Source organism: Streptomyces sp. NPDC048734 (assembly GCF_043198675.1).
GTDB lineage: Bacteria > Actinomycetota > Actinomycetes > Streptomycetales > Streptomycetaceae > Streptomyces.
The window spans coordinates 429186-544528 of sequence record NZ_JBICUZ010000001.1; the positions used below are offsets into that span (position 1 = coordinate 429186).

General features: G+C 71.8%; 88 protein-coding genes, 2 tRNA genes and 1 pseudogene (1 of these 91 only partly in view). 70 read left to right on the forward strand and 21 right to left on the reverse strand.

Features of this window, described 5'->3' with window-relative positions:
• The 5 genes from ACGFQC_RS01920 to ACGFQC_RS01940 form a co-directional block, all read left to right on the forward strand.
• Positions 1 to 3474, forward strand: a 3474-nt coding sequence (locus ACGFQC_RS01920; protein ID WP_393287529.1) for an Rne/Rng family ribonuclease, incomplete at its 5' end; no start/stop codon positions are given.
• A gap of 459 nt (positions 3475 to 3933) precedes the next feature.
• Positions 3934 to 5049: a DegT/DnrJ/EryC1/StrS family aminotransferase gene (locus ACGFQC_RS01925; RefSeq protein ID WP_363088245.1), complete on the forward strand. Its 1116-nt coding sequence runs from the start codon at positions 3934 to 3936 to the stop codon at positions 5047 to 5049.
• Between the two features lie 38 nt (positions 5050 to 5087).
• Complete coding sequence (locus ACGFQC_RS01930) at positions 5088 to 6065, forward strand: Gfo/Idh/MocA family protein (protein ID WP_393287816.1); 978 nt, start codon at positions 5088 to 5090, stop codon at positions 6063 to 6065.
• A 110-nt stretch (positions 6066 to 6175) separates the two neighbouring features.
• Positions 6176 to 7855: a glycosyltransferase gene (locus ACGFQC_RS01935; RefSeq protein WP_363088243.1), complete on the forward strand. Its 1680-nt coding sequence runs from the start codon at positions 6176 to 6178 to the stop codon at positions 7853 to 7855.
• Positions 7856 to 7864: 9 nt separating this feature from the next.
• Positions 7865 to 9148, forward strand: coding sequence for a nucleotide sugar dehydrogenase (locus ACGFQC_RS01940; RefSeq protein ID WP_363088242.1), 1284 nt, complete (start codon positions 7865 to 7867; stop codon positions 9146 to 9148).
• A 64-nt stretch (positions 9149 to 9212) separates the two neighbouring features.
• Here the strand turns inward: ACGFQC_RS01940 and ACGFQC_RS01945 are convergent, their stop codons facing one another.
• The 4 genes from ACGFQC_RS01945 to wecB form a co-directional block, all read right to left on the reverse strand.
• Positions 9213 to 10343 (reverse strand): acyltransferase, encoded by a 1131-nt coding sequence (locus tag ACGFQC_RS01945; protein WP_363088241.1) that lies wholly within the window; start codon positions 10341 to 10343, stop codon positions 9213 to 9215.
• An 11-nt stretch (positions 10344 to 10354) separates the two neighbouring features.
• Complete coding sequence (locus ACGFQC_RS01950; RefSeq protein ID WP_363088240.1) at positions 10355 to 12001, reverse strand: glycosyltransferase; 1647 nt, start codon at positions 11999 to 12001, stop codon at positions 10355 to 10357.
• On the reverse strand, positions 11998 to 13323 hold the full coding sequence (locus ACGFQC_RS01955; RefSeq protein WP_363088357.1) for a glycosyltransferase: 1326 nt from the start codon (positions 13321 to 13323) through the stop codon (positions 11998 to 12000). The genes ACGFQC_RS01950 and ACGFQC_RS01955 overlap by 4 nt, the downstream gene beginning before the upstream one ends.
• Positions 13324 to 13471: 148 nt before the next feature.
• Positions 13472 to 14548, reverse strand: a complete 1077-nt coding sequence (gene wecB, locus ACGFQC_RS01960) for a non-hydrolyzing UDP-N-acetylglucosamine 2-epimerase (protein WP_363088239.1) — start codon at positions 14546 to 14548, stop codon at positions 13472 to 13474.
• A 343-nt stretch (positions 14549 to 14891) separates the two neighbouring features.
• Here wecB and ACGFQC_RS01965 point away from each other — a divergent pair, with 343 nt between their 5' ends.
• The gene (locus tag ACGFQC_RS01965; protein ID WP_363088356.1) at positions 14892 to 16481 is read left to right on the forward strand and encodes a glycosyltransferase family 4 protein; all 1590 of its coding nucleotides are present in this window, start codon (positions 14892 to 14894) and stop codon (positions 16479 to 16481) included.
• 135 nt (positions 16482 to 16616) lie between these two features.
• Positions 16617 to 18758, forward strand: a complete 2142-nt coding sequence (locus ACGFQC_RS01970) for a glycosyltransferase (RefSeq protein WP_363088238.1) — start codon at positions 16617 to 16619, stop codon at positions 18756 to 18758.
• Positions 18759 to 18845: 87 nt separating this feature from the next.
• On the opposite strand, the gene ACGFQC_RS01975 is transcribed toward ACGFQC_RS01970, so the two are convergent.
• Positions 18846 to 19448: an acyltransferase gene (locus tag ACGFQC_RS01975; RefSeq protein ID WP_363088237.1), complete on the reverse strand. Its 603-nt coding sequence runs from the start codon at positions 19446 to 19448 to the stop codon at positions 18846 to 18848.
• Positions 19449 to 20326: 878 nt separating this feature from the next.
• Between ACGFQC_RS01975 and ACGFQC_RS01980 the strand changes: the two genes are divergently transcribed.
• The 12 genes from ACGFQC_RS01980 (at position 20327) to ACGFQC_RS02035 (ending at position 44416) form a co-directional block, all read left to right on the forward strand.
• Positions 20327 to 21814: a VCBS repeat-containing protein gene (locus tag ACGFQC_RS01980; protein WP_363088236.1), complete on the forward strand. Its 1488-nt coding sequence runs from the start codon at positions 20327 to 20329 to the stop codon at positions 21812 to 21814.
• Between the two features lie 56 nt (positions 21815 to 21870).
• Positions 21871 to 23463 carry a VCBS repeat-containing protein gene (locus ACGFQC_RS01985; protein ID WP_363088235.1) on the forward strand — a complete coding sequence of 531 codons (1593 nt, stop codon included), beginning with the start codon at positions 21871 to 21873 and terminating at the stop codon, positions 23461 to 23463.
• 74 nt (positions 23464 to 23537) lie between these two features.
• Positions 23538 to 27218, forward strand: coding sequence for a LamG domain-containing protein (locus tag ACGFQC_RS01990; protein WP_363088234.1), 3681 nt, complete (start codon positions 23538 to 23540; stop codon positions 27216 to 27218).
• A 133-nt stretch (positions 27219 to 27351) separates the two neighbouring features.
• Positions 27352 to 34260: a polymorphic toxin-type HINT domain-containing protein gene (locus tag ACGFQC_RS01995; protein WP_363088233.1), complete on the forward strand. Its 6909-nt coding sequence runs from the start codon at positions 27352 to 27354 to the stop codon at positions 34258 to 34260.
• Positions 34261 to 34402: 142 nt separating this feature from the next.
• On the forward strand, positions 34403 to 35137 hold the full coding sequence (locus ACGFQC_RS02000) for a hypothetical protein (RefSeq protein WP_363088232.1): 735 nt from the start codon (positions 34403 to 34405) through the stop codon (positions 35135 to 35137).
• Between the two features lie 190 nt (positions 35138 to 35327).
• On the forward strand, positions 35328 to 35648 hold the full coding sequence (gene rplU / locus ACGFQC_RS02005; protein WP_007381993.1) for a 50S ribosomal protein L21: 321 nt from the start codon (positions 35328 to 35330) through the stop codon (positions 35646 to 35648).
• A gap of 14 nt (positions 35649 to 35662) precedes the next feature.
• Positions 35663 to 35917 carry a 50S ribosomal protein L27 gene (gene rpmA / locus ACGFQC_RS02010; protein ID WP_040253648.1) on the forward strand — a complete coding sequence of 85 codons (255 nt, stop codon included), beginning with the start codon at positions 35663 to 35665 and terminating at the stop codon, positions 35915 to 35917.
• A gap of 125 nt (positions 35918 to 36042) precedes the next feature.
• Positions 36043 to 37488 carry a GTPase ObgE gene (obgE, locus tag ACGFQC_RS02015; protein ID WP_363088231.1) on the forward strand — a complete coding sequence of 482 codons (1446 nt, stop codon included), beginning with the start codon at positions 36043 to 36045 and terminating at the stop codon, positions 37486 to 37488.
• Positions 37489 to 37724: 236 nt separating this feature from the next.
• Positions 37725 to 38969 carry a hypothetical protein gene (locus tag ACGFQC_RS02020; RefSeq protein ID WP_363088230.1) on the forward strand — a complete coding sequence of 415 codons (1245 nt, stop codon included), beginning with the start codon at positions 37725 to 37727 and terminating at the stop codon, positions 38967 to 38969.
• A 258-nt stretch (positions 38970 to 39227) separates the two neighbouring features.
• Positions 39228 to 40727 carry a bifunctional cytidylyltransferase/SDR family oxidoreductase gene (locus ACGFQC_RS02025; protein ID WP_363088229.1) on the forward strand — a complete coding sequence of 500 codons (1500 nt, stop codon included), beginning with the start codon at positions 39228 to 39230 and terminating at the stop codon, positions 40725 to 40727.
• A gap of 156 nt (positions 40728 to 40883) precedes the next feature.
• Positions 40884 to 42953 (forward strand): hypothetical protein, encoded by a 2070-nt coding sequence (locus ACGFQC_RS02030; protein WP_363088228.1) that lies wholly within the window; start codon positions 40884 to 40886, stop codon positions 42951 to 42953.
• A 251-nt stretch (positions 42954 to 43204) separates the two neighbouring features.
• Positions 43205 to 44416: a glycosyltransferase gene (locus ACGFQC_RS02035; RefSeq protein ID WP_363088227.1), complete on the forward strand. Its 1212-nt coding sequence runs from the start codon at positions 43205 to 43207 to the stop codon at positions 44414 to 44416.
• A gap of 90 nt (positions 44417 to 44506) precedes the next feature.
• On the opposite strand, the gene ACGFQC_RS02040 is transcribed toward ACGFQC_RS02035, so the two are convergent.
• Positions 44507 to 45901, reverse strand: coding sequence for a polysaccharide pyruvyl transferase family protein (locus ACGFQC_RS02040; RefSeq protein WP_363088226.1), 1395 nt, complete (start codon positions 45899 to 45901; stop codon positions 44507 to 44509).
• 240 nt (positions 45902 to 46141) lie between these two features.
• Here ACGFQC_RS02040 and proB point away from each other — a divergent pair, with 240 nt between their 5' ends.
• From proB to ACGFQC_RS02065, 5 genes are all read left to right on the forward strand, one after another.
• On the forward strand, positions 46142 to 47248 hold the full coding sequence (gene proB / locus ACGFQC_RS02045; protein ID WP_363088355.1) for a glutamate 5-kinase: 1107 nt from the start codon (positions 46142 to 46144) through the stop codon (positions 47246 to 47248).
• Positions 47249 to 47412: 164 nt separating this feature from the next.
• Positions 47413 to 47925, forward strand: a complete 513-nt coding sequence (locus ACGFQC_RS02050; protein WP_363088225.1) for a hypothetical protein — start codon at positions 47413 to 47415, stop codon at positions 47923 to 47925.
• Between the two features lie 114 nt (positions 47926 to 48039).
• Entirely contained in the window at positions 48040 to 49326 is a 1287-nt protein-coding gene (locus ACGFQC_RS02055) for a glutamate-5-semialdehyde dehydrogenase (RefSeq protein WP_363088224.1), read from the forward strand.
• Positions 49327 to 49403: 77 nt separating this feature from the next.
• Positions 49404 to 50012: a hypothetical protein gene (locus ACGFQC_RS02060; RefSeq protein WP_363088223.1), complete on the forward strand. Its 609-nt coding sequence runs from the start codon at positions 49404 to 49406 to the stop codon at positions 50010 to 50012.
• Positions 50013 to 50100: 88 nt separating this feature from the next.
• Entirely contained in the window at positions 50101 to 51174 is a 1074-nt protein-coding gene (locus ACGFQC_RS02065; RefSeq protein ID WP_363088222.1) for a hypothetical protein, read from the forward strand.
• Positions 51175 to 51214: 40 nt separating this feature from the next.
• Here the strand turns inward: ACGFQC_RS02065 and ACGFQC_RS02070 are convergent, their stop codons facing one another.
• Positions 51215 to 52309 carry a M48 family metallopeptidase gene (locus tag ACGFQC_RS02070; RefSeq protein WP_363088221.1) on the reverse strand — a complete coding sequence of 365 codons (1095 nt, stop codon included), beginning with the start codon at positions 52307 to 52309 and terminating at the stop codon, positions 51215 to 51217.
• Between the two features lie 140 nt (positions 52310 to 52449).
• On the opposite strand from ACGFQC_RS02070, the gene ACGFQC_RS02075 reads away from it, so the two are divergent.
• The 7 genes from ACGFQC_RS02075 to ACGFQC_RS02105 all read left to right on the forward strand — a co-directional run bounded on the left by ACGFQC_RS02075 (position 52450) and on the right by ACGFQC_RS02105 (position 56930).
• Entirely contained in the window at positions 52450 to 52611 is a 162-nt protein-coding gene (locus ACGFQC_RS02075; protein WP_363088220.1) for a hypothetical protein, read from the forward strand.
• Positions 52612 to 52806: 195 nt separating this feature from the next.
• Positions 52807 to 52971 carry a hypothetical protein gene (locus ACGFQC_RS02080; protein ID WP_363088219.1) on the forward strand — a complete coding sequence of 55 codons (165 nt, stop codon included), beginning with the start codon at positions 52807 to 52809 and terminating at the stop codon, positions 52969 to 52971.
• 78 nt (positions 52972 to 53049) lie between these two features.
• Entirely contained in the window at positions 53050 to 53688 is a 639-nt protein-coding gene (gene nadD / locus ACGFQC_RS02085) for a nicotinate-nucleotide adenylyltransferase (protein ID WP_363088218.1), read from the forward strand.
• A 16-nt stretch (positions 53689 to 53704) separates the two neighbouring features.
• Positions 53705 to 55513, forward strand: a complete 1809-nt coding sequence (locus ACGFQC_RS02090) for an LCP family protein (protein ID WP_363088217.1) — start codon at positions 53705 to 53707, stop codon at positions 55511 to 55513.
• Positions 55514 to 55643: 130 nt separating this feature from the next.
• Positions 55644 to 56087: a ribosome silencing factor gene (gene rsfS / locus ACGFQC_RS02095; RefSeq protein WP_363088216.1), complete on the forward strand. Its 444-nt coding sequence runs from the start codon at positions 55644 to 55646 to the stop codon at positions 56085 to 56087.
• Complete coding sequence (locus tag ACGFQC_RS02100; protein WP_363088215.1) at positions 56084 to 56764, forward strand: histidine phosphatase family protein; 681 nt, start codon at positions 56084 to 56086, stop codon at positions 56762 to 56764. The genes rsfS and ACGFQC_RS02100 overlap by 4 nt, the downstream gene beginning before the upstream one ends.
• Positions 56765 to 56857: 93 nt before the next feature.
• A tRNA-Ala gene (locus ACGFQC_RS02105) sits at positions 56858 to 56930 on the forward strand.
• A gap of 71 nt (positions 56931 to 57001) precedes the next feature.
• On the opposite strand, the gene ACGFQC_RS02110 is transcribed toward ACGFQC_RS02105, so the two are convergent.
• A complete protein-coding gene (locus ACGFQC_RS02110; RefSeq protein ID WP_393287543.1) occupies positions 57002 to 57514 on the reverse strand; it encodes a hypothetical protein in 513 nt (170 codons plus the stop codon).
• On the opposite strand from ACGFQC_RS02110, the pseudogene ACGFQC_RS02115 reads away from it, so the two are divergent.
• From ACGFQC_RS02115 to ACGFQC_RS02130, 4 genes and pseudogenes are all read left to right on the forward strand, one after another.
• Positions 57514 to 57846, forward strand: a pseudogene (locus ACGFQC_RS02115) (MFS transporter); the annotation flags it as partial. The gene ACGFQC_RS02110 and the pseudogene ACGFQC_RS02115 overlap by 1 nt on opposite strands.
• A gap of 69 nt (positions 57847 to 57915) precedes the next feature.
• Entirely contained in the window at positions 57916 to 58089 is a 174-nt protein-coding gene (locus tag ACGFQC_RS02120) for a hypothetical protein (protein WP_363088214.1), read from the forward strand.
• 3 nt (positions 58090 to 58092) lie between these two features.
• On the forward strand, positions 58093 to 58326 hold the full coding sequence (locus tag ACGFQC_RS02125) for a hypothetical protein (protein WP_003976229.1): 234 nt from the start codon (positions 58093 to 58095) through the stop codon (positions 58324 to 58326).
• A 107-nt stretch (positions 58327 to 58433) separates the two neighbouring features.
• Positions 58434 to 58506 (forward strand) — tRNA-Ala (locus ACGFQC_RS02130).
• Positions 58507 to 58669: 163 nt separating this feature from the next.
• Here ACGFQC_RS02130 and ACGFQC_RS02135 read toward each other — a convergent pair.
• Both ACGFQC_RS02135 and ACGFQC_RS02140 read right to left on the reverse strand, forming a co-directional pair.
• A complete protein-coding gene (locus tag ACGFQC_RS02135) occupies positions 58670 to 60280 on the reverse strand; it encodes an NADH-ubiquinone oxidoreductase-F iron-sulfur binding region domain-containing protein (RefSeq protein ID WP_363088213.1) in 1611 nt (536 codons plus the stop codon).
• Positions 60277 to 61569: a cytochrome b/b6 domain-containing protein gene (locus ACGFQC_RS02140; protein ID WP_363088212.1), complete on the reverse strand. Its 1293-nt coding sequence runs from the start codon at positions 61567 to 61569 to the stop codon at positions 60277 to 60279. Before ACGFQC_RS02140 ends, ACGFQC_RS02135 begins: the two co-directional genes overlap by 4 nt.
• Before the next feature lie 413 nt (positions 61570 to 61982).
• Between ACGFQC_RS02140 and leuS the strand changes: the two genes are divergently transcribed.
• The 9 genes from leuS to ACGFQC_RS02185 all read left to right on the forward strand — a co-directional run bounded on the left by leuS (position 61983) and on the right by ACGFQC_RS02185 (position 74367).
• Entirely contained in the window at positions 61983 to 64859 is a 2877-nt protein-coding gene (leuS, locus tag ACGFQC_RS02145; protein WP_363088211.1) for a leucine--tRNA ligase, read from the forward strand.
• A gap of 262 nt (positions 64860 to 65121) precedes the next feature.
• Positions 65122 to 65865 (forward strand): hypothetical protein, encoded by a 744-nt coding sequence (locus ACGFQC_RS02150; protein WP_363088210.1) that lies wholly within the window; start codon positions 65122 to 65124, stop codon positions 65863 to 65865.
• 93 nt (positions 65866 to 65958) lie between these two features.
• Positions 65959 to 66804: a DegV family protein gene (locus ACGFQC_RS02155; RefSeq protein WP_363088209.1), complete on the forward strand. Its 846-nt coding sequence runs from the start codon at positions 65959 to 65961 to the stop codon at positions 66802 to 66804.
• Positions 66805 to 66983: 179 nt separating this feature from the next.
• Positions 66984 to 68090 (forward strand): ComEA family DNA-binding protein, encoded by a 1107-nt coding sequence (locus ACGFQC_RS02160; protein ID WP_363088208.1) that lies wholly within the window; start codon positions 66984 to 66986, stop codon positions 68088 to 68090.
• Between the two features lie 179 nt (positions 68091 to 68269).
• Complete coding sequence (locus ACGFQC_RS02165; RefSeq protein ID WP_363088207.1) at positions 68270 to 71101, forward strand: ComEC/Rec2 family competence protein; 2832 nt, start codon at positions 68270 to 68272, stop codon at positions 71099 to 71101.
• A gap of 4 nt (positions 71102 to 71105) precedes the next feature.
• The gene (locus ACGFQC_RS02170) at positions 71106 to 72002 is read left to right on the forward strand and encodes an arylamine N-acetyltransferase (RefSeq protein ID WP_363088206.1); all 897 of its coding nucleotides are present in this window, start codon (positions 71106 to 71108) and stop codon (positions 72000 to 72002) included.
• A 143-nt stretch (positions 72003 to 72145) separates the two neighbouring features.
• Positions 72146 to 72391, forward strand: coding sequence for a hypothetical protein (locus ACGFQC_RS02175; RefSeq protein WP_363088205.1), 246 nt, complete (start codon positions 72146 to 72148; stop codon positions 72389 to 72391).
• 133 nt (positions 72392 to 72524) lie between these two features.
• Complete coding sequence (holA, locus tag ACGFQC_RS02180) at positions 72525 to 73514, forward strand: DNA polymerase III subunit delta (RefSeq protein WP_363088204.1); 990 nt, start codon at positions 72525 to 72527, stop codon at positions 73512 to 73514.
• Between the two features lie 457 nt (positions 73515 to 73971).
• Positions 73972 to 74367, forward strand: coding sequence for a nuclear transport factor 2 family protein (locus ACGFQC_RS02185; protein ID WP_363088203.1), 396 nt, complete (start codon positions 73972 to 73974; stop codon positions 74365 to 74367).
• A gap of 197 nt (positions 74368 to 74564) precedes the next feature.
• Here ACGFQC_RS02185 and rpsT read toward each other — a convergent pair whose 3' ends face one another.
• On the reverse strand, positions 74565 to 74831 hold the full coding sequence (gene rpsT / locus ACGFQC_RS02190; protein WP_363088202.1) for a 30S ribosomal protein S20: 267 nt from the start codon (positions 74829 to 74831) through the stop codon (positions 74565 to 74567).
• 220 nt (positions 74832 to 75051) lie between these two features.
• Here rpsT and lepA point away from each other — a divergent pair, with 220 nt between their 5' ends.
• The 4 genes from lepA (at position 75052) to hemW (ending at position 82545) form a co-directional block, all read left to right on the forward strand.
• Positions 75052 to 76920 carry a translation elongation factor 4 gene (gene lepA / locus ACGFQC_RS02195; protein ID WP_363088201.1) on the forward strand — a complete coding sequence of 623 codons (1869 nt, stop codon included), beginning with the start codon at positions 75052 to 75054 and terminating at the stop codon, positions 76918 to 76920.
• Between the two features lie 240 nt (positions 76921 to 77160).
• Complete coding sequence (locus tag ACGFQC_RS02200) at positions 77161 to 79035, forward strand: AMP-dependent synthetase/ligase (protein ID WP_363088200.1); 1875 nt, start codon at positions 77161 to 77163, stop codon at positions 79033 to 79035.
• Positions 79036 to 79320: 285 nt separating this feature from the next.
• Entirely contained in the window at positions 79321 to 81228 is a 1908-nt protein-coding gene (locus ACGFQC_RS02205) for an ATP-binding SpoIIE family protein phosphatase (RefSeq protein WP_363088199.1), read from the forward strand.
• 84 nt (positions 81229 to 81312) lie between these two features.
• The gene (hemW, locus tag ACGFQC_RS02210) at positions 81313 to 82545 is read left to right on the forward strand and encodes a radical SAM family heme chaperone HemW (protein WP_363088198.1); all 1233 of its coding nucleotides are present in this window, start codon (positions 81313 to 81315) and stop codon (positions 82543 to 82545) included.
• Positions 82546 to 82683: 138 nt separating this feature from the next.
• On the opposite strand, the gene ACGFQC_RS02215 is transcribed toward hemW, so the two are convergent.
• Both ACGFQC_RS02215 and ACGFQC_RS02220 read right to left on the reverse strand, forming a co-directional pair.
• Entirely contained in the window at positions 82684 to 83499 is an 816-nt protein-coding gene (locus tag ACGFQC_RS02215) for a DUF3097 domain-containing protein (protein ID WP_363088197.1), read from the reverse strand.
• 31 nt (positions 83500 to 83530) lie between these two features.
• Positions 83531 to 84256, reverse strand: a complete 726-nt coding sequence (locus ACGFQC_RS02220) for an MBL fold metallo-hydrolase (RefSeq protein ID WP_363088196.1) — start codon at positions 84254 to 84256, stop codon at positions 83531 to 83533.
• A gap of 158 nt (positions 84257 to 84414) precedes the next feature.
• Between ACGFQC_RS02220 and hrcA the strand changes: the two genes are divergently transcribed.
• The 4 genes from hrcA (at position 84415) to ACGFQC_RS02240 (ending at position 88558) form a co-directional block, all read left to right on the forward strand.
• Positions 84415 to 85431 carry a heat-inducible transcriptional repressor HrcA gene (gene hrcA / locus ACGFQC_RS02225; protein ID WP_363088195.1) on the forward strand — a complete coding sequence of 339 codons (1017 nt, stop codon included), beginning with the start codon at positions 84415 to 84417 and terminating at the stop codon, positions 85429 to 85431.
• Positions 85432 to 86565, forward strand: coding sequence for a molecular chaperone DnaJ (dnaJ, locus tag ACGFQC_RS02230; RefSeq protein WP_363088194.1), 1134 nt, complete (start codon positions 85432 to 85434; stop codon positions 86563 to 86565).
• Between the two features lie 158 nt (positions 86566 to 86723).
• Positions 86724 to 87815, forward strand: coding sequence for a nitronate monooxygenase (locus tag ACGFQC_RS02235; RefSeq protein WP_363088193.1), 1092 nt, complete (start codon positions 86724 to 86726; stop codon positions 87813 to 87815).
• Complete coding sequence (locus tag ACGFQC_RS02240; protein ID WP_363088192.1) at positions 87812 to 88558, forward strand: 16S rRNA (uracil(1498)-N(3))-methyltransferase; 747 nt, start codon at positions 87812 to 87814, stop codon at positions 88556 to 88558. Before ACGFQC_RS02235 ends, ACGFQC_RS02240 begins: the two co-directional genes overlap by 4 nt.
• Positions 88559 to 88634: 76 nt before the next feature.
• On the opposite strand, the gene ACGFQC_RS02245 is transcribed toward ACGFQC_RS02240, so the two are convergent.
• On the reverse strand, positions 88635 to 89018 hold the full coding sequence (locus ACGFQC_RS02245; protein WP_363088191.1) for a hypothetical protein: 384 nt from the start codon (positions 89016 to 89018) through the stop codon (positions 88635 to 88637).
• A 107-nt stretch (positions 89019 to 89125) separates the two neighbouring features.
• Here ACGFQC_RS02245 and ACGFQC_RS02250 point away from each other — a divergent pair, with 107 nt between their 5' ends.
• From ACGFQC_RS02250 to ACGFQC_RS02270, 5 genes are all read left to right on the forward strand, one after another.
• Positions 89126 to 89653 (forward strand): hypothetical protein, encoded by a 528-nt coding sequence (locus tag ACGFQC_RS02250; protein WP_363088190.1) that lies wholly within the window; start codon positions 89126 to 89128, stop codon positions 89651 to 89653.
• Positions 89654 to 89715: 62 nt separating this feature from the next.
• Complete coding sequence (locus tag ACGFQC_RS02255; protein ID WP_363088189.1) at positions 89716 to 92919, forward strand: S41 family peptidase; 3204 nt, start codon at positions 89716 to 89718, stop codon at positions 92917 to 92919.
• Positions 92920 to 93105: 186 nt separating this feature from the next.
• Positions 93106 to 93459, forward strand: coding sequence for an HIT domain-containing protein (locus ACGFQC_RS02260; RefSeq protein ID WP_363088188.1), 354 nt, complete (start codon positions 93106 to 93108; stop codon positions 93457 to 93459).
• A gap of 3 nt (positions 93460 to 93462) precedes the next feature.
• Positions 93463 to 94368, forward strand: coding sequence for a ribonuclease Z (locus tag ACGFQC_RS02265; RefSeq protein WP_363088187.1), 906 nt, complete (start codon positions 93463 to 93465; stop codon positions 94366 to 94368).
• Between the two features lie 20 nt (positions 94369 to 94388).
• On the forward strand, positions 94389 to 95378 hold the full coding sequence (locus ACGFQC_RS02270; protein WP_363088186.1) for an adenosine deaminase: 990 nt from the start codon (positions 94389 to 94391) through the stop codon (positions 95376 to 95378).
• A 103-nt stretch (positions 95379 to 95481) separates the two neighbouring features.
• On the opposite strand, the gene ACGFQC_RS02275 is transcribed toward ACGFQC_RS02270, so the two are convergent.
• The gene (locus ACGFQC_RS02275; protein ID WP_363088185.1) at positions 95482 to 96828 is read right to left on the reverse strand and encodes an MFS transporter; all 1347 of its coding nucleotides are present in this window, start codon (positions 96826 to 96828) and stop codon (positions 95482 to 95484) included.
• 303 nt (positions 96829 to 97131) lie between these two features.
• Between ACGFQC_RS02275 and ACGFQC_RS02280 the strand changes: the two genes are divergently transcribed.
• The 8 genes from ACGFQC_RS02280 (at position 97132) to era (ending at position 104706) form a co-directional block, all read left to right on the forward strand.
• Positions 97132 to 98421: a glucarate dehydratase family protein gene (locus tag ACGFQC_RS02280; protein WP_363088184.1), complete on the forward strand. Its 1290-nt coding sequence runs from the start codon at positions 97132 to 97134 to the stop codon at positions 98419 to 98421.
• A gap of 102 nt (positions 98422 to 98523) precedes the next feature.
• A complete protein-coding gene (locus tag ACGFQC_RS02285; RefSeq protein ID WP_363088183.1) occupies positions 98524 to 99645 on the forward strand; it encodes a PfkB family carbohydrate kinase in 1122 nt (373 codons plus the stop codon).
• Positions 99646 to 99804: 159 nt separating this feature from the next.
• Entirely contained in the window at positions 99805 to 100875 is a 1071-nt protein-coding gene (locus ACGFQC_RS02290; protein WP_363088182.1) for a PhoH family protein, read from the forward strand.
• Positions 100876 to 100888: 13 nt separating this feature from the next.
• Positions 100889 to 101386, forward strand: a complete 498-nt coding sequence (ybeY, locus tag ACGFQC_RS02295) for an rRNA maturation RNase YbeY (RefSeq protein ID WP_363088181.1) — start codon at positions 100889 to 100891, stop codon at positions 101384 to 101386.
• Positions 101383 to 102678, forward strand: a complete 1296-nt coding sequence (locus ACGFQC_RS02300) for a hemolysin family protein (protein ID WP_363088180.1) — start codon at positions 101383 to 101385, stop codon at positions 102676 to 102678. The genes ybeY and ACGFQC_RS02300 overlap by 4 nt, the downstream gene beginning before the upstream one ends.
• Positions 102675 to 103034, forward strand: a complete 360-nt coding sequence (locus ACGFQC_RS02305; protein ID WP_363088179.1) for an MmcQ/YjbR family DNA-binding protein — start codon at positions 102675 to 102677, stop codon at positions 103032 to 103034. The genes ACGFQC_RS02300 and ACGFQC_RS02305 overlap by 4 nt, the downstream gene beginning before the upstream one ends.
• Before the next feature lie 52 nt (positions 103035 to 103086).
• Positions 103087 to 103440 (forward strand): cytidine deaminase, encoded by a 354-nt coding sequence (locus ACGFQC_RS02310; protein ID WP_363088178.1) that lies wholly within the window; start codon positions 103087 to 103089, stop codon positions 103438 to 103440.
• A 312-nt stretch (positions 103441 to 103752) separates the two neighbouring features.
• Positions 103753 to 104706, forward strand: coding sequence for a GTPase Era (gene era / locus ACGFQC_RS02315; RefSeq protein WP_363088177.1), 954 nt, complete (start codon positions 103753 to 103755; stop codon positions 104704 to 104706).
• A gap of 298 nt (positions 104707 to 105004) precedes the next feature.
• On the opposite strand, the gene ACGFQC_RS02320 is transcribed toward era, so the two are convergent.
• The 3 genes from ACGFQC_RS02320 to ACGFQC_RS02330 are packed head-to-tail and all read right to left on the reverse strand — an operon-like array spanning position 105005 to position 107753.
• Complete coding sequence (locus ACGFQC_RS02320) at positions 105005 to 106336, reverse strand: GH1 family beta-glucosidase (protein WP_363088176.1); 1332 nt, start codon at positions 106334 to 106336, stop codon at positions 105005 to 105007.
• A gap of 58 nt (positions 106337 to 106394) precedes the next feature.
• Positions 106395 to 106661: a protealysin inhibitor emfourin gene (locus ACGFQC_RS02325; protein WP_363088175.1), complete on the reverse strand. Its 267-nt coding sequence runs from the start codon at positions 106659 to 106661 to the stop codon at positions 106395 to 106397.
• Between the two features lie 21 nt (positions 106662 to 106682).
• A complete protein-coding gene (locus ACGFQC_RS02330) occupies positions 106683 to 107753 on the reverse strand; it encodes a M4 family metallopeptidase (protein ID WP_363088174.1) in 1071 nt (356 codons plus the stop codon).
• Positions 107754 to 108071: 318 nt separating this feature from the next.
• Between ACGFQC_RS02330 and leuA the strand changes: the two genes are divergently transcribed.
• Together leuA and ACGFQC_RS02340 are read left to right on the forward strand one after the other, a co-directional pair.
• Positions 108072 to 109802, forward strand: a complete 1731-nt coding sequence (leuA, locus tag ACGFQC_RS02335; RefSeq protein WP_363088173.1) for a 2-isopropylmalate synthase — start codon at positions 108072 to 108074, stop codon at positions 109800 to 109802.
• 186 nt (positions 109803 to 109988) lie between these two features.
• On the forward strand, positions 109989 to 110684 hold the full coding sequence (locus ACGFQC_RS02340) for a TerB family tellurite resistance protein (RefSeq protein ID WP_363088172.1): 696 nt from the start codon (positions 109989 to 109991) through the stop codon (positions 110682 to 110684).
• A 12-nt stretch (positions 110685 to 110696) separates the two neighbouring features.
• Here the strand turns inward: ACGFQC_RS02340 and ACGFQC_RS02345 are convergent, their stop codons facing one another.
• Entirely contained in the window at positions 110697 to 111608 is a 912-nt protein-coding gene (locus tag ACGFQC_RS02345) for a hypothetical protein (protein ID WP_363088171.1), read from the reverse strand.
• A complete protein-coding gene (locus ACGFQC_RS02350; RefSeq protein ID WP_363088170.1) occupies positions 111605 to 112135 on the reverse strand; it encodes a SigE family RNA polymerase sigma factor in 531 nt (176 codons plus the stop codon). The genes ACGFQC_RS02345 and ACGFQC_RS02350 overlap by 4 nt, the downstream gene beginning before the upstream one ends.
• Before the next feature lie 80 nt (positions 112136 to 112215).
• Here ACGFQC_RS02350 and ACGFQC_RS02355 point away from each other — a divergent pair, with 80 nt between their 5' ends.
• Positions 112216 to 112686 carry a protein phosphatase gene (locus ACGFQC_RS02355; RefSeq protein ID WP_363088169.1) on the forward strand — a complete coding sequence of 157 codons (471 nt, stop codon included), beginning with the start codon at positions 112216 to 112218 and terminating at the stop codon, positions 112684 to 112686.
• On the opposite strand, the gene ACGFQC_RS02360 is transcribed toward ACGFQC_RS02355, so the two are convergent.
• The gene (locus ACGFQC_RS02360) at positions 112667 to 113137 is read right to left on the reverse strand and encodes an N-acetyltransferase (protein WP_363088168.1); all 471 of its coding nucleotides are present in this window, start codon (positions 113135 to 113137) and stop codon (positions 112667 to 112669) included. The genes ACGFQC_RS02355 and ACGFQC_RS02360 overlap by 20 nt on opposite strands.
• 209 nt (positions 113138 to 113346) lie before the next feature.
• Here ACGFQC_RS02360 and ACGFQC_RS02365 point away from each other — a divergent pair, with 209 nt between their 5' ends.
• Positions 113347 to 114144: an SCO2525 family SAM-dependent methyltransferase gene (locus tag ACGFQC_RS02365; protein ID WP_363088167.1), complete on the forward strand. Its 798-nt coding sequence runs from the start codon at positions 113347 to 113349 to the stop codon at positions 114142 to 114144.
• Positions 114145 to 114214: 70 nt separating this feature from the next.
• Positions 114215 to 115343: the 5' portion of an SCO2524 family protein gene (locus tag ACGFQC_RS02370; RefSeq protein WP_363088166.1), read on the forward strand. It continues 734 nt past the right edge of the window; 1129 of the gene's 1863 nt are visible here — the first part of the coding sequence; the start codon lies at positions 114215 to 114217; its stop codon lies off the right edge, out of view.

A 115343-nucleotide genomic window follows, 5' to 3' on the forward strand; every position in this document is an offset into this window, starting at 1 on the left:
GCCGAGCCCGCTGCCGCGTCCGCCGCCGAGGAGGCGGCGCCCAAGGGCCGTACGCGTCGTCGGGCCGCCCGTGCCGCCGCCGCGCCCGCCGAGGCGCCGCAGCAGGCCGAGGCTTCCGCTGAGCCCTCCGAGCCCGCTGAGCCCGCCGTCGTGGAGGCGGAGGCGCCCGAGGCGTCCGTGCCGCAGGCCGAGGAGGAGGCCGGTCCCCGCCGTGGGCGTCGGCGCGTCACCCGCAAGGCCGCCGTCGGATTCTCCGCGCCTCCGCGTCCGGCCGGTGAGGAGGACGCCCCGCGTCGTCCCGCCCGTCCCGCGGTCGCCGTGTTCCAGGCGCCCGTGTTCACCGAGCCGCGCTTCCAGACGCCCGAGCGCGCCGCCGCCGAGGCCGCTGCCGCCGGGGCCGAGGTGGAGGAGCCCGTCGAGGAGCCCGTGGCGCCGGTCGAGGCCGTCGAGGAGCTTCCGGAGGAGCAGACCGGGGCGCGGCGCCGCCGCAGGCGCCGGGCCGCCGGTCCCGCCGAGGAGCCCGCCGAACCGGCCGTGGCCGCCGAGCCCGCCGCCGAGGACGAGGCGGAGCCGGAGGAGGCCGACGAGGCCGCCGACGACACCGCCGAGGGTGACGACGACACCGACGAGGGCGCGTCCCGCCGCCGTCGCCGCCGGGGTGGCCGTCGCCGCCGCCGCGGTGACAGCGCCGAGGGCGACTCCGGTGACGTCGACGCCGACGACCTGGCCGCCGAGCAGGCCGCGCAGGACGCCGAGGACACCGCCGAGCAGGAGGACGAGGACGCCGAGGAGGGCTCCGCCGACGACGAGGCGGGCTCCACCGCGGGCAGCCGTCGCCGCCGCCGTCGCCGTCGCCGGGCCGGGGACTCCTCGACCGACGCCGAGCCGGACGCCGGCGACCCGGAGCGCACCGTCGTCAAGGTCCGCGAGCCGCGCAAGGCCGGCGAGCCGTCCGACGAGGTCCAGTCCATCAAGGGCTCGACCCGTCTGGAGGCGAAGAAGCAGCGCCGCCGAGAGGGCCGTGAGCAGGGCCGCCGCCGCGTCCCGATCATCACCGAGGCCGAGTTCCTGGCCCGCCGCGAGGCCGTCGAGCGCGTGATGGTCGTCCGCCAGCACGGCGACCGTACGCAGATCGGCGTCCTGGAGGACGGCGTGCTCGTCGAGCACTACGTCAACAAGGAGCAGGCCACCTCCTACGTCGGCAACGTCTACCTGGGCAAGGTCCAGAACGTGCTGCCGTCGATGGAGGCCGCCTTCATCGACATCGGCAAGGGCCGCAACGCCGTCCTGTACGCCGGCGAGGTCAACTTCGAGGCGCTGGGCATGGCCAACGGGCCGCGCCGCATCGAGTCCGCCCTGAAGTCCGGCCAGCCGGTCCTCACCCAGGTCACCAAGGACCCGATCGGGCACAAGGGCGCCCGTCTGACCAGCCAGGTCTCCCTGCCGGGCCGCTACCTCGTGTACGTGCCCGAGGGTTCGATGACCGGCATCAGCCGCAAGCTGCCCGACACCGAGCGGGCCCGGCTGAAGAGCATCCTCAAGAAGATCGTCCCCGAGGACGCGGGCGTCATCGTGCGCACCGCCGCCGAGGGCGCGAGCGAGGACGAGCTGCGCCGTGACGTCGAGCGGCTCCAGTCGCAGTGGGAGGACATCCAGAAGAAGGCCAAGAGCGGCAACGCCCCGACGCTGCTGTACGGCGAGCCGGACATGACCGTCCGGGTCGTGCGCGACATCTTCAACGAGGACTTCACCAAGGTCGTCGTCAGCGGCGACGAGGCCTGGTCGACCATCCACGGCTACGTCTCCCACGTCGCCCCGGACCTGGCCGACCGGCTGTCGAAGTGGACCTCCGAGGTCGACGTCTTCGCCACCTACCGGATCGACGAGCAGCTGGCCAAGGCACTGGACCGTAAGGTCTGGCTGCCCAGCGGCGGTTCGCTGGTGATCGACCGGACCGAGGCGATGATCGTCGTCGACGTCAACACCGGCAAGTTCACCGGGCAGGGCGGCAACCTCGAGGAGACGGTCACCAGGAACAACCTGGAGGCGGCCGAGGAGATCGTGCGCCAGCTCAGGCTGCGCGACCTCGGCGGCATCATCGTCATCGACTTCATCGACATGGTGCTGGAGTCCAACCGGGACCTGGTGCTGCGGCGCCTGCTGGAGTGCCTGGGCCGGGACCGCACGAAGCACCAGGTCGCCGAGGTGACCTCGCTGGGTCTGGTGCAGATGACCCGCAAGCGGGTCGGCCAGGGCCTGCTGGAGTCGTTCTCCGAGACCTGCGTCCACTGCAACGGCCGCGGTGTCATCGTCCACCTCGACCAGCCGACCGCCGTCGGTGGCGGCGGCAAGCGCGGCAAGAAGCGCGGTCGTGGCGGCGACGTCCACGAGCACGAGCACGAGACCGTCGCGGTCGAGACCGTGGTGAGCGCCGACGAGGAGACCGAGAGCGCGGCCGAGGTCGCGGCCGAGACGGCCGAGCCGGTCGCCCTGGAGGCGCCCGACTTCGAGCCCGACGAGGAGCTGTACAGCAGCGTCGCCGAGGCGGAGGCCGCCGCCGGCCGCGGCCGTGGCCGCCGCCGGTCGAGCCGCCGGTCCTCGGCCCCCGCGGGTGCGCCGCGCAGCGGTGCGCCGAAGCGGGAGGCCGTGTCCGAGCCGGTCGCACCGGCGCCCACCGCGCAGGATGTGACCGCCGAGGCGGAGGCCGAGCGTCCCGTGCAGCCGGCCGAGGCCGCCGTCGCGCACGCCGCGCCGACGGCCGTCGAGGACCCGGTCGTCGAGGCCGCCGTGGCCGAGGCCCCCGCCGTCGAGGAGGCGGCGCCCAAGGGCCGTACGCGCCGGCGGGCCACGCGCAAGGTGTCCGCGCCGGCCGGTTCGCCCGCCGGGGCGGAGGCCGCCGTGGTGACGGTCACCGAGTCGGCGCCCGCGCAGGTTCCGGCGGAGCAGCCCGAGGCGCAGACCGAGTCCGTCACCGAGCCGGCCGCGGAGCCCGTGGCCGAGCCGGTCGTCGAGAGCGCGGCTCCGGCCCGTCCGCGGCGCCGCGCCGTGCGCAAGGCCACCGCGCCCACCGCGCCCGAGGAGACGGCCGTCGTGGTCGTCCCGTCGATCGCGGCGGAGACCTCGGCTGACGCCCTCACGGCGGCCCCGGCCGACGTCCCGGCACAGGGTTCGGCCGTGGCTCCGGCGGAGGCCGCGGCCACCGCCGAGACGGCGGAGGCCGTCGAGGAGCCGGAGGCCGTCGAGGAGCCGGAGGAGGGCGCACCGGTCAAGAAGACGGCTGCCCGCAAGACGGCGAAGAAGGCCACGGCCAAGAAGGCCGCCACCAAGAAGACCGTCGCGAAGAAGACGGCCGCGAAGAAGACGGTGGCCAAGAAGACGACTGCCAAGAAGGCCGCGAAGTCGGCGGCGTCGAAGACGACGACCGCGGCGGCGCAGCAGGCAGTGCCGTCCGTCTCGGCCACCACGGAGGACTGACCGTCCCGCCGGCCCCGCGGCCGGCCGGACAACGGCGGCGGGTGACGCCCGGTGGCAACCGGGTGGCGCCCGCCGCCGCTCCTGTCGTGCCGCGTCGCCCGACGTCCGCGTGCGAGTTAACCTGTCTCTGGCTTGTGGTGAAGCGGACCTCAAGGACAGGTTTCTCTGTGGTAACCCTGGGGAAAATCGCCGTCTCCGTGCTGGTAACGTGAACCGTGGTCTCGGTGGCGACAGCCATGCCCGCCGTGACCGCAGCCGACCAGCACCTCCGGCCCTCCGGCTCGGATACGGCTGTATTCCCGCAAGGAACCCTCGGGGGGCGGGGTCCCGTGTACAAGCCGTTCGCCCGCCCACAGGCAGCGGTGAACACCCAGGGATGCGGCCGTGCTGATCTCGACGCGGCCCCTTCCCGACGAAGCACGACGCGCCTTTGAGGTCGCCGTAGAGGAGGGGATGTCGATGACCGACGCCCATGAGTTCATACCGGCCGCCAAGCCTGTGATCGGCGAGGACGAGATCGAGGCCGCGGTCCGCGTCCTGCGCAGCGGCCTGGTCGTCCAGGGGCCCGAGGTGGCCGCCTTCGAGGAGGAGTTCTCGGAGCTGGTCGACGGGCGCCACTGCGTCGCCGTCAACTCCGGCACCTCGGCGCTGCACCTGGCGCTGCTGGCCCTCGGTATCGGTCCGGGCGACGAGGTCGTCGTCCCCTCGTTCTCGTTCGCCGCCTCCGCCAACGCGGTGCGTCTGGTGGGTGCGGACGTGGTCTTCGCCGACATCGAGGCCGACACCTTCTGTCTGGACCCGGCCGCCTTCGAGGCCGCGATCACCCCGCGCACCGCCGCCGTCATGCCCGTCCACCTCTACGGCCACCCGGCCGCGATGGACCGGATCATGGCGATCGCGCAAGCGCACAAGCTCGCCGTCGTCGAGGACGCCTGCCAGGCCCACTCGGCCGCGCTGCACGGCACGCCGGTCGGCGCGTTCGGCTCCGCGGGCACCTTCAGCTTCTACCCGACCAAGAACATGCACAGCCTCGAGGGCGGCATGATCTCCACGGCCGACGCGGAGGTCGCGCGCACCCTGCGCCTCCTGCGCAACCAGGGCATGGAGAAGCGGTACGCCAACGAGATCGTCGGCGCCAACGTGCGGATGACGGACGTGTCCGCCGCGATCGGCCGCGTGCAGCGCGCCAAGCTCGGCGGCTGGACCGAGCAGCGCATCGCCAACGCCACCTACCTCACCGAGCACATCACCGCGCCGAACGTGGTGGCCCCGAAGGTCGCCGAGGGCGCGCGCCACGTGTACCACCAGTACACGGTGCGCATCCAGGGTGACCGCGAGGCCGCCATGGCCAAGCTGACCGAGGCCGGCATCGGCAACGCGGTCTACTACCCGACCCCGATCCACCGGCTCAAGCCGTACTGGGAGCCGGACCAGAAGGCGGGCCGTTCCTGGGACCTGCCGGAGACGGAGCGTGCGGCCGCCGAGGTCGTCTCGCTGCCCGTCCACCCCGCGCTGTCGGCGCAGGACCTGGAGCGCATCGTGACCGCCGTGAACGCGCTGGGAGAGCAGCTGTGACCAAGCCTCTACGGGCCGGACTCGTCGGCCTCGGCTCGATGGGGCGTCACCACGCCCGTGTCCTGGCAGGCCTGGACGGCGTCGACTTCGTCGGCGTCGTCGACCCGATGGGCGACAAGTTCGGTGCCGCGCAGGGTGCGCCGGTCCTGAACACGGTCGAAGAGCTGATCGCGCTCGGCGTGGACTACACGGTCGTGGCCTGCCCCACCCACCTGCACGAGGAGGTCGGTCTGGCGCTCGCCGGGGCCGGCGTCTGCGCGCTGATCGAGAAGCCGGTCGCCGACACCGTCGAGGGCGCCCGCCGGCTCGTCGAGGCCTTCGAGTCGCGCGGCCTGGTGGCCGGCGTGGGTCACATCGAGCGGTGCAACCCGGCACTGCGCTCGCTGCGCGCCCGCCTCGAGGCCGGCGAACTGGGTGACGTCTACCAGGTCGTCACCCGCCGACAGGGGCCGTTCCCGCACCGCATCGCCGACGTCGGCGTGGTCAAGGACCTGGCCACGCACGACATCGACCTCACCGGCTGGGTGACGGGCCGTCAGTACGTGTCCATCGCCGCGCACACCGTCTCCAAGAGCGGCCGTGAGCACGAGGACATGGTCTCCGCGGTCGGCCGCCTGGACGACGGCACCATGGTCAACCACCTGGTCAACTGGCTGAGCCCGCTCAAGGAGCGGTTCACCTCGGTCACCGGTGAGCGCGGCTGCTTCATCGCCGACACCCTCACCGCCGACCTGACCTTCCACTCCAACGCGGCGGTGACCACCGAGTGGGAGGCCCTCCAGGCCTTCCGCGGTGTCTCCGAGGGCGACATGATCCGCTACGCCATCCCGAAGCGCGAGCCGCTCCAGGTGGAGCACGAGCTGTTCCGGGACGCGGTGCTCGGCGAGCCCGCCGACATCTGCACCCTGCGGCAGGGCATGCGTACCGTGGAGGTCGCGGCGGCGGTTCTCCGCTCCGCTTCGGAGAACCTCAGCGTTTCCCTTCAGCCGGAGGACCTGGCACTCCATGGCAGCTGAGCGTCACCCATCGGGGGAACGGTGTGTGCTCGGCGGGACTCCTATGTTCTGTGAGACCTTCCCCGCAGGACCCAGCCGACCACCGGCTGTCGGAGACCAGGAGCCGGAGAATGAGTACTGCGCCTGACGTCAGCGTCGTCGTCGCGGTCTACAACACCATGCCCTATCTGACGGAGTGCCTGAACTCGCTCCTGGGGCAGAGCATCGGGCGGGACCGGCTGGAGATCGTCGCCGTCGACGACGGCTCCACCGATGACAGCGGCCGCGAACTCGACCGGTTCGCGGCGCTGTACCCGGACACCGTCAAGGTGATCCACCAGCCGAACTCCGGTGGCCCGGCCGCGCCCAGCAACAGGGCGCTGGAGATGGCCACGGGCCGGTACGTGTACTTCGTGGGCTCCGACGACTACCTCGGCGAGGAAGCCCTGGAGCGCATGGTGAAGTGCGCCGACCGCAACGACTCTGACGTCGTGGTCGGCAAGATGGTCGGCACCAACGGCCGGTACGTCCATCAGGCGCTGTACAAGGAGAACGACCGGGACGTCAGCCTGTACGACTCCGCGCTGCCGTTCACCCTGGCCAACACCAAACTGTTCCGCCGGGACCTGGTGGAGAAGCACAAGCTGCGCTTCCCCGAACACCTTCCGGTCGGCAGCGACCAGCCGTTCACCATCGAGGCGTGCGTACGTGCCCGGAAGATCTCGGTGGTGGCCGACTACATCTGCTACTTCGCGGTCAAGCGGGGCGACGCCAGCAACATCACCTACCGCGCCGACCACCTGGCGCGGCTGCGGGCCACCGCGGAGATCATGGACTTCACCGCCGGGCTCATCGAGGCCGGTCCGAAGCGTGACGCCGTACTGCGCCGGCACTTCACCTGGGAGCTGGCCAAGCTCGTCCAGGACGACTTCCCCGGCCTGGACCGCGAGGTGCAGCGGCAGATCTGCGCGGGCATCGCGCGCCTCGCCGACGTCTACTTCACCGACGGCATCCGCGACGCGATGGACGTCAAGCGCCGGGTGCGCATCGCCCTGGCGCACGTGGGGGCGATCGACGAGCTCTGCGAGGCGATCACCTCCGAGCAGGACCGCCAGGTGCCGTTCCTCCTCGAGGGCGGCCGTGCCTTCGCCCGCTACCCGGGCTTCCGCGACCCGCTCATCGGATTGTCCGACCGTACCTACGAGCTGCTCGGGGAGTCCGTCCCCGGCCCGCTGGCACAGGGCACCGAACTGCTCGGCAGCGGCTGGGAACAGCAGGGCGACGGGCTCGTCTACACCGCGTCCGTGCGGCTGCCCGTCGTCGGTGACGTCGGCGGCGCCGTACTGCGGCTCGCCAAGGGCGCCATGCCCAAGTCGGCGGACAAGGCGGGAGCACGCCGGCTGAAGGAGGGGCACAGCCTTCCGGCGCCGGTGGGCGAGATGACGACCGAGCCCGCCGAGAACGGCGCCGCGACCGTGTTGCGCGCCGCGGTCCCGCTGGAGCGGGTCACCGCCAAACGGGGGGTCCGGGTCTACCTGGACCTCGCGGGGCGGACGTACGAGATCCCCGTGCGCGGCAAGGGGCTGCCCATGCCGCTGGCCCGTCGGTGGGGCCGGGACGCGGATCCGTACCGTGCGTCGGCCCTGGTGAACGACAAGGGCCGTGTGGTGATCGACACGGCCCGGATGCACCCACCGAAGAGGGACTTGGCCCGCGAGGCGCTGCTGCGTTTCGTCCGGAGGCTGAAGTCCCGTGCCGTCGGCTTGAAGTCGATCGGTTCCAAGAAGCCGAACGGTTCCAGAAGGAAGTAGCCACCGTCCATGAACATCTGTGTAGTAGCGCTCGGCAAGATCGGGCTTCCGCTGGCCGTGCAGTTCGCGTCCAAGGGCCACCGGGTCATCGGCGCGGACGTCAACGAGAAGGTCGTCGAGCTGGTCAACGCCGGTGTCGAGCCCTTCCCGGGTGAGCACGACCTCGACGTCAAGCTGAAGCAGGCCGTCGACGCCGGGCTGCTGAGCGCGACGACGGACACCGCGTCCGCGGTCGCCGAGTCCGAGGCCGTCGTCGTGGTCGTGCCGCTGTTCGTCGACGCCGAGGGCGTCCCGGACTTCGGCTGGATGGACTCCGCGACCAAGGCGATCGCCCGGGGCCTGAAGCCGGGCACGCTCGTCTCCTACGAGACCACGCTGCCGGTCGGCACCACCCGCACCCGCTGGGCGCCGATGCTGGCCGAGGGCTCCGGCCTGACCGCCGGTGAGGACTTCCACCTGGTGTTCTCCCCGGAGCGCGTCCTGACCGGCCGGGTCTTCGCCGACCTGCGCCGCTACCCGAAGCTGGTCGGCGGCATCGACGAGGCGTCGACGGCCCGCGGTGTGGAGTTCTACGAGCAGGTTCTCGACTTCGACGAGCGTGCCGACCTGCCGCAGGCCAACGGCGTGTGGGACCTGGGCACCGCGGAGGCCTCCGAGCTGGCCAAGCTCGCCGAGACCACCTACCGGGACGTCAACATCGGCCTGGCCAACCAGTTCGCGCGCTTCGCCGACAGCAACGGCATCGACGTCAAGAAGGTCATCGAGGCCTGCAACTCGCAGCCCTACAGTCACATCCACCAGCCCGGCATCGCCGTCGGCGGGCACTGCATCCCGATCTACCCGCGGATGTACCTGTGGAACGACCCGGCGGCGACCGTCGTGCGTTCCGCGCGTGAGGCGAACGCCGCGATGCCGGAGTACGCCGTGGACCTGCTGGCCGCCGCCTACGGCGACCTGACCGGGGTGAACGTGCTCGTGCTGGGCGCCGCCTACCGCGGTGGCGTCAAGGAGACCGCGTTCTCGGGTGTGTTCCCGACCGTCGAGGCGCTGAAGGCGCGCGGTGCCGTCCCGTTCGTCTCGGATCCGATGTACACGGACGAGGAGCTCGCGGCGCACGGTCTCACCCCGCACGCGGGAGAGAAGGTCACGGCCGCGATCCTGCAGGCCGACCACGCCGAGTACCGCTCCCTGACCCCGGCCGACCTGCCGGACGTCACGGTCCTCGTCGACGGTCGCCGTACGACCGACCCGGAGGCCTGGAAGGGCGTCCGGCGGGTCGTCATCGGCGGCTGAGCAGCTCCGTCGCAGACGCCTTCGGCCCTGCCCCGTATCCGTACGGGGCAGGGCCGAAGGCGTCTCAGCGGACGGTCACCGGCGAGGTGACCTCAGGGTGACCGGGGCGGCGGACGCCGGGGCCGATCCGGCGCAGCCGTCGTTCGGCGGGGTGTTCCACCCAGTGGTAGGCGGCGGCCGCGGCGGCCTGGCTGGTCAGGAGGACGCCGGCCCAGAAGAGGAGGGTGGCGGCGCCGGGGGCGGGCCTGCCCCAGTGGAAGACGGCGGCGCGGATGACGATCTCATGGACGAGGTACCAGGCGAACGACCAGTGGCCGAGCCGGATCATCCAGGGTCCGCCCAGTCCGGTGCGGCGGCCGTCGAGGTCGGCTCGGGCGGCGGCGCAGATCAGGGCGGCGAAGACCGGCGCCGAGAGCCACTGGGAGGCCGTGTAGGGGCTGTACCAGAGGGCGTCGGGCACGGCGTGGTGCCAGGGGATCAGCGCGAGGTGCCAGACGACGACGAGCGAGGCGGCCACGGGCAGGGACACGGGCGGACGCCAGCCGCGCTTCAGCGCGAGCCCCGCCACCACGCCCAGCACGAACTGGAGCGAGCGGGTCAGCGGCAGGTAGTCCAGGGCCCAGCTGCGGGTGGTGGGTTCCAGGCCCGACAGGGCGGGCCACAGGACGAGGGCGGCACAGGTGACGGCGAGCGCGGTCCACGCCCAGGTCCTGGCGCGCCGGCCGGCCAGCAGGGCCAGGAGGGCGGGGAAGACGAGGTAGAAGAAGGCTTCGTCGGTCAGTGACCAGGCGGCCGGGTTGCCGCCGGTGAACATGACCGGCTCGGGGAACCAGGCGTGCACCACGAGCAGGGTCGCGGCGACCGCCTTCAGCGACACGGCACGGTCCATGACGGCCCACACGGCGACCGACAGGGCGGTGCTGACGGCGAGGAGCGGCCAGATCCGGGCGAAACGGCGCCACAGGAAGACCTTGGAGGGCACCCGCGCGCCGTCGTAGGTCCAGGCGAGCACGACACCGGACAGAACGAAGAAAAACGTTACGCCACTTCGGCCGTACCAGACCGCCTCGCTGAGCACCGGGACGGTGCCGACCTGCCGTGACAGGTGGTACAGGACGACGAGGAGCGCCGCCCAGAAGCGGAGCCCGGTCAGCGAGGGCAGCCGATCGCGACCGGGCGCCGGTATCGAGGTCACGGAGGGGTCCTTCAGTGGTCGGGGATCAGCAGGCGGTCGAACTCCGCGCGCACGACCGGCCAGTCCCAGGACTCCAGCGCGTGCGCGGACGCCGACTGCGCGGCCTTCCGCCAGCCCTCGGCGGTGGAGGTGACGTCGAGGATCCGGTCGGCGGCCTCCTGGGCCGAGCCCACGACCCAGTCGGCGGGGAACAGCGTGCGGGCGCCGTTGGCCTTGCCCGCGAAGAACGGCCAGTCCCGCCCCACCGGCACGGCCCCGCTCGCGGCACCCTCGACGAACCCGCAGTGGAAGCTCTCCCGCACGGAGGAGCTGAGGATCACGCCCACCTCGGTCAGTGCGGCGGGCACGTCGTCCAGCTGCCCGAGCCGGCGCACGGCACCCGAGGGCTCCAGCTCGGCCACCTCACGGCGGTAGTGCCGGGCGTACGCGCGGGACGCGGCGCTGAGCTTGGCGTCCACGTCCTCGCCGAGCAGGAACAGCCGGTAGCGGGAGTCCTGCGCGCGCAGGATCCGCAGCACCTCGATCGCCCACCGGGGGTCCTTGGCCACCGAGGAGATGCCGGTCAGACCGAGGGTGAAACGGGCGTCGTCGGCCTTGGGGCGGACGTAGGAGGCCAGGTCCATGGCGTTGGCGATGACGTGCGGGCGGGGCGCTCGGCCGCGGGACAGCTGCGGCACGGTCGCCACCGTGAGGTCCCGCAGATGGGCGCCGACGAACACCAGGTCGTCCACCCGCGAGAAGTCGACCAGGTACGGCCACGGACTGAAGGTCTCGGCGCTGTGCAGGCGTACGACGATCCGGGTGGTGCCGGGGTCGACGGAGGTGATCAGCGCCGCGGGACCGACGCACCAGTCGACGAACACGGTGTCGGCCCAGTCCAGGTGCGGGCGCAGGAGTTCCTCGGCCCGTCGGCCGAACTCCTCGTCGCCGCCCAGGCGGTGGGCCGCGATCCGGTTCAGGGAGGTGGCCAGCTTGTCGAGTTCCGGCACGTCCCGCAGGTCCAGTGAGCGGACCTCGACATCGGGGTGGTCCTCGTAGTGGTCCCGGATCGGGTGCAGGAAGTTGGTGTTGCCGCGCGTGACGAACAGCAGGCGCAGCGGCCGTCCCGCGGGGGCGGTGGGCGGGGTGGCACGGCCGGCCGCCCTCGTCAGCGCCCGGACGGTCGTACTGGCGCGCAGGGGCGCGGTGTAGGCCCGCGGGTCGTCGGCGAGGGGCGAACTGGTGCGGTCGAAATGCAGCACCCGGTGGAAGGCGAGCTGCAGCGCCGTGACCGCGGAGGCGGCGGCCGCCCGGGTGTCCCCGTCGGCCCACCGGGCGTCGGCCCAGGCGAGTTCGGCGGAGACGGCGGCGGTCAGTGCGCGCGGGGCCCGGCCCCGGGCCAGCTCGACCCGCGCCGCCTCGCCGAGCAGGTCGGCCCGGTGGCGCGCACCGGTCGTACGGCGGGCCGCGGAACTGAGGGTGAGGACCGCGCCCTCGGGGCGGTTGACCTGGTCGAGGCCGCCGCCCACGCGGCGGGCGAGCCGGGAACGCACCCTGTCGGACAGCCCGGGCGCGGTCACCACGAGCCGCCATGCGCGAGCCCCCGCACCCGTGCGCAGCACCCGCGGGTGCAGCGCCCCGCGGGCCACCGCGCGGATCCCCCGTCGGACCTTCGTCATGCCCCCGCGCCCCCGGCGAGGAGCGCGGGCCGCACGGCACGGGAGAGCTGCTCGGCGGCCGGGGCCATCAGCAGGCCGCGGGTGAACCTGTTGGCGTGCGCACGGGCCTCGGCCCGCTGCTCGGGGGTGGCCTCCACCGCCATCCGGGCCGCCTTCACGAACGAGTCCGCGATGCCCTCCGCGTCCAGGCCGACGGCACCGGTCCACAGCGGGTGGCCCGCCAGCACGTGGGAGGCGTCGTGGTCCACCTCGTGGCAGGAGACCACGGGCAGCCCCGAGGCCATGAACTCGTACACCTTGCCGGAGGTGACGAACCGGCCGCCCACCAGCATCAGGACGAGTGCGTCCCAGCGGCCGTAGGTCGCGGCGACCTCCGCCTTGGCCACCGGGCCGCCGAACAGCACCCCGTCGGCCTCGGCCTGCCGGATCAGCGTCATGTGGGCGTTGGCCTCACGGCTGGCGCCCGCGCCGATGTGACCGCGGATCTCGAACCGGGAGCGGGCCACCAGCGGGTCGCGCTCGCGCGCGGCACGCCAGCCGTCCAGGACGGTGGCCAGGAACGCGGGCTTGAAGTTCACGGAACCCAGGTAACCGAACGTCAGGCCCTGATCGGCGGCAGGCTCGCCGTGCACCTCCGGAACGCTGTCCGGGTCGAAGCCGTTGCGCACGACGTGGACCCGCTCGGCCAGCTCGGGGTAGCGCTCCCGGTAGAAGTCCGCGATCGGGTCGTTGACGCACCAGATCGCGGTCGCGTCCGACAGGACGCGCTGCTCCCACTGACCGGCCTCCGAGTCCCGGGTGAAGGCCTCGCCGCCGCCGATGACGTCGATCGACCAGCCGTCCCGGAAGTCGATCGCGTACGGGACCTTGTGGGTGTCCCACAGCTTCCGGGCGGCGGCCAGGTTCACGTACGGGGCACAGCTCGCCAGCAGCATGTCGGCCGGGAACTCGCGGTGGATGTCCAGGACACCCTGCTCCAGCGCCGACCGCCAGCCGCCGAACACCGGCTCCGGGAAGTGCTCCAGGTGCCGCTCCCGCTCCCGCTGCATCCAGCGGATCGGGTTCAGCGCCCGGTCCTCGGTGAACAGCCGGATGTCGGTCTCCAGGTCCTCACGGGCCAGCGGGAGTTCGACGATCCGCACCCGCGGGTCCACCGGGTCCGACAGCGTGTGGTCCAGGCCGTACTCCCGCTCCCAGGACTCCTCCGCGATGGTGAGGACGGTGACGTCCCAGCCGAGTTCGACGAACTTGTTGGCCGTCTCGCGCATCCGGTACGCACAGCTCTTCGCCGCCGGCGGGAATCCGATGGCGAGGTAGATCATGTGCGGCCGGACGCCGTCGGGACGCGGCCCCGTGGTCCTGGTGCCGGACGGGACCGCACCCGGAGCCGGCGGGCTGAGGCGCTTGATCACGTTTCGCAAGAGGGTGCTCCGAGAGACTGATGGAACGGTGACGGGACGGGCGGCCGGATCAGCTCTCGACGATCGCCCGCACGGCGCGCACCGCGGCGTTCCCGTCACCGTACGGCGTGCCGCGCTCGGTGTCGGGAGCGGGGCGGGTGGCCAACTGCGTGAAGTCCGGCGTCTCGTGAGGGTTCGGCACGAGCACGTTCCAGCCGCCCTCGAGGGTCTCGACCCACTCGGTCTCCGGACGGATGGTGGTGCAGGCGCGCTCCAGCAGGAACGCCTCCTTCTGCAGACCGCCCGAGTCGGTGACGACACCGGCGGAGCCGAGGACCGCGCCCACGAGACCGGCGTAGGGGAGCGGACGGCCGACGTGCACCGAGCCCTGGTCCAGCTTCAGGCCGTGCTCCTCGGCGCGGGCCACCAGACGCGGGTGCGCCAGCAGTGCCACCGGCACGGGCAGCGCGGCCAGCGAGCCGATGATGGCGGCGAGGCGCTCGGGGTCGTCGGTGTTGTCCGGCCGGTGCAGCGTCGCCACCAGGTACGGGGCGTCGGCGTCGATGCCCTCGGGCAGCGCCGGGCGCGGGTGCTCACCGGCGAGCACGGCGTCGCGGATGCGCAGGCAGACGTCCACCATGACGTCGCCGACGAGCGTGGAACGCTGGGCCAGGCCCTCGTTCGCGAGGTGGCGCATGGCCTCCTCGGTCGGGGCGAGCAGCAGGTCGGCGGCGTGGTCGGTGAGGACGCGGTTGTGCTCCTCGGGCATCCGCCGGTTGAAGGAGCGCAGTCCGGCCTCCAGGTGGGCGACGCGGTAGTGCAGCTTCACCGCCGAGAGCGCGCCGGCGACCGTCGAGTTGGTGTCGCCGTACACCAGCACCCAGTCGGGCTTCTCCGTCTCCAGTACCTTGTCCATCGCGGCGAGCACCGCGCCCGTCTGGGCGCCGTGGCCGCCCGAGCCGACACCCAGGTGGACGTCGGGGTCCGGGATGCCCAGGCCGGAGAAGAAGACATCGGACAGGTCCGCGTCGTAGTGCTGGCCGGTGTGCACGATGACGTGCTCGTGGGGCGTCTCGGCGAAAGCGGCCGCGATGGGGGCGAGCTTGACCAGCTGAGGGCGGGCCCCCACGACACTGATGACCTTCACGTGTACTGCTCCTGCCGAATAAGCGACTGACGACCGAACCCCGATCATACGGGCGTGTCGGCGATTGACGGCGCGTGCCCGGGGGCGGTAGCGGGCCAGGCGGAGGGGTGCGGCTCACTGACGGTATGCTTTGATGCGGGCCGGGTTATGTGGCCGTGCCGTCTGCGCGCAAGTGCGATGCACGAGACGCCCGCTTCGAACGGAACTGGTGTGCGAGCTCGATCCTCCGTGCGGGCTCCTGCAACGTGCCAGAAGCTTCAGATCACGAAAGGCACACGTATATATGGAGCTCGACAGCGCTGACGGGCAGCGCCGGCCCAAGGGATCCCGAGGCCGAATCGTGATGCTCGTGGACAACGGGGTCAGGAACGACTCCCGCGTCCAGAAGTCGGCCCGGTCCGCCGCGGAAGCGGGATGGGACGTGATCCTCTTCGGCATCTCGAACACCCGTGAGATCCAGTCCTGGAACATCGGCGACGCCGAGGTCCGGCTGGTACCGAAGCCGAGCCCGCTGTCGCACCGCAGGCAGGAGCTGAAGGGACTGCGCTACCGCAGCCCGCTCGCCTACCGCTCGTCCGACGTCGCCTCGTTCCGCAGGCAGCAGGTGAAGGCCTGGCGCGCCGACCTCCGCTTCCGCGCGGCCGCGGCCAAGGCCGACGGACCCGGCAAGCCGAGCGCCGGCGGTTCGCCCGCCCGGCTGGTGGTGCCGAAGGCCGCCGCCAAGGCCACCAGCAAGTGGGTGGGGCTGCGTTCCCGGGCCACGCGCCGCGCCAAGCGCAAGCGCACGAAGTTCGACACGCCGCTCGACAAGGCGATCATCAAGTTCTGGCAGGTCTCCATGGGCGAGCGCGCCTGGCGCAAGCTCCTGCCCTACCTGTGGGACTACGAACTCGCCTTCGCCAAGCACATCGACGAGCTCCAGCCCGACCTGATCCACGCGCACGACTTCCGCATGCTCGGCGTCGGCGCCCGTGCCGCCGTCCGGCTCCGTGCCGCCGGACACCCGGTCAAGCTGGTGTGGGACGCGCACGAGTTCGTCCCCGGCCTGCACTCCCACCACGAGCGCTGGCTCCCGGGCCACGTGGCCTGGGAGAAGGAGCACGCGGTGTTCTCCGACGCCGTGATCACCGTCTCCCCCTCGCTCGCCGAGCTGCTGGTCAAGGGCCACAAGCTCAAGGAGACGCCGTACGTCGTCCTCAACGCCCCGGTCATGCAGCCGGCGCCGGACGAGGTGGCCGACGTCGAGCCCACGCCGAACCTGCGCGAGCTGTGCGGGATCGACGAGGACACCCCGCTGCTGGCCTACTGCGGCGGCATCAACCCGGTGCGTGGCGTCGAGACCATGATCGAGGGTCTCGTCGAGATGCCCGACGTGCACGTCGCGCTGGTCTCGCTGCCGCCCTCGGGCAAGCCGTTCCCCGCCACCGCCAAGATCATCCAACTGATCGAGGAACTGGGCGTCGGCGACCGTGTGCACGTCCTGCCGTTCGTGCCGCACTGGCAGGTGCCCGGGTTCCTGTCCACGGCGGACGCGGCGGTCAGCCCGCTGCACCACCTGCCGAACCACGAACTGGCCCTGAGCAACAAGTTCTTCGAGTACTCCCAGGCCCGGCTCCCGCTGGTGGTCAGCGACATCAAGACCATGGCCGAGATGGTCGAGAGGACCGGCCAGGGCGAGGTCTTCAAGGCCCAGGACGTCGAGGACTACGTCCGCGCCGTCAGGGCCGTGCTCGCCAACCCGGACCGCTACCGCAAGGCCTACGAGGACCCGGAGCTGCTGCGCAAGTGGACCTGGGAGGCGCAGGCCGTCGTCCTGGACGAGATCTACAGCCGGCTGCTGCCCGGCACCGAGGCGCCGGCGGCGTCGAAGGACCGGCGCCGGCCGGCCCCGACGACGGAGCCGGAGGGCTCCGGGCACGAGAGCACCGTCTGACGGGACGGCTGTGACCGGCCCGTCGGCCCGGTGAGGAGCGTCGGTGGGGCCCGCCCCCCGAACCTCCTCACCGGGCCGACGGGCCCACGGCACATCCCCGGAACGGAACGCAGAACAGGTGGAGGACCTCCTCGCATGACCCATGTACTCCTGATCGCCGGCACGGCGCCGACGCTCTCGATGCTCAAAGCCGCCGTCGACCAGTTCCGGGCTGCGGGAGCGACCGTGCACCTCGCCGGACTCTTCGAACGGGAAGCGGTGGACGGCGTCCTCGACGCGGCCGACGTGTGCTCCCTGACCGAGGTGACCGCCGAGCGGGGCAACGCGTTCGTCAAGCGCATCGCCAAGCTCCCGCCGTCCCGCAGGACCTGGGCGGGCGCGGAACGCAGCCGGTGGGTGCGCGGCCACGCGCGCAGGGCGCAGGTCCTCGTCGCCCTGGACGCCAACGCCGTCTACACCGTCTGGCGGCTCGCCGAGCGCAACCGGCGGGCCGACGCGGTCTTCGGCGTCGCCCCCGGTCTGCGCGCCCTGCAAGCACGCGGCGAGCACCGGATGGCCTACGCGCTGCGTGACGCCGTGCGCACCGTCCCCTCCCCGACGGTGACGCTGCGCACGACGAAGCGCTCCGTGCGGCACGGAGCCGGGGCGGTGCTGCGCCGGGCCTCGTCGCCCGCGGTGATGCGCACCTCGATCGGCGCCAAGGCCTGGCGCACCGCGGTCGTCGCCCCGAAGGTGCCCGACGGCGTGCGCGCCAAGCTGGCCCGCCGCGTGAGCCTGAGCATGGCGAAGGGCGGCCGCAGGACCGGCGCGACGATCGTGCTGAACCAGGCCGCCGACCGGATCGCCAACCGCAAGCTCAGCGCCGCTCTGCTCGCCGACGCCGCGCGTGCCGACCTGGCCCGCGGCCACGACGACCCCCGGGTCAGGGCCAAGGCCATCGAGGCCGCGCTGAGCCTGGCCGACCAGCGGTTCAAGAAGAAGGACTTCTCGGCGGCGGCAGACCAGCTCTCCACCGCCTTCTCCCTCGCCTTCAACCGGGGCCTGCACTTCGACGGCACGTCCTCGCCGATGGCGAAGGACCCGGAGGGCTACCTCGCGGTCTTCCGCAGGAGCGTCGCCTTCAAGGCGTTGTCCGCGCCGCGCGGGCGGGCCCTGCCCGCCGCCCCCGCGCCGACCGGCCGCCCGCTGCGGCTGCTGGTCACGACGTACGCGAACCCCAGCTTCCTGCGGGCGATCCGGGAGCGCTACGAGCATCACCCCGAGGTCGAGATCCGCTACCTCGACGTCAACGAGGACGACGCGATCCGCCCGTTGGCCAAGGGCCTCAAGCGGATCACGGAGCACGCGCTGGGCGGCCAGCCCGCGTTCCACGACAAGGTCGAGGAAGTCCTGCGGCCCCATCTCGACTGGGCGGACACCGTCTTCGTCGACTGGTGCACCAACGCGGCGGGCCTCTTCACGGTCGTCGACCCCGGCACCACGCGCGTCATCGTCCGGCTGCACAGCTACGAGGTGTTCGCCTGGTGGCCGCACGTCGTGGACTTCACCCGGGTGGACGACCTGATCCTGGTCAGCGACCACCTGCGCGAGCTGACGGAGAAGGTGCTGCCGCAGCTGGCGGGGCCCGACACGGCCACGCCGCGCGTGATCGCCAACGCGATGGACCTGGCGCCGTTCCAGCGGGAGAAGGCCGACGCGGACGTCCGCTTCGTGCTCGGGCTGGTCGGCGTCAGCGCGGTGGCCAAGGACCCGCGCTGGACGCTCCAGGTGCTGCGGCTGCTGCGCGAGAAGGACGAGCGCTACCGCCTGGTGATCATCGGTGAGGGCCTCAACCGCAAGGCGAGCGCCGCGGTCCGGGCCTACGACGACCTGCTGGAGCCGGAGTTGCGGGAGCTGGAGGCGGTCGGCGCCGTGCACCGGGTGGGACAGACGGACGACGTGCCGGCGGCACTCACCGGCGTCGGCGTCATCCTCAGCAGCTCGGTCCGCGAGAGCTTCCACTGCGGTCTGGTCGAGGGCGTGGTCAGCGGGGCGCTCCCGGTGGTCCGCGACTGGCCGTTCTTCGCGTCGCTGGAGAGCGGACCGCGGACGCTGTTCCCGGCCGACTGGGTCGTCTCGACGCCGGAGGAGGCCGCGCAGCGGATCCTGGCGCTGACCCAGACCGAGGAGAACTGGCGCGCCGCCACCGAGCCCGCCGCCAAGCACGCGCTGGCCACGTGGGACTGGTCCGTGGTGGGCCTGGAGTTCGACCGGCTGCTGCTGGGGGAGAAGGCGTAACCCCGGCAGAACCCCGGCAAAGGAGAACGAAGGAGAGGGGGACCGGCCGCCGTGCGGCCGGTCCCCCTCTCCTTCGCCTCGGTGCTGTCAGACGGCCCGCTCGACGAGGACGCCGTCCTTGTCGTCGTACAGTTCGCCGGTCTGCGGGCACTCCCAGACGCCGTTCTCCCCGGCGCGCTCGACCAGCCGGACGCCGGCCCGGCCGACCCAGCCGACCTGGCGGGCGGGCACGCCGACGACCAGCGCGAAGTCCGGCACGTCCTTGGTGACGACGGCACCGGCGGCGACCATGGACCAGCGGCCGATGCTGATCGGCGCGACGCAGACGGAGCGCGCCCCGATCGACGCGCCGTCGGCGATCTTGACGCCGACGGCCTCCCAGTCGCCGCCCCGCTTCTGCTTGCCCTCGGGGTCCACGGAACGGGGGTTGTGGTCATTGGTGAGGACCACGGCGGGGCCGATGAAGACACCGTCGCCGAGCTCGGCCGGCTCGTACACCAGCGCGTAGTTCTGCAGCTTGCAGTTGTCGCCCATGCGCACACCTGTGCCGACGTAGGCGCCGCGGCCGATCACACAGCCCTCGCCGAGGCGAGCACCCTCGCGGACCTGTGCCAGGTCCCAGACGCTGCTGCCGGCGCCGATCTCGGCGGTGTCGTCGACCTGGGCGCTGGGCTGGACCCTGTAGTTCACTTCGTCTTCTCGCTTCCGGGGTGGCTGTTACGCCCGGTGAGCATACGCGGCGTGCGCGGGTGCAGGTGGTGGAGAGGGGGCACATCGCGCAGTGGATCGAGCCTCCCGCGGCTGCCGCCGCTTCGCTGCCGATCCTGATCGGGTGCCCGGTGCGTTGGGCGAAAAACCGATCTTGCACTGTGGGCGGCGGGTGGCTAGGAGCGCTCGGTGAACGGCTGGGCAAGAGTAGTGCCGAGGCGGTGTCCCCTGGGAGCAAGAGGAGGATGCGGGCCGGGAAGTGCCGTATTCCGCTGAGCAAATCCGGTTGCGAACAGTTCCGTCCCATGGTGACGGTGTCCGCCGGGGAACCGGGGAAGGTGGCTCCACTGGCCTGGCGAAGCGCCTGCGGCTCGAATTCGCACGTCGTTTTTCCGCCATTCGTTGCGCGGTCGCCTTCGGCGGCCGACGCCGTCCCGGTTGTGGTGGGGGACGGTTCGGTGCTCGGCCGCGGGGGTCGTCCCTGGTTGGAGCGGAGTGTGATTCCACTGTGCGTAACGGCAATTGGGGTACAGGCGTGCGGGACGGGACGATCGGCCGCGTGCCGGATGCGCTCCGTGGTGAGTGGACGGCTGATCGTATGCGCGCATGTCGGACTTGCGTGTCCGGGCGCGGGGAGGCGGGGAGGGGGATGTGGCGGGCCTGTGTGCGGTCGCGGGAGCACTTGTGTGCCTTCTGTGATTCATGTCATGCCCACGGAGTTGGTGGCGGGTATTGCACCTGCACTTCACGCAAAGCGATGATCCCTCGACTTCTTTTAGTTCCTCTTTATCTACGGGGCGTCTGTGTCAAGGGTGGGGAAAGTGTGGCGGCGGAGCTCTGTCGCCGTAGTCGCAGGAGCGTTGCTGGCGTTCGGGGTGGGAACCGGGGGCACGCCGGCCGTGGCCGCCGTCGCGTGTCCCTCGGGGGTCGAGTCCGACTTCAACGGGGACGGCCTCCGGGACACGGCGATCGCCGATCCGGAGGCGACCGACGCCGGCGTGCCGAAGGCAGGCGCGGTGCACATCGTCTACGGCGGCGGCAAGGGCACGCTGACGCTGACGCAGACGCTCGACAACGTCCCCGGCGTGCCCGAGGCCGGTGACCAGTACGGCTACGCGTTGGCCGTCTACGACGCAGACCTCGACGGCTGCAGCGATCTCGCGGTCGGCTCGCCGTACGAGGACATCGGCACGGCGGCCGACTCCGGTTCCGTGCACGTGATCTACGGCTCCACCAGTGGGCTCAACGGCGGCACCAAGGCCGTCAAGGAGTTCTACCAGGGCACCGACAAGCCGCTGGGCGGCGGTGCCGAGGCCGACGACTGGGTCGGTTACGCGGTCGCCGCCGGAAAGACCTCGGCCGGCCAGCCGTACCTGCTGATCGGCTCCCCGGGCGAGTCCATCGGCACCATCGAGGACGCCGGCGGCTTCTACTACGTCAGCGGCACCGCGCAGACGGCCACCCTGACCCACCAGGACACCGAGACCGGCGGTGCCGTGGCGGGCTCGGCGGAGCAGGACGACCGTTTCGGAACCACCCTGGCCGCGACCCCGACGCACTTCGCGGTCGGCACCCCGGGCGAGGCCCTCGGCACCGTGACCTTCGCCGGCGGGGTGGGCCTGTTCACCCACACCCTCACCTCCGGCTACCCGAAGCCGACCGGTGGACTGGGACAGGACCAGGACGCCATCGGCGGGAGCGAGGAGATCGGCGACCAGTTCGGCGCCGCGCTCGCGATGGTCCCCTACCGGGCGTCCGGTGCCACCTCCACCACCGAGTCCCTGCTCGCGGTCGGTGTTCCGGGCGAGGACCTGTCCACCACCGTCGACGCGGGCGCGGTCCAGGTCTTCCGTCTGACGGCGAGCGGTGCCTACTCCGAGACGATGTGGATCGACCAGAACTCCGCCGACGTGGACCAGGAGTCCGAGGCCGGCGACTTCTTCGGCAAGCGGCTCGCCGCCGTCAACACCTCGCCGAACGCCACCTCCACGGCCACCACCACCCGCCTCGCCATCGGCGTGCCGGGTGAGGAGTCGTCCGAGGAACACCCGGAGAAGGGCGGCGTCCAGATCGTCCCGCTGGTCGGCGCGCCCGGCGCCTCCGACCAGTGGATCGACCCCGGCTACGGCATTCCGGGCACCCCCGCCCCGCGTCAGCTCGCCGGCCTCTCGCTGGCCGCCACCCCCTCGCTGCTCCACGTCGGCATGCCCTACGGGCCCGTCGAGGCCCGCGCGGTCCACGGCTTCCCGTGGAACGTGGCCTCCGGCGGTGCGCCGACGGTGACGATCAAGCCCGGCGAAGGCGGAGTTCCGGCCGACGGCGTCGCCTTCGGCGCGACCGTCCGCTGACGGGGGCTCCGGACGTGGCTCCGGAGATACGACAAGAGCTATGGGGGAGTACACCCATGTCCACTGACAGACATGCGGGGGCACGGCAGCGTGCCCTGCCCGACGGCGCGCGTCCGCCGGGAACGAACACCCGCCGCCGGCGGGGCACCGCCGCCGCGGTGGTGGTGGCACTCATGAGCCTGGGGCTCGCGGCCGGCGGCACCCCTGCCGCGGCAGCGGGCACCTGCGCGGGCGCCCAGTCCGACTTCAACGGCGACGGCATACGCGACACGGCCGTCGCTGACCCCGACGCCACCGTGGCGGGTCAGGCGCGGGCAGGCCTGGTCCACGTGGTGCTCGGCGGCGGCAAGGGCGTCGTCGAGATCTCCCAGGACACGCCGAACGTGGCCGACGGCCCCGAGGCCGGAGACCGCTTCGGCTTCTCCCTGGCGGTGTACGACGCCAACAAGGACGGCTGCTCCGACCTCGCCGTCGGCATCCCGTACGAGGACGTCGGCACCGTCAAGGACGCGGGATACGTCCAGGTGGTCTACGGCTCGACCACCGCGGTCGGCTCGGAGTTCAACAGCAGGGGCTTCGTCCAGGGCGAGACCCAGCCGCTGGGCGGCGGCCCCGAGACCGAGGACTGGCTCGGCTACGCGGTCGCGGCGGGCACCTCGCCGACCGGCTTCCCGTTCCTGGTCATCGGCGTGCCGGGCGAGGACGGCGCGGCCGGCGCGGACATCGGCCTGTTCGGCTACGTCTACGGAACCGACTACCAGGCGGCCTCCGTGGGGCAGAACACCACCGGCGTGTGGGAGGACGCCGAGCCCTACGACCGCTTCGGCGCCTCGATCACCGCCACGGACCGGCACTTCGTGGTCGGCGCCCCCGGTGAGAGCATCGGCACCGTCGCCTTCGCCGGCGGCGTCGCGGCCTTCCGGCCGTCGATCAACGCCGACGGCATCCCCGAGCCGCTCTTCGGCATGGGACAGGGGCGCACCCCGGGCCCGGACGCCGCCGCCCAGACGGACGACCGCTACGGCAGCGCACTCGCCATGGCTCCCTACAGGCCCTCGGGCGCGGCCACCACCACCGACGCGGTGCTCGCCGTCGGTGTGCCCGGCGAGGATCTCGGCACCACCGTCGACGCCGGGGCGGTGCACGTCTACCACCTCAAGGCGGACGGCACGGTCGCCCTCCTCAACTGGATCGACCAGAACACCGACGGGGTCGAGGGCGACGCGGAGGCCGGCGACTTCTTCGGCCAGCGGGTCACCGCGGTCAACACCACGACCAACGTGGTGAGTACGGCGGCCACGATGCGGCTCGCCGTGGGCGTGCCCGGTGAGGAGTCGACGGAGGACGCCCCGGAGGCCGGCGGCGTCCAGATCCTGCCGGCGATCGGGGCGCCCGGCGCCTCGGACGCATGGCTGGAGCCCGGCGCCGGCATCCCCTCGGGACCGGCGGCCCGCACCTACGCGGGCATCAGCCTCGGCGCCGGCCCGTCGCTGCTGTACGTGGGCGTCCCCTACGGCCCGGCCGACGGACGCGCCGTGCACGGCTACCCGTGGAACGCCACCACGGGCAGTGCGCCGACGCAGACCTGGAAGCCCGGAGAGGGCGGCATCCCCGCGGGCGGTACCGCGTTCGGGGCGACCGTCCGGTGACCGCCCCCCGACCGAGCGATGCGGCTGACGGCCGCGCTGATCAGACAGACATGAACCGACGGGAGAGTGGACGCGTGTCCGCAGGAAGACCCAGACCGATACGGCGCGGCCTCGCGCTGCGCGCCGCCGTCGCGGCGGCCGTCACCGGCGCCGTGGTGGCCGGCACCGCGGCGCTCCCGAACGGCGGCGGACCGGACCGGGGCCCCGCCCCCGTCTCGGCAGACCAGCCGCTGGTCACCGAGCAGCAGGCCATGGCCTCCGCGAAGGAGAGCGGCAAGCGGGCCGAGGTCGTCGGGATGCGCACCGAGCGCAGGGAGATCTTCGCCGAGCCCGACGGCACCTTCACCGCCCGCGAGTACACCGAGCCCGTCCGCACCGTCCAGGGCGGCAAGTGGGTCTCCGTCGACCCCACGCTCGTCAGGCACGCCGACGGCACCTGGGGCCCGAAGGCCGCCACCGTCGACCTGGCCTTCTCCGCCGGGCAGCCGGGCAAGCCCTTCGTCACGATGCGCCGCGCGGGCCGCGAGTTCGCCCTGACCTGGCCGTACGGCAAGCTGCCCGCGCCCAGCGTCGACGGCGACACCGCCACCTACGCCGAGGTGCTGCCCGGCGTCGACCTGGCCGTACGGGCGGAGGCGGACGGCTTCGGCCACCTGATCGTCGTCAAGACGCCCGAGGCCGCGGCCGACGCCCGGCTGGCCCGGCTCGACCTCGGCATGACCACCGACGGCCTGAAGGTCGCGGAGGACGCCACCGGCGCCATCCTCGCGGAGGACGCCGTCGTCGGCGGCACCGTCTTCCAGGCCGGGAAGCCGGCCATGTGGGACTCGGCGGCCGTCAAGGAGAGCGCGGCGCGCAAGCAGGGCCCGAAGGCGGTCGCCAAGGCGCTGAAGTCGGCGGCGGCGGGCGCGGAGGCGGCCGCTTCGGCGGCCTCCTCCACCGCTGCCACCGCTGCCGCGGCTCCCACCGCCGCCCCCGGCCCGCAGGCCGCCCCGGAGCCCGCCCTCGAAGGCCCCGGCGGCGGCGGCCGCGTGGCCCCGCTGGGCGTCGAGGTCGGCAAGGACAAGCTCAGCCTCGTCCCGGACCAGAAGCTCCTCAAGGGCGAGGACACCGTCTTCCCCGTGGTCATCGACCCGATCCAGCGCACCACCTCGCGCACCTCCTGGACCGGCGTCATGTCCGGCATGCCCGGCGAGCAGGACTGGAAGTACTCGGGCAGCGCGGGCGTCGGCAAGTGCCCCACCGACTACAACCCGGTCTCCTGCAACGGGGTCGGCACCCGGCGCGTCATGTTCACGATGCCGCTGTCCTTCTACAAGGGGAAGCAGATCCTGGGCGCGACCTTCTCCGCCCGCGTCGAGCACATCTACAGCGCCTCCCCGACCGCCGAACCCATCCAGCTCTACCGGATCGGCGGCGCCAACTACAGCCTCACCTCGTCGAGCAGCTGGTCCAACACCTCGGACGACTGGGACGACTACCTCCAGACCGTCGACAAGGCGATCTCCCCGACCTCCTGCTCCAGCCAGGCCAACCTGCACTTCGAGAGCGGTGCGACCGGCGAGCTGACCACCGAGGTCAAGACGGCCGCCGCGGGCGGCTGGAACGCGATGACGCTGGGCCTGCGCGCGGCCGACGAGTCCCGCTTCGCGGAGTGGAAGCGGATCTGCGGCAACGCCTACCTGTCGATCAAGTACAACAACCTGCCCCGGCAGATCAAGACCTCGGACATGTCCTCGGACCCGGGCGGGGTGTGCAAGTGGGGCACGAGCCGTCCCACCACCGACGTGCCGCCGAAGCTCCAGGCCATCGCGAGCGACCCCGACCACGGCAACGGCCAGACCGACAAGGTGAAGGTCCAGTTCAAGGTGGAGTGGGGCGGGACCACCCCCGGCTCCTACACGTACACCACCCCGGACTGGCTCTCCCCGACGACCGGCACCAAGTTCGTGCACACCGTCAAGTCGACGATCCCGCAGAACACCCCCATCTACTGGAGCGCGCGGGCCTACGACGGTGACGGCTACGGCCCGTGGAGCTCGGAGGGCGACACCCCGCAGCGCTGCGAGTTCACCTACGACAGGACCTGGCCCGGCAAGCCGCTCGTGCTGTCCAAGCAGTACCCGTCCGACACCGTCTACCACGACGGCGTGGGCACCTACGGCACCTTCACCTTCTCGCCGAACCCGAACGACTCCATCCCGGACAACGACGTCGTCAAGTACCAGTACTCCTTCAACGGCGCGGCGATGACCACCCTCACCCCGGCCTCGCCGGGCGGATCGGTCTCCCTCCAGTGGATGCCGACCCGGTCCGGACGCCAGGTGCTGGAAGTGGTCGCCATCGACAAGGCGGCGCACGCCAGCAGCACGCCGTACGACTTCCTGGTGAGCGAGGGCAAGCCGGTCGTCGCCCAGTGGAACCTGGCCGACCAGGCCGGTGACACCGAGGCGCACGACGAGGGCGGCGAGTTCTCGGCGACCGCCGGCACCGCCGTCGCCTTCGGCGCGGACGGTCCCGGCGGCAAGGTCGACAAGGCGGCCCGCTTCGACGGCAGCGCCGAGTCCTACCTCGACGCCGGCGAGACGGTGCTGGACACCGCCAAGAGCTTCAGCGTCAGCGCCTGGGTGCGGCCCACCGCCCTGGACAAGGACATGACGGTCGTCAGCCAGGACGGCACCGGCGAGCCCGGCTTCACCCTCGGCTACGACGCCACCGCGAAGACCTGGAAGTTCTCCGTCCCGGTCAACGACGTGGACTCGCTCGGCGAGTGGAAGGCCGTCTCCACCGGCATCACCGTGGTCAAGGACCAGTGGGTCCTGCTCACCGGCGTGTACGACGCGCAGAAGAGCGGCGGCCCGCAGCTCCAGCTCTACATCAACAAGGACCTGAAGGGATCGGCCACCCGGCGCTCCACCTGGAAGTCGTACGGCCCGCTGCAGATCGGCCGTTCGACGGCCAAGAGCGGCTACCGCGACCACTTCACCGGTGACCTCGCCGAGATCCGCGTCTTCGACCGTGTCCTGCCGGCGGCCCAGGTCGCCGAGCTGATGACGATCATGCCGGTGCGCAAGGCCTACTGGCAGCTGGACGAGGCCACCAACGGCTCGGTGACCGAGACCGGCGGCGGCCAGGCGCTGACCCTCGCGGGCAACGCCTCCGTCTACCGCCCGGCCGACCCGCTGTTCGACACCGCCGCCCTGGTCGGCGACGGCAACCTCGTCCTGGACGGCGACGGCGACTACGCGTCCACCGCCACCGCCCCGGTCACCGGCGCCGGCAGCTTCACCGTGACCGCCCGCGCCCAGCTCACCTCGCTGGACCCGGAGAAGTCGCAGACGGTGCTGTCCCTGCCGGGCACCAACGCCAACCGCGTCCAGGTCCGCTACCAGGCGGCGACCGGCCAGTGGGAGCTGGCGGTGGCGAAGACGGACACGGCCACGGCCGAGATCGTCACCTTCACCGACGACCAGCAGCTGGCGGACACGGGTGGCTCCGGCCAGCACCTGGCCGTCGTGTACGACGCCTTCGCCAACTCGATCCGCCTGTACGTCGAGGGCCAGCTCGTCGCCGGCGCCTACGGCACGGACAACACCCTGTGGTCCGCCACCGGCGGTCTGCAGGTGGGCCGTTCACTGCGCGGGGCGAGCGAGTACTTCGCGGGCGCCATCGACGAGGTGCGCGTCTACAGCGGAGCCGCCGATGTGATCGCGGTGCAGCAGATGAGCCTTCTGGCGGCCGTGCCGGACATGTGACGGCACGTTGTTTCCCAGGTGTGCCGGGCCCCCCGAGGCCCGGCACACCTGTCCTGCGCACCTTTTCCCTCTCCCGTTCCTACGATCAGGAAGTTGGCAGATGTTCTTCCGTGGCCGCTCACTGAGCCGCCGCATGCCCAGACAGACGCTGGTCGCGACAGTGATGGGGCTCTCCCTCGCGCTGTCCGCCTCGTCGGTCCAGGCTGTGGTGCTCGACGACGGCGACCGGGGCCGCACCAGCAGCCCCGGCGTCCAGGACGACGGGGATCCCGCCGAGGGATCCGACGCCAAGGCGAAAAAACGTCCCTCCGACCCGGCGCGCAAGGCCGCGGTCAAGGGCCTCGACAAGGCGGTGTGGCCGAAGCAGGGCGGCGCCGAGATGACCGTCGGCGCGGCCGCCGCCGCCGAGGCCGGCGGGCTGCCGGTCAAGGTGGGCAAGGCGAAGGCGCAGGCCAAGGCGGCGACGGTCGCGGAGAAGGTCCGCGTCGATGTCCTCGACCCCAAGCGGGCCGGGCAGCTCGGCGCCGGTGTCCTCCTCGGCGTCGAGCGCGCCGACGGCGAGGACAAGGCCGCCAAGGTCCGCCTGACCGTCGACTACTCGGAGTTCGCCGAGGGCTTCGGCGGCTCCTACGCCTCCCGCCTCCAGCTCGTGCAGCTCCCGTCCTGCGCCACGGTCGCCGTGCCCGGCAGCAAGGAGTGCCCGGAGCAGCCCAAGGTGCTGCCCACGGTCAACGACATGAAGTCGGGCACCGTCTCCGCGGACGTGACCGCTGCTCCGGCCCCGGCCGAGGGCGTGTCCACGATGGCCGGGACCGCGACCTCCCTGGTCGCCGTCGCGGCGGGCCCGTCCAGCGCCCAGGGCACCTACAAGGCGACGGCCCTCGCGCCGTCGTCGAGCTGGAGCGTCGCCACCTCCTCCGGCGCGTTCAACTGGAACTACCCCTTCAGGTCCGTGCCGACCCCGGGCGGCCTGACCCCGACCGTCGGCCTCGGCTACTCCTCCCAGTCGGCCGACGGCCGCACCTCGGCCACCAACAACCAGGGCTCGTGGATCGGCGAGGGCTTCTCCTACGACCCCGGCTACATCGAGCGCCGCTACAAGCCGTGCTCCGACGACGGCCACGACAACTCCGGTGAGCAGTGCTGGGCGTTCGAGAACGCCACGGTCATGCTCAACGGCTCCGCCGGCGAGCTGGTCAAGGACGACACCACCGGCAAGTGGCACATGTCGTCCGACGACGGCAGCAAGGTCGAGAAGCTGACCGGCGCCACCAACGGCGACAACGACGGCGAGTACTGGCGCATCACCACCTCGGACGGCACGGAGTACTACTTCGGCCAGAACCGGCTGCCGGGCTGGGCCACGGGCAACGAGGAGACCAACTCCACCTGGACCGCGCCGGTCTTCGGCGACGACTCCGGCGAGCCCTGCTACAACGCCACCTTCACCAGCGCGCACTGCCAGCAGGCCTGGCGCTGGAGCCTGGACTACGTCAAGGACACCCACGGCAACGTGATGTCCTACTTCTACGACCGTGAGACCAACTACTACGCGCTGAACGGCAAGACGGACGTCAACGGCACCGCGTACCACCGCGGCGGCTGGCTCAAGCGCGTCGACTACGGCCAGCGCGACGGCCAGGTCTACGCGGCCAAGGCCCCGGCGCGGATCGTCTTCAACACCGCCGAACGCTGCCTGCCCACCGCCGACTTCGACTGTGCGGAGAGCAAGCGCACCAAGGCGAACGCGGCCCACTGGCCGGACGTCCCGGTCGACCAGGAGTGCAAGGCGAGCACGAAGTGCACCTCGCCGGTCCAGACCTTCTTCACCACCAAGCGGCTGACCTCGGTCGTCACCCAGATGCGCAAGGACGCCACGGGCTACGACGACGTGGACGCCTGGACGCTGACGCACCTGTTCACCGACAACGGTGACGACTCCAAGACGCTGTGGCTGTCGAAGATCGAGCACGAGGGCCGCGCCGGTACGGCGATCAAGCTGCCGTCGGTGGACCTGTTCGGCGAGCAGCTCGCCAACCGCGTCGACGCGATCGGCGACAACATCGCACCGTTCCACCGCTTCCGGCTCTCGATGGTCCTCAGCGAGACCGGCGCCCAGCTCGATGTCAACTACGCGCCGACCGACTGCACCAAGGCCACGCTGCCCAAGCCGGGTGAGTCCACCAAGCGCTGCTACCCCGTGAAGTGGGCGCCGCCGGGCTACCTGGAGCCGATCACCGACTGGTTCCACAAGTACGTCGTCTCCGCGGTCATCGAGACCGACCGCACCGGCGGCAGCGACGGCATGGTCACCCGCTACGAGTACCAGGGCGACGCGGCCTGGCGTAAGGCGAAGCCGGACGGCATCACCGACGCCAAGTACCTCACCTGGGGCGGCTGGCAGGGCTACGGCAAGGTCAAGGTCACCTCCGGCACCGCCGACGTGCAGAAGACCCGCGTCGACTACACGTTCATGCAGGGCATGGACGGCGACAAGGACGCCTCCGGCAACGCCCGTTCGGTGACCGTGAAGGACTCCACGGGTGCGTCGTACTCCGACGACGAGGAGTTCACGGGCCACCAGCTGGAGGTCGCCACGTACGACGGCGCCAAACTGATCTCCAAGTCGATCCAGACCCCGTGGAAGCACTACACGGCCACCCAGGTCCAGAGCTGGGGCACCAGCCGCGCGGTGATCGTGCGCTCCCAGACCGGTCGCGGCCTCAACCTCCAGTCCGACGGCACCTGGCTGGAGACGAAGTCCACCACGACGTACGACACGTCGAACGGCACCGGCCGGGTGCTGACGGTCGACGACCAGGGCGACGTCTCCACCACCAAGGACGACACCTGCACCCGCACCACGTACGCGGACAACACGGCGAAGAACATCCTGTCGCTGCCCGCGCGCAGCGAGTCCGTGTCCGTGAAGTGCGCGACCACGCCCGACCGCAGGACGCAGGTCCTGGCCGACGAGCGCACCTCGTACGACAACCTCGCGTTCGGCGCGGCGCCCACCAAGGGTGACGCCACCAAGACCGAGCGGATGACGTCGCACAACGGCACCACGGCGACGTACCAGGTCACCGGCACCACGACCTACGACGCCTTCGGCCGTCCGCTGACGCAGAAGGACGCCAAGCAACAGGGCACGACGGAGCAGACGAAGACCGTCTACACCGAGACCAACGGTCTGCTGACGAAGACGACCGTCACCAACGCCGCCGGTCACGTCACCACCACCGACTACGCCCCCGCCTGGGGCATGTCCAAGGGCCAGACCGACCCGAACGGCAAGCGGACGGACCTCGCGTACGACGCCATGGGCCGGCTGACGTCGGTGTGGCTGCCGGACCGCGTGTCGACCCAGACGCCGAGCATCAAGTACTCGTACAACGTCCGCAAGGACAAGGTCACCTCGATCAAGACCGAGAAGATCGAGAACGACGGCAGCTACGGCGCCGAGTACCAGCTCTACGACGGCCTGCTGCGTCCCCGCCAGATCCAGACCGAAGGCCCGGACGGCACCCGCATGGTCGCCGACACCTGGTACGACGGCACGGGCAACGTCAAGAAGACCAACGCGACGTACAACGCGGCCGGCGCCGCCTCGGACGAGCTGCTGCTCGTCGCCAACGGCCAGGTCGGCCAGCAGAGCCTGATGGAGTACGACGGCCTGGGCCGCCCGACGGCGCAGATCCTCGCCGTCGGCGGTGGCGAGCAGTGGCGCACCACGACCACCTACAACGGTGAGCTGACCAGCGTCGACCCGCCCGTCGGCGGTGTCCCCACCACGACGATCACCGACGGCCAGGGCAACGTCTCGGAGATCCGCCACCACCGCGGCGCCTCACCGGCGGCGGGTGTGCCGTACGACTCGACGAAGTACACCTACACCGTGTCGGGCAAGTTGGAGACCGTCACCGATGCCAAGGGCAACGTGTGGCGGTACGAGTACGACCAGCTCGGCCGGCAGACCAAGTCGATCGACCCCGATGCGGGCACCTCGCGCGTGGAGTACGACGAGCTGGACCGGCCGATCGCCGCGTACGACGGCCGGAACAAGAAGACCTCCACGGTCTACGACAGCCTCGGCCGCGTCCTCACCACCTGGCAGGGCGACCCCACCACGGGCACCAAGCTCACGGAGACCCGGTACGACAAGGCGGGCTGGCTGGGTTACGCCTACGGCTCCTTCAGCTACACCTCGGCCACGGAGTACTTCGCCACGGCGATCCAGTCGATGGACGAGTTCTACCGCCCGCTGAAGACCGCCTACCAGATCCCCGCCTCGCAGGGCTCCCTGGCGGGAACCTATGTCTTCAGTACCTCCTACAACCAGGACGGGACCGTCCGGGGCGCCACTCTTCCGGCCGTCGGCGACCTGCCGGAGGAGCCGCTGACCTACACGTACGACAGCCTCCAGCGTCCCAAGACGATGACGGGCTCCACCTCGTACGTCACCAACACCGTCTATTCCGGCAAGAGCCTCGTCCAGCAACTGGAGCTGAGCACCGGCAGCGGCAAGAAGGTCTGGCAGACCTACAACTACGAGAAGGGCACCGAACGGCTCACCCGCTCGATCGTCGACGTCTACGGCGCGACGGCCCCGGCCAAGGACTCCCGGTACTCGTACGACCAGGCCGGCAACGTCCTGTCCATCGCGGACACCGCGAACTCCGCCTCGCCGGACATGCAGTGCTTCGCCTACGACGACCGCCAGCGGCTGAAGGACGCCTGGACGCCGACGGCCACCGCGACGAGCGCGGCCGGCATGGGCACACGTGGTTCCGCCACTCCGGTGGACGGCTCCGGCCCGACGGCCTGTGACTCCGCCGCCGGCACGAGCGCCCTCGGTGGTCCGGCCCCGTACTGGAAGTCCTACGAGACCGACGCCATCGGCAACCGCGTCTCGGAGACAGTCCACGACACCGGCCTCGACGCCGCGAAGAACATCACCCGCAGCTACGAGTACGGCACCGCGGGCACGCTGGGCGACGGTCCGCACCAGGTCACCAAGATCGTCGAGAAGACCCCGACGGGTGACCGGCAGTCGACGTACGAGTACGACGACTCCGGCAACACCACCAAGCGCACGATCGGCGGCAACGCCCAGTCCCTGCTCTGGACCGACCAGGGCAAACTGAGCGAGGCCACCGAGGCGAACGGCTCGAAGACCAGCTACCTCTACGACGGCTCCGGCAACCGCCTGGTGCGCAAGGACCCGTCGGGGACGACGGTCTACCTGCCCGGCACCGAGCTGAAGCTGTCGGCGGACGGCACCAAGAAGGAGGCCACCCGCTACTACGAGTACGCCGGCCAGACGGTCGCGGTGCGGACGGCGGGCAAGGTGTCCTTCGTCGCCTCCGACCACCACGGCACGGGCGAGGTGGCGATCGACGCCGCGACCGGCGCGATCAGCCAGCGCCGCTTCGACCCCTTCGGCGTCGAACGCGGCGAGAAGACTGGTGTCTGGCCCGGCGAGAAGGGCTACGTCGGAGGCACGATCGACGCCTCGACCGGCCTGACCCACTTGGGCGCACGTGAGTACGACTCCACGATCGGCAAGTTCATCTCGGTCGACCCGATCATCGACCGCACCCAGCCGCAGCAGATCAACGGCTACTCCTACGCCAACAACTCCCCGGTCACGCACGCCGACCCCAGCGGCATGATCATCCCGGAGTGCCGCGAGGGTCTCATCGAGTGCCGCGGCGGACAGCCGTACTACCCGAAGAGCAACGTCGACAAGGCGCAGTCGGACTACGACAAGGCGTCCTGGAACGTCACGCAGGCACAGAGCCAGCAGTCCGCGGCCAAGCAGCGCATCAAGTCCGCGGGCAAGGCGCTGGTCAAGATCGCGCGCGACATCCTCGGTGTCGACGCGGCCCTGGACTGCATCTCCACCGGTGACGTCGGCGCCTGCGGCGAGACCCTGCTCAACATCGCGGGCAGCTTCGCGGGCGGCCTGGCGGGCAAGGTCCTCGCCAAGTACGGCGCGCCCTGGAACTGGGCCAAGGGCATCAAGCTCGCCAAGAGGATCACCGGCCTGGTCGGTGATCTGATCGGCGGCGCCAAGGACCTGTGGAAGGCCAACAAGGCCATCGGCAAGGCCCAGGCAGGCCTCGCCAAGGCCGGGGACAAGCTCAAGGCCGCCAAGAAGAAGGCGGCGGAGGCCCTCAAGAAGAAGAAGACCGAGTGCCACAGCTTCCTGCCCGGCACGAAGGTCCTGCTGGCCAACGGCAAGACCAAGCCGATCGAGAAGGTGGTACTGGGTGACAAGGTCGTCACCACCGATACGGCGAACGGCAAGAAGACGGTCCGTGAGGTTGCGGGCACCATCGTCACCGAGGACGACAAGTCCTTTTCCGACCTCACGGTTAAGACCGTCTCAGGCAAGGCTCAGGCTCTGGTGGCCACGACGACTCACCCCTTCTGGGTGCAGTCGGAGCAGGCCTGGATCAAAGCTGGCGATCTCAAGTCCGGTATGGCTCTGTATACGCCATCGGGTGACACGGTCGAGGTCGAGGCCAACCGTCACTTCGAGAAGAGGCAGCGCACGCACGACCTCACAGTGACAGGTATTCACGCGTACTACGTGTTGGCAGATACCACTCCACTGCTGGTGCACAACTGCGATCCGAAGGAGTGGGAGCCGGGCCGTGACGGTGCCGACGACACTCCGCAGGGTGAACTTCCTTCGGATGCCGGCATCGAGCCGGGCGAGGCTCTGGGGGACGGCGGCTACCACTATGTGGTCAAGAAGGACGGCTCGTTGCGTGCCATGCAGGATGAGGCTATGTGGGAACTCGAGGCGAGCGCCGGCCACACCAGCCTCGCCAACAGGCAACCTGTACTCATGGCGGGAACGTTCGACGTTCAGGGAGGTGTCATCACGCGCTTCGATAACTTCTCCGGTCACTATCGGCCTAGCGACACGCCTGGGCACATGCCGTTGGAAGCAGTGGCTCGTGCGGCCTTCAGCCGACATGGTCTGCCGCAACCGGCTCCAGGGGCTTGGGATCCCTTCTCCTTCGGCTAAGGTCGAAGGAGATGTGAATCTGCGGTCTGAAAAGTAACAGCCATCGGGTGGATGTGCAGAAATTACACACATCCACCCGATGGCTCACTTCTTTTGATGTGTTTACATAACTGTTCATAGCTTTATCGGTAGGGGTGACCTGGTGGATCGTTCTACTTTTCAGGAACTGCTGCCGCGTCTCATGGAGGGGCGGGGGCTGGACTTTCGGCTCGTTTCGGAGCTTACTGGCCTACCGCAGGCGGAGCTTATGGCGGTGGCTGATGGTGTGATGCCAGATTCAGAATTTCTGGGTCGACTCGCTCCGGTCCTGCGGTGGCGTGCCGTGGATCTACTGGTCGTCGCCGGAGCTTCCGTGCCGGAGGACGAGCTTCGCTTCGATGGGGAATCCAGAATATGGATACCTCGGCTGGTGAGCAGCGCTATGCGTATTCCTGTGAATTCTCGAATCGAACTTCTCGAGTATGCGCGATCCATGCCTGAGGGCGAGGTGAGGGGGACTTCCTCGATCCCTAAAGCGTATGAGCAATACGGTGCGAGTTCTGGTGCTTTGGTCGTGCGTATGCTCGCCAATAGAAACCTTGATTGGCCGACATCTGCCAAGGTGTTGTACCATGCTTCAGGGCTGACTTTCGCTGCGTCCACCATCGGAGCTATCGCGCATGGCCGGAAGGGGCTTACCCCTGATTTGGTGGATGCGTTCGGTGGAATTCTAGGTATTCCGTCAAGCGACCTCAGCGCCCTCACTGGCGTCGAAATGTCTGACGACTCCAGTAAGCGGACTGCGGAAGAGATTGCTGATTTGATTTGGGAAGTCCGCTTTTTGGACCACGGCCGTCTGCGGGTACTGGCTGAGGAGGCGCACCGCATGGGTGGGTGAAGACCCGGTTTGACCCCTCAAGCCGGGCCCCGTAACCTTGACCGTCGGCGTGTCGATCGGCACGCCACATCCCCGTAAACCTCTTCCTTCCGGACGCCGGTCTGCCGGTGGCCGGGAGAGGTCGCCCGTGTTTCCCGCCCGGGCGGCTGGCCTGCGGGGGTGCCGTTCTCCGAGCGAAAGAGAGACCCGCGTGTACGCCATCGTGCGCAGCGGTGGTCGCCAGCACAAGGTTGCTGTCGGCGACATCGTTGAGGTTGACAAGATTTCCACCGCCAAGGTTGGCGACACGGTCGAGCTCTCGACCCTGCTCGTGGTCGACGGCGACGCTGTGACCAGCGACCCGTGGGTGCTGGCCGGCATCAAGGTCCAGGCCGAGGTCGTGGACCACCACAAGGGCGTCAAGATCGACATCCTTCGCTACAAGAACAAGACCGGTTACCGCCGTCGTCAGGGCCACCGCCAGCAGTACACGGCGATCAAGGTCACTGAGATCCCCGCGGCTGCGAAGTAAGGGACTGAGGAGACATGGCACACAAGAAGGGCGCATCGTCCACCCGGAACGGTCGCGACTCCAATGCCCAGCGGCTCGGCGTGAAGCGCTTCGGCGGTCAGGTCGTCAACGCGGGTGAGATCCTGGTCCGCCAGCGCGGCACCCACTTCCACCCCGGCTCCGGCGTCGGCCGCGGCGGCGACGACACGCTGTTCGCGCTCCAGCCCGGTGCGGTGGAGTTCGGTACCTTCCGCGGCCGCAAGGTCGTGAACATCGTTCCGGTCGCCTGACCTCAGGCTTTTCGGGAACGCTTCGCGAGGCGGACCTCACTTCCCTTCCGGGAAGGCGGGTCCGCCTTTCGCGTGTTAGCACAGGTAACACCCGTACATCACGTACATCACTGGAGGCACCCACCATGACCACCTTCGTGGACCGCGTCGAGCTGCACGTCGCCGCGGGTAACGGAGGTCACGGCTGTGCCTCCGTCCACCGTGAGAAGTTCAAGCCGCTCGGCGGCCCGGACGGCGGCAACGGCGGCCGCGGCGGGGATGTCATCCTCACCGTGGACCAGTCGGTGACCACACTGCTCGAGTACCACCACTCCCCGCACCGCAAGGCCACCAACGGCAAGCCCGGCGAGGGCGGCAACCGCTCCGGCAAGGACGGCCAGGACCTGGTCCTGCCCGTGCCGGACGGCACCGTCGTCCTGGACAAGGCGGGCAACGTCCTCGCCGACCTCGTCGGCCACGGCACCTCCTTCGTCGCCGCCCAGGGCGGCCGCGGCGGCCTCGGCAACGCGGCGCTGTCCTCGGCCCGCCGCAAGGCGCCCGGCTTCGCGCTGCTCGGCGAGCCCGGCGACCTGCACGACATCGTGCTGGAGCTGAAGACCGTCGCCGACGTGGCGCTGGTCGGCTACCCGAGCGCCGGCAAGTCGTCCCTGATCTCGGTGCTCAGCGCCGCCAAGCCGAAGATCGCCGACTACCCGTTCACCACGCTCGTGCCGAACCTCGGCGTCGTCACCGCCGGCTCGACCGTCTACACCATCGCCGACGTCCCCGGCCTCATCCCCGGCGCCAGCCAGGGCAAGGGCCTCGGCCTGGAGTTCCTGCGCCACGTCGAGCGGTGCAGCGTGCTCGTGCACGTCCTGGACACCGCGACCCTGGAGTCCGAGCGCGACCCGGTCTCCGACCTCGACATCATCGAGGAGGAGCTGCGCCAGTACGGCGGGCTCGGCAACCGCCCGCGCGTCGTCGTCCTGAACAAGATCGACGTACCGGACGGCAAGGACCTCGCGGAGATGGTGCGGCCGGACCTGGAGGCGCGCGGGTACCGCGTCTTCGAGGCGTCGGCGGTGGCGCACACCGGGCTCAAGGAGCTGTCGTTCGCGCTGGCCGACATCGTCGGCAAGGCGCGCGCCGCGAAGCCGAAGGAGGAGGCGACCCGGATCGTCATCCGGCCCAAGGCCGTGGACGACGCCGGCTTCACCGTCACGCGCGAGGAGGTGGACGGGGAGCTGGTGTTCCGCGTCCGCGGCGAGAAGCCCGAACGCTGGGTGCGCCAGACCGACTTCAGCAACGACGAGGCCGTCGGCTACCTCGCCGACCGTCTCAACCGGCTCGGTGTCGAGGACGAGTTGATGAAGGCGGGCGCCCGCTCCGGCGACGGCGTCGCCATCGGCCCCGAGGACAACGCGGTCGTCTTCGACTGGGAGCCGACCGTCACGGCCGGCGCCGAGATGCTCGGCCGCCGCGGCGAGGACCACCGCTTCGAGGCCCCGCGCCCGGCCGCCCAGCGCCGCCGCGACCGCCAGGCCGAGCACGACGAGGCGGACCAGGAGTTCGAGGGCTTCAAGCCCTTCTGAGCCACCGGCTCCACCCGCACGGAGACCCGTCACGGCATGCGCCGCGGCGGGTCTCCCGCTGTTCCCTCCGCCGTCACGGTGCCCGGTCGGTTCCCTCCGCCGTCACGGTGCCGGGCGGCTTCCTCCGCCGTCACGGTGCCGGGCGGCTTTCCACGCCGTCACGGCGCCCGGGACTCATCGCGGTCCCAGGCTCCTCTCAGCGTCGCCTCAGGAAGGCCTCTTACCGTCCTCTGACCATGGAGACGCACTGTACGAGTGACGAGAACCCCCTGAGCGACCCGCCGGGCGCGCCCCAGGCCGACTCCCGGAACGCGGCCGGCACGACCCCCGTGCCGCCCGGCACCCGGCTGCTGCACATCGGGCCGCACAAGACCGGCACCACCTCGATCCAGGGCGCCCTGTTCGCGGCCCGGGACGCGCTGCCGGCGTACGGCGTGGAGTTCCCGGCGACCAGCAGGCACCCCATGCAGGCGGTGCTGGCCGCCTGCGCCCGTCCCGGCATGATGGGGGACACCGCGCCCACCGAACGGCACTGGACGCGGCTGCTCCGACAGGTGCACGCCACCGGCCCGCGCACGTCCGTGATCAGCAGCGAGTTCTTCGCCGACGCCCCCGACGACGCGACGGTCCGGCGGATCGTCGAGCAGCTCGGCGAGGACCGGGTGCACGTCCTGGTCACCCTGCGCCCGCTGGCGCGGATCATGCCCTCGCAGTGGCAGCAGTACGTGCAGAACGGGCTGCGCATGGGTTACGAGGACTGGCTGGAGCACATGCTCCGCAAGGCCCCCTACGACAAACCCACCCCCAGTTTCTGGCGGCGGCACCGGCACGACCGGCTGGTGGAGCGGTGGGCGGCGGCGGTGGGGGCCGACCGGGTCACCGTCGTCGTGGTCGACGACCGGGACCGGGACGGGCTGATGCGCACCTTCGAGGGGCTGCTCGGACTGCCCGAACGGCTGCTGCGGGCCGTACCCGACACCGCGAACCGTTCCCTCACCCTCGCCGAGACCGAGATGCTGCGGAATCTCAATAAGGAATTCCGCGGCAACGGCCTTCCCGACGAGCTCTATTCGAAGCTGATCCGCAACGGCGCGGTCATGCATTTGAAGAACACGTGCAGCCCCACGGCCCGGGACGTGAAGATCTCCACGCCGGCCTGGGCGACCGAGCGCGCCGCCGCCGTCGGAGCCGCGGCCGTTGCCCGGATCGGGGCGACGGGCGTGCGCGTGCTGGGGGATCCGGGCCTGCTGTCCACCGTGCCGGGGCCGGTGGGGGCCGTGACGGAACGGGCCCCGGAGGCGACGGTGCCGGGCGGGCCCGTCATCGCGGCGGAGGCGGCGGCGCAGGCGCTGTACGGGGCGCTCGCGGCGGCGGCCGCGGCATCGGACCGGCGTCACGCGCGGCCGGTGCACCAGACGCCCTCGAAGGAACTCGTGAAAGTGCTCGGTCACCGCTGCCTGAAACGGCTGCGACGCCGGTGAGCCGCAATCCCGTCACTCTCGGCAATCCGTTACCGTCTGTGCGGTTACTCACAGGATTTAACGAGAGGGTGTCAGGAAGGCTCACCCGTGTCGGGCCAATCACCCGCACCGTATGGTTCATCCGCCCCGGCTTCATCCGCACCACAAGGTGAATGACGGGTGGCGCGCACATATGCACTGAACGGCGCTCACCTTGCATCGCGGTTACCGCAAGTGGGAGCATTTCCCCGTTCCCTGTCGCCCCAAGGTAGGTCACCCGTGTCCCAGCGCATAGCCAAGCCCCGTACCACCGCAGTGATCCTGGCCGGTGGCACCGGCCAGCGGGTGGGTCTGTCGATCCCGAAGCAGTTGCTGAAGATCGCCGGCAAGGCCGTCATCGAGCACACCCTGACCACCTTCGAGCACGCCGACTCCGTCGACGACGTCATCGTGCTGATGGCGCCGGGCTATGTGCCGGACGTCGAGAAGATCGTCGCCAAGGCCGGGTTCACCAAGGTCTCCCGCGTCATCGAGGGCGGCTCCACCCGCAACGAGACCACGGAGCGGGCCATCTCCGCCCTCGGTGAGGGCCTGGCCGAGGGTGAGGACCTCAACGTCCTCTTCCACGACGCCGTGCGCCCCCTGCTCTCGCAGCGCGTCATCGACGACTGCGTCGCCGCGCTGGAGCGCTACCAGGCCGTCGACGTGGCCATCCCGTCCGCCGACACCATCATCGTCACCCGCACCCACGGCGAGGACGGGGAGTTCATCACCGAGATCCCCGACCGCTCCCGGCTGCGCCGCGGCCAGACCCCGCAGGCCTTCAAGCTCTCCACCATCCGGCGGGCCTACGAGGTCGCGGCGGGCGACCCCAACTTCCAGGCCACCGACGACTGCACCGTCGTGCTGCGCTACCTGCCGGACGTGCCGATCCACGTCGTGGCGGGCGACGAGTACAACATGAAGGTGACGCAGCCCGTCGACGTCTTCATCGCCGACAAGCTGTTCCAGCTCGGCTCCACCGCCGCGCCCGAGCAGATGGGCGAGGAGGCCTACCGCGACCTGCTCACCGGGAAGACCCTCGTGGTCTTCGGCGGCTCGTACGGCATCGGCAAGGACATCGCCGAACTCGCCCGGTCCTACGGCGCCCGCGTCTACGCCCTCGGCCGCTCCACCACCAACACCCACGTGGAGAACCCGGAGGAGGTCGACGACGCGCTGTCCAAGGCCTACGCCGAGACCGGGCGCATCGACTACGTCGTCAACACCGCGGGCGTGCTGCGCATCGGCAAGCTCGCCGAGACCGACAACGCGACCATCGAGGAAGCGCTGAAGGTCAACTACCTGGCCCCGGTCCAGATCGCCCGTTCCGCCTACAAGTACCTCTCCGAGACCAAGGGCCAGCTGCTGCTCTACACCTCCAGCAGCTACACCCGCGGCCGCGCCGAGTACAGCCTGTACTCCTCGACCAAGGCCGCCATGGTGAACCTCACCCAGGCCCTGTCCGACGAGTGGGCGGCCGACGGCGTCCGCGTCAACTGCGTCAACCCGGAGCGTACGGCGACCCCCATGCGCACCAAGGCCTTCGGCCAGGAGCCGGCGGGCAGCCTGCTCTCCTCGGAGACCGTGGCCCGCACCTCCCTCGACGTGCTCCTCTCCGAGCTGACCGGACACGTGATCGACGTCCGCCAGCAGGACCCCACCGCCGACGCCTCCCGCGCCTCCGGCTTCGAGCAGGCCCTGGCCGGCGTGCTCGACCGACAGGACGGCGTGGCATAATCAACCGCCATCAGCCTTGAAATTCAGGCCTCTGTGGCTCCCTGTTTACGGGATATTCACAGAGGCCTGAATCCGTAAAGCTCCGGAAACCTTCACAACGCATTTTCCGGACTTTTCGGATTCACTGACCGGCCCCCTCCCAGAGCAGGTTTCTCCGTGATAACGACCGCCATTCGCGTCGCCCGGGTGGGCAGCGTGGCCGAGCTGGCCGCGGTGGCCCTCATGACGCTGGGCTTCCCCTGCCTCATGCTGGCCGCGCTCGTCCCGAACGTCCCCGCCTTCGCCGCCGCGGCAGCCGTGACCTACCTTGCGGACCTCTACCTCCACCGCAAGGGCAGCTACCTCGTCAGCCTCCTCGGCAAGGTCAGAGCCGGCCTGTCGACCCGGTTCCTGGTGAGGGAGCTGCTCCTGATCCTGCTCTTGGCCAGGCTCGGCCTGTCGCAGGAGCAGGTCTTCTACGCGGCGATCGCCTGCTTCACGGTCTTCTTCGGCCTCCAGGCCCCGCACGGCGCCCTCGTCACCCTGATCGGCAACCGCCGCCAGATGCCGGTCGTGACCCGCAACGTCGACCTGGTCTCCCGCCTCACCGTCCCCGACGCCCCGCCGCGCCTCCTGCTGCGCCGGGCCGACGTGAAGATGCTCCACCTCGACCTCGCGGCGGTCGGGGGCCTGCTCGCGTACGCCGTCACCGACAGCGAGACGGCCGGCTTCGCCGGAGCCGGCGTCACCCTGGTCCTCGGCACCCTGTACGTCCTCGCGCTGATGCCGTACCTGCGCGCCAAGCGGATCCCGCCGAAGGCCGACAAGGTCCTCAAGGCCGTCAGCGCCTGGCTGCGCGAGTACCGCCCGCAGACGGTGCTGTACTTCTCCGGCTCCGCCGACTCCGCCTACCAGCTCAACATGTGGCTGGAGACGATGGAGCAGATCGAGTCCCGCCCGCTGATCATCCTGCGTGAGCGCGTCATCCTGGAGAAGATGGCACCCACCACGGTCCCGGTCGTCTGCGTGCCCGGGGGGGTGCACCTGATGAACATGGACCTCTCCATGGTGCGGGTCGCGTTGTACGCGGCGAACGTCGGCAAGAACATCCACCTGCTGCGCGTGCCCACCATGAAGCACGTCTTCATCGGCCACGGCGACAGCGACAAGCTCGCCAGCGTCAATCCCTTCAGCAAGGTGTACGACGAGGTGTGGACCGCCGGCCGCGCGGGCCGCGACCGCTACGCCATCGCCGACGTCGGCATCCGCGACGAGGACATCGTCGAGGTCGGCCGCCCGCAGCTCGCGCCCATCGAGCCCTGGCAGGGCGCGCCGGCGGACCGGATCCCGACCGTGCTGTACGCGCCCACCTGGGAGGGCTGGGACGACGACCCGGGCAACACCTCGATCCTGCTGGCCGGCGAGAACATCGTGAAGAAGCTGGTCGCGGCCGAACCCCCGGTCCGGGTCCTGTACAAGCCGCACCCCTTCACCGGCACCCGCAGCGCCAAGGCCCGCGCCGCGCACCGCCGGATCACCGCCCTGGTCGAGAAGGCCGCAGCCGAGCGCGCCGCCGACCCCCGGTTCACCGCGGACCCGGCCGCCCAGGCGAAGGCCAGGGCCGAGCTGACCCGCCTCAAGGCCCGCCTCGACGAGCTCTCCCTCACCTTCGACGAGAAGGCCGACGAGGCGGTGACGAGCCGCGACGGCCTCGTCGACATGCGCAAGCACCAGGAGGCCGCCCGGCTGCGCGCCGACTGGAACGACGCCTACTGGCGCTCCTTCCCGTCGTACGAGCACCGCGTCGTCACGGGCGGCGAGCCGCGCCTGTACGACTGCTTCAACGCCTCCGAGGCGATGGTCTCGGACATCTCCAGCGTCGTCTCCGACTTCATCGCCAGCGGCAAGCCCTACGCCGTCACCGACTCGGCCGAGCTGGGTGCGGAGGAGTTCCGGCGGCAGAACACCGCGGTGCGCGCGGCCGTGATCCTCACCAACGACGCCGCCGGGGTGCAGCAGCTTCTGGACGCCGTCCGCGACCCGGCCGCCGACGCGCTGGCCGCGGACCGCAAGGAACTGAAGGAGTACCTGCTCGGCCCCGACGAGCCGACCTCCATCGAGCGGTTCGACACCGCGATCGCCGACCTCACGCTGAAGGCCGAGGCCCGCAACGTCGGCCATGAGTCCCGCGTCGTCGCGGCGGCCGGAGAGGCGGAACTGGCGGAGGGCGGCGTGACCGCGGTCTGAGGCCCCCGCGTGTGAGGCCCCCGCGCGTGTGTGTGAGGCCCGCGGTACGAGGCGCCCGGTCCAAGGCGCCTGTGTGACATCGGCTCGGCCCCCGGAGAGTGAATCTCCGGGGGCCGATCCGTTTCCCCGGGCTGTGACGCGGCACACATCCAGGGCGCAGGTAACGCGAGCAACCCCTTTCTGTGATCCCCCGTCTATCGGGTTGCCCGATCTTTGACCAGGGGGCAAACAGTGCGTGACGAGGGGGAGAAGTGACCGTGGCGGAGCCCGATGTCAGTGTGATCATCGGGGCGTACGAAGCGATGCCGTACCTGGTCGAATGCCTGGCATCGGTGGAGGCGCAGTCCCTGGACCCGGCGCGCGTCGAGGTGATCGCGGTCGACGACGGCTCCACGGACGGCAGCGGCGACTGCCTGGAGGAGTTCGCCGCCCGCGCGCCCATGGCGGTCACCGTGATCCGCCAGCCGAACTCCGGCGGCCCCAGCGGCCCGCGCAACGTCGGCCTGGCCAAGGCCACCGGCCGTTACGTCTTCTTCCTCGACGCCGACGACCGGCTCGGGCCCGAGGCCCTGGAGCGCATGGTCGCCATGGCCGACCGCAACGGCACGGACGTGGTCCTCGGCCGCGTCGAGGGCGTCGACCGCAAGGCACCCCGGTCCATGTGGGGCAAGACCCTGGAACGGACCGACGTCTTCTCGTCCAACATCAAGTTCACGCTCAGCGCACAGAAACTGTTCCGGCGCGCACTGCTGGAGCGGCACGGCATCCGCTTCGACGAGTCCCTGTGGACCGGCGAGGACGCGGTGTTCACCATGGAGGCCTACCTGCGGGCCGACGGCGTCTCCGTGGTCGCCGACCACACCTGCTACTACCTGGTGGGCCGCAGTGACGGCAAGCACGTGACCAAGAGCGGCAGTTACACCCTGCGCTTCGACTCCGCGCGCGCCCTGATGGAGCTGATCGCCCGGATGCTGCCGCCCGGACCCAAGCGGGACGTGCTCATGGTCCGCCCGTTCCTGGTGACCGTCCTGCCGCAGTTCGGGCCGGTCTTCCTCAGGAACGACGAGGAGATCCGGCGCACCAAACTCGAACTGGCCGGGCCGCTCATGGACGCGTACTGGAACGAGGGCGTCTCCCACCGACTCCGGGTCCACGAGCGGCTGCGCCTGCACCTGGTCGCCGAGGGGCGCCCCGACCTCCTCGCGGAGGTCATCGAGTTCATCAAGGACAAGCGCGAGCCGGCCCCCGTCCTGGAGAAGCGCGGCACGCGGCTCTACCTCGCCTACCCGCACTTCCGGGACCGCGCGGCCGGCGTCCCCGACCGCGTCTACCTCGCCGAGCCCCGGGAGGCCAGGGGGTTCCCGGGCTGGCGCCGGGGCCCGGCCGAGTCCTTCCTGCGCAGGGCGACCCGCAAGGTGCGGCGCACGCTGCGCCGGCTGAGGGCCTGGCCGGCGGCGGCGTGACGCGGTTGACGAGGGTGACGCGGCCAACGGCGGTGTGACGCGGTTGACGCGGCCGGCGGCGGTGTGCGGGGGCGGAGAGGGGCCCCAGGACTACTTCGAGGGCTTCAGCGCCCGCCGCAGCGGCCCTCCGACCACCCGCCGGGCACGCCGGTAGATCGAGGGAGTGACCAGAGCCGCCTTGGCCGCGCCCCGTGCCACCGCCCGGCTCTTCGTCAGCTCCCGCTTCAACTCGGTGTTCTGCGACTCCAGTTGGCTGACCTGCTGCTGCAGCCACCCGAACCGGCTCGTCAGCGAGGCGAGGTCGGCCTCGTTCCAGGGCCGCACTCCGGCCGGGAAGGACAGCGACCGCAGCTTCTTGTCGAAGGCCGCGCCTCCGTCGCCGTGCGTGAAGGTGTTCTCCAGGCCGTTCTTGTCGAGGAAGCCCGTGAACCGCTCGAAACGCTGCCGGTGGTTGCCGGTCAGCGGCCCGAAGTCGGCTTCCTCGTAGAGGGTGGCCGGGTCGAGGTCCGCGGGCACCTCGTTGAGGAGCCGGTGCGGGATCTCGAAGTAGCGGCACAGCTCCAGCGTGCGCGAGTCGAAGGCCAGCACCGTCGCGGGCGTGCCCGCCAGCAGCGCCGCGATGTTGCCGTGGATCCGCGAACCGAACGAGTAGTCGAAGTCGCGGAGATCGTCCATCCAGGTGACCGGGTCGACGTACACCCGGACCTTGTCCTCCCGGTACATCGGGTGGTCGGGGTGGGTCGGCATCTGCGTCATGCGGCCGGCCGGGGAGTCCACGTCACGCCAGTGGAGCTGCTTGGCGTCGGTGAGGTTCTGGCCTATGTACCGCAGGTTCGGGTAGTGCGCGTGGGTCCGCGTGATGATCCGGTGCAGGCCCCCGCTGCGCACCGCGGTGTGCGAGCCGTTGACGGCTATGCGCGACTCCGGGGTCAGCGACCCGGCCCGCTTCTCCACGGTCAGCCGGTCGCCGTGCAGGAACATCGACGGGCAGCCGATGACCTCCACGTCCCGGAAGCCCATGTCGGTCAGGTACTTCCCGGTGAACTCGCCCCGCACGCCTATGGACGCGCTGCGCTCCAGCACCGCCGAGCAGAACGCCCGCACGGTGGGCTCCATGGCCTTCAGCCGCGCGGGGTCCTGGTCGAGGCCGGCCTGCGCGCCGACGCCCAGCACCACGACCGGGATCCTCAGCTTGCCGATCAGCCGGGTCAGCCGCTGGAGCGCCGGCTCGAACGTCGGCCGGAAGGCGTTGGCGAGCGGCACGACGAAGGCGTCGTACTCCTCGTTGATCCGCCCCGCCGCGGCCACCTCGGTCCGCATGCTGTTCGAGACCACCTCGGTGTCCGGGGTGGTGAGGATCTTGTGGGCGGCATCGCTGAAGATCAGGTTGCCGGAGTTGGTGGCGATCACATCGCGATGGAGGGCTTCCTCGACGGAAAGTACGTCGAAGGGGCTCTTCCCCGACCTCAGGAGTATGCGCTTCACAGAGTGAACTTTAGGTCACGCGAACTTCCGGGGAAATTTCGGATCTCTTCAAATTTCCCGTGGAACCCGTACAAGCTCTTTGCCCTATGCAAACGGTGAACGCCCGCGAGCACAGCGTGACCGTCCCGGCACGTGAAACCCCGGCGCGCTCTCCGCCCCCGTTCGCGTAGATTGCCTGACGGGGCAGCCGTGGACCTACACGAGGGGACGAAGAACAAGGTGGCAGGGGCAAGGCAGGCCGTGCGCGAGGCCCGCAGGATCGTCGTCAAGGTGGGCTCCTCGTCGCTGACCACCGCGGCCGGCGGCCTGGACGCCGACCGGGTGGACGCGCTCGTCGACGTCCTCGCCAAGATCCGCAGTGGGGGAGAGAGGGAGATCGTCCTGGTCTCCTCCGGCGCCATCGCCGCCGGACTCGCACCGCTGGGCCTGCGCCGCCGGCCGAAGGACCTCGCCCGGCAGCAGGCCGCGGCCAGCGTCGGCCAGGGCCTGCTCGTGGCCCGCTACACCGCCTCCTTCGCCCGCTACGGCGTCCGCGTCGGCCAGGTCCTGCTCACCTCCGACGACATGAGCCGCCGCGCCCACCACCGCAACGCCTCCCGCACCCTCGACAAGCTGCTGGCGATGGGCGCCTTCCCGGTCGTCAACGAGAACGACACCGTCGCCACCGACGAGATCCGCTTCGGCGACAACGACCGGCTCGCCGCCCTCGTCGCCCACCTCGTCCACGCCGACCTCCTCGTGCTCCTCTCCGACATCGACGGCGTGTACGACGGCAACCCCAGCAAACCCGGCACCTCACGGATCGCCGAGGTGCGCGAACCCGCCGACCTGGACGGCGTCGAGATCGGCAGCGCCGGCCGGGCGGGCGTCGGGACCGGCGGCATGGTCACCAAGGTCGAGGCCGCCCGGATCGCGGCCGCCGCGGGCACCCCCGTCGTCCTCACCAACGCCGTCCACGCGGCCGACGCCCTCTCGGGCGGTGACACCGGCACCTACTTCCACGCCACCGGCAAGCGCTCCGCCGACCGGCTGCTGTGGCTCCAGCACGCGTCCACCCCGCAGGGCTCGCTGACCCTGGACGACGGAGCCGTACAGGCGGTCGTCGAACGCCGCACCTCGCTGCTGCCGGCCGGGATCGCCGCCGTCGAGGGCGACTTCAGCGCGGGCGACCCGGTCGAGCTGCGTGACGGCTCCGGGCACGCCGTGGCCCGCGGCCTCGTCAACTTCGACGCCAAGGAGATCCCCCAGCTGCTCGGCCGCTCCACCCGCGAACTGGCGCGCGAACTCGGCGCCGAGTACGAGCGGGAGGTCGTCCACCGGGACGACCTGGTGATCCTGCACCCCTGAGGCTCCCGTCCCCGCGCCCGCGGTCGAACGGCCGCTCCCGGCGACCCTCGAACGGTCCGTACCGGTGGGGGACGTTCCGTGAAACCGCCCCATGGAGCCGTGCGGCCTGCTCCACTTTGTTGCTGGGACATGTTCCGCACGAGCGCTGCGTAAAGGAGGCCGTCGTGAGACGAGTACGCCCTGGGGTGGCAGCGGCCCGTGGGAGTGCCGGCGGGGCGAGTCCGGCGGCTTCGCGCCCGGCGGGCGAGGAACGCGCCCTGACGAGCGTGGCGACCGGGGAGAACTACCGGGGGCGGCAGGAGGACGGCGGTCCGGCGCAGACCCGCCCCGCGGACCTGCCCCGCCTGTGGCACGTCACCCTCAGCGTCTCCGGCGAGGAGGCCGACCTCGAGGAGGTGCGGCGCGCCCTGGAGCAGCTCGCCCACGACCACCCCTTCCTCCTGACCAGCCGCTACGCCGTCGACCACGCGGAGATCCGCTACTGGGAGGAGGCCCGCGACCTGCACGACGCGGCCGCGGTCGCCCTGCGCCTGTGGGGCGAGCACCGTCAGACGGCCGGACTCCCGCCGTGGGAGATCGTCGGCCTGGAGGTCATCGACCGCCAGACCTACCACCAGCGCATCGCCGAGGGCTACGGACCGGCCCCGGCGACCCCCGTCGGGGTCCACCCCTACTGACCCCCTCCGGTCCCGGGCGGGACCCCGGGAGGCGCCTCGGCCGGTGCCTCGGCCGGTGTCTCGGGGTGTGGAACGAGCCATGAGCGGGCCCACGCCGCGCACTACCCTTTCCTTATGACCACGCTCTCGCCGTACGACGCCCTCTCCCCGGTGATCCAGGCCGCCTACCGCGCCAAGGCGGCCGCCGCCGACCTCGCGCCGCTGCCACGGGCCGCCAAGGACGACGCGCTGCTCGCCATCGCGGACGCGCTGGAGGTCCGTACGAGCGAGATCGTCGAGGCCAACGCCAGGGACATCGCCAAGGCCCGCGAGGCCGGCACCGCCGAGGCGATCGTCGACCGGCTCACCCTCACCCCGGAGCGGGTGCGGGCCATCGCCTCCGACGTGCGCGACGTCGTCGCCCTGCCCGACCCCGTCGGCGAGGTCGTGCGCGGCTCCACCCTCCCGAACGGCATCGACCTGCGCCAGGTCCGCGTCCCGCTCGGCGTGGTCGGCATCATCTACGAGGCCCGGCCGAACGTCACCGTCGACGCCGCCGCCCTGTGCCTGAAGTCCGGCAACGCGGTCCTGCTGCGCGGCTCCGGCTCCGCCTACCAGTCGAACAGCGCCCTGGTACGGGTGATCCGCGACGCCGTCGGCGGCGCCGGGCTGCCCGCCGACGCCGTCCAGCTCGTGCCGGGAGAGGGCCGGGAGAGCGTGCGCGAGCTGATGCGCGCCCGCGGCCTCGTCGACGTGCTGATCCCGCGCGGCGGCGCCTCGCTGATCCGGACGGTCGTATCGGAGTCCACCGTTCCGGTGATCGAGACCGGCACCGGAAACTGCCACGTGTACGTCGACGCCCAGGCCGACCTCGACATGGCGGTCGACATCCTCATCAACTCCAAGGCCCACCGGGTCAGCGTCTGCAACGCCGCCGAGACCCTCCTGGTCCACCAGGACATCGCCGCCGAGTTCCTGCCCCGCGCCCTCGACGCCCTCGCGGACGCCGGGGTCACCGTCCACGCCGACGAGCGAGTCCTGGCCTACGCCAAGAACTCCCGGGCGACCGTCGTCGAGGCCACCCCGGAGGACTGGGAGACCGAATACCTCTCCTACGACATCGCCGCCGCCGTCGTCGACTCGCTCGACAAGGCCGTCGAGCACATCCGGCTGTGGACCTCCGGCCACACCGAGGCCATCGTGACCACCTCCCAGCAGGCCGCCCGCCGCTTCACCCAGCTGGTCGACTCCACCACGGTCGCCGTGAACGCCTCCACCCGCTTCACCGACGGCGGCCAGTTCGGCTTCGGCGCGGAGATCGGCATCTCCACCCAGAAGCTGCACGCCCGCGGCCCCATGGGCCTGCCGGAGCTGACCAGCACCAAGTACATCGTCACCGGCGACGGCCACGTACGGCGCTGACGGGGGCGCGCGGCGCCCTCCGGGGGGCGTGAGAGGCGTCTCAGCAGGCGGATGAATTTCCTTACCGTCTGCCCAAATTGACCCCCCAGGTCTACTCTGGATCCGTGCCGGAGGACGTGGGGGGCACGCCGTTCCCGGACGGCTGGAAGCCCGACGACGACCACGACCGCGGGGTGTCGGACGAAGAGTTCGCCTCCGTGGTCTTCGACGAGGCCTTCGTGCGGGCGGCACCGGTGCACGAGCCGACCGCCGTCGAACGCCTCCTGGCCGCCGCGCAGGCGAGAGCCGAGGCCTCGGAGGCCGAAGCCCGCCGCGCCCGCGGCGACCGCTACGACGACCTGTACGGGCCCGGCGCCTTCGGCCACGATCCGGACCACGACGATCCGGAGGACCCCGACGCCCCGGACACCTGGGGCCGCCGGCACGGCGGTTTCGGACCGTACGGCAAGCAGGTCCGCTGGCACCGGCCGGTCGCCTGGATGCTCGCCGTGGTCATGGGCGTGGGCATGGTCGCGCTGGCCTTCGCCGCGGTCTACCGGGGAGCCTCCTCCTCCGACAACCGCGACCGTGCGCCGTCGCCCGCGTCGCCCGCGTCGCCCGGGCTCGAAACCGGTGCCGGGCCGGTCCCGTCCGCCTCCGCCGACCAGGTGCGGCCACCCGTCGCGGCCGTCCCGCGCACGCCCTGAGAGGTCGCCGCCGACCGGGTGAGAACCTGTCAGAACTTGTGGCGCAGCGGGGCGTTTACCCGGGCTCCCGGCGACCTACTCTGAAGGTATGGGCGGGCCCGGAGAGCCACCGGAAGGGGCACCCGAGGGAACTCCCGGTGGCGGCGAGGACGAGTACCGATCCGTCGTCTTCGACGAATCGTTCGTCCGCGCTGCCCGCCTCCAGGAGTACTCCGCCGAGGAACGCATCGCCGACCACGCCCCCGCCGTACGCCGCCGCCCGCCCGCGCGGCGGACCGGCCTGTCCCGGCAGGCTTTCGCCCTGGTCCTGCTGATCGCCCTCGCCTTCGGCACCGCGATCTACCTGGGCGTCCGGCACCCCTACCAGAACCCGGCCGCCCGCCGCGCCGTCGAGCCGCTGCGGATGACCGTCATCCCGCTCGCCCCGCAGGGCGTCGTGCCCGGCACCGACGACCCCGCCCGCCTGTTCGCGCACAGCCCCGCCGCCCGGTACCGCGTCGGCGCCGAGGGCATCCCGCTGCCGCCCTCCCGGCGCACCGCGCACTTCTCCGACAGCCAGGTCGTCACCGCCCTGACCACCGCCAAGGACTACATCGTGCGCTCCTCGCTCTACCCGGAGGTGCTCACCGGACAGCAGGTCAGGCCCGTACGCATGCTCCTCGCACCCGATCAGCTCGACCAGTTCGACGAGAGCTTCACCCACCCGGCCGCCGACGGGCGGCACGCGCCCACCGGATGGCTCGTGCGCTTCGATCCCGCCCGAGCCGAACTAGCCGACCGGGGGATCCGCGTCCAGGGCACCCTCCAGGCCGCCGAGGCCGACGCCGCCACCCTCGAGGTCACCGCCGACCACACCTTCGTCTACGCCCTGCGCCCGGCCGGAGCCGACGCCGGCGCCCCGGTCTCGCTGTTCACCGTCCGCCGCGAGCTCCAGTTCCGCTTCGACCGCGACGACCTGCGGCTGCGCCAGACCCAGCTGATCGTCTCCTACGTGCAGGCCGGCCCGCTGTCCTGCGGCGACGACTCCACGAACCACCTGCGGCCCCTGCTCGCCGGCCAGACCGCCGGGACGGGCGGCCCGGCCGGCACCGACCCCTACGCGACGGGCGGGGCGACGGCGCTCTGCGGATCGCTGGCGGCGAGCGCACAGCCGAGCGTGTGAGCGGCGGGGCCGGTGTGCCCCGCCGGGCGACCGGGTCCCGTCAGGCTTCGTCGCGCGGGGGCGTGCCCGTCGGACGGTCCTGCGGCGGCGCGGTGCCGGTGAAGCCGTCGAAGCCGCGGCGCACCCGGCCACCCAGGTTGCCCGCCCCGCCCGCGATGTCGGTGACCAGCTTCATCAGCGGGTCCTTCGAGCCCTTCACGTGATCGGCGTAGTGCGACGCCGACTCGCGGAAGGAGTCGGTGACCGAGGTCTCCTTGTCCTCGGTGCGACGCGGGTAGTGACCGTCCAGGATCCGCTGGTGGTCGCGGGACTCGGCCCACTTCTTCAGCTCGGCCGCGCGCACGGTGGTGAAGGGGTGGGAGCGGGGCAGTACGTTGAGGATCTTCAGTACGGAGTCGCGCAGGTCGCCGCCGGCCTCGTACTCCTCGGCCTGCTTGAGGAACGCGTCCACGTTCATCTGGTGCAGGTGGTTGCCGCCCGCGATCTTCATCAGGCCGCGCATCGAGGCCTTCAGGTCCTGTCCCACCAGCAGGCCGGCCCGGTCCGCGGACAGCTCCGACTTGCGGAACCACTCACGCAGCGCGGTCACGATCGCCATGATCGCGAGGTTGCCCAGCGGGATCCAGGCGACCTTGAGGGCGAGGGTCGTCAGGAACAGCAGGATCGTGCGGTACACGGCGTGCCCGGACAGGGCGTGGCCCACCTCGTGACCGATGACGGCCCGCATCTCCTCCTCGTCGAGCAGCTCGACGAGGCCGGTGGTCACCACGATGATCGGCTCGTCCAGACCGATGCACATCGCGTTGGGCTGCGGGTCCTGGTTGACGTACATCGCCGGGACCTTCTCCAGGTCCAGGATGTAGCAGGCGTCCCGCAACATGTCGTTCAGGTGGCTGAACTGCTGGTCCGAGACGCGGACCGAGTCGGACAGGAACAGCAGGCGCAGACTCCGCTCGGGCAGCAGCCCGCTGAGCGCCTTGAAGACCGTGTCGAAACCGCTCAGCTTGCGCAGCGCCACCAGGGCGGAGCGGTCGGCCGGGTGCTCGTACGCACGCGAGGAGATCCCGGGGAAGCGCCTGCGCTGCCTGCTCGGCACGTTCTCGTGACCGTTGTGCTCGTGGCCGTCGTCGGACATCCATCCCCCAAGTGCGTGTGTATGGCCCTTGTACGTGTGGTCCTTTGCGGACCTTTGTGCAGCCCTTTGCGCCCTCGAAACAGGGCCCGTCCCAGGCGGAGTCACGGTGGACGGGCACCACACCGAAGGAGTCCCGCGCCATGGAGCACACCCCCACCGCCGCCTGGATCGCGCAGGCCGCCGGCGCCGCGCAGCAGCAGGGTCCGGGGTACCTGCTCCGGGTCGTACTGATCGTGATGGTGCTGGGGTGCGTGCTGACAGCCTGGTTCCTGTTGCGGGGCTACAAGCGGAAAGACGACTGAGCCGTCGGGAAGGTTCCCCCGCACTTCCCACCCCGTGTCCGCCTCCCCCCGGAACTGCCCCCGCAGCCACCGCTGTCGGTGCCCGCGGGCGACCGGCCTCCCCAACGGCGGAGTCGGCGTGTGGCGTGCCGAGGCGCCCGCTTACGATGGGCCGACATCTTTATCCCGCCCTCCATCGGATAGGTCCTGCCGAAGATGAGCTTCCACAGCGCAGCCGCCCAGTTGGTCACTCTCGCCGCCGAGGGCGAGCAACACGGTGGCAACCACGAGAGCCTGAGCCCCCTGGTCACCGGTGGTGCCGCCTTCCTGATCCTGATGCTCCTGCTGTGGGTCACCACCCTCTTCAACCGCGACCGCTGAGACCACCGTGTTCATAGCGGGGCGCTTCGGACATCGGTCGAACCGTGTCCTCGGGACGGGCCGGTAGGGTCTGCACGCATGGGAGAGCAGGACATGCCTACCGGTCCGTCGAACAGCCCGTCGAAGCCGGGCAAGCGCCGCCTCGGCGTCATGGGCGGGACCTTCGACCCGATCCACCACGGGCACCTCGTGGCGGCCAGTGAGGTCGCCGCGCAGTTCCACCTGGACGAGGTCGTGTTCGTCCCGACCGGCGAGCCGTGGCAGAAGAGCCACCGCAGGGTCTCCCTGGCCGAGGACCGCTATCTGATGACGGTCATCGCGACCGCCGAGAACCCGCAGTTCTCGGTCAGCCGCATCGACATCGACCGCGGCGGCCCCACCTACACCGTGGACACCCTGCGCGACCTGCGGTCCCTCAACCCCGACACGGACCTCTTCTTCATCACGGGCGCGGACGCCCTGGGCCAGATCCTGACCTGGCGGGACAGCGAGGAACTGTTCTCCCTCGCCCACTTCATCGGTGTCACCCGGCCCGGCCACAACCTGGCCGACCCCGGCCTCCCCGAGGGCGGCGTCTCCCTCGTCGAGGTCCCCGCACTGGCCATCTCCTCCACGGACTGCCGCGCGAGAGTCGCCAAGGGCGACCCCGTCTGGTATCTGGTGCCGGACGGCGTCGTGCGCTACATCGACAAGCGCGAGCTGTACCGCGGCGAGTGAGCCGAGAGGGGCACCGGTGAACGACCGAAACGACGCGGGCTACGGGGAGACCCCGTACGAACTCGTCGGCTATGACGAGTACGGCCGGCCGGTGTACCGGCAGGTCCCGCAGCAGCAGGCCTACGACCCGTACGGGCAGCAGCAGGGCTACGGCTACGACCCGTACGCCCAGGGCGAGGGGCAGCGACCGGCCTACGACCCCTACGGCACCGGTCAGCAGCAGGCCGCGCCCGCGTACGACCCGTACGGCACCGGTCAGCAGCAGGCCGCGCCCGCGTACGACGACCCGTACGACACCGGCCGTCAGGCTCCCGTCCACGATCCCTACGGCACCGGCACCGGCACCGGCACCGGCACCGGCACCGGCACCGGCACCGGCACGCAGCAGGCCGGCGGGACCGCGACCCCGTACGACCCCTACGGGCAGACGGCCGCCGGCGGGCAGCAGCCGCGGGCCGCCGAACAGACCGCCCACATCCCGCAGCAGGCCGGACCGGCGGAGACCGAGGAGGAGCCGGACGCCTCCGCACGGCCCCAACGGGATTACCACACCGAGCAGTTCGCGTTCGTCGAAGATCCCGACCAGGACTCCGAGGACGTCATCGACTGGCTGAACTTCACCGAGAACCGCACCGAGCGCCGCGAGGAGGCCAAGCGCCGCGCCCGCAGCCGCCTGGTCGCCCTGGCCGTCGTCCTCGCGCTGACCGCGGTCGGCGGAGTGGGCTACCTCTGGTACGCCGGGAAACTGCCCGGACTGTCGTCGTCCGACGACTCCAAGGCCGGCGCCACGGCCGCCCCCGCCGCCCAGAAGCGCGACGTGATCGTGGTCCACCTGCACGACACCGCCCGGGGCGGCACCTCCACGGTCCTGCTGGTCGACAACACCACCACCGAGCAGGGCACCACCGTCCTGCTGCCCAACTCCCTCGTCGTCACCACCGACGACGGCACCACGACGACCCTCGCGAAGTCCGTCGACGGCGACGGCTCCGCAGGGACGCGCGAGTCGCTGGACACCGTCCTCGGCACCGAGATCCAGGGCACCTGGCGGCTGGACACCCCCTACCTGCAGAACCTCGTCGACCTCGTCGGCAACATCGAGGTGGACACCGACACCGCCGTGCCGGACCCGGCCGCCGGGAAGAAGGGCCAGGCCCCGCTCGTCAGCAAGGGCGAGGGTCAGACCCTCAGCGGCAAGATGGCCGTCGCCTACGCCACCTACCGCGCCGAGGGCGAGTCCCAGAACGCCCAGCTGGAGCGGTTCGGGCAGGTCATGCAGGCCGTGCTGCGCAAGGTGTCCTCCGACCCGCAGGGCGCCACCGTCACCGTGCAGACCCTGGCGCAGATCCTCGACCCCTCGCTCACCGACAAGGACCTCGGCGCCTTTCTCGCGGGCCTCGCCGATCTCGCCAAGGGCGGCGACTACAAGACCGCCCTCCTGCCGGTGCAGGCCGACGGCACGCTCAGCGCCGAGGCCAGTGCCGGCGTGGTCAAGGACGTCCTGGGCGGAACCGCGAAGAGTCCCGACAAGGACGCGGCGGTCAGCGTCTCCGTGCAGAACGCCGACGGAGCCAAGGCCACCACCGAGGACGCGCGCGTGGTCCTCCTCAACGGCGGCTTCACCTTCCTGGACGGCGGCACGGCCCCGGGCGGCACCGCGGCCACGTCCGAGGTGCTCTACGCGGACGCCGCCGACAAGGAGAACGCCACCGAGGTCGCCAAGACCCTGGGCCTGCCCGACACCGTCGTCGCGAAGGGCACGGTCCCCGAGAACGCGGACGTCATGGTCGTCCTCGGCAAGGACTACGAGCCCTCGTCGTCGTAGCCGGGGCCCGGACCGGGGGCCCGCCACGGAAGTGGCCCCCGGTCACGCCGGGCCCGGTGTATTCACGTGGGGTGCCGTCGGCGGCCGTGAGACCCTTGAGGTCAAACGACCGCCGACGGAAAGCCACGCAGTGACCGCCACAGACCGCTCCATCGAGCTCATCCGGACCGCCGCCCAGGCGGCCGCCGACAAGCTCGCGCACGACATCATCGCCTACGACGTCAGCGACGTGCTGTCGATCACGGACGCCTTCCTGCTGGCCTCCGCCCCCAACGACCGCCAGGTCAAGTCGATCGTCGACGAGATCGAGGAGCGCCTGCAGAAGGAACTCGGCGCCAAGCCGGTCCGCCGCGAGGGCGACCGCGAGGCCCGCTGGGTCCTGCTCGACTACGTCGACATCGTCGTGCACGTCCAGCACAGCGAGGAGCGCGTCTTCTACGCCCTGGAGCGGCTGTGGAAGGACTGCCCCGAGCTGGAGCTGCCCGCCGACGCCCGGGCGACCCGGGGCAAGGCCCAGGAGCACGCCGAACTGCAGGCCGCCCAGGACGCCGCCGAGCCGGGGGGCGACTGGTGACGACCCCACCTGGTGCCGAAGCCGCGGCCGGCCGGACGCCGGGCCGCGGCCGGCGCGTCATCCTCTGGCGGCACGGCCAGACCCTGTGGAACGTGGAACGCCGCTTCCAGGGCACCACGGACGTCCCGCTGACCGAGACCGGTGTGGCCCAGGCCCGCCGGTCCGCCAGGCTGCTGGCCTCCCTCAAGCCCGACGCGATCATCGCCTCGGACCTGAGGCGGGCCGCGAACACGGCCGCCGAGCTGGCCGCGCTCACCGGCCTCGAGGTGACCCACGACGAGGCCCTGCGGGAGACGTACGCGGGCGTCTGGCAGGGACTGACGCACGAGGAGATCGTCTCCCGGTTCGGTGACGAGTACACCGCGTGGAAGCGCGGCGAGCCCGTCCGCCGCGGCGGCGGCGAACTGGAGACGGAGGTGGCCGACCGCTCCGCCCCCGTCGTGCTGCGGCACGCCGAGAAGCTGCCCGAGGACGGCACGCTCGTCGTGGTCAGCCACGGCGGCACGATCCGCACCACCATCGGCCGCCTGCTCGGCCTGGAGGCGCGCAACTGGGAGAGCCTCGGCGGCCTCTCCAACTGCTGCTGGTCGGTCCTCGGTGAGGGCGCCCGCGGCTGGCGGCTCCTCGAGCACAACGCCGGCACCCTGCCGGAGCCGGTCCTCGGCGACGACGACTGAGCACCTCGGGGCGGACCGGACCCGGATTTCACTTTCCGGCAGGTCGCAGGCTAAAGTTCTTCTTGTTCGCCCCGCCGAGCGGGAAGAACGCAAGGGGCTATAGCTCAGTTGGTAGAGCGCCTGCATGGCATGCAGGAGGTCAGGAGTTCAATTCTCCTTAGCTCCACTGATCGACACTCTGTTGAGTTGTCAAGGATCGGTTTCGGGAAGATCCCGTCCCTCAGGGGGCGGGATTTTTCATTGCCCGCGCAGCGCCTCCGCCCGCCGCGCCGTCTCCTCGTCCTCCGGTGTGTAGACCACGATGCGGCACTCCGGCATCCCGTTGATCGACAGCGACATGGACGTCATCCGCAGCTCGCCCACCGCGGGGTGCCGGAAGACCTTCACGCGGCGGCCCGGCTGCGCCACGTCACCGGACTCCCGCAGCCGCGCGAACAGCGGGCTAGCCACCGACAGCGCGCGTATGAAGTCCTCCCAGACGGGCTCCCCGGCATGCAGGCCGTACGACGCTCGCAGGGTCGCCACCATCACCGGCAGCTCCGTCTCCCGGAACAGCAGCGGGCAGTCCTCCTCGGCCACCGTGAACAGCGCCCGCAGCGCGTTGGCCGGCGTCCCGGCAGCTGCCCGTGTCGGGGTCAGGAACAGGTCCTCGTACACCGCGTCGGCGGCCAGGATGTCGTAGCGCGAGTTGTAGACCACCGCGGGCCGGGGCGCGAGGGCGTCGATGATGCCCTGGGCCTCCGGCCCCAAGGAGCGGTGGCCACGGGGGCGCGTGGCTGTATCCGGCGTACGCCGGAGTGGGAGCGGGGCTCGCGCTGGCGTTCAGTCCCACGCTCACCCGGGCCCTGGCCGCCGTACGACCCGAGGACGCGGCGGACGCCGGCGGGCTGCTGGCCACGGTCACGCAGCTCGGGCAGCTGGCCGGGGTCGCGGCCTTCGGCGCACTCTTCTTCGACCGGCTTGAGTCACTCGGGGGCCTGGCGGCGTATACCTCTTCGCAAGCGCTGCTCACATGCGTGTTCGCGCTTGCCGCGACGGCCGCGCTGGGTGCCGTGTCCGGACTGGTACTGAGGCGTCGCTGACCGTATCGGCCCGGCCGTGGCAGAATCAAACGGCCGGAAGGGGGCGCGGCCCGACGGGAGGGAGTTGCGATGCCTGCGAGCATCCTCGGAGAGGGCGGCCACCTCTCCGGAGCAGCGGTGACACGGGACACGGCCACCCGGCTCGGCTGCCCTTCCTGCGGTTCCGCTTTCGTGGCACAGGTCCTCGGTGACAACGGCGGGATCTCCTACGTGTGCACGGCCTGCGGCCACAGCTGGAGCTGATCGATGGGTGCCCACAGGCGAAAGTGCGACTGGTGCGGCAGTGGCACCCCGATCGTCCGCGACATGGAGCCGGTCAATCCCGACTACCAGTACTGGTGCGAGGAATGCGCGCGGGCGCTGATCATAAAGGGCGACCCGATCGAGACCTATCGGGAGCTGGAGGGCGAGCCGATCTACGGCCGGCTCCTCGAAGAGCACTGCACGCTCAAGCGGTTCTACTCGTTCGTCACCGCCTGAAGCCTCATTCCGGGCAAAAACGGGCAGAACGGAAACGATTTGGTGGTGTACCCCCCGGACCGTGTAATGTTGGCGTCGCCGCCAGGGAAGCCCGGCGGACAAAGCAAGGGGCTATAGCTCAGTTGGTAGAGCGCCTGCATGGCATGCAGGAGGTCAGGAGTTCAATTCTCCTTAGCTCCACAGTGGATCCCGCCGGATCGAAAGACCCGGCGGGATCTTTTTTGCGTTCTCACGTGTGCGTGCGGTGGGACACACGCGCGTGCGGTGGAAAACGGGCCGAGGGGCCGCGCTCCGCCGGGCGACCCCTCTCGGTGTCGCCGCGGCGACGGGCGCGCGGTGCCGGTCAGCGGCCCAGGGCGCGGCGGCCGCGGCCCTGGGAGAGGACCGGAAGGTTGCGGGAAGGCTCCTTCGCGCGCGTGTCCTCCTCGATGCGCAGGGCTAGCGCCGGACAACGGCGCACCGCGCGCAGCGCCTTCGCCTCCGCGTAACGCGGCACCTTGGCCTGCGCGACCGTCGGGAAGCCGTCGGCGCCGAGCTGGAAGACCTCCGGGAGGATGTCCGCGCACAGGCCGTGACCGCGGCACAGGGTCCAGTCCACGAAGATCTTCTGACGGCTGTCGCCGGCGTCCTCGGACGCTCCGCCGGCCGAGATGCCCGCAGGCGCCATGCCGCCCTCGAAGAGCGGCAGAACGCCCTCCACGGGCCGTCCGCAGCCATTGCCGAGGACATGGGCCGCGAGGTCGTCCGTGAACGCCTTGATGGTCGACTCCAGGAACATCGCGGAGCCGTCCGGGTGCGAGCAGGCACCGCGCCGCTTGACGTTCTTGGCGACCTGCTTGAGGGCCTCCAGGGCGGCCGGTCCGCCGCCGTTGATGATGTCCTCCAGGCCGCGGGCGGCGGCCGGCAGGCCGAGGTAGCAGGGACCGCACTGTCCCGCGCTCTCCTCGGCCAGCCACTGGGCCACGCGCAGCGACTCGCCGAGCGGGCAGGTCTCCTGGCTGATCGGCAGGATCGCGCCGGCGCCGAGCGCGCCGCCCACCGCGTCCAGGGAGTTGCGGGAGACGACCGCCTCGTTGACCGTCGCCGCGTCGATCCACTTGCCGTGATAACCGCCGGTCAGCACACCCTGCGGGACCGGCGGGGCGCCGGCCAGCTGGAGGACGTAGCGCAGCGGGACCCCCGTGGGGACCTCGATCACCATCGGGCGGGCGACCGCGCCGGAGACCGTCAGCATGACGGTGCCCGGCTCGTCGTACAGGCCGGTGTTGCCGTAGCGCTCGGGGCCGATGCGGGCGCCGATGGCCAGCTGGGCGAACGTCTCGGCGTTGGACAGCAGGGTCGGGGCGCCGCCGACGCCGTTCTGCGAGGCGCTGACCTTGCGGCCGGGCGGGATCGCCGGGCCGCCGTCGATGGAGCGGATCACGGACGCGGCCGCGCCGGTGACCATGCGGATCGGGTTGCGCTGGACGAACGCCTTCAGCGCCGAGCGGCGGCCGTTGCTGAGGCCGCGCTCGGCCAGCGCGGCCTCCATGGAGCGCTGGGTCGATTCGCGGGTGACCGCCACCACGAGCGTGCGGGCGCCCAGCGCCTCCGCGACCAGCAGCGCGCCGTCCAGGATGAGGTGCGGGGCACGGTTGATCAGGACCGTGTCCTTGCGGCAGGCCGGTTCGTCCTCGCTGCCGTTGACGACGACGACCGGCCGGACGCCTCGCTTGATCGCCGCGTCGGCGACGGAACGCAGCTTCTTGTGGAAGGGGAAGCCCGCGCCGCCCCGGCCCTTGAGGTTGATGCGTTCCGAGAGCTGCGCGAGCTTCTCCCCGCCCATGGGTTCGAGCGGCCCGTGCACCTTCAGGTGCATGGGCAGGTCGAGTCTCTCGACAAGGTCGAAGCCCGACGTGAGCTGCGGAAGGCCGACCACGCGGACTTCCGGGACGTCGGGCAGGGCCTCGTTCACCTATAGCCTCCGGAAGGCATGTTCCAAGGTTCGCCCGAACCCGGCGCGTCGAAGGACGCCCCGGGGGATGGTTCATCGGCGGGACCGCTGTTGTACGTGTCGTTCGGGTTGTACGCGTCATACCGGGTGTTTGTCTCACCGGTGTCGTACATATCACTCCCGCCGTACCCGCCGGTGCCCGGATTGCCATAGACCGGGATGGTGAATCCCGTGTCCTGGAGGGGGTCGTAGACCGACTGCGGGGCCTCGCCGACCGGCGGCGGGGACGGGACCGGCCAGCTGCCGGAGGTGCTGCCGCCGCTGTCCACGCGCGGGACGGCCTCGGTGGCCTGCAGGTCGAACGGCAGGTCCATGCGCGCGGTCTGGCCGGACGTGAACGACTGCTCCGCGCGCGGGGGCGTGGAGACGGCACGGTAGGCGGCCGCGAAGCCGTTCGCCGGCTCGGGTGCGGGCGTGTCGAACAGGGGCGACGACGGTGGCGTCCCGCGTCCGGAGCCCGCCGTGTCCGCTCCCCGGCCGGGGCGGCCCTCGTAACCCGGCAGCGACTGGGACTCGGCCATCCGTGCCCGGCTCGCGTCCAGGGCGTCACGGCCGACCGGCTCGTCGGTGCCCAGGACCGCGGCGATGCGGTCGGCGACCTGGCGCTTGAAGGGGCGGGGTGCGGAACGCAGGGCGAGGGCGGCCATGACGCCCAGCAGGCACAGGCTGTAGAGGATGGTGAAGATCGGTTTGGCCGCGCGACCCGCGTAGAGTCCGTGGATCAGCGCGGCGCACCAGGCCGGGTAGGCCAGCATGTGCATGGCCCGCCAGCGGGCGGCCACCGGGGCGGGCGAGGCGAACCGGCTGCGCAGCGCGCCGGTGATGCCCACGAAGATCATCAGCAGTCCGGCCAGCGAGCCGAGGCCGATCAGGCCGGCGGCCCCGGTGACGCCGAGCGAGAACGGGATGATCGCGGCGATGAACTGGGTGTGGTCCAGCGCGATCTTCGTGGTGATGTGCAGCAGCAGGAACGCGATCGAGGCGACCGCCGTCGTCCGGTGCACGGCCTGGCCGATGAGCCGCTGGCGCGTGTTGAGGAAGATCCGGTCCTGGGCGACCAGGCCCCAGATCACCGAGCAGCTGAGCGAGACGAGGGACAGCACGCCCGCGCCGAAGTTCAGGAACTCGCGGAACTGGTCACCTCCGACCAGGACGACCACGGGTATGAGGAGCAGGACGACGGCGGACGCCACCCCGTAGGCCGACCGGCCCGGCTGGGGGAGCGAGCTGTTACTACGAAGAGGGTTCATGGGGGCAACTCCGAGCAGTTTCGGGAAAGCGGTCCCGATGCCGAACTCTAAGTGGGCGCCATACCGATGGGTACGAGGTTTGAGTTATTGCGCTGTTATCAAAGGACAATGCGGCCACGGCGATGTCCCTTAGTGGCTGTTACGCGAAGTAATCCCTGACCTTGGTTCGGATGCGGCGTGGTACGTACGTGTCGACCAGGCATACGCAAGCGCGTCGCGGCTTGCTCAAGCCCTGCGGTACCCTGAGGCCATGCGTGCCGTACGCCTTCTGCTTAGCGAGCCGCGCTGATCAGTCCCGAACGCCGGAGAACCGGACGGTTCGGAATCGGCGCGGCGTCCCCTCCTGTGCGAGGGGATTTTTCGTTTCCCGAGTGGCAACCGCTGGCAGAGACGATCGATGGAGCTTTGAGGACATGAGCGAGACGAACCCCGCCGCCACCGCCGAGGTGGCCGCGCCGCACCGGTACACGGCCGCCATGGCGGCCGACATCGAGGCACGCTGGCAGGACGTCTGGGACGCCGACGGCACGTACGCGGCACCGAACCCGAAGGGTGACCTGGCGGGCGACCCCGCGGTCGTCGCCCGGCCCAAGAAGTTCATCATGGACATGTTCCCGTATCCCTCGGGTGCGGGCCTGCACGTCGGCCACCCCCTGGGCTACATCGCGACCGACGTCTTCGCCCGCTACCAGCGGATGACGGGCCACAACGTCCTGCACACCCTCGGCTTCGACGCCTTCGGCCTGCCGGCCGAGCAGCACGCCGTGCAGACCGGCGAGCACCCCCGGATCACCACCGAAGCCGCCATCGGCAACATGAAGTCCCAGCTGCGCAGGCTGGGCCTGGGCCACGACAAGCGCCGGTCGTTCGCCACGATCGACCCGGACTACTACAAGTGGACCCAGTGGATCTTCCTGCAGATCTTCAACTCCTGGTACGACGACGAGGCGAAGAAGGCCCGCCCGATCGCCGAGCTGGTCGCCCGGTTCGAGTCCGGTGAGCGAGGCGTGCCCGGCGACCGCTCCTGGGACGAGCTGAGCGAGGCGGAGCGCGCGGACGTCCTGAGCGAGTACCGCCTGGCCTACGCCTCCGACGCGCCCGTCAACTGGTGCCCCGGCCTGGGCACCGTGCTGGCCAACGAGGAAGTCACCGCCGACGGCCGCTCCGAGCGCGGCAACTACCCGGTCTTCAAGGCCAAGCTGCGCCAGTGGAACATGCGCATCACCGCCTACGCCGACCGGCTGCTCGACGACCTGGACGCGCTGGACTGGCCCGAGGCCATCAAGCTCCAGCAGCGCAACTGGATCGGCCGCTCGGAGGGCGCCCGCGTCGACTTCCCGATCGACGGCGAGCGCATCACCGTCTTCACCACGCGTCCCGACACCCTGTTCGGCGCGACCTACATGGTGCTGGCCCCCGAGCACCCGCTGGTCGAGAAGTTCACCCCGGACGCCTGGCCCGAGGGCACGCACGACGTGTGGACCGGGGGCCACGCGACCCCGGCCGAGGCCGTCGCCGCGTACCGCGCGCAGGCCGCCTCCAAGTCCGACGTCGAGCGGCAGGCCGAGGCCAAGGACAAGACCGGCGTCTTCATCGGCGCGTACGCGACCAACCCGGTCAACGGCGAGCGGGTCCCCGTCTTCATCGCCGACTACGTCCTGATGGGCTACGGCACCGGCGCGATCATGGCCGTCCCGGCCGGCGACCAGCGCGACTTCGAGTTCGCGCGCGCCTTCGAGCTGCCGATCCAGTGCATCGTCGAGCCCACCGACGGCCGCGGCACCGACACCTCCACGTGGGAGGACGCCTTCGCCTCCTACGACGCGAAGATCATCAACTCGTCGAACGACCAGGTCTCCCTGGACGGCCTGGGTGTCGCCGAGGCCAAGGAGCGCATCACCGAGTGGCTGGAGCGGTCCGGCGTCGGCGCGGGCACGGTCAACTTCCGGCTGCGTGACTGGCTGTTCAGCCGCCAACGCTACTGGGGCGAGCCCTTCCCGATCGTCTACGACGAGGACGGCATCGCCCACGCGCTGCCCGAGTCGATGCTGCCGCTGGAGCTGCCCGAGGTCGAGGACTACTCGCCCCGCACCTTCGACCCGGACGACGCCGACACCCAGCCCGAGACGCCGCTGTCGCGCAACGAGGACTGGGTCGACGTCACCCTGGACCTGGGCGACGGCCGCGGTCCGCGCAAGTACCGCCGCGAGACCAACACCATGCCCAACTGGGCCGGTTCCTGCTGGTACGAACTGCGTTACCTGGATCCGCACAACTCCGAGAAGCTGGTCGACCCCGAGATCGAGCAGTACTGGATGGGCCCGCGCGCGGGGCAGCCGCACGGCGGGGTCGACCTGTACGTCGGCGGTGCCGAGCACGCCGTGCTGCACCTGCTGTACGCCCGCTTCTGGTCCAAGGTCCTGTTCGACCTGGGCCACGTCTCGTCCGCGGAGCCGTTCCACAAGCTGTTCAACCAGGGCATGATCCAGGCCTACGTCTACCGTGACAGCCGTGGCATCGCCGTACCGGCCGTCGAGGTGGAGGAGCGCGACGGGGCGTACCACCACCAGGGCGAGAAGGTCTCCCGGCTGCTGGGCAAGATGGGCAAGTCCCTGAAGAACGCGGTCACTCCGGACGAGATCTGTGCCGAGTACGGCGCCGACACCCTGCGCCTGTACGAGATGGCGATGGGCCCGCTGGACGTCTCGCGGCCGTGGGACACGCGCGCGGTGGTGGGCCAGTTCCGGCTGCTCCAGCGACTGTGGCGCAACGTCGTGGACGAGGCGACCGGTGAGATCACCGTCGTCGACACCGAGCCGGACGAGGACACCCTGCGTGCCCTGCACAAGGCCATCGACGGTGTGCGCCAGGACCTGGAGGGCATGCGCTTCAACACCGCCATCGCCAAGGTCACCGAGCTGAACAACCACCTGACCAAGGCAGGCGGCCCGCTGTCGCGCAGCGTCGCCGAGGCCCTGGTGCTGCTGGTCGCGCCGCTGGCCCCGCACATCGCCGAGGAGCTGTGGCGCAAACTGGGTCACACCGACTCCGTCGTCCACCAGGACTTCCCCGTGGCCGACCCGGCGTACGTCGTGGACGAGACCGTGACCTGCGTGGTGCAGATCAAGGGCAAGGTCAAGGCGCGTCTGGAGGTGTCGCCGGCCATCTCCGACGAGGAGCTGGAGAAGGTGGCGCTGGCCGACGAGAACGTCGTCAACGCGCTGGGCGGCGCCGGGATCCGCAAGGTGATCGTGCGGGCGCCGAAGCTGGTCAACATCGTGCCGGCCTGACGAACAGGGGTGGGGGCGGCCGGGATCGGCGTCCGAGCGTCGCTGAGGGCGTGCGGCCGGGGCCGGTGTGCGGGGGCGCCCCGTGCGTGCGGCTCCGGTCGGCCTCCGAGGGGCGCCGCTGCGTGCGGCTCCGGTCGGCTCTTGCCTCGGGGTAGTCCCCTACGGGCAGGTTCGGGGTTCTGGCGGAACTCCGCGCCTGCCCGTTGCGTTTACCGTTGAAGAGCGGCGCGCGGTGTGCCGTGTCGGACCGGAGGAGGAGCTCGTGGAAGCAGTGATCGCGATCCTTGCCCTGCTTTTCGTGCTCTTCCTGGCGGTGGGGGCCTACGCGACGGTCAAGGTCGTCGGTGCCGCCAAGCGCGGCGTCGACCGCACCATCACCCAGGCCCGCCGTACCGTCGAGGACCACACCCTGCGGGCCAAGTCCTTCGCCCAGCCCGGTCCGGCCGGCGAGATCGCCCAGCTCCGCCTCAAGCTGCGGACCTCGATGCGGGCCACCCAGGAGGCGCTTCAGGCCGGCGTCGCCGAGGACGAGTCCCTGAAGGAGTCCCTCGCCCTCTTCGCACGCCTCAGCGGGCACGGGCGCGAACTGGACGACGAACTCAAACGACTGGAGGCCGAGCCCGACCGGACCACCCTCGCCGAGCGGCTGCCGTCGCTGCGCGAGCGCACCGGGCGGATCACGTCGTCGGCCGACTCGCTGCGCTGGGCCGCCCGCGACCGGGCCCACCGCTTCGCCGACGACGACCTGGACACCCTCCACGCACAGATCGACGTCGAGGCCGGCGCCCTGCGTCACTGGACCACCGCGGACGACCCGGCACCGGCGCAGGCGTCGTCCTCCTGGCCCGAGGCGCCTGCGGCCGACCGTGCGTCCGGAGGTCAGACCTGGTCGGAGACGCCCGGCGCGCGTCCGGAAGAGACCCCCGCCCGGCCCGCCATCACCCCGCCGGGGCCGCGTCCCAGCTATCCCTGGCAGAAGAAGCCCCGGCCCGAAAGCACCACCTGAGCCGCCCGGCCCGGTACCCGATCCGGTCAACGGCCGACCGGCCGTGAGGGCCCGGACTCCCGTCCCGCGGATACGGCAGGTAACCTCCAGCTCATGTCCCGCCATGTCGCTATCGTCACGGATTCAACGGCCTACCTGCCGCAGCGGACGATGGAGCGCCACGGCATCACCGCGGTGCCCCTGACCGTCGTTCTCGGCGACCGGGCACTCGAAGAGGGCACCGAGATCTCGACCCGCTCCCTGGCCCTGGCCCTGCAGAAGCGACGCTCCGTCACCACCTCGCGCCCCAGCCCCCAGGTCTTCGCGGAGACCTACCGCAGGGTCGCCGAGTCCGGCGCCACCGGCATCGTCTCCCTCCACCTGTCCGCCGAACTGTCGGGCACCCACGACGCGGCGGTCCTCGCGGCGCGTGAGGCTCCGGTCCCGGTGCGGGTGGTGGACACCGGCATGATCGCGATGGCGCTCGGATTCTGCGCGCTCTCGGCGGCCGAGACGGCGGAAGCGGGCGGCACGATGGACGAGGCGGTCGCCGCCGCGGAGAAACGTGCCTCCGGCACCTCCGCCTTCTTCTACGTCGACACCCTCGACTATCTGCGCCGTGGCGGCCGCATCGGTGCCGCCCAGGCCCTCTTCGGTTCCGCGCTCGCGGTGAAGCCGCTGCTCCAGCTGGACGGGGGGCGCATCGAGCCCCTGGAGAAGGTGCGGACGGCGTCGAGGGCGATCGCCCGCCTCGAGGAACTGGCGGCAGACCGTGCGGGCGGCGCACGTGTGGACATCGCCGTCCACCATCTCGCAGCCCCCGAGCGGGCGTCGGCCCTGGCGGACCGGCTGCGGGCGCGGGTGCCCGGTCTCGGGGAGCTGCATGTGAGCGAGGTCGGTGCGGTGATCGGTGCGCACACCGGGCCCGGCTTGCTGGGAGTCGTGGTTTCGGCCAGGTGATGCGGGTCGGTGGATCGGCTTGGTCGGCTCGGTGGATCGACTCGCTCGGTTCGGGGTTCGGTTCGGCAGGGAGCCGTCGCCTCACTCCCGCGGGTGGCGGAGTTATCCACAATCGGGTGGTTCTCCCCGGGAATTGAGCAAGATCATCGCGGTTTCGTGAAGTGTCCCATTCTCGTGGCATGGCACTTCGATCACGCACACGGACGACCACCGCGACCAGTGGACCCGGGCGCCGGCCCGGCTCCGACGGACGCGTCCGACACCGACGGTCACCGGCACGCAGCCGGGTGGGGAACCGCCAGGCGTCGGCCGAGGAGCTGCGCCGACGAGCGGAGCTGCTGTTCGGGGAACGGGACGGCGAGCGCGGGGAGTTGGGGATGGGGCCGCCGCAGGACGGCGGCGGCCCGGGGAGCATGCCCGGCGTGGTGGGGGAGGACACTGCCGGACCCGGACCCGGACCTGTACCTGTACCTGTACCCGGACCCGTACCCGGATCCGGAGCCGAGGGCGAGGGCGAGGGCGACGGCCGTGCGGTGGTGACTCGAGGTCCGGGGGAATGGCGGGCGAGGGCGGGGCTGGCTCTGCGGGAGCGGCTGCCGGTGTGGGCGCAGGCGCGGTGCGGACTGGAACGCAGGAACGTCCTCGCGCTGGCCGTCGTGGTGGTCGCCGTCGCCGCGTTCGCCGTCCAGCACTTCTGGACCGGCCGCGCACAGTCCGTGCGGGCTCCCGAGGTGGTACAGGCGGCCGCGCCCTACGGAGAGGACGAGCGGAGCGGGCCTGCCCAGCCCTCTGCTTCGGCCCCGGGGCCCGGTGGGGCGGGCACGGCGGGAGCAGGACCGGCGGGAGCGCAGATCGTGGTGGACGTCAGCGGCAAGGTCCGTGATCCCGGCATCCATCGCCTTCCGGCCGGCTCGCGCGTGGTCGACGCACTGGCCGCGGCCGGTGGAGTGCGGCCGGGCACGAACACGGACGGTCTGAACCGGGCGCGCTTCCTCGTGGACGGGGAACAGGTCGTCGTCGGCGGACCGCCGGGGACCGGAGGCCAGCCGGCCGGAGCAGGGCCCGGAGGCGGCGCGGTGGGAGCGGGACCGCCGACCCCCGTCTCCCTCAACACGGCCACCGCGGACCAGCTCGACACGCTGCCGGGGGTGGGGCCCGTGCTGGCGCAGCACATCGTGGACTACCGGACGCAGCACGGCGGTTTCCGATCGGTGGACGAGCTGCGTGAGGTCAACGGCATCGGTGAGCGCCGCTTCTCCGACCTGCGGAACCTGGTGCGGCCATGAGGGAGGAGGAAGCGACGAACGGCGGGGCCCGAGGGGTGGGCCCGGCGGAGGCCGGGCCGGTGGCCTCGGCAGGAGCAGGGACGCTGACTGGGGCGGGGACGGCGGCTGCGGCGGGTTCGGGGACCGGTGCAGGGACGGGGGCCGGGGGTGGGGGTGGGGCTGGGGGTGGGGCCGGACGAATGGCGGGGGCCGGAGCGGATGCCCCACCGCGTTCGCGTCGAGCGGTGCACGCCGCTTCCGGGAGTCGACTGGGTGCTTCGCACCCGCGACAGGAAGGACCGGTGGATCTGCGGCTCGTACCGCCCGCGCTCGCGGCCTGGGCCACGGCGGCATGGACTCTGGACGCCCCGCCCCGGCTGGTGGGTTGTATCGTGCTCCTCTGCGTGATCGTGGCGGGGGTCTTCTTGAGCGGGTGGGGGAGCGGTGCTCGGGGAGTACCGTCGGCGGCCGGCGGCGTTGCGCCACCGGGCGCAGTGGGAGACGCGACACCGGCCGGCCGTGCGCGACCGTCGGGCGGTACGGGGAACCGGTCGCCGGATGGTCCGGCGGACCGGTCGTCCGACGGCACCGTGGAGCGGTCCCCCGAAGGGACGAGAGACCGATCCCGAGACGGGACGGTGAACCGGTCGCCCACCGGCACGAGGCCGCGGTCGCCGGAAGGGCCGGGGTGCCTGTCGCCGGGCAGGCCGCCGCGGTGGCCTGCGGGCGCTCGGTACGAGTGGTCGCGGATGAGCGGGGCGGCGGTGCTGCTCTGTGCGGCCGCGGCCGGAGTGTCCGCCGGACTGCACGGGGCCGATCTGCGTCGCGGACCGGTACCGGCGCTGGCGCGGGAGTACGCCACCGTCACCGCTGAGGTGGAACTGACCTCGGACCCGCGGCTGGCCCGGCCGCGGGTGAGGGGGGACCACGTGACCCCGGACTCCGTGCTGGTCGACGGGCAGGTGCGGTCGGTCGCGGCGGACGGGGCGGCGGGGACGGCGACCAGGGCGCCGGTGCTCGTGGTGGTGGACGTCCGCGACCGTGCGGGACCGGCCGGCGGACGGCCGGCGGACGTCGGCCGGGGAGTACGGCAGGCATGGCTCGGGTTGCTGCCGTCCACCCGGGTGCGGGTGACCGGGCTGCTGGCTCCCGCGCTGACCGGTGGGGACCGGATCGCCGCCGTGCTGCGGGTGCGGGACCGCGGTGCGGGCGCGGTTCCGGTGGTCGTGCGGAAGCCGTCGGCACCGCAACGCGCCGCGGGCCGGCTACGGGCGGGTCTGCGGGAAGCCACGGACGGGTTGCCGACGGACGCGCGGGCGCTGCTGCCGGGGCTGGTCGTCGGGGACACCTCGCGGATCACGCCCGAACTGGACGAGGCCTTCAAGGAGACGGACCTCGCCCACACCCTGGCCGTGTCCGGGAGCAACCTCACGATCATGCTCGCCCTCCTCCTGGGGCCGCCCGGTCTGGCCCAGCACGTCGAGCGTCGCGGCCTGGCACCCCGCCTGGGCATCCCGCTCCGGACGACCGCGCTGCTCGGCGGGGTACTCACGCTCGGGTTCGTCGTCGTGTGCCGGCCCGACCCGAGTGTGCTGCGGGCGGCGGCCTGCGGCGGCGTCGTACTGCTCGCCCTGGCGACCGGTCGCCGCCGGTCCCTGATCCCGGCGCTGGCGACGGCGGTCCTGCTCCTGGTCCTGTACGACCCCTGGCTGGCCCGGAGTTACGGCTTCCTGCTGTCGGTGCTGGCCACGGGAGCCTTGCTGACGCTCGCGCCGCGCTGGAGCAGCGCTCTGCGGCGTCGCGGGGTTCCGCCGAGGCTTGCGGAGGCGCTGGCGGCGGCGGGAGCCGCACAGGCCCTGTGCGCGCCGGTCGTGGCGGTGCTGTCGGCCCGGGTCAGCCTGGTGGCGGTGCCGTGCAACCTCCTCGTGGAATTCGCGGTGGCACCGGCCACCGTGCTGGGGTTCACCACCCTGGCGACGGCGCCGTGGGCGATGCCGGCGGCGAAGGCGTCGGCGTGGCTGGCGAGTTGGCCGGCCGAATGGATCGCGGGTGTCGCGCGGACCGGAGCGGCGCTGCCCGGCGCGGGAGTGGACTGGACCGGCGGTTGGGGCGGGGCACTGCTGCTCGCCCTCGCCACCGCGGTGGCGGTGCCGCTGGTGAGGCGGCTGCTGCGGCGGCCGTGGCTGTGCGCGGCCTGCGCGGTGCTGCTCCTGCTCGCGGTGGTGCGGCCGTCTCCGCTGACCCGGGTGCTCACGGGCTGGCCACCGCCGGGCTGGCGGCTGGCGATGTGCGATGTGGGCCAGGGCGACGCGACGGTGCTGGCGGCGGGCGAGGGAACCGGCGTGGTGGTGGACGCCGGCCCGGATCCGGCACTGGTCGACCGGTGCCTCGACCGGCTGGGCATCACCCGGATCCCGCTCGTCGTGCTGACGCACTTCCACGCCGATCACGTGGCGGGACTGCCCGGCGTGCTGCGGGGCCGGGCGGTGGGGGCGATCGAGACGACGGGGTTCGCGGAGCCGGTGGACCAGGCGGCGTTCGTACGGAGGGAGGCCGAGGCCGGCGATGTTCCCCTGGTGCGGGCGGTGGCGGGGGAGCGGCGGAGGCTCGGTTCCCTCGACTGGGAGGTGCTGTGGCCGCCGGCCCGGCAGGTGCCGGAACCGGAGGGGCCGAACGACGCGAGCGTGACGCTGCTCGTTCGGTCGGCCGGGATACGGATGCTGCTGCTCGGCGACCTCGAGCCTCCCGGCCAGCAGGCGCTGGCGCGATCGCCCGCGGCGGCCCGGTGGGAAGGGGTGGACGTACTGAAGGTCGCCCACCACGGCTCGGCCTACCAGGACCCGGATCTCCTACGCGCGGTGGCGCCCCGGCTGGCGTTGATCTCCGCGGGGGCGGACAACCCGTACGGCCATCCTGCACCCGGCACCGTCGCCGCACTGCGGGCCACGGGCGCGGTGGTGCTGCGGACCGACAGGGACGGGGCGTTGGCCGTCGTGGGTACGGGCGGGCGACTGCGAGTGGCGCGAGACTGAGGGCATGGATTCCGTACAGGCCGCCATCGCCACGTCCCCGCTCGACGCGCGTCTGGTCGAGGCGTATCTGCGTCGGCTCGGCGTCGAGTACCCGGCGTGGCCCACCGCCGACGTCCTGCGGGAGCTGCACCTGCGGCACCTGCGGGCCGTCCCCTTCGAGAACCTGTCGGTGCACCTGGGAGAGGAGATCGTGCTGGAGGAGAGGCGGCTGGTCGAGAAGGTCGCCATGTCGGGGAGGGGAGGGTTCTGTTACGAACTGAACGGCGCGTTCGGCGTGCTGCTCACGGCGCTGGGCTTCGACGTGACGCTGCTCGCCGGCCGGGTCTACGGCGACGAGGGGCGGCTCGGGATCCCGTACGACCACCTCGCGTTGCTGGTGCGCACGGTGGACGCGGGGGAGTGGTTGGCCGACGTCGGGTTCGGGGCGCACAGCCACTATCCGCTCCGTTTCGAGCACCGGGGGCAGCAGGAGGACCCCGGCGGTCTGTTCCGGATCATGGAGGCCCGTGCGGACGCGGCCGGGGTGAAGGGCGGGGCGGGCCGGCCGGCACGTGAGGGCGGTGGCGCGGAGGGGGCGGCCGACCTGGACGTCGTACGGGACGACAGGCGGGTGTACCGGCTGGAGGTGCGGCCCCGGGTGCTGGGTGACTTCGTGGCCGGGGCATGGTGGCACAGCACCTCGCCCGCGTCGCACTTCACACGGTCGCCGGTCTGCTCGCGGGTCACGGAGGACGGCGGGCGGATCACGCTCAGCGGCCGCCGGTTGAAGGTGACGGACTCACAGGGGCGCGGCCGGGAGGAGGAGTTGGCGGGGGACGAAGAGGTGCTGGACGTCTACCGAAAGCGGTTCGGGATCGGGTTGGAGCGGGTGCCGGTGGCGCGGGGCGGTGGCGGGGCCTGAGGAGACCGATTGGCTGACCCGCATGCCCGGAGAGCCGGCGCGGCGTGCGGGGACCCGGCAACGGGATCGAGCTGGACCTGCCGGCACGTCCCCCGCGGCCGACCTGCCCTCCGGCCTCCGTGGACGTGCCGGAAAATAGGCGGGTGAGCGATGTGAGACATGTGCTGGTGCTGCCCGACCGCGATGCCGCCGAGGAGGTCGTGGAAGCGCTCGGGGAGAGGTTCGGGGTGCGCGAGGAACCGCAGGTCGTCCGGGACGCGTTGGCCGGTGAGGACGACGCGGAGGACGCGCAGTGGCTGGTGGTGCTGCGGGACGAGGAGGGACGGCTCGACGCGGAGGAACTGCACGCTTTCGCGGCCGAGTGGGAGGGGTGGCGGGAGGAACCGTAGGGGTGACGCCGGAGGCGGAGCCGCTGCCCGGTCCTCACTGTCCGGTCCCGGCTGCCCGGTCCCGGCTGCCCGGTCCCGGCTGTCCGGTCCCGGCCGGGCCTCGCTGTCACCGCCCCGTGCCATCCTTGACCCAATGGCCAGGAAGACTGCGAATGACGACCCCCTCGCCCCGGTGACGCTCGCCGTGGGCCAGGAGGACCTGCTCCTCGACCGCGCCGTGCAGGAGGTGGTGGCCGCCGCACGGGACGCCGACGCCGACACGGACGTGCGCGACCTGACGTCGGACCAGCTCCAGCCCGGCACGCTCGCCGAGTTGACCAGCCCGTCACTCTTCGCGGAGCGCAAGGTCGTGGTCGTACGCAATGCGCAGGACCTGTCCGCCGACACGGTCAAGGACGTGAAGGGGTATCTCGCGGCGCCCGCCGAGGAGATCACGCTCGTGCTGCTGCACGCGGGCGGGGCCAAGGGCAAGGGGCTGCTGGACGCCGCGCGCAAGGCGGGGGCGCGGGAGGTGGCCTGCCCGAAGATGACCAAGGCGGCGGACCGGCTGGCCTTCGTCCGGCAGGAGTTCCGGGCCACCGGCCGGTCGGCCACCCCGGAGGCCTGTCAGGCGCTCGTCGACTCCATCGGCAGCGACCTGCGGGAGCTGGCGGCGGCGGTGTCGCAGCTCGCCGCCGACATCGAGGGGACCATCGACGAGGCGATCGTCGGGCTGTACTACACGGGCCGGGCCGAGGCGTCGAGCTTCACCGTCGCCGACCGGGCCGTGGAGGGCAGGGCGGCGGAGGCGCTGGAGGCGCTGCGCTGGTCGCTGTCCACCGGCGTCGCACCCGTGCTGATCACCAGTGCCCTCGCGCAGGGCGTGCGGGCCATCGGCAAGCTGTCCTCCGCGCGCGGCGGCAGACCCGCGGACCTCGCGCGGGAGCTGGGCATGCCGCCCTGGAAGATCGACCGGGTCCGTCAGCAGATGCGGGGCTGGACGCCCGACGCCGTCTCCCTGGCCCTGCGCGCGGTCGCCGAGGCCGACGCGGGTGTGAAGGGCGGTGGTGACGACCCGGAGTACGCGCTGGAGAAGGCCGTGGTGACGGTGGCACGGGCGGCCCGTTCCGGGGGCCGAGCGTAGAGCCGGAAGCCGGAAGCCGGAAGCCGGAAGCCGGACGCCGGAGCCGGACAGCCGGAGCCGGTCACCGCTTCGGCTGCCGTCGGTACCGGACCCGGCTGTCCGGCCCAGGACCGGCGGCCGACCACGGGCCGGTCGCGTCACCGACCCGTCCGATCAGCACACCTGGATCCGATCAGCGCGTCGGGAATCCCACCTCGAAAACCTCGCCCCGGGAATCCCACCCCAGGAATCCCACCCCGAAAACCTCGCCTCGGAAATCCGGCCCCGGGAATCCCAACCCGAAAACCTCGCCTCGGAAATCCGGCCCCGGAACCCCACCCCGGAACCCCACCCGGCGAACCCCGCGCCTCCTGTCCCACCGCCACCCCTGGTCCCAGTCGCCGTCCCCGTCGGACGGAGGAGAATCGAGGCAGCAGCCGACGCATCGCCCACGACGTCGGAAAGGTGGCGATCGACCATGGCTGAACACCCGCACGCAGCGCTCGTTCGCAGGGGCTTCGAGGCTTTCTCCCGAGGGGACATGGACACCCTGCGGAAACTGATGGCGAAGGACGCCACGCATCACGTGCCCGGCACTCACCCGCTCTCGGGTGACTTCAAGGGCCAGGACGCGATCATCGACATGTACCGGCGGCTCGGTGAGGAGACGGACGGCACGATGCGTCTGGAGATGCTCGGCACCTGTGTCGACGGCCGCGGACACGCGGTCGGGATGTGCCGTGTCACCGCCGAGCGGCAGGGCAAGCACCTCGACGACACCGGATGCATCGTCTTCCGGGTCGTCGGCGACAAGATCACGGATCTCGACGAGTGCGTCGAGGACATCGACAAGAGCGACGACTTCTGGTCGTGAGAACACCCCGCCGAGAATGCCGAAGGCCCCGGTGCCCGCCCTGGGGAAGGGCGGGGCGCCGGGGCCTTCGGTTCGCGATGCTGGATCCACGCCCGCGTGGCGAACGCAGGCCGCGCGTGGATCCGTGGGTGCCGGTCGGGAGCGGATGAGAGAGGGCCCGCTCTGAGTCTCCCCGGCGATCAGATCAAGAAGGGAGTTCAGCCCTTGAGGGTCGCGACCTTCGAAGCGAGCGCCGACTTCTTGTTGGCGGCCTGGTTCTTGTGGATGACGCCCTTGGAGACGGCCTTGTCGAGCTGACGCGCGGCAGCGCGCTGCAGCTCGGTGGCCTTCTCGACGTCACCCGCGGCAGCGGCCTCGCGGGCCTTGCGGATCGCGGTCTTCAGGGAGGACTTGACGGCCTTGTTGCGCAGCCGAGCCTTCTCGTTGGTCTTGATCCGCTTGATCTGGGACTTGATGTTCGCCACGAAAGAGCCTTTGCAGGTTCAGGCACGGGGCCGCTCGGGTCCCGCACCAGGTGATTTCTTGAGTGTGCCTCGCGCTGAGAGGGCATGAGACACAGCCACCCAGACTACCAGCGGGTCCGAGAGCGGCCCAAACCGGTCCCCGGTCGCCGCGCGTGGGACCATGGAACCTACGTATCGATCCGACCCGAGGCATAAGGCGCCTCAAGAGACAGGACCCTGCGTGCCCGCGACCCCTAACAATGTGCCCGAGCCGAGCCGTACCGACCCGGCACTGATCCGCAACTTCTGCATCATCGCGCACATCGACCACGGCAAGTCCACCCTCGCCGACCGGATGCTCCAGCTGACCGGTGTGGTCGAGCAGCGGCAGATGCGCGCTCAGTACCTCGACCGCATGGACATCGAGCGTGAGCGCGGAATCACGATCAAGTCCCAGGCGGTGCGTCTGCCGTGGGCTCCGACCCAGGACCCCGGGAACACGCACATCCTCAACATGATCGACACCCCGGGGCACGTCGACTTCACCTACGAGGTCTCGCGGTCGCTCGCCGCGTGCGAGGGCACCATCCTCCTCGTGGACGCCGCCCAGGGCATCGAGGCCCAGACCCTCGCCAACCTCTACCTGGCGATGGAGAACGACCTCGCGATCATCCCCGTGCTCAACAAGATCGACCTGCCGGCCGCGCAGCCGGAGAAGTTCGCCGAGGAGCTGGCGAACCTCGTGGGGTGCGATCCGGAGGACGTGCTGCGGGTCTCCGCCAAGACCGGTGTCGGCGTCGACGCGCTGCTCGACAAGGTCGTGCGGGAGGTCCCGGCGCCGGTCGGGGTCAAGGACGCGCCCGCCCGCGCGATGATCTTCGACTCGGTGTACGACTCCTACCGGGGCGTGGTCACGTACGTCCGTGTCATCGACGGGCAGCTCAACAAGCGTGAGCGGATCCGGATGATGTCCACGAACGCCACGCACGAGCTGCTGGAGATCGGCACCAACTCGCCCGAGATGCTGTCGGCCGACGGCCTCGGCGTCGGCGAGGTGGGCTACCTGATCACCGGGGTGAAGGACGTCCGCCAGTCCAAGGTCGGTGACACCATCACCAGCCAGCACAAGGGCGCGACCGAGGCGCTCGGCGGGTACAAGGACCCCAAGCCGATGGTCTTCTCGGGTCTTTATCCGCTGGACGGCTCCGACTATCCGGAGCTGCGCGACGCCCTGGACAAGCTCCAGCTCAACGACGCCGCGCTGGTCTACGAGCCGGAGACCTCCGCCGCCCTCGGCTTCGGCTTCCGCGTGGGCTTCCTGGGCCTGCTGCACCTCGACGTGATCCGGGAGCGGCTGGAGCGCGAGTTCGGCCTCGACCTCATCGCCACCGCGCCGAACGTGGTGTACCGCGTGGTCATGGAGGACGGCGCCGAGCACACCGTCACCAACCCGAGCGAGTTCCCCGAGGGCAAGATCAGCGAGGTGTACGAGCCGGTCGTGCGCGCCACGATCCTGTCGCCCACCGAGTTCATCGGCTCGATCATGGAGCTGTGCCAGACCCGGCGCGGCACCCTGCTCGGCATGGACTACCTCTCCGAGGACCGGGTCGAGATCCGCTACACGCTCCCCCTCGCGGAGATCGTCTTCGACTTCTTCGACCAGCTGAAGTCGAAGACGCGCGGCTACGCGTCGCTGGACTACGAGCCCACCGGCGAGCAGACCTCCAGCCTGGTCAAGGTCGACATCCTGCTGCACGGCGACAAGGTCGACGCCTTCTCGGCGATCACCCATAAGGACGCCGCGTACGCCTACGGTGTGCGGCTCGTCGCCAAGCTGCGCGAGCTGATCCCGCGGCAGGCCTTCGAGGTGCCCATCCAGGCCGCCGTCGGCTCGCGGGTCATCGCCCGCGAGACCATCCGCGCCATCCGCAAGGACGTCCTCGCCAAGTGCTACGGCGGCGACATCTCCCGCAAGCGCAAGCTGCTGGAGAAGCAGAAGGAGGGCAAGAAGCGGATGAAGATGGTGGGCTCGGTGGAGGTTCCGCAGGACGCCTTCATCGCCGTCCTGAGCAGCGACGAGAACGCGGGTTCGGGCAAGGGCAAGAAGTAGCCCGCCGACACGCCGGTTCCGGGGCCCGTCGCGCTGTAGCGCGGCGGGCCCCGACCCGTCACCGGGTCGCCGTTGTGTAAAAAGTGACAGTCCGTGGCCCCTTACGTGCAGGCCAGTCGCCCTCTACTCTGATCCCTGCCCGATAGTTACTCGCGAGTTAAACAACAGCCGCACCGAGCCGGCCGCATTGTCAACAGCCGCACCGAGCCAGCCGCACCGTCGCGGGTCCCGGAGGATGTCGTGAGCGACACACAGACACTGATCGAGAATCGTCCGCCGTCCGTCGCGGGCCTCTTCCTGGAGCGGGTGGCCGCCACGCCGGACGCGGAGGCCTACCGCTACCCCGTGCCCGCACCGTCGGGCGAGGGCCCGGACGACTGGAAGTCACTGAGCTGGGCGCAGGCCGCCGAGCGGGTCCACGCCATCGCGGCCGGCCTGATCGAGCTGGGTGTGCAGCCCGAGCAGCGCGTGGCGCTGGCCTCCTCCACCCGCATCGAGTGGATCCTCGCCGACCTCGGCATCATGTGCGCGGGTGCGGCGACGACCACCATCTATCCGCAGACCAACGCCGAGGAGTCGGCGTTCATCCTCTCCGACTCCGGGAGCCGGGTGCTGATCGCGGAGGACGCGGCCCAGGTCGCCAAGGCGGTGGAGAAGCGCCAGGAGCTGCCCGAGCTGACCCATGTGGTGGTGATCGACCCGGCCGGGGTGGAGACCGCCGACTGGATCCTCACGCTCGACGAGCTGGAGAAGCGCGGCGCCGCCCGCCTGGAGCAGGACCCGCAGCTGATCAAGGAGCGGGTCGGCGCGATCACCAGGGAGCAGCTCGCCACCGTCATCTACACGTCGGGCACCACCGGCCGCCCCAAGGGCGTGCGCCTCCCGCACGACAACTGGTCGTACATGGCGAAGGCGATCGCCGCGACCGGCCTGGTCGGCCCCGACGACGTGCAGTACCTGTGGCTGCCGCTCGCCCACGTGTTCGGCAAGGTGCTGACCTCCGGCCAGATCGAGGCCGGGCACGTCACCGCGGTGGACGGCCGCGTCGACAAGATCATCGAGAACCTGCCGGTCGTGCGGCCGACGTACATGGCGGCCGTCCCCCGCATCTTCGAGAAGGTCTACAACGGGGTGGCCGCCAAGGCCCGCGCGGGCGGCGCCGCCAAGTACAAGATCTTCCAGTGGGCCGCCGAGGTCGCCCGCGAGTACGCCAAGGCCGCGCAGGACAACTTCCGGCGCACCGGCACGGCCTCCGTGCCCTTCGGGCTCAGCGCCAAGCACAAGGTCGCCGACGCGCTCGTCTACGCCAAGATCCGCGAGGCGTTCGGCGGGAACCTGCGCGCGTGCGTCTCCGGCAGCGCGGCCCTCGCGCCGGACATCGGCTTCTTCTTCTCCGGCGCCGGCATCCACATCCTCGAGGGGTACGGCCTGACGGAGTCCTCCGCGGCCTCCTTCGTGAACCCCGGCGAGGCCTACCGCACCGGCACGGTCGGCAAGCCGCTGCCCGGCACCGAGGTGCGCGTCGCCGACGACGGCGAGATCCTGCTGCGCGGTCCCGGCATCATGGAGGGCTACCACGGGCTGCCCGAGAAGACCGCGGAGGTCCTGGAGGCCGACGGCTGGTTCCACACCGGCGACATCGGCGAGCTGTCCCCCGACGGGTACCTGCGGATCACCGACCGCAAGAAGGACCTCATCAAGACGTCCGGCGGCAAGTACATCGCGCCCGCCGAGGTCGAGGGACAGTTCAAGGCGGTCTGCCCGTACGTCTCCAACATCCTCGTGCACGGCGCCGACCGGAACTTCTGCACGGCCCTGATCGCCCTGGACGAGGTGTCCCTGCGCAGCTGGGCCGAGGAGAACGGCCTCGGCGGGAAGTCGTACGCCGAGATCGTGGCCGCCCCGGAGACGGTGGCGCTCATCGAGGGCTACGTGAAGCACCTCAACCAGGGGCTGCAGAAGTGGCAGACGATCAAGAAGTTCCGGCTGCTGCCGCGTGACCTCGACGTGGAGCACGGCGAGATCACGCCGAGCCTGAAGCTGAAGCGGCCGGTCGTCGAGCGCGAGTACAAGCACCTGATCGACGAGATGTACGCCGGGGCGCGCGAGGCGTAGGCGCCGGCAGGGGACCTCCAGGCCGGGCGCGGCCGCGGACACGCCGCCCCCGGCCGAGGCCGACACCGGTACGACTACGGGTACCGGGACGAACAGCGGGGTGCTCGAATCCCGTCCCCGAAGCGACCCTTTCCGGACACACGCGGAACCCGGTTCCCCCTCATCACGGCCCACTTCGGTAACTCAACGCGTAGGGGCGCGACCGGTCTGTCACCCTGTCGGCATCGGCCGGGGTGTGCCGCCCGCGGACCGAGGCCCGATTCGTCGATCGCCCGGGAGCCGTCCATGGGGGCCATTCCCACGCAACGGGAGACCGTGTCCCGTGCCGGTGGCGCGCCGGCGCACGCGGGCGGGCACCCGCACACGCGCGTGACCCTCACCGGCGGCACCCTCGCGCCCGGCGCCGCCCGTGACGTCGTCCGCGCCGCGTTCGCCGAGTGGGCAGGCCGCGGCCTGCCCGGTGCCCGGGAACTGGCGGGACGGCTCGGCGAGGAGGTGGTACTCGTCGTCAGCGAACTGGTCACCAACGCCGTCGTGCACGCCGGTACCGACGTCGACCTGCTGTGCCGGCTGGAGGCGGAGCCGGAGCCGGAGCAGCCCGACGCCTGCGCCGTCGTCGTGGAGGTCACCGACCACCACCCCTCGCGCGCCCCCCGCGACGGCGGTCCCGACACGCCGTACGACACCCCCGAGTACGGCCGCGGCCTGCGCCTGGTGGCCACGCTGGCCGACGCGTGGGGGGTGACGTACCGCCGGGGAGCGAAGACCGTGTGGGCGCGGCTCCCGGTCCGCCCGGCGGACGACGAGGGGAACCCCGACGAACCCCGGGCCCGCACCACCCCGGCGCCCGCCCCCTCCCTCGCCTTCGCCGAGGTCCTCGCCCCCGAAGGCCGGTCCGGCGCGCACGACCGCGACTGGCTCGGCCGCGGCGCCCTGTCCTTCCTCGCCGAGGCCTCCGACCTGCTCGCCGGACAGCTCGACGAGGAGCTGGTCGCCGCGCTCACCGGCCAGCTGATCGTGCCGCGCCTCGCGGACTGGTGCGCGATCCGGCTGGAGGACGAACTCGGCCCGCGCGCCGGCTGGGACGACGGACCGCAGGCACGGCTGACCCGCGTCTGGCACGTCAGCGAGAACCACGTCGAGGAACTGCGCCGGGCCCTGGAGAAGGACCCGCCGCGCCCGCCCGACGGCCCCGACTCCGGGCCCGCGGCCCACCCCTGGCCCGGCGGCGCGCTCGGCCCGCACGGCACCGCCCTCGCCTACCGCCTGGTCGCCGGCGGCCGCCCGCTCGGCACCCTCGTCATCGGACGGGCCGCTCTGCCGCGCTTCCCCGACGAGGTCACCGGGCTCGTCGAGGACCTCGGCCGACGCGTGGCGCTCGCCATCGGCGCCGCACGCCAGTACGCCCGCCAGGCCACCATCAGCGCCGTCCTCCAGCGCGGTCTGCTGCCCGGCGCGGTCGCCGAGATCCCCGGCCTGCGCAGCGCCCTCGTCCACGAGCCGCGCGAGCAGGGCGGGCCGAGCGGCGACTTCTACGACCTGTTCCCGGTGGGCGACGGCCGCTGGTGCTTCGCGGTCGGCGACGTCCAGGGCAAGGGCCCCGAGGCGGCCGTGGTCATCGGACTGGCCCGGCCCTGGCTGCGGCTGCTCGCCCGCGAGGGGTACGGCGTCGCCGACGTCCTCGACCGCCTCAACCAGCTCCTCCTCGACGACGCCACCGAGGCCGCCGACGCGGCCGCCCGCGCCCTCGTCGGTCCGGCGGGCCCCGGCGACGGACCGCAGACCCGCTTCCTCTCGCTCCTCTACGGCGAACTCGTGCCCTTCGACGGCGGCGTCCGCTGCACCCTCGCCTCGGCCGGCCACCCCCTGCCCCTGCTCCTCGGGCGCGACGGCGGCGTGAGCACGGCCGCGCGGCCGCAGACCCTCCTCGGCGTCGTCGAGGACGCCACGTACGTCAGCGAGAGCCTGGACCTGTGGCCCGGCGACACCCTGCTCTGCGTCACCGACGGCGTCACCGAGCGCCGCTCGGGCTCCCGCCAGTTCGACGACGGCGACGGCCTCGCCCACGCCCTCGCCGGCTGCGCGGGGCTGGACGCGGAACTGATCGCCGAACGGATCCGCCGGCTGGTCCACGAGTTCGGCGGCCGGCCCCCGGAGGACGACCTCGCCCTGCTGGTGCTCCAGGCCGAGTAGCCGGGCGGCGCAGGCGCGGCGCCGTGGAGGAGCCGGCCGGCGGACCCACGGGACCTGCGAGCCGCGTACGGGACAATGGAGGACATGCCTTCCGCACTTCCCGACGGCGAGCCCGTCCCCACCGACGGCGCACTGCCCGCCTCCGCGCTCGCCGGGGCCGCCGACCGCCCCCTCGGGTTCTACCTGCACGTGCCCTACTGCGCGAGCCGCTGCGGCTACTGCGACTTCAACACCTACACCGCCACCGAGCTGCGCGGCACCGGCGGTGTCCTCGCCTCCCGCGAGAACTACGCCGACACCCTGGTCGACGAGGTCCGGCTGGCCCGCAAGGTCCTCGGCGACGACCCGCGCGAGGTCCGCACGGTCTTCGTCGGCGGCGGTACGCCCACCCTGCTCGCGGCCGGCGACCTGGTCCGGATGCTCACGGCGATCCGCGAGGAGTTCGGGCTGGCCGCGGACGCGGAGGTCACCACCGAGGCCAACCCGGAGTCGGTCGACCCGGCGTACCTCGCCACACTCCGCCAGGGCGGCTTCAACCGGATCTCCTTCGGCATGCAGAGCGCCCGGCAGCACGTGCTGAAGGTCCTCGACCGCACCCACACGCCCGGCCGCCCCGAGGCCTGCGTGGCGGAGGCCCGCGGCGTCGGCTTCGAGCACGTCAACCTCGACCTGATCTACGGCACCCCCGGCGAGTCGGACGACGACTGGCGGGCCTCCCTGGACGCCGCCCTCGGCGCCGGACCCGACCACGTCAGCGCGTACGCCCTGATCGTCGAGGAGGGTACGCAGCTCGCCCGCCGGATCCGCCGCGGCGAGGTCCCGACGACCGACGACGACGTCCACGCGGACCGGTACCTGATCGCGGAGGAGACGCTGTCCGCGGCGGGCTTCCACTGGTACGAGGTGTCCAACTGGGCCACCTCCGAGGCGGGCCGCTGCCTGCACAACGAGCTGTACTGGCGGGGTGCCGACTGGTGGGGTGCGGGTCCGGGAGCCCACAGCCACGTCGGCGGCGTGCGCTGGTGGAACGTGAAGCACCCGGGGGCGTACGCGGCGGCGCTGGCGAGCGGCCGTTCACCGGGCGCCGGACGCGAGATCCTGTCGCAGGAGGACCGCCGGGTCGAGCGGATCCTGCTGGAGCTGCGGCTGCGGGAAGGGGTTCCGCTGGACCTGCTGAAGGAGACGGGGCTGGCGGCGTCGCGGCGGGCCCTGTCGCAGGGGCTGCTGGACGGCGGCCCCTACGAGGCGGGGCGGGCCGTCCTCACCCTGCGGGGCCGCCTGCTGGCGGACGCGGTGGTGCGGGACCTGGTGGACTGATCACCCCGGCGGGTGAACCGCTGCGGAACGCCGGTCCGGTCCCTGACCTGGTTCGGACGCGCAAGTTCGGTGATCCGGTGCCGTTGCCGTTGGTGGGCATCGACCTCGACACGAGCAGGTTCGGCACGCTGCCGCCGCTCACACCGGTGCCGTGACGAAGTCGATCAGTTCCTCGACCGCTCTCAGCAGCTCCGGCTCCAGGTCCTTGTAGGACCCCACCCGCTTCAGGACGGCCTGCCACACCGCGCCGGTGTTCTCCGACGGCCACCCCAGCGCCCGGCACACCCCCGTCTTCCAGTCCTGCCCGCGCGGGACGCGGGGCCAGGCCGCGATGCCCACCGCCGACGGCTTCACCGCCTCCCAGATGTCGATGTACGGGTGGCCCACCACCAGCGCGTGCTCGCTGGTCACGGACCGGGCGATGCGCCACTCCTTGGTGCCGGGGACGAGGTGGTCCACCAGCACCCCCAGGCGGGCGTCGGGGCCGGGGGCGAACCCGTCGACGATCGACGGCAGGTCGTCCACGCCCTCCAGGTACTCCACGACCACGCCCTCGACGCGCAGGTCGTCGCCCCACACCTTCTCCACCAGCTCGGCGTCGTGCCGGCCCTCGACGTAGATGCGGCCGGCGCGGGCCACCCGGGCGCGGGCGCCGGGCACGGCGACCGAACCGGAGGCGGTACGGGCGGGCCGCAGCGGAGCCGCCGGGGCCGGGCGGACCAGCGTCACGACCCGTCCCTCCAGGAGGAAGCCGCGCGGCTCCAGCGGGAAGACCCGGTGCTTGCCGAAGCGGTCCTCCAGGGTGACCGTGCCCGCCTCGCAGCGGATCACCGCGCCGCAGAAACCGGTGCCGGGCTCCTCCACCACCAGGCCGGGGTCCGCGGGGACCTCGGGGACGGGCGGCTGCTTCTTCCACGGCGGGGTCAGGTCGGCGGAGTACACACGGGGGCCCATTCGGATGACGATAGGAGAAGCCCCGCGGCGGTCACGGCGACACGCCGAAACGCGCGGCCAGCGCGTCCCGCTGGGCCCGGACGAACGCCGCGTCCACCACCGCGCCGTGACCGGGCACGTACAGCGCGTCCTCGCCGCCGAGGTCCAGCAGCCGGTCGAGGGCGGCCGGCCAGTGCGACGGTACGGCGTCGGGCCCGGCCTGCGGTTCGCCGGACTCCTCGACGAGGTCGCCGCAGAAGACGACCTCGGGCGAGCCGGGGCCCGCCGGGACGAGGACGGCGAGGTCGTGCGCGGTGTGGCCCGGACCGACGTTCGCCAGCAGGACCTGCCGCCCGCCGCCCAGGTCGAGCGTCCACTCGCCGGAAACCGGGTGGCGGGGCCGTACCAGGGTGTCCGCGGCCTCCGTGGCCGCGGTCTCGTCCAGGCCGCACCGGACCGCGTCCGCGCGCAGTTCGTCCGCCGGTACCGATTCCGCCCCCACCGCCGCGTAGACCTCCGCGCCCGCGAAGGCCGCCGCCCCGAGCACGTGGTCGAAATGGGGGTGCGTGAGCGCGAGATCCGTCACACGCCGGCCGGCGAGTTCCTCGGCGCGCATCCGCAGCCGGGCGCCCTCGGCGAGACTCGATCCCGCGTCCACCAACAGGGCCCGCCCCTCCCCGACGACCAGCCCCGCCGTGCAGTCCCAGCCGGGCAGCCGGCACCGGCCGACCCCGGTGGCGATCCGCTCCCACCCCAGCTCTTCCCAAGTCACCGTCATACCGCGACGCTAGCCCCGGCGGCCCGGCAGGGCGACCGACCTTGCCCTGGGTGTACCCCACAGCCGTACACTGGGCCGGGGAACGCTGGCACTCGAATGTGAAGAGTGCCAGGCGGGGCGCCCGGGGGACCGGGGACGACTTCTGGAGGTGAGCGCGGGTGCTGAGTGAACGCAGGCTCCAAGTGCTGCGCGCCATCGTCCAGGACTACGTCGGCACCGAGGAACCCGTGGGTTCCAAGGCGCTCACCGAGCGGCACAACCTCGGCGTCTCCCCGGCCACGGTCCGCAACGACATGGCCGCCCTGGAGGACGAGGGGTACATCGCGCAGCCGCACACCAGCGCCGGGCGCATCCCCACCGACAAGGGCTACCGGCTGTTCGTCGACAAGCTCGCCGGCGTCAAGCCGATGACGGCCCCCGAGCGGCGGGCCATCCAGAACTTCCTCGACGGCGCCGTCGACCTCGACGACGTCGTGGCCCGGACCGTACGGCTGCTCGCGCAGCTCACCCGGCAGGTCGCCGTCGTGCAGTACCCGTCGCTGACGCGCTCCACGGTGCGGCACGTCGAGCTGCTGTCGCTGGCGCCGGCCCGGCTGATGCTGGTGCTGATCACGGACACCGGGCGGGTCGAGCAGCGGATGGTGGACTGCCCGGCGCCCTTCGGCGAGACCTCACTGGCGGACCTGCGGGCGCGGCTGAACAGCCGGGTCGCGGGCCGCCGCTTCAGCGACGTGCCGCGGCTGGTCGAGGACCTGGCCGACGCCTTCGGGGTCGAGGACCGCGGCACGGTCACGACGGTGCTCTCCACACTGCTGGAGACGCTCGTCGAGGAGAACGAGGAGCGGCTGATGATCGGCGGCACCGCCAATCTCACCCGCTTCGGACATGACTTTCCCCTCACGATCCGACCCGTCCTGGAAGCCTTGGAGGAGCAGGTCGTGCTCCTCAAGCTCCTTGGCGAGGCGGGGGATTCGGGCATGACCGTACGCATCGGTCACGAGAACGCCTACGAGGGACTCAACTCCACTTCGGTGGTGTCGGTCGGCTACGGTTCGGGCGGCGAGGCAGTCGCCAAGCTCGGCGTGGTCGGACCGACCCGCATGGATTATCCGGGAACGATGGGAGCGGTACGCGCAGTGGCACGGTACGTCGGACAGATCCTGGCGGAGTCGTAAGTGGCCACGGACTACTACGCCGTTCTCGGCGTGCGCCGCGACGCGTCGCAGGAAGAGATCAAGAAGGCCTTCCGGCGGCTCGCACGCGAGCTGCACCCGGACGTCAACCCCGATCCGAAGACCCAGGAGCGGTTCAAGGAGATCAACGCCGCCTACGAGGTGCTGTCGGACCCGCAGAAGAAGCAGGTCTACGACCTCGGCGGCGACCCGCTGTCCCAGGCGGGCGGCGGCGCGGGCGGTTTCGGGGCCGGTGGCTTCGGCAACTTCTCCGACATCATGGACGCCTTCTTCGGCACGGCGTCGCAGCGCGGGCCGCGCTCGCGCACCCGCCGGGGCCAGGACGCGATGATCCGGCTGGAGATCGACCTCGACGAGGCGGCCTTCGGCACGACCAAGGACATCCAGGTCGACACGGCGATCGTCTGCGGCACCTGCAGCGGCGAGGGCGCGGCGCCGGGGACCACCGCGCAGACCTGTGACATGTGCCGCGGCCGCGGCGAGGTGTCGCAGGTGACGCGGTCCTTCCTCGGTCAGGTCATGACCTCGCGGCCCTGCCCGCAGTGCCAGGGCTTCGGCACCGTCGTGCCGACGCCGTGTCCGGAGTGCGCGGGCGACGGCCGGGTGCGCTCGCGTCGCACGCTGACCGTGAAGATCCCGGCCGGTGTCGACAACGGCACCCGCATCCAGCTCGCCGGCGAGGGCGAGGTCGGGCCCGGCGGCGGCCCCGCCGGCGACCTGTACGTCGAGATCCACGAGCTGCCGCACGCGCAGTTCCAGCGGCGCGGCGACGACCTGCACTGCACGGTCACCCTGCCGATGACCGCGGCGGCCCTCGGCACCAAGGTGCCGCTGGAGACGCTCGACGGGCTCGAGGAGGTCGACATCCGGCCCGGCACGCAGTCGGGGCAGTCGATCCCGCTGCACGGGCGCGGTGTCACGCACCTGCGGGGCGGCGGGCGCGGTGACCTCATCGTGCACGTCGAGGTGCAGACGCCCAACAAGCTGGACCCCGAGCAGGAGCGGCTGCTGCGGGAGCTGGCGAAGCTGCGCGGGGAGGAGCGGCCCCTCGGGCAGTTCCAGCCCGGTCAGCAGGGCCTGTTCTCCCGGCTGAAGGACGCGTTCAACGGACGGTGACGGCGGCGGGCGGTGAGGGCTCCTCGCCCCCGCCGCCCCTTCCCCCTCCCGTTCCCCGGGGGCCGCGCCCCGGACCCCCTTCTGCCTGGGCGGTTTCGTCGCCGGACGCCGGACGGGCTGGTTTCGGACTCGTCCGGGCGACGTGACACCATGCCGTCATGTCCTCCGCACTGACCGATCTCCTCCCCCTCCCGATCGTGCAGGCCCCCATGGCGGGCGGCGTCTCCCTCCCGCAGCTCGCCGCCGCCGTGTCCGAGGCCGGCGGGCTGGGCTTCCTGGCCGCCGGGTACAAGACCGCCGACGGCATGTACCAGGAGATCAAGCAGCTGCGGAGTCTGACCTCCCGGCCCTTCGGCGTGAACCTGTTCATGCCGCAGCCCGAGCATGCCGAGACCGGCGCCGTCGAGGTCTACGCCCACCAGCTGGCCGGTGAGGCCGCCTGGTACGGGACCGAGCCGGGCGATCCGGACAGCGGCCGCGACGACGGCTACGACGCCAAGCTGGCGGTCCTGCTGGACAACCCGGTGCCGGTGGCCTCGTTCCACTTCGGCGTCCCCGGCCCGAAGGCGCTGGCCGCGCTGCGCCGGGCGGGCACGTTCACCCTGGTCACCGCGACCACCGTGGAGGAGGCCGTCGCGGTCGAGCGGGCCGGCGCGGACGCGGTGATCGTGCAGGGCGTGGAGGCCGGCGGACACCAGGGCACCCACCGCGACCTCCCCGAGAACGACGGCTCCGGAATCGGCCTGCTGTCGCTGCTCGCCCAGGTCCGGGAGGCCGTCGGCCTGCCACTGGTCGCCGCGGGCGGTCTCATGCGGGGCAGTCAGATCGCCGCCGTCCTCGCCGCCGGGGCGAGCGCCGCCCAGCTCGGCACCGCCTTCCTCGCGACGCCCGAGTCCGGCGCGGCCGCCGTGCACAAGGAGGCGCTCACCGACCCGCTCTTCGTGCGCACGGAACTGACCCGCGCCTTCTCCGGGCGCCCGGCCCGCGGCCTCGTCAACCGCTTCCTGCGCGAGCACGGCCCGTACGCGCCCGCCGCCTACCCCGAGGTCCACCACCTCACCTCGCCGCTGCGCAAGGCCGCCGCGAAGGCGGGCGACGCGCAGGGCATGGCGCTGTGGGCCGGCCAGGGACACCGGCTGGCCCGCGCCCTGCCCGCCGGGCGACTGGTGGAGGTGCTGGCGGCCGAACTCGACGCGGCGAGAACGGCGTTGTCGGACGGCGGCACGGCCGGCGCGGGCGGTGCGCGATGACCGCCCCCGTCTTCGTCGTCGAGGAACTGCCGGGCGGTCCCGCCGAGTTCGTGCTGGACGGGCCCGAGGGACGGCACGCCGTCTCGGTGAAGCGGCTGCGGGCCGGTGAGGAGGTCGTCCTCACCGACGGCACCGGCCGCTGGGCGCGGGGCGAGGTGGTCGCCGCCGAGGGCAAGGACCGGCTCGTCGTCGATCTGGTCCAGGTGGCTCAGGAGCCCGCCGAGGCGCCGCGGATCACCGTCGTCCAGGCGCTGCCCAAGGGTGACCGGGGCGAACTGGCCGTCGAGACGATGACCGAGACCGGGGTCGACGCGATCGTGCCCTGGTCCGCGTCCCGCTGCATCACCCAGTGGAAGGGCGACCGCGGGCTGAAGGCGCTCGCCAAGTGGCGGGCGACCGCCCGCGAGGCCGGCAAGCAGTCCCGCCGGGTCCGTTTCCCCGAGGTCGCCGACGCCGCGACCACCAGGCAGGTGGCGGCACTGCTGGCCCGGGCCGACTTCGCGGCCGTGCTCCATGAGGACCGCGACTACGGCAGCGAGCCGCTGGCGACCGCGCCGCTTCCCTCGGACGGGGAGATCGTGCTCGTCGTCGGACCCGAGGGGGGCGTCTCCCCGGAGGAGCTGGCGCTCTTCGAGGAGGCCGGTGCCAGGGCGTACCGGCTGGGGCGCAGCGTGCTGCGGACCTCCACCGCCGGGACGGCCGCCGCCGCCCTGATCCTGGGCCGGACCGGCCGCTGGTCCTGACCGGCCGCCGGTCCTCACCCGGCCGCTGGTCCTCACCCGCCCGCCGGTACTCATCGGCCCGCCTCCGGGACCCGGGTCACTCCGGTGGGGCTTCGGGCGTGGTCGCCGCGCGGCTGAGGGCGTCGAACAGGATCCAGCCGTCCAGATCCCGCTCCCGCTTCCCCTCGTGCGGCAGCAGCCGGCGGCGGACGGCCTCGTCGACGAGCGCGCGCACCGTACCGGGTTCGTGCAGGTTGAGGTGGTGGGCGCGGTCGCCGACGCCGCCCGCGTGCGTGTACGCGCCGCCGCCGACGTAACGGCCCTCGCCCTCGCGGAAGACGATCCTGGTGCGCACGCCGTCCCTGATCAGGGTGAGGACGTCCCGGCAGCCCCGGCCGTCCCGGTGCCGGTGGCGGACCGTCCACAGGTAGGCGGTCGTGTCGTCGACGATCAGTTTCCTCGGGCGGCGGCGGTCTCGCATGCGGTCACCGTAGACCGGGGCGGCGGTGCGGCGCATGGCGTTAAGTGCTCTACCGCGCCCCCGCCGGCGGTGGCAGGCTGCCCTCCATGGGGGCATGGAGGACAAGGATGCGGGGCCGGGCGCGCGGGACACGTGCGGCGGCGGTGGCGGGGCTGGCGGTCCTGGCCGTGGCCGGCGCGGTGGCGTGCGAGCCCGGCGGGATCGGCTCGGCGGCCGTCGCGTACACCACCGACGAGGCGGCGACGGCCGAGATCGAGCGCCGGGACGTCGACGTGCGATGGCTGACCTGCACCGCCGGCTACGGCGACGACGGCGCCTCCGGGGACCGGGAGACCGTCGCCTCCGTCGACTGCGAGGGGGAGACCGGCAACGGGCGGGACATCGCCCTCACCGGCCACGTCACGCGCGCCGTCGACGGCTCCTGCGTACGCGGCGACCTCCGCGCGGAGGTCGGCGGCAAGCGGCTGTTCCAGGTGAGCGGGCTCGGGGACTGCGGGTCCGCCACCCCCTCGCCGCTCACCCCGCCCCGCTCCGCGCAGCCCGCCGAACCCGGGCGGCCCACGGTCACCGTGACCGTCACCCGGACGGTCTGGTGCGGGGACGACACGCACTGCGGGTCCGCCGGCACCAAGTGACCCGGGCGGCCGACCGACCGGAACCCCTGTCGGTCACCGCCGCCCTTGCCTAGAGTGATCGGGTGACACAGCCCGTGACGCCTGCCGCGTACTTCCGATTCCCGCACCTGCAGGGCGAATTGGTGGCCTTCACCGCCGAGGACGACGTGTGGCTCGCGCCCCTCGACGGCGGGCGCGCCTGGCGGGTCAGCGCCGACAACACGCCGGTCACCCTGCCCCGCGTCTCACCCGACGGCACCACCGTCGCCTGGACCTCCACCCGCGACGGCGCCCCCGAGGTGCACGTCGCCCCGGTCGACGGCGGCCCCGCCACCCGGCTCACCCACTGGGGCAGCCCGCAGACCAGGGTGCGCGGCTGGACCCCCGACGGCCGGGTGCTCGTGCTGAGCACCCACGACCAGGCGAGCGGGCGCCGCAGCTGGGCCCGCGCGGTCCCGCTCGACGGCGGACCGGCCACCACCCTGCCGTACGGGCCCGTCGGCGGGGTCGCCTTCGGCCCGCACACCGTGCTGGTGTCCGCGCCCATGGGGCGCGAGGCCGCCCACTGGAAGCGCTACCGGGGCGGCACGGCAGGCAAGCTGTGGATCGACCGGGACGGCGACGGCGGGTTCACGCGCCTGCACGAGGACCTCGACGGCAACATCGAGTACCCGGTGTGGGCCGGCGACCGCATCGCCTTCCTCTCCGACCACGAGGGCACCGGCGCGCTGTACTCCTCCCTCGCCGACGGCTCCGACCTGCGGCGCCACACACCCCTCGACACGTTCTACGCCCGGCACGCGGCCGGGGACGGCGACCGCGTCGTGTACTGCTCCGCCGGTGAGCTGTGGATCCTGGACGACCTCGACGGCGCCGAGCCGCGCCGTCTCGACGTCCGGCTCGGCGGGCAGCGCACCGACCGGCGGCCGCACCCGGTGCCCGCCGCCCGCTGGCTGGGCTCCGCCACTCCCGACCACACCGCGCGCGGCAGCGCCGTCGAGGTGCGCGGCGCCGTCCACTGGGTCACCCACCGCCACGGCCCCGCCCGCGCCCTGGCCGCCGAACCCGGTGTGCGGGCCCGGCTGCCGCGCACCTTCCGCACGGAGGGCGAGGAATGGGTGGTGTGGGTGACCGACGCCGAGGGCGAGGACGCCCTGGAGTTCGCCCCCGCCACCGGCCCGGCACCGGGCGCCACCCCGCGCCGGCTGGCCGCCGGACGCCTCGGCCGGGTGGTGGAGCTGGCCATGGCCCCCGACGGCAGCCGGGCCGCCGTCGCCGCGCACGACGGACGGCTGCTGCTCGTCGAGCGGGAGACCGGGGAGGTCCGCGAGGTCGACCGCAGCGAGGACGGCGACGTCCGCGACCTCGTCTTCTCCCCCGACTCGGCCTGGCTGGCCTGGTCGCACCCCGGCCCGCGCCCGCTCAGCCGGCTCAAACTGGCCAACACCGCGGACCTGTCGGTCACCGAGGCGACCCCGCTGCGCTTCCACGACTACGCGCCCGCCTTCACCCTCGACGGCAGGCACCTCGCGTTCCTGTCGACGCGCGCCTTCGACCCGGTCTACGACGAGCACGCCTTCGACCTCTCCTTCATCGAAGGAGCCCGCCCGTACCTCATCCCGCTGGCCGCGACCACCCCCTCGCCGTTCGGCCCGCAGCGGCACGGCCGCCCCTTCGAGGCCCCCGACAAGGACGAGACCCCCGACAGCGAGGGCACCCCGGCCACCCGCATCGACCTGGAGGGCCTCGCCGACCGGATCGTGCCCTTCCCCGTCGAGGCCGGCCGCTACTCCGGGCTGCGCGCCGCCAAGGACGGCGTGCTGTGGCTGCGGCACCCCGTGCGCGGTGTCCTCGGCGCCTCCCGCGCCACCCCCGACGACCCCGGTCCGGGCACCGAGCTGGAGCGCTACGACCTCGTCCGGCAGCGCCTCGAACACCTCGCCCCCGACGCCGACGCCTTCGAGGTCAGCGGTGACGGCAAGCGGCTGCTGCTGCGCTCCGACGGCAAGCTCAGGGTCGTCCCCGGCGACCGGCGCGCCTCCGGCGACGAGGACGGCGACACCAACCTCACCGTCGACCTCGGCCGGGTCCGCCAGAGCGTCGACCCGGCCGCCGAGTGGCGCCAGATGTACGACGAGACCGGCCGCCTCATGCGGGACAACTTCTGGCTGCCCGACCTCGGCGGGATCGACTGGGACGGTGTCCTCGACCGCTACCGGCCGCTCCTCGACCGGGTCGCCACCCGCGACGACCTCGTCGACGTCCTGTGGGAGGTGCACGGCGAACTCGGCACCTCGCACGCCTACGTCGTCCCCCGCGGCTACGGCGGCGGCGCCCGCCAGGGTCTGCTCGGCGCCGACATCTCCCGTCACGAAGACGGCAGTTGGCGCATCGACCGGATCCTGCCGTCGGAGACCTCCGATCCCGACGCCCGCTCCCCGCTCGCCGCGCCCGGCGTCGCGGTGCGCGCGGGTGACGCGATCCTCGCCGTCGCCGGGCACCCCGTGGACCCGGTCACCGGACCCGGACCGCTCCTCGTCGGCACGGCGGGCCGGGCCGTCGAACTGACCGTGTCGCCGGCCGGCGGGGGCGAACCCCGGCACGCCGTCGTCGTCCCCGTCGACGACGAGGAGCCGCTGCGCTACCACGCCTGGGTCGCGGACCGGCGGGCATACGTGCACGAGAGGTCCGGCGGCCGGCTCGGCTACCTCCACGTGCCCGACATGCAGGCTCCCGGCTGGGCCCAGATCCACCGCGACCTGCGGGTGGAGGTGGCGCGCGAGGGCCTCGTCGTGGACGTCCGCGAGAACCGGGGCGGGCACACCTCCCAGCTCGTCGTGGAGAAGCTGGCGCGGCGGATCGTCGGCTGGGACGTGCCGCGCGGGATGCGGCCGTACAGCTATCCGGAGGACGCGCCGCGCGGACCCGTCGTCGCGGTCGCCGACGAGTTCTCCGGCTCCGACGGGGACATCGTCAACGCGGCGGTCAAGGCGCTGGGCATCGGGCCGGTGGTCGGGACCCGCACCTGGGGCGGGACGATCGGCATCGACAGCCGGTACCGGCTGGTCGACGGGACGCTGGTCACCCAGCCCAAGTACGCGATCTGGCTGGAGGGTCACGGCTGGGGTGTGGAGAACCGCGGCGTCGACCCGGACGTGGAGGTGGTGATCCGCCCCCAGGACCACGTGGCGGGCCGGGACCCGCAGGTGGAGGAAGCGGTACGGCTGGCGCTGCTCGCGCTGGAGGAGACGCCGGCGAAGGCGGCTCCGCCGTTGCCGGGGTCGTAGCCCGCCCGGTGCCGGTGCCGGTGTCACCGTCGCCGGGGGCTGCCGCCCCCAGCCACCTCCCGCCTTCGGCCCGGACGGCCTCGTCCTCGAACTCCCCCGGAGGGGGCGCCCCCGGACGGGCTGGATCGGCCCGGCGCTCGCTACCATGCCTGCGTACTGATCGAACCGGCGTGAGGAGGCACCCCGATGCCAGGCGAGCCGCAGGACGACTGTCTGTTCTGCAAGATCGTGGCGGGGACGATCCCCGCGACGATCGTGCGGGAGACCGGGACGACCATCGCCTTCCGGGACATAAACCCCCAGGCGCCCACCCACGTCCTGGTGATCCCCAAGGCGCACCACGTGGACGCCGCCGCCCTCGCCGCCGAGGCGCCGCAGCTCGCCGCGGACGTCCTGCGCGAGACGCGGGCGGTCGCCGACCAGGAGAACCTGGAGAGCTACCGCATCGTCTTCAACACCGGCGGCGGCGCCGGCCAGACCGTCTGGCACGCCCACGCGCACGTCCTCGGCGGCCGTGGCCTGCAGTGGCCCCCCGGCTGAGCCGTGTCCGTACGTGAACTGGTGGTCCTGGGCACCGCCAGCCAGGTCCCGACCCGGCACCGCAACCACAACGGCTACCTCCTGCGCTGGGACGGCGAGGGCATCCTCTTCGATCCCGGCGAGGGCACCCAGCGCCAGATGCTGCGGGCCGGGGTCGCCGCGCACGACCTGCACCGGATCTGCGTCACGCACTTCCACGGCGACCACTGCCTCGGCGTCGCCGGGGTGATCCAGCGCGTCAACCTGGACCGGGTCCCGCACCCGGTGACCGCCCACTTCCCGCGGTCCGGGCAGCGCTTCTTCGACCGGCTCCGGTACGCCACCGCCTACCGCGAGACCGTCGGCGTCACCGAGGTCCCGGTCGACGGCGACGGACCCCTCGCCGTCACCGCGTCGTACACGCTCCAGGCCCGCAGGCTCTCCCACCCGGTCGAGTCCTACGGCTACCGGCTGACCGAGCCCGACGGCCGCCGGATGCTGCCCGACCGGCTCGCGGCGCACGGCCTGCGGGGACCCGACGTCGGCCGCCTCCAGCGCGAGGGCTCGGTCGGCGGGGTGTCGCTGGAGGAGGTCAGCGAGGTGCGGCGCGGGCAGCGCTTCGCGTTCGTCATGGACACCCGTCTGTGCGACGGCGTGGGGGAGCTGGCCGAGGGCTGCGACCTGCTGGTCATCGAGTCGACGTTCCTCGACGAGGACGAGCGGCTCGCCGACGAGCACGGCCACCTGACCGCCGGTCAGGCCGGACGGGTCGCGCGGGACGCCGGTGTCCGGCACCTCGTGCTCACCCACTTCAGCCAGCGCTACGGCGACCCCGCCGAGTTCGAGCGGCAGGCACGGGCGGCCGGGTTCGCGGGGGAGCTGACGGTGGCGTACGACCTGCTGCGGGTGCCGGTTCCGAAACGTCGGTAAAACACCCGTACGATGCTTTGATGCCCCTCCCCAAAGCTGAACTGCACCTGCACATCGAAGGCACCCTGGAGCCGGAGCTGGCCTTCGCACTGGCCGCCCGCAACGGTGTCGCGCTGCCGTACGCCGGCACCGAGGCTCTCCGCGAGGCGTACCGGTTCGAGGACCTCCAGTCCTTCCTGAACCTGTACTACGAGCTGATGGCGGTCCTGCGCACCGAGCGCGACTTCGAGGACCTGGCGAACGCCTACCTCGCCCGCGCCGCCGCCCAGGGCGTACGGCACGCGGAGATCTTCTTCGACCCGCAGGCCCACCTCGCCCGGGGCGTCGGGATGGGCACGGTCGTCGAGGGGCTGTGGCGGGCGCTCGGCGCCGGCGAGGCGAACCACGGCGTCTCCACCCGGCTGATCATGTGCTTCCTGCGCGACGAGTCCGCCGAGTCGGCGCTGGAGGCCCTCGACGCCGCGAAGCCGTACCTCGACCGGATCACCGGCGTCGGGCTGGACTCGGCGGAGGTCGGGCATCCGCCCGTCAAGTTCCGCGAGGTCTACGAGGCCGCCGCCGCCCTCGGCCTGCGGCGGGTGGCGCACGCCGGTGAGGAGGGGCCGCCGGAGTACATCACCGAGGCCCTCGACGTCCTCGGGATCGAGCGCGTCGACCACGGCCTGCGCTGCATGGAGGACCCGGCGCTGGTGGAGCGGCTGGTGCGGGAGCGGATCCCGCTGACGCTGTGCCCGCTGTCCAACGTCCGGCTGCGGACGGTCGACACCCTCGCCGGCCACCCGCTGCCCGCCATGCTCGACGCCGGGCTGCTCTGCACGGTCAACTCCGACGACCCGGCCTACTTCGGCGGCTACGCCGGCGACAACTTCGACGCCGTGCGGTCGGAGCTGGGCCTGGACGAGGAGCGGCTGCGCGAACTGGCCCGCAACTCCTTCGTCGCCTCCTTCCTGGAGGACGACGAGGAGCGGCGGGCGCGCTACCTGGCCGAGGTCGACGCCTACCGGTTCTGAGCGCACCGGTTCCGAGCTCACGGGTTCCGAGCTCACGGGTTCCGAGCTCACGGGTTCCGAGCGCACCGGTCGCCGGCGTCACCGGGACGCGTGATCAGGGCGCCTACTGCCCGGCCCCCGGCGCGGCACCCGCCCGCCGGGGCCCGGCGGTGTCGTAGGCGCCCTGGAGGGACGCACCCGCCGGGACCTCCACCGCGATCTCCACGACCGCCTGTTCCGCCGCGCCCACCGGCGGCACCGCCCCGCTGGGCGTGCCGGTGGACGCGGCGAGGACGGCCGCCGGGGTTCCGCCGCGCCGCCGGACCGCACCCGGCAGCAGCGGGCGTCCGCCCGCGTGCAGCGCGACGGCGGTCATCGGCACCGCCACCACCAGCAGCCCGGCGCCCAGCACCAGCCCCATCACCGGGAAACCGGCCCGCTCCGCCAGCAGGCTCCCGGTCAGCGGCCCCGCCGCCGTCCCCAGCGAGGACGCCGAGCCGACCAGCACCGCCCAGCGCCCGCGCGGGTCGAGCGAGGCGGCCAGCCCGATCAGGTACGACAGCACGACCGGGTAGAGGACGTTCCAGGCGATCTCGCCCGCCGCGAAACTCCCCGGACCGGTCGCCGACGCGCTGACCACGACGCACCCGGCGATCAGCACGGTCCCACCGCCGATGGGCAGCGCCCGGCCCAGCCGCGCGCCCAGCGCCCCCGCGCCCAGCACCCCCAGCAGTCCGGCGCCGAGCGCCACGGCGAAGACGACCCCGACGCCGGCCTCGTCGAGCCCCGCCTGCGTCAGGCCGATGCGCCCGCTGACCCCCCACAGCGAGTTCTGCACCAGTGACCAGCACGGCATGGCGGCGGCCAGCAACAGCCCGGACCGCAGGTGCGGCAGCCGCGCGGAACCCCCCGCGTGCCGGGCCGGAGCAGGGGCCGTCCGCCCCGGAAGCCGCCCGGTCAGCGGCCACACGGCGACGGCGGTGAGGGCGATCGCGGCCAGCGGCTGCCCGTGTCCGGGCCCCAGGTGCGGCACCGTCAGGTAGACGGCGCCCGCGAGCGCGGAAACCCCGAGCAGGCCGAGCGCGGAGGCGCGGTGCGGGTCGGGCTCGGCGGCGATCCGGGTGGCGGCGACCGTCGTGGCCGTACCGGACCCGAATCCGCCCAGCACCGCGCCCGCGACGACCGCCGGCACGCTCCCGGCGAGAGCGGCCCCGCCGTACCCGACGACGGCGAGCACCAGGCCGACGCGGGCCAGGGTGCGGGCCCCGATCCGCTCGACGCGCGAGGCCAACGCGAACCCGGCCGAGGCCGAACCCAGCAGCAGCGCACTGCCGACGGCCCCGGCCCGGGTGGCCGACAGGGGGAGCCCCGAGTCCAGCCGTCCCACGACGGTCGGCAGCAGGTAGGGAGCGAGGTACCCGGCCGTGAAAAGGGCGACGAGGGGCCAGGCGGTGGTGCGGGGCGCGAACACGGGCGTTCCAGGGCAGGCGAAGGAGCGGCTCGGGAGGAGCGGCTCAAGAAGAGGGGAGGAGCGACGACCGTCGAGGGACAGGAACGCGCGGCCAATTTGTATCAAGCACGCAGTTGCGAGCAGAAGCAAGATGGGAGTGATCCGGGTCACTGTCGGTTTGGTCGGCGGACTGACGGGTAACAGCGCCCGCCCTCGCCTCCCCCGGTCGGCCCCGCGCGCCGACGGCTCCGTTGACGCCCGGCGGTCCATGTATCTAGCCTCCATCTTCATACGTGGACGACTTTCACATAGGGAGATGGCCGGGTGGACCTCACCGTCACGGACGTACGGCTGACGCCGATCCTGATCGCCGACCCGCCCCTCCTCAACACCCAGGGCGTGCACCAGCCGTACACCCCGCGCCTCATCGTGGAGATCGTCACGGCGGACGGCGTCACGGGCCTGGGCGAGACCTACGGCGACACCAGGTACCTCGACCTGGCCCGCCCCTACGCGAAGAAGCTCGTCGGTCGGCGGGTCAGCGACCTGAACGCCCTGTTCACCCTCGCCGACGAGGTGGACGTGGACCGCTCCCGCATCTGCGACCAGGTGGACGTCGGCGGCCTGCGGGGCGTCCAGACGGCCGAAAAACTGCGCCTGTCGGTGATCTCCGCCTTCGAGGTCGCCTGCCTGGACGCCCTCGGCAAGACCCTCGGCCTGCCGGTGCACAGCCTGCTCGGCGGCAAGGTCCGCGACGCCGTCGAGTACAGCGCCTACCTCTTCTACAAGTGGGCCGACCACCCGGAGGCGGTGCCCCACGAGAAGGACGACCGGGGCGCGGCGGTCGACCCGGCCGGCATCGTCGAACAGGCCCGCACGCTCAAGGAGCGGTACGGCTTCACCTCCTTCAAGCTCAAGGGCGGCGTCTTCCCGCCCGACGAGGAGATCGCCGCCGTGCGCGCCCTCGCCGAGGCCTTCCCCGGCCACCCCCTCCGCCTGGATCCCAACGGCGCCTGGAGCGTCGAGACCTCACTGCGCGTGGCCCGGGAGCTCGAGGGCGTCCTCGAGTACCTGGAGGACCCCGCACTCGGCACCCCCGCCATGGCCGAGGTGGCGGCCGGAACCGGCGTACCCCTCGCCACCAACATGTGCGTGACGACGTTCGCCGAGATCCGGGAGGCCTTCGCCCGCGACGCCGTCCAGGTCGTCCTCTGCGACCACCACTACTGGGGCGGCCTGCGCAACACCCAGCACCTGGCCGCGATCTGCCGCACCTTCGGCGTCGGCGTGTCCATGCACTCCAACACCCACCTCGGCATCAGCCTCGCCGCCATGACCCACGTCGCCGCCACCGTCCCCGGCCTCCACCACGCCTGCGACTCCCACTACCCCTGGCAGTCCGAGGACGTCCTCACCGACCGCCTCGTCTTCACCGACGGCAAGGTCACCGTCCCCGACACCCCGGGCCTGGGCGTCGAACTCGACCGCGACCGCCTCCACCGCCTCCACCGGCGCTGGCTCGACGACAAGGGCGCCTACCGCGACCGGGACGACGAGGCGGCGATGCGCGCGGCGGTCCCGACCTGGACGACCCCCACCGTCCCCCGCTGGTGACGGCCCGCCGGCCACCCCGGCGACACCCCGCCCCCGACGCCGACGTCTCCTCCCCGACGTGGTGCACACTGGCCGGATCGGCACCACGTCAGGGAGCACACCGTGACCGCGTCCACCGGAGAGGGACACCACCGACACCCACGCCAGGCCCAGCTGGACCCCCTGGCCGCCCGGCGCGCCCCCACGGACCCGCCCTGGGACGTCTACCTCACCGGCACCGTCTTCCTCGACATCGTCTTCACCGGCCTGGACTCCGCCCCCGTCCGCGGCACCGAGTCCTGGGCCCGCGGCATGGGCTCCAGCCCCGGCGGCGTGGCCAACATGGCCACCGCCCTGGCCCGCCTGGGCCTGCGGACCGCCCTCGCCGCCGCCTTCGGCGACGACCACTACGGCGAGTACTGCTGGGACACCCTCGAACAGGGCGAGGGCATCGACCTGACCGCCTCCCGCACGGTCCCCGGCTGGCACTCCCCGGTCACCGTCTCGATGGCCTACGAGGGCGAACGCACGATGGTCTCCCACGGCCACGAACCGCCCCCGCAGGAGGCCGCCCCCGCCTCCCCGCCGCACGCCAGAGCCGCCGTGGCCTCCCTCGCCCCCGGCAGGCGCGCCCCCTGGATCGCGCAGGCGGCGAGCCGCGGCACCCGCGTCTTCGCGGACGTCGGCTGGGACGACACGGGCGCCTGGGACCTGGCCGGCCTGGCCGACCTGGAGCACTGCGAGGCCTTCCTGCCCAACGCGCAGGAAGCCATGCGCTACACGGGCACCACCTGCCCGCGCGCCGCGGCCCGCGCCCTCACCGCGCACGTGCCGCTCGCGGTCGTCACCCTCGGCGCCGAGGGCGCCTGTGCCGTGGACGGCCGCACGGGCGAGACCGCGGAGGTCCCCGCGATCGCCGTCGAGGCCCTCGACCCCACCGGCGCGGGGGACGTCTTCGTGGCCGGTTTCGTCACGGGCACGCTGGCCGAGTGGCCGCTCGCGGACCGCCTGGCCTTCGCCGGCCTGACGGCCGCCCTGTCCGTCCAGGAGTTCGGCGGCTCGCTGTCCGCGCCCGGCTGGTCCGAGGTCGCCGCCTGGTGGCGCCGCGTGCAGTCGGTGGAGACCCAGGACCCGGAGGCACTGCGGCGGTACGCGTTCCTGGAGGACCTGCTGCCCACCCGGGAGGCCACCGGGTGGCCCCGCCGCCGGGCGGTCCCCACCATCGGGTTCGGCCGCTCGGCCTGAGCCGGGACGCCGACCGCCCGGGCCCCCGCCCGCGGGCGGCCCCTTGTTCGAAAAGCCCTACGGCGTTGTCAGCCCCCTGGCGTACCCTGGAAATCGCCAGGCCGCCCTCGTGGCAGGCGAGTCGTATCCGGGAGGACGTAGAGGCCTTCGGGCCGGCCTATGACTCAGACACCGACAGCTCACACGCCCGCGCAGGGCGAGGCGAGAGCACAGTTCACCGTTCCCGCCCAGCACCCCATGGTGACCGTGCTGGGGTCCGGAGATTCCCTTCTGCGCGTGATCGAGACGGCTTTCCCGGCGGCCGACATCCATGTCCGGGGCAATGAGATCAGCGCGGTCGGCGACCCGCGGGAAGTCGCCATGGTCCAGCGCCTGTTCGACGAGATGATGCTGGTGCTCCGCACCGGGCAGCCGATGACGGAGGACGCAGTGGAACGCTCGATCGCCATGCTGCGGGCGAGTGAGAACGGGACGAACGACGGCCAGGAGACCCCGGCCGAGGTTCTGACGCAGAACATCCTGTCCTCGCGCGGCCGCACGATCAGACCCAAGACCCTCAACCAGAAGCGGTACGTCGACGCGATCGACAAGCACACGATCGTCTTCGGCATCGGCCCCGCCGGCACCGGCAAGACGTACCTGGCGATGGCCAAGGCGGTCCAGGCGCTCCAGTCGAAGCAGGTCAACCGCATCATCCTGACCCGCCCGGCGGTCGAGGCCGGCGAACGCCTCGGCTTTCTGCCCGGCACCCTCTACGAGAAGATCGACCCCTACCTGCGCCCGCTGTACGACGCCCTCCACGACATGCTCGACCCGGACTCGATCCCGAAGCTGATGGCCGCGGGGACGATCGAGGTGGCGCCGCTGGCGTACATGAGGGGTCGGACCCTCAATGATGCTTTCATCATCCTGGACGAGGCCCAGAACACGAGCCCCGAGCAGATGAAGATGTTCCTCACCCGGCTCGGCTTCGACTCGAAGATCGTGATCACCGGTGACGTGACGCAGGTCGACCTGCCGAGCGGCACCAGGTCCGGGCTGCGTCAGGTCCAGGACATCCTGGAGGGCGTGGACGACGTCCACTTCTCCCGGCTGTCGTCCCAGGACGTCGTACGGCACAAGCTGGTGGGCCGTATCGTCGACGCGTACGAGAAGTACGACGACACGCACGGCACGGAGAACGGCACGCACAAGGGCGGCCGGGGCAAGTCCGGGCACAAGGGGAAGTAGACCGAGCACCACCATGTCGATCGACGTCAACAACGAGTCCGGAACCGAGGTCGACGAGCAGGCGATCCTCGACATCGCCCGCTACGCGCTCGCACGGATGCGCATCCACCCGCTCTCCGAGCTGTCGGTGATCGTCGTGGACTCCGACGCCATGGAGCAGCTGCACATCCAGTGGATGGACCTGCCGGGACCGACGGACGTCATGTCCTTCCCGATGGACGAGCTGCGTCCGCCGTCGAAGGACGACGACGAGCCCCCGCAGGGACTGCTCGGCGACATCGTGCTGTGCCCCGAGGTCGCCAGGAAGCAGGGGGAGGAAGCGCCCACGCGGCACTCCATGGACGAGGAGCTCCAGCTGCTCACCGTCCACGGCGTGCTGCACCTGCTGGGCTACGACCACGAGGAGCCCGACGAGAAGGCCGAGATGTTCGGCCTCCAGGCGGCCATCGTGGACGGCTGGCGTGCGGAGAAGGGCCACACCGGCCCGTCCCCGGCCCCGACCGTGTCATGAGCCTTCCCCTCGTCTTTGGTGCGATCGCCCTGGTCGTCGTGGCGTGGCTCGCCGCCTGCGCGGAGGCCGGCCTCGCGCGCGTCTCCAGTTTCCGCGCCGAGGAGGCCGTCCGCTCCGGGCGGCGCGGCAGCGCGAAACTCGCGCAGGTCGCGGCCGACCCGACCCGCTACCTCAACGTGGCGCTGCTGGTCCGCGTGGTCTGCGAGATGGCGGCGGCCGCGCTGGTCACCCACGCCTGCCTGAAGACGATCGACGGCACGGCGTCCGCGCTGCTGGCCGCGATCGGCGTGATGGTCCTCGTGTCGTACGTCGCGGTGGGCGTCTCCCCGCGCACCATCGGCCGCCAGCACCCGCTGAACACGGCGACGGCCGCCGCGTACGTGCTGCTGCCGCTGGCGCGGATCATGGGCCCGATCCCGTCGCTGCTGATCCTCATCGGCAACGCGCTCACGCCGGGCAAGGGCTTCAGGCGCGGCCCGTTCGCCTCCGAGGCGGAGCTGCGCGCGCTGGTCGACCTCGCGGAGAAGGAGTCGCTGATCGAGGACGACGAGCGCCGGATGGTGCACTCGGTCTTCGAGCTGGGCGACACGCTCGTGCGCGAGGTCATGGTGCCCAGGACCGACCTGGTCGTCATCGAGCGGTACAAGACGATCCGTCAGGCCCTCACCCTGGCGCTGCGCTCCGGTTTCTCGCGGATACCCGTCACCGGGGAGAGCGAGGACGACATCGTCGGGATCGTGTACCTCAAGGACCTGGTCCGCAGGACGCACATCAGCCGGGACTCGGAGAGCGACCTGGTGTCGACGGCGATGCGGCCCGCCGCCTTCGTCCCCGACACCAAGAACGCCGGCGACCTGCTGCGCGAGATGCAGCAGGAGCGCAACCACGTCGCCGTGGTCATCGACGAGTACGGCGGCACCGCGGGCATCGTCACCATCGAGGACATCCTCGAGGAGATCGTCGGGGAGATCACCGACGAGTACGACCGGGAACTCCCGCCCGTGGAAAAACTGGGCGAGGACCGCCACCGGGTCACCGCACGCCTCGACATCACCGACCTCGGCGAGCTGTACGGCCTGGAGGAGTACGACGACGAGGACGTGGAGACCGTCGGCGGACTGCTCGCGAAGGCGCTGGGCCGGGTGCCGATCGCCGGTGCCTCCTCGACCGTCGACCTGCCCGACGGCCGTGCCCTGCGGCTGACCGCGGAGGCCGCCGCCGGCCGCCGGAACAAGATCGTGACGGTGCTGGTGGAGCCGGTGGACCCGCCGAAGGGCGAGGAGGCGGAGTGACCCCGCAGGAGCTGCGCGGTCTGTGCCTGTCGTTCGACGCGGTGGTGGAGGACTTCCCGTTCCGTCCGGAGATCTCGGTCTTCAAGGTCGGGGGCAGGCTCTTCGCGCTGACGAGCCTGGACGCGAAGCCCCTGACGGTGAACCTCAAGTGCGACCCGGAGGACGCGATCCGGCTGCGCGGGGAGTACCCCGGTTTGATCATCCCGGGCTATCACATGAACAAGCGGCACTGGAACACGGTGACCGTCGACGGCGGCCTCCCGGACCGGGTGGTCCGGGAGCTGGTCGAGGACTCCTACGACCTGGTGGTGGCCGGTCTGCCGCGCGCGGAGCGGCTCCGCCTCGACCGGCCCTGAGAGACCCCGCCCCTGGGCGTCCGCCGCGCCGGCCTCTTCGTATGCTCGGGGCATGACCGACATCAACGCGCTTGGTCCCGAGGACCGCAAGATCGTCACCCTGGCCCGTTCGGCGCGGGCCCGCAACGGTGTGGCCGAGGGGGCCGCCGTACGGGACGAGACGGGACGCACCTACGTCGCCGGGACGGTGGACCTGCCCTCGCTGAAGCTGAGCGCGGTGCAGACGGCGGTGGCGATGGCGGTGGCGTCGGGGGCGCAGTCACTGGAGGCGGCGGCGGTGGTGACGTCCGCGGAGGGCGCCACCGGGGCGGACCTGGCCGCGGTGGGGGACCTGGGCGGGCCGGGGACGCCGTTGCTGGTGGCCGCGCCCGACGGCACGGTGCGGCTCAGCGTCCTGGCCGGCTGAGGCACACGTTTGCGGCGGTTTCGGGCCGCTGCCCGGACAGTGCGCCCGGCTCGCCGGACCCCGAAGCAGGACGAGGGCGGTGGCGGCGAGCAGCCAGGCGGTGTCCCCGGTGCCGATCCGGGCGGCGGCGAGGGTCACGGTCGTCTCCAACGGTGCGGGGGCTCGTCAGAGGGGCACGGGCACGCGTTTCCGGGCGCGTACGGGTGTGTTTCCGCGAGGTTTCGTTGCGTAGGGGTTTCCGGACGCTCACGTCCGGGGGCGCTCTCGGGCGGTTGTACGGCAGGGCTTCGTGGATCAGGGAGAATGGGCGGCATGAGCGTTCGTACCCAGTCATCCGAACAGCCGGCCGAGGCCGCCCACCGGGCCGGTTTCGCCTGTTTCGTCGGCCGCCCCAACGCGGGCAAGTCCACCCTCACGAACGCTCTGGTCGGGAAGAAGGTGGCGATCACCTCCAACCGTCCGCAGACCACCCGGCACACGGTGCGCGGCATCGTGCACCGGCCGGACGCGCAGCTGATCCTCGTGGACACCCCGGGGCTCCACAAGCCGCGCACCCTGCTGGGCGAGCGGCTCAACGACGTCGTGCGCACCACCTGGGCGGAGGTCGACGTCATCGGCTTCTGCCTGCCGGCCAACGAGAAGCTGGGCCCCGGCGACCGGTTCATCGCCAAGGAACTGGCCGGGATCAAGCGGACGCCGAAGGTCGCGGTCGTGACGAAGACCGACCTCGTCGACTCCAAGACGCTCGCCGAGCAGCTGATCGCCATCGACCAGCTCGGCAAGGAGCTGGGCATCGAGTGGGCCCAGATCGTGCCCGTCTCCGCCGTCGGTGACCAGCAGGTCGAGCTGCTCGCCGATCTGCTGATCCCGATGATGCCGAAGAGCCCGCCGCTCTACCCCGAGGGCGACCTGACGGACGAGCCCGAGCAGGTGATGGTCGCCGAGCTGATCCGCGAGGCGGCCCTGGAGGGCGTCCGCGACGAGCTGCCGCACTCCATCGCGGTGGTCGTGGAGGAGATGCTCCCGCGTGAGGACCGCCCCGCGGACAAGCCGCTCCTCGACATCCACGCGAACATCTACATCGAGCGCCCCAGCCAGAAGGGCATCATCATCGGCCCGAAGGGCAAGCGCCTGAAGGACGTCGGCATCAAGTCCCGCAAGCAGATCGAGGCACTCCTCGGGACGGCCGTCTTCCTGGACCTGCACGTGAAGGTCGCCAAGGACTGGCAGCGGGATCCGAAGCAGCTGCGGAAGCTGGGCTTCTAGGGTCTTTCGTCCGGGTCGGGCCGGATCGGGGTGCGGGGGTCCGGTGCCGGGGGCACCTCCCGCGCCTTCCGGGCGGTGGGGAAGCATCGCAGGGCGGAGGAGGGCGTCACGGCGGAGCCGTGGCGCCCGACGACGCGGCGGGGCGCGGTGCCGGGGCCCGCGAGCCCGGAGTGATCCGAACGAGAGGCCCCAGGACCGTCCGCGGGACACCGGGGTCCTCGCGCGCCCCGCCCGTCGGGCCGCGCCCGCCCGTCGGGCCGCGCCCGGTCGGCCGGGGCGGTCGGCGGGCGGACCCTCGTCACCTCTGGGCCCGCAGGACGTCCCGCAGCCAGTGGTAGGAGGCCTTGGGGGTGCGCTTCAGCGTGCCGGGGTCGGAGAAGTCCACGTGGACCAGGCCGAAGCGGCGTTCGTAGCCCTGCGCCCACTCGAAGTTGTCCAGCAGCGACCACACGAAGTAGCCGCGCACGTCCACGCCCGCCTCCATCGCCCGGTGCAGGGCGCGCAGGTGCCCGTCGAGGTAGGCGATGCGGTCCTGGTCGTCGATGCCGGGACAGCTGCACCCGTTCTCGGTGATGACGACCGGCGGGAGGCGGTCGCCGTAGCGGCCGGCGAAGCCGGTCAGGAGTTCGGTCAGGCCTTCGGGCACCACGGGCCAGCCGAAGTCGGTGACCGGGACGCCCTCGATCTGCCGCACGGTGAAGGGGAGTCCGGCCGGGACGCGGACGCCGCCGAACTCGATCCCGGTGCCCTGCGGGGCGCCGACGCGGGTGGGGGCGTAGTAGTTGACGCCGTAGAAGTCGAGGGGTTCGGCGATGACCTTCAGGTCGGCCGCCACGTCACCGGGCATCGACTCGCCCAGTCCCTCGGGGTATTCGCCGAGCAGGAGGGGGTCCGCGAAGAGCCGGTTGAGCAGGACGTCGTAGAAGGCGGCGGCCTCCTGGTCGGCGGGTTCGGCGGAGGCGGACCAGGTGGGGCCGTGGGAGTTGGCGATGCCGATGTCCCGGGCGCCCGCCGCCCGCAGCGCCCGCACGGCCAGGCCGTGGGCGAGGAGCTGGTGGTGGGCGACCGGCAGCGCGTCGAACATCAGCTGCCGACCGGGGGCGTGGGTGCCCAGGGCATGGCCCAGCAGGGTGTGTTCGGCGGGCTCGTTGAGGGTGATCCACCGGTGGACGCGGTCACCGAGGCGGTCCGCGACCACGGACACGTACGCGGCGAAGCGGTGCGCGGTGTCCCGCTCCAGCCAGTCCAGCCGGGCCGGCAGGTCCCAGTGGAAGAGGGTCGGCACCGGGCGCACGCCGGCCGCCAGCAGTTCGTCCACCAGCCGGTCGTAGAAGTCCAGGCCGCCGGGGGAGTTCACCCGCGGCCAGGAGATCGAGAAGCGGTACGCGTCCACGCCCAGGCCGGACAGGAGCGCCACGTCCTCGGTGTGGCGGTGGTAGTGGTCGCACGCCACCGCGGCCGTGGAGCCGTCCCCGACCCGCCCCGGTTCGGCCGTGAAGACGTCCCAGACGGACGCCTCGCGCGTGTCCGCCGCGCCCTCGATCTGGTGGGCGGAGGTCGAGACACCCCACAGGAAGCCGGCCGGGAACCGGGGTATCGGGTTCGTCGGTCCGTGTGCGTCGGTCGCCATGGGCGCGATCATCCGTACCGCCGGTGAGGGAAGTCAACGCCCGCGCGTGAAAGGGCCGTTACGCACCCTCCTTGAGCACGCGCGAGATCAGCTCGCGCTGCTCCGGGGTGAGCCGGGGGTCGGCCGCGTACACCGTCACGCCGTCCACCGTGATCTCGTAGCCGAACCCGTCGGGGACCCCGGCCGGGCGGGACCGGTGGCCGTCCGCCAGCGCCTGCCCGGCCAGTGCTTCCCAGGCGCGGGCATCGGGCCGCCCCGAGGTGTCCACCCCGGCGGCGCGCTCGATGCCCGCGAAGCCGCCCGTGCGTCGTACGTGAATGCGCATGGGAGCGTGTCTAGTACGGATCTACGCGATCCGCACCCCCACCCGCCCCCACGCCTTCTCCACGGCCTGGAACTCCTCGCCGCCGTCGCCGAAGCGCTCCCGCGCGGCCTTCACGGTGAGCTTCGCGAAGTCGGCGAAGAACGCCCGCTCCGTCAGCTCGCCGCCGGTCAGCACGTCGTACCAGATCTGGCCGGCCTTCTCCCAGGCGAAGCCGCCGAGGGCGGTGGCGGCCAGGTAGAACGCGTGGTTGGGGATGCCCGAGTTGATGTGGACGCCGCCGTTGTCCCGGCCGGTGCGCACGTAGTCGTCCATGGTCGCGGGCTGCGGGTCCTTGCCGAGCACGTCGTCGTCGTACGCGGTGCCGGGCGCCTTCATGGAGCGCAGGGCCCGACCGCTCACGTTCGGGGCGAGCAGCTCGGCGCCGATCAGCCAGTCGGCCTCGGCGGCGGTCTGGCCCAGCGCGTACTGCTTGACGAGCACGCCGAAGACGTCGGACATCGACTCGTTGAGGGCGCCCGGCTGGCCGTAGTAGGTCAGGTTCGCGGTGTACTGGGTGACGCCGTGGGCCAGTTCGTGGCCGATCACGTCGAGGGAGCTGGTGAAGTCGACGAAGATCTCGCCGTCGCCGTCGCCGAACACCATCTGCTCGCCGTTCCAGAAGGCGTTGTTGTAGTCCTCGTCGTAGTGGACGGTGGCGTCCAGGGGCAGGCCGTCGCCGTCGATCGAGTGACGGCCGTACACCGTGAGGAAGTGCTCGAAGGTGGCGCCGAGACCGGCGTAGGCGCGGTTCACCGTGGCGTCCCCGCCCGGTTCGTCGCCCTCGCCGCGGACCTTGGTGCCGGGCAGCGCGGTGCCGTGTCCGGCGTCGTGGACCGTGCGCAGTGGCTGGTTGGAGGGGGCCTTGACGGCCGGGGCGGCCGCGAGGCGGAACTCGCTGGTCACGCGGCGGCGCGAGCGCAGTTCCTCGTCGCGCAGCAGGGTGCGCCGTGCGGGTCCGGAGCGTGCGGGGTCGTCGCTGCGCGCCAGGCGGTCGAGGACGTGGGGCGGTACGACGGTGCAGAAGACGGGCTCGAAGCCCCCGTGGGTCGTCATGTCCGGCACCTTCGCACCGTGTGACCGCACTGTCACCACTCGCAACCATGATTGGTGAAATACGGTGACAAACGACCCTGATCCGCGCTCGAGAGTGGTATACGGCACTTTTTGCCTGATTGGTCCGCCGGTCCCGCATACTGGAACGGCCCCACGCGTCCCGTGGGGCTCGGCTAAAGTGCGGAGCACTATGCGTTTCGGGCTGCTTCTCCTTAGCTGCCGCGGCGAGGGCCTGTAGTCGAGGCCGACCCCCTCCCCGCGGAGCTTCGCGTTGCGTCGTCGGCCGTCCTTCCGGACATCCTGAGGAGCCCCGCAGAGATGGCGAACCGCCAGCAGCCCAGCACCATGCCGATCCACAAGTACGGGCAGTACGAGCAGGTCGACATCCCCGACCGCACCTGGCCCGACCAGCGGATCACCGTCGCCCCCCGCTGGCTCTCCACGGACCTGCGCGACGGCAACCAGGCCCTGATCGACCCGATGTCGCCCGAGCGCAAGCGCCGGATGTTCGACCAGCTGGTCAAGATGGGCTACAAGGAGATCGAGGTCGGCTTCCCCGCCTCCGGCCAGACCGACTTCGACTTCGTGCGCTCGATCATCGAGGAAGAGGGCGCGATCCCGGACGACGTCACGATCTCCGTACTGACCCAGGCCCGCGAGGACCTGATCGAGCGGACCGTGGAGTCCCTGAAGGGCGCCCGGCGCGCCACCGTCCACCTGTACAACGCGACCGCGCCGGTCTTCCGGCGGGTGGTGTTCCGCGGCTCCAGGGACGACATCAAGCAGATCGCGGTCGACGGCACCCGGCTGGTCATGGAGTACGCCGAGAAACTGCTGGGCCCCGAGACTGGTGGTACGGAGTTTGGCTACCAGTACAGCCCGGAGATCTTCACCGACACCGAGCTGGACTTCGCGCTGGAGGTCTGCGAGGCGGTGATGGACGTCTACCAGCCCGGCCCGGGCCGCGAGATCATCCTCAACCTGCCCGCCACCGTGGAGCGTTCGACCCCCTCCACGCACGCGGACCGCTTCGAGTGGATGAGCCGCAACATCTCCCGCCGCGAGCACGTCTGCATCTCGGTCCACCCGCACAACGACCGCGGCACCGCCGTCGCCGCCGCCGAGCTGGCGCTGATGGCCGGCGCCGACCGCGTCGAGGGCTGCCTGTTCGGCCAGGGCGAGCGCACCGGCAACGTCGACCTGGTCACCCTGGGCATGAACCTGTTCTCGCAGGGCGTCGACCCGCAGATCGACTTCTCCGACATCGACGAGATCCGTCGTACGTGGGAGTACTGCAACCAGATGGAGGTCCACCCGCGCCACCCGTACGTGGGCGACCTGGTCTACACCTCCTTCTCCGGCTCCCACCAGGACGCCATCAAGAAGGGCTTCGACGCCATGGAGGCCGACGCGGCCGCCAGGGGCGTCACCGTGGACGACATCGAGTGGGCGGTCCCGTACCTGCCGATCGACCCGAAGGACGTCGGCCGCTCCTACGAGGCCGTCATCCGCGTCAACTCGCAGTCCGGCAAGGGCGGCATCGCCTACGTCCTGAAGAACGACCACAAGCTGGACCTGCCGCGCCGGATGCAGATCGAGTTCTCGAAGATCATCCAGGCCAAGACGGACGCCGAGGGCGGCGAGGTCACCGGCGGCGACATCTGGGCCACCTTCCAGGACGAGTACCTGCCCAACCCCGAGAACCCCTGGGGCCGCATCCAGGTGCGCAACGGCCAGTCGACCACCGACACCGACGGCGTGGACACCCTCACCGTGGACGCGGTCGTCGACGGCGAGGAGACCGTCCTGTCCGGCTCGGGCAACGGTCCGATCTCGGCCTTCTTCGACGCCCTGGAATCCATCGGCATCGACGTACGCCTGCTGGACTACCAGGAGCACACGATGAGCGAGGGCGCCTCCGCGCAGGCCGCCTCGTACATCGAGTGCGCGATCGGCGACAAGGTCCTGTGGGGCATCGGCATCGACGCCAACACCACGCGCGCCTCGCTGAAGGCGGTCGTCTCCGCCGTCAACCGCGCGACGCGCTGATCATCCGGACGGGGAGTTTCGCGGCCCCGGCCGCCGGAAACGGCGGCCGGGGCCGCGTCGTATATCGGCCATCCGTCCGTGGAGGTCACGGAAAGGTCTCGTCCCGGGTGCTGACTCCGCCTCGACGATGTGGCTAACATCACGAAAGCGCGCGGCGATGTTGCCACGCGGTTACGGAGGTGCGACGTGCTGCCAGAACGGGGACGAGACGGCCGTGCCACCGGGTTCGCCCGCGTGCTGGGCCACCGCACCGCCTGGACCCCCGCCGGGGACGGCGAGTTCTTCTGCCCCGGCTGCGGTGGCGACCGCAACTACCAGCGGCTCACCGGCCGGCGCCGCTTCACCCTGCTGGGCGTACCCGTGCTGCCGCGCGGCGAGACCGGCCCCGTCGTCGAATGCGCCGCCTGCCGCCGCCACTTCGGCACCGACGCCCTCGACCACCCCACCACCACCCGCTTCTCCGCGATGCTCCGCGACGCCGTCCACACCGTCGCCCTCGCGGTCCTCTCGGCGAGCGGCCCCTGCGCCCGTACGTCCCTGGAGACGGCGGCGGTCGCGGTGCGCGCGGCCGGCTTCCCGGACTGCACCCGCGAGCAGCTCGCCGCCCTCGTCGACGCCCTCGCCGCCGACACCGGCCGCGTCCACGGCGAACCCTGCACCCCCGGCCTGGCCATAGAGCTGCACGAGGCCCTCGACCCGCTCGCCCCGCACCTCGCCCCCGTCGGCCGTGAGTCCATCCTGCTCCAGGGCGCCCGCATCGCCCTCGCCGACGGCCCCTACACCCCCGCCGAACGCGAGGTCCTCGCCACCGTCGGCACGGCCCTCGCCCTCCGCGCGGACGACGTCACCCGGCTGCTGGCCGCGGCCCGCACACCGTCCTGACGCTCCCGCCCCCTACGGGAGCGTCCTGTCGTACGAACCGTCACGGTCGGAGTCGTAGACCAGCGCGCCGGCGCCGTCGTAGCCCTTGATGTGCGGGGCCCGCGTCACCTGCCGGTCGAGGACTCCGGCCGCGACGAACCAGCCCTCGTCCAGGGTGGCCGTGACGTCGCTGCCGCCGTAGGAGACGGTCACCTCGGCCACCGAGGGTTCGACCGTGCCGATGACCCCCCAGCGGAAGGGGAGTTTCCAGCCGCCCTTGTCCAGGAACGACTGCTGGTACAACTTGCCCCCGTTGATGTCGGGGACGACCGGGCCGGTGGGGCCGGAGTCGGGCGAGGCGACGTTGATGCCGGTCGCCTTCCCGTCCTTGACCGTGCAGATCAGCCGGACGTCGGTCTTCTCCTTGACCGCGACGACGAAGAAGCCGTCGCCGGGCGCGTTGGTGTCGCCGGTGCTGCGCATGGCCAGCAGGATCCGGTAGTCCCCGGCCCCACCGAGGTAGTCCTCCTCCAGCCCGCCCGACGGCATCGCGTCGTCGCGGGCGAGGCACTTCTGCAGGCCGTCCGTGGCCTGCCCGGAGGTCACCCCGTCCAGCAGCCGGCCCGTACCGGCCGGCGGCGCGGTCCGCTCCGGGGCCGGTGACGCGGCGAGGGTGCGCGGGGCGCCGGCCGTCGGCCTCGGCGTTGCCGTGTCGGCGCCCCGCCCCCCGTTCCCCCCGGCCACGGCGTACGCCCCCGCCGGCAGGGCGGCCAGCGTCATCAGCGCCGCCCCCGCCGCCACGGCACGCCGTCGCCGCTCCACCGCACCGCGCCGCCGGATCTCCGGCCAGGGCGCGGGCGAAGGCCTGACCGTGCGGGCGTCCTGCGCGAGCAGCTCCCGCACCCGTTCCTCCAAGTCCCGCCCGTCAGTCGTCTCGTCGTTCACTTTCCGCCTCCCCGCCCCGTCACCGCGCGGTCCTCGCGCACCAGCCCCGGATGCGTCCGCAACTTCGCCAGCCCCTTGGAGGCCTGGCTCTTGACCGTGCCAGGCGAGCAGCCGAGCACCTCGGCCACCTCCGCCTCGGACAGGTCCTCCCAGTACCGCAGGACCACCACCGCCCGCTGCCTGGCGGGCAGCCGGGCCAGCCCGTCGAGCAGGGAGCCGCGCTCCTCCACCCGCCCGACGGCCTCGTCGCGCCCCGCCCGCTCGGGCGGCGCCGCGGTCAGCGCCTCGGCGACCCGCCGCTTGCGGAACCGGTCGCTGTTGCAGCTGACCAGCATCCGCCGGACGTAGGCCTCCGGGTTGTCGCTGCGCGCTATCCGCCGCCACGACCGGTAGGCCTTCGCCAGAGCGGTCTGCGTCAGGTCCTCCGCGTGGTGCACGTCACCCGTGAGCAGATACGCGGTCCGCACCAGCCCCGACCACCGCGCTCTGACGAACTCCTGGAACTGGGCCTCGTGTTCGGCCTGCATCAAGCACCCTCCTCGCCCTCCAGACCACCGGTCGGGCCGAATCGGTTGCCCGGCCGGCGCGGCCGGGTTCGAATGGGGGCGTGGAGACGCGACAGGAACCCTGGCCGACGGGAACGCCCGGGGTGCTCGAGCTGCCGTCCGGCCGGCTGGTGCGCGGCCGCGGGCTGCGCCGCCCCCTCGACCCGGTGGCGCCGGCCCCGACGTACGGCCTCTATCTGCTCGGCGGCGCGCCGCCGGCGGTGCCGTGGGAGGCGCGCTGGATCCGCTGGCCCGACTTCCGGCTGCCCGCCGACCGCGCCGACGCCCGCGCGGCGCTCGCCGAGGCGTGGCGGCGGGCGGCCGGGGAGAGGCTGGAGGTCGCCTGCGGCGGCGGACGCGGCCGTACGGGGACGGCGCTGGCCTGTCTGGCGGTGCTGGACGGCGTTCCGGCCGCCGGTGCGGTGGAGTTCGTGCGCCGGCACTACGACCGGCGCGCCGTGGAGACGCCCTGGCAGCGTCGCTACGTGCGGCGGTTCGCCGGGCTCACGGGCCTCACAGGGCGAGCGTCATGAGGAGGCGGTCCTCGCCGGGGCCGAAGTAGTCCGGTCGGGGTCCGTCGGGGTCCGGGGCGAAACCCAGGGACCGGTACAGCGCGATCGCCGTGTCGTTGCGGGGCTCCACCGAGAGCGTGACGAGGTGCACGCCCCGGCCGCGGAGATGAGCGAGGATCCGCGTCATCAACTGCCGGCCGAGCCCCTGGCGTTGCAGCGGTGGGGAGATGCCGAGGCTCAGGATCGAGCTCCGCGCCGCGTCCGGCGGCGTCGACAGCACGTATCCGCCCAGGTCCTCGCCCATGTCCACGACGAACACGAAGTCCGGGAACGAGGCCAGCAGCTGGCGCAGCACGAAGTAGGGGTACGGGGCGGTCGGGAAGGCCTCCTCGTCGAGCCGGACGATACGGGGGAGGTCCTCCTCCGTGGCCGCTCTGATCCGCAGGCTCCTTTCCTGGGACGCCCGGCTCACTGCCGAACCGGCGGCCGGCCGAGAACGATCTCGGGGATCTCGGGGAACCCGGGGAACTCGGGGAAGAGGAGTCATGCAGTCCCCTTGTGAAGGATCGACGAAATGAATGGCGCACGTGCTCACTCTTGTCCGATATGCATACTCGACCGTCCATCATTGCCTGATGCACGCACTCCTTCAAGAGCGCGTCGTCCTGCTAGGCTGAACCAATGACCTCGGGATCGCCCACCGCCACCGAAAAACTGAATGCCGATGTGCCCTGGGACGCCTTCGATCCCGACGAGTACATCAAGCGCAATTACCTGGAGATCCAGCCCGTGGACAGGGCGATCCTCACCCGGGTCCGAGATCACTTCACTGATCACTTCGAGAAGCACGGCGGTCGCGGCGGCGCCGGTATCGACGTGGGCGCGGGGCCCAATCTCTATCCGGCCCTGGCGATGCTCCCCTGGTGTGGCCGGATCACGCTCCTCGAGCGGTCCGAGCGGAACCTCGACTACCTCCGCGGCCAGCTCTCCGGCTACGACGCCAACTGGGACCAGTTCTGGGAGGTCCTCACGAGCGGCGCGCACGGCGCGGGCGCGGCCTACGCGGGCCTCGGCGCCGACCCCAGGGCGCGCTTCGGGGAAGCGGTCCGCGCCCCCCGGCCCGGCAGCCTCTTCGACCTCTGCGGCGAAAAGCCCGCCTGGGACATCGGCACCATGTTCTTCGTCGCGGAATCCATCACCACCTCGCTCGAAGAGTTCCGGCGGGGCGTGGGCTGTTTCATGAAGTCCCTGAAAGCCGGCTCTCCTTTCGCCGCCGCTTTCATGGAGCATTCCGAGGGATATCGTGTGGGCGCGCAGGAGTTTCCCGCCCGCGATATCGACGAGGCGGAAGTGCGCACCGTTCTCGCCCCGTTCGCCGAAGCGGACATGAAGGTCTTCTGCCTGGACAACCCGAAGCAACTGGTGCGCCACGGATACACCGGAATGATTCTGGCCTGCGGCCGACGAAGGAAAAAGTGACGTCCCGCGGTTCCACGACGGGGTGGATATGTGGATCGTGTGGTGACGAGCCTGTGCGAGGGGGATGGGCATGCAGATCAAGCCGAGACAGAACCTGCTCGAGGTGTGGCAGGCCGTCGCCCGCCACTCCTTCGGCGACGGTGAGTGGGAGTGGGGGGAGTCGGGCGGCCTGAGCAGCGTCGCCGACGCCGAGCGGCTGCTCTGCCTGCTGTACCCGGCCACCGAGATCACCGCCCTGCGCCTCGACGACCCCGACACCACCCAGCGGGACGTGGAAAGGTCACTGAGGGCCGCGGGCGACTCCAGCGAGATCCCCGGGAACCTGGTCAAGGTCCTCGCCGACTTCATGGAGAAGCACCGCGGCGAGGAGAGCCCCACCTTCTCCGGCGGCCACTACTTCGCCGCCGAGGACCCGCAGCAGGAACTCACCAAGGAACAGCGGGCCCTGGGGGTGGTCGACAGCTACTCCATGTCCGTCACCCTCTGCCTCGCCACCCTCGGCTTCCTCAAGGTCTACCGGGGCAAGACCCAGCGGGCGAGCACCCTGAAGCAGATCGACCGGCTCCGGGACGCCACCAGCGCCCGGCTCACCGCCGCCATGGTGAGCCTGCTGCGCTCCTTCACCGTCAACGTCGTCGACGTCGCCTCCGACCAGGGGCAGTCCCTCGCCCGCCTCCTCGGCCAGGGCCGGCTCTCCGAACGGCAGGTCCTCCAGCGCTTCCAGGAGCGGTTCAAGGCCCTGCGCGCCGTCATCAGCGAGAGCGTCACCCTCGGTCTCGACACCGACGTCACCGACGCGCTGCGCAACGAGAACCGTTTCTTCGAGTGCGGCTGGGCATGGAGCCTGGTGAAGGGCGCGCCCGACGTCGAGGTGGAACCGGCGACCGCCGAGGCCATCGGCAAACAGCCCGCCGGTGTCGCCCACCCCACGCCCTACCTGTACTTCACCGTCGTCGCCCTCGACGGCATCCCCGACCTGTTCTCCGAGCGCACCCTCGTCCTCGGCCTGCTCACCGCCGAACAGCAGAAGCTCGCCGACGCGCTGCGCCTGCGCTGGGAGATCACCCAGCAGTACTGGTCCGCCGTCGCCCGCTTCGGCGACGGCACCTGGCCGCTGGAGCAGATCCCCTGGCGCACCACGCTCCAGCAACTGGAGTCGGAGTACTTCTCCCTCTCCGTCGCCTCCATCCTCGTCCACG

Excerpts from the sequence above, each read along its gene's own strand:
- ACGFQC_RS01925 (WP_363088245.1), top strand. The coding sequence starts at position 3,934 with ATGACCGACGCCCATGAGTTCATACCGGCCGCCAAGCCTGTGATCGGC.
- ACGFQC_RS01930 (WP_393287816.1), top strand. The coding sequence starts at position 5,088 with ATGGGGCGTCACCACGCCCGTGTCCTGGCAGGCCTGGACGGCGTCGAC.
- ACGFQC_RS01935 (WP_363088243.1), top strand. The coding sequence starts at position 6,176 with ATGAGTACTGCGCCTGACGTCAGCGTCGTCGTCGCGGTCTACAACACC.
- ACGFQC_RS01940 (WP_363088242.1), top strand. The coding sequence starts at position 7,865 with ATGAACATCTGTGTAGTAGCGCTCGGCAAGATCGGGCTTCCGCTGGCC.
- ACGFQC_RS01950 (WP_363088240.1), bottom strand. The coding sequence starts at position 12,001 with ATGACGAAGGTCCGACGGGGGATCCGCGCGGTGGCCCGCGGGGCGCTG.
- ACGFQC_RS01955 (WP_363088357.1), bottom strand. The coding sequence starts at position 13,323 with ATGATCTACCTCGCCATCGGATTCCCGCCGGCGGCGAAGAGCTGTGCG.
- ACGFQC_RS01965 (WP_363088356.1), top strand. The coding sequence starts at position 14,892 with ATGCTCGTGGACAACGGGGTCAGGAACGACTCCCGCGTCCAGAAGTCG.
- ACGFQC_RS01970 (WP_363088238.1), top strand. The coding sequence starts at position 16,617 with ATGACCCATGTACTCCTGATCGCCGGCACGGCGCCGACGCTCTCGATG.
- ACGFQC_RS01985 (WP_363088235.1), top strand. The coding sequence starts at position 21,871 with ATGTCCACTGACAGACATGCGGGGGCACGGCAGCGTGCCCTGCCCGAC.
- ACGFQC_RS01995 (WP_363088233.1), top strand. The coding sequence starts at position 27,352 with ATGCCCAGACAGACGCTGGTCGCGACAGTGATGGGGCTCTCCCTCGCG.
- rpmA (WP_040253648.1), top strand. The coding sequence starts at position 35,663 with ATGGCACACAAGAAGGGCGCATCGTCCACCCGGAACGGTCGCGACTCC.
- obgE (WP_363088231.1), top strand. The coding sequence starts at position 36,043 with ATGACCACCTTCGTGGACCGCGTCGAGCTGCACGTCGCCGCGGGTAAC.
- ACGFQC_RS02020 (WP_363088230.1), top strand. The coding sequence starts at position 37,725 with ATGGAGACGCACTGTACGAGTGACGAGAACCCCCTGAGCGACCCGCCG.
- ACGFQC_RS02055 (WP_363088224.1), top strand. The coding sequence starts at position 48,040 with ATGACCACGCTCTCGCCGTACGACGCCCTCTCCCCGGTGATCCAGGCC.
- ACGFQC_RS02065 (WP_363088222.1), top strand. The coding sequence starts at position 50,101 with ATGGGCGGGCCCGGAGAGCCACCGGAAGGGGCACCCGAGGGAACTCCC.
- ACGFQC_RS02070 (WP_363088221.1), bottom strand. The coding sequence starts at position 52,309 with ATGTCCGACGACGGCCACGAGCACAACGGTCACGAGAACGTGCCGAGC.
- ACGFQC_RS02075 (WP_363088220.1), top strand. The coding sequence starts at position 52,450 with ATGGAGCACACCCCCACCGCCGCCTGGATCGCGCAGGCCGCCGGCGCC.
- ACGFQC_RS02080 (WP_363088219.1), top strand. The coding sequence starts at position 52,807 with ATGAGCTTCCACAGCGCAGCCGCCCAGTTGGTCACTCTCGCCGCCGAG.
- nadD (WP_363088218.1), top strand. The coding sequence starts at position 53,050 with ATGGGAGAGCAGGACATGCCTACCGGTCCGTCGAACAGCCCGTCGAAG.
- ACGFQC_RS02120 (WP_363088214.1), top strand. The coding sequence starts at position 57,916 with ATGCCTGCGAGCATCCTCGGAGAGGGCGGCCACCTCTCCGGAGCAGCG.
- ACGFQC_RS02125 (WP_003976229.1), top strand. The coding sequence starts at position 58,093 with ATGGGTGCCCACAGGCGAAAGTGCGACTGGTGCGGCAGTGGCACCCCG.
- ACGFQC_RS02140 (WP_363088212.1), bottom strand. The coding sequence starts at position 61,569 with ATGAACCCTCTTCGTAGTAACAGCTCGCTCCCCCAGCCGGGCCGGTCG.
- leuS (WP_363088211.1), top strand. The coding sequence starts at position 61,983 with ATGAGCGAGACGAACCCCGCCGCCACCGCCGAGGTGGCCGCGCCGCAC.
- ACGFQC_RS02155 (WP_363088209.1), top strand. The coding sequence starts at position 65,959 with ATGTCCCGCCATGTCGCTATCGTCACGGATTCAACGGCCTACCTGCCG.
- ACGFQC_RS02160 (WP_363088208.1), top strand. The coding sequence starts at position 66,984 with ATGGCACTTCGATCACGCACACGGACGACCACCGCGACCAGTGGACCC.
- ACGFQC_RS02165 (WP_363088207.1), top strand. The coding sequence starts at position 68,270 with ATGGCGGGGGCCGGAGCGGATGCCCCACCGCGTTCGCGTCGAGCGGTG.
- ACGFQC_RS02170 (WP_363088206.1), top strand. The coding sequence starts at position 71,106 with ATGGATTCCGTACAGGCCGCCATCGCCACGTCCCCGCTCGACGCGCGT.
- holA (WP_363088204.1), top strand. The coding sequence starts at position 72,525 with ATGGCCAGGAAGACTGCGAATGACGACCCCCTCGCCCCGGTGACGCTC.
- ACGFQC_RS02185 (WP_363088203.1), top strand. The coding sequence starts at position 73,972 with ATGGCTGAACACCCGCACGCAGCGCTCGTTCGCAGGGGCTTCGAGGCT.
- ACGFQC_RS02205 (WP_363088199.1), top strand. The coding sequence starts at position 79,321 with ATGGGGGCCATTCCCACGCAACGGGAGACCGTGTCCCGTGCCGGTGGC.
- hemW (WP_363088198.1), top strand. The coding sequence starts at position 81,313 with ATGCCTTCCGCACTTCCCGACGGCGAGCCCGTCCCCACCGACGGCGCA.
- ACGFQC_RS02215 (WP_363088197.1), bottom strand. The coding sequence starts at position 83,499 with ATGGGCCCCCGTGTGTACTCCGCCGACCTGACCCCGCCGTGGAAGAAG.
- ACGFQC_RS02220 (WP_363088196.1), bottom strand. The coding sequence starts at position 84,256 with ATGACGGTGACTTGGGAAGAGCTGGGGTGGGAGCGGATCGCCACCGGG.
- ACGFQC_RS02235 (WP_363088193.1), top strand. The coding sequence starts at position 86,724 with ATGTCCTCCGCACTGACCGATCTCCTCCCCCTCCCGATCGTGCAGGCC.
- ACGFQC_RS02240 (WP_363088192.1), top strand. The coding sequence starts at position 87,812 with ATGACCGCCCCCGTCTTCGTCGTCGAGGAACTGCCGGGCGGTCCCGCC.
- ACGFQC_RS02245 (WP_363088191.1), bottom strand. The coding sequence starts at position 89,018 with ATGCGAGACCGCCGCCGCCCGAGGAAACTGATCGTCGACGACACGACC.
- ACGFQC_RS02250 (WP_363088190.1), top strand. The coding sequence starts at position 89,126 with ATGCGGGGCCGGGCGCGCGGGACACGTGCGGCGGCGGTGGCGGGGCTG.
- ACGFQC_RS02260 (WP_363088188.1), top strand. The coding sequence starts at position 93,106 with ATGCCAGGCGAGCCGCAGGACGACTGTCTGTTCTGCAAGATCGTGGCG.
- ACGFQC_RS02270 (WP_363088186.1), top strand. The coding sequence starts at position 94,389 with ATGCCCCTCCCCAAAGCTGAACTGCACCTGCACATCGAAGGCACCCTG.
- ACGFQC_RS02290 (WP_363088182.1), top strand. The coding sequence starts at position 99,805 with ATGACTCAGACACCGACAGCTCACACGCCCGCGCAGGGCGAGGCGAGA.
- ybeY (WP_363088181.1), top strand. The coding sequence starts at position 100,889 with ATGTCGATCGACGTCAACAACGAGTCCGGAACCGAGGTCGACGAGCAG.
- ACGFQC_RS02300 (WP_363088180.1), top strand. The coding sequence starts at position 101,383 with ATGAGCCTTCCCCTCGTCTTTGGTGCGATCGCCCTGGTCGTCGTGGCG.
- ACGFQC_RS02310 (WP_363088178.1), top strand. The coding sequence starts at position 103,087 with ATGACCGACATCAACGCGCTTGGTCCCGAGGACCGCAAGATCGTCACC.
- era (WP_363088177.1), top strand. The coding sequence starts at position 103,753 with ATGAGCGTTCGTACCCAGTCATCCGAACAGCCGGCCGAGGCCGCCCAC.
- ACGFQC_RS02320 (WP_363088176.1), bottom strand. The coding sequence starts at position 106,336 with ATGGCGACCGACGCACACGGACCGACGAACCCGATACCCCGGTTCCCG.
- ACGFQC_RS02325 (WP_363088175.1), bottom strand. The coding sequence starts at position 106,661 with ATGCGCATTCACGTACGACGCACGGGCGGCTTCGCGGGCATCGAGCGC.
- ACGFQC_RS02330 (WP_363088174.1), bottom strand. The coding sequence starts at position 107,753 with ATGACGACCCACGGGGGCTTCGAGCCCGTCTTCTGCACCGTCGTACCG.
- leuA (WP_363088173.1), top strand. The coding sequence starts at position 108,072 with ATGGCGAACCGCCAGCAGCCCAGCACCATGCCGATCCACAAGTACGGG.
- ACGFQC_RS02350 (WP_363088170.1), bottom strand. The coding sequence starts at position 112,135 with ATGCAGGCCGAACACGAGGCCCAGTTCCAGGAGTTCGTCAGAGCGCGG.
- ACGFQC_RS02365 (WP_363088167.1), top strand. The coding sequence starts at position 113,347 with ATGACCTCGGGATCGCCCACCGCCACCGAAAAACTGAATGCCGATGTG.